This is a genomic window from Cupriavidus sp. GW822-FHT03E04 (genome assembly GCF_058801495.1).
Window position 1 is genome coordinate 56,310 of the sequence record NZ_JBXANI010000018.1, and the last position, 113,174, is coordinate 169,483.

Annotated in this window: 103 protein-coding genes, 1 tRNA gene and 2 riboswitches (1 of these 106 only partly in view); of the genes, 46 read left to right on the forward strand and 58 right to left on the reverse strand. The window is 67.3% G+C overall.

Annotated elements, in window-relative coordinates; all coding sequences use genetic code 11:
- The 14 genes from soxX to AC1RQC_RS25280 all read right to left on the reverse strand — a co-directional run.
- A protein-coding gene (gene soxX, locus AC1RQC_RS25215) for a sulfur oxidation c-type cytochrome SoxX (RefSeq protein WP_492374178.1) crosses the window boundary here: on the reverse strand, positions 1-376 show its 5' portion. 269 nt of this gene lie to the left of the window's left edge; only the first 376 of its 645 coding nucleotides appear in the window; the start codon lies at positions 374-376; the stop codon falls past the left edge of the window.
- Between the two features lie 65 nt (positions 377-441).
- Positions 442-1,266 carry a sulfur oxidation c-type cytochrome SoxA gene (gene soxA / locus AC1RQC_RS25220; protein ID WP_492374152.1) on the reverse strand — a complete coding sequence of 275 codons (825 nt, stop codon included), beginning with the start codon at positions 1,264-1,266 and terminating at the stop codon, positions 442-444.
- Positions 1,267-1,432: 166 nt separating this feature from the next.
- On the reverse strand, positions 1,433-1,888 hold the full coding sequence (locus AC1RQC_RS25225) for a DsrE family protein (RefSeq protein ID WP_174425843.1): 456 nt from the start codon (positions 1,886-1,888) through the stop codon (positions 1,433-1,435).
- Between the two features lie 130 nt (positions 1,889-2,018).
- Positions 2,019-2,330 carry a thiosulfate oxidation carrier complex protein SoxZ gene (gene soxZ / locus AC1RQC_RS25230; protein ID WP_150991211.1) on the reverse strand — a complete coding sequence of 104 codons (312 nt, stop codon included), beginning with the start codon at positions 2,328-2,330 and terminating at the stop codon, positions 2,019-2,021.
- Between the two features lie 63 nt (positions 2,331-2,393).
- Positions 2,394-2,849 (reverse strand): thiosulfate oxidation carrier protein SoxY, encoded by a 456-nt coding sequence (gene soxY / locus AC1RQC_RS25235; RefSeq protein WP_043350495.1) that lies wholly within the window; start codon positions 2,847-2,849, stop codon positions 2,394-2,396.
- A 170-nt stretch (positions 2,850-3,019) separates the two neighbouring features.
- Positions 3,020-3,349 (reverse strand): c-type cytochrome, encoded by a 330-nt coding sequence (locus AC1RQC_RS25240; RefSeq protein WP_150991213.1) that lies wholly within the window; start codon positions 3,347-3,349, stop codon positions 3,020-3,022.
- Positions 3,350-3,469: 120 nt separating this feature from the next.
- Entirely contained in the window at positions 3,470-4,519 is a 1,050-nt protein-coding gene (locus AC1RQC_RS25245; RefSeq protein WP_492884997.1) for a c-type cytochrome, read from the reverse strand.
- Complete coding sequence (gene soxC / locus AC1RQC_RS25250) at positions 4,503-5,867, reverse strand: sulfite dehydrogenase (protein WP_492884999.1); 1,365 nt, start codon at positions 5,865-5,867, stop codon at positions 4,503-4,505. The genes AC1RQC_RS25245 and soxC overlap by 17 nt, the downstream gene beginning before the upstream one ends.
- A 135-nt stretch (positions 5,868-6,002) precedes the next feature.
- On the reverse strand, positions 6,003-6,410 hold the full coding sequence (locus AC1RQC_RS25255; protein WP_043350505.1) for an ArsR/SmtB family transcription factor: 408 nt from the start codon (positions 6,408-6,410) through the stop codon (positions 6,003-6,005).
- Between the two features lie 181 nt (positions 6,411-6,591).
- Positions 6,592-7,854, reverse strand: coding sequence for an FCSD flavin-binding domain-containing protein (locus AC1RQC_RS25260; protein WP_492374149.1), 1,263 nt, complete (start codon positions 7,852-7,854; stop codon positions 6,592-6,594).
- A 28-nt stretch (positions 7,855-7,882) separates the two neighbouring features.
- Positions 7,883-8,227, reverse strand: coding sequence for a c-type cytochrome (locus tag AC1RQC_RS25265; RefSeq protein ID WP_492374148.1), 345 nt, complete (start codon positions 8,225-8,227; stop codon positions 7,883-7,885).
- A 196-nt stretch (positions 8,228-8,423) separates the two neighbouring features.
- Positions 8,424-9,263, reverse strand: a complete 840-nt coding sequence (locus AC1RQC_RS25270) for a BON domain-containing protein (protein ID WP_492885002.1) — start codon at positions 9,261-9,263, stop codon at positions 8,424-8,426.
- A gap of 90 nt (positions 9,264-9,353) precedes the next feature.
- A complete protein-coding gene (locus tag AC1RQC_RS25275; RefSeq protein WP_043350515.1) occupies positions 9,354-9,941 on the reverse strand; it encodes a phosphoheptose isomerase in 588 nt (195 codons plus the stop codon).
- Positions 9,942-10,040: 99 nt separating this feature from the next.
- Positions 10,041-10,409 carry a YraN family protein gene (locus AC1RQC_RS25280; RefSeq protein ID WP_492374177.1) on the reverse strand — a complete coding sequence of 123 codons (369 nt, stop codon included), beginning with the start codon at positions 10,407-10,409 and terminating at the stop codon, positions 10,041-10,043.
- A 39-nt stretch (positions 10,410-10,448) separates the two neighbouring features.
- Here AC1RQC_RS25280 and rsmI point away from each other — a divergent pair, with 39 nt between their 5' ends.
- Positions 10,449-11,372, forward strand: coding sequence for a 16S rRNA (cytidine(1402)-2'-O)-methyltransferase (rsmI, locus tag AC1RQC_RS25285; protein ID WP_492374146.1), 924 nt, complete (start codon positions 10,449-10,451; stop codon positions 11,370-11,372).
- Positions 11,373-11,444: 72 nt separating this feature from the next.
- Here rsmI and AC1RQC_RS25290 read toward each other — a convergent pair whose 3' ends face one another.
- Positions 11,445-12,269, reverse strand: a complete 825-nt coding sequence (locus tag AC1RQC_RS25290) for a septal ring lytic transglycosylase RlpA family protein (RefSeq protein WP_492885004.1) — start codon at positions 12,267-12,269, stop codon at positions 11,445-11,447.
- 335 nt (positions 12,270-12,604) lie between these two features.
- Between AC1RQC_RS25290 and AC1RQC_RS25295 the strand changes: the two genes are divergently transcribed.
- From AC1RQC_RS25295 to AC1RQC_RS25305, 3 genes are all read left to right on the forward strand, one after another.
- Positions 12,605-13,255 (forward strand): MBL fold metallo-hydrolase, encoded by a 651-nt coding sequence (locus AC1RQC_RS25295; RefSeq protein ID WP_477133553.1) that lies wholly within the window; start codon positions 12,605-12,607, stop codon positions 13,253-13,255.
- A 74-nt stretch (positions 13,256-13,329) separates the two neighbouring features.
- The gene (locus AC1RQC_RS25300; protein ID WP_492885006.1) at positions 13,330-13,977 is read left to right on the forward strand and encodes a 3'-5' exonuclease family protein; all 648 of its coding nucleotides are present in this window, start codon (positions 13,330-13,332) and stop codon (positions 13,975-13,977) included.
- Positions 13,978-14,149: 172 nt separating this feature from the next.
- Positions 14,150-14,377, forward strand: a complete 228-nt coding sequence (locus AC1RQC_RS25305) for a hypothetical protein (RefSeq protein WP_492374142.1) — start codon at positions 14,150-14,152, stop codon at positions 14,375-14,377.
- A 97-nt stretch (positions 14,378-14,474) separates the two neighbouring features.
- Here the strand turns inward: AC1RQC_RS25305 and arsC are convergent, their stop codons facing one another.
- Positions 14,475-14,834: an arsenate reductase (glutaredoxin) gene (arsC, locus tag AC1RQC_RS25310; RefSeq protein WP_492374141.1), complete on the reverse strand. Its 360-nt coding sequence runs from the start codon at positions 14,832-14,834 to the stop codon at positions 14,475-14,477.
- Positions 14,835-14,937: 103 nt separating this feature from the next.
- Entirely contained in the window at positions 14,938-15,843 is a 906-nt protein-coding gene (locus tag AC1RQC_RS25315; RefSeq protein ID WP_492811487.1) for a LysR family transcriptional regulator, read from the reverse strand.
- Between the two features lie 248 nt (positions 15,844-16,091).
- Here AC1RQC_RS25315 and AC1RQC_RS25320 point away from each other — a divergent pair, with 248 nt between their 5' ends.
- Complete coding sequence (locus AC1RQC_RS25320) at positions 16,092-16,682, forward strand: GNAT family N-acetyltransferase (RefSeq protein WP_150992589.1); 591 nt, start codon at positions 16,092-16,094, stop codon at positions 16,680-16,682.
- Positions 16,683-16,877: 195 nt separating this feature from the next.
- On the opposite strand, the gene AC1RQC_RS25325 is transcribed toward AC1RQC_RS25320, so the two are convergent.
- On the reverse strand, positions 16,878-18,146 hold the full coding sequence (locus AC1RQC_RS25325; protein ID WP_492828699.1) for a M20/M25/M40 family metallo-hydrolase: 1,269 nt from the start codon (positions 18,144-18,146) through the stop codon (positions 16,878-16,880).
- Positions 18,147-18,190: 44 nt separating this feature from the next.
- Complete coding sequence (locus AC1RQC_RS25330; RefSeq protein ID WP_492811483.1) at positions 18,191-19,456, reverse strand: allantoate amidohydrolase; 1,266 nt, start codon at positions 19,454-19,456, stop codon at positions 18,191-18,193.
- A gap of 425 nt (positions 19,457-19,881) precedes the next feature.
- Here AC1RQC_RS25330 and AC1RQC_RS25335 point away from each other — a divergent pair, with 425 nt between their 5' ends.
- The 7 genes from AC1RQC_RS25335 (at position 19,882) to AC1RQC_RS25365 (ending at position 26,756) form a co-directional block, all read left to right on the forward strand.
- Complete coding sequence (locus AC1RQC_RS25335) at positions 19,882-21,294, forward strand: C4-dicarboxylate transporter DctA (protein WP_492811481.1); 1,413 nt, start codon at positions 19,882-19,884, stop codon at positions 21,292-21,294.
- Between the two features lie 45 nt (positions 21,295-21,339).
- Positions 21,340-22,029, forward strand: a complete 690-nt coding sequence (locus tag AC1RQC_RS25340; RefSeq protein ID WP_043350559.1) for a GntR family transcriptional regulator — start codon at positions 21,340-21,342, stop codon at positions 22,027-22,029.
- Positions 22,030-22,323: 294 nt separating this feature from the next.
- A complete protein-coding gene (locus AC1RQC_RS25345) occupies positions 22,324-22,452 on the forward strand; it encodes a hypothetical protein (RefSeq protein ID WP_492828695.1) in 129 nt (42 codons plus the stop codon).
- Between the two features lie 70 nt (positions 22,453-22,522).
- Positions 22,523-23,344 carry an SDR family oxidoreductase gene (locus AC1RQC_RS25350; RefSeq protein WP_416049915.1) on the forward strand — a complete coding sequence of 274 codons (822 nt, stop codon included), beginning with the start codon at positions 22,523-22,525 and terminating at the stop codon, positions 23,342-23,344.
- An 88-nt stretch (positions 23,345-23,432) separates the two neighbouring features.
- Positions 23,433-24,209: an enoyl-CoA hydratase-related protein gene (locus AC1RQC_RS25355; protein WP_174425825.1), complete on the forward strand. Its 777-nt coding sequence runs from the start codon at positions 23,433-23,435 to the stop codon at positions 24,207-24,209.
- A gap of 52 nt (positions 24,210-24,261) precedes the next feature.
- Positions 24,262-25,941 carry a long-chain-fatty-acid--CoA ligase gene (locus AC1RQC_RS25360; protein WP_492885008.1) on the forward strand — a complete coding sequence of 560 codons (1,680 nt, stop codon included), beginning with the start codon at positions 24,262-24,264 and terminating at the stop codon, positions 25,939-25,941.
- Positions 25,938-26,756, forward strand: a complete 819-nt coding sequence (locus tag AC1RQC_RS25365; RefSeq protein WP_043350572.1) for a crotonase/enoyl-CoA hydratase family protein — start codon at positions 25,938-25,940, stop codon at positions 26,754-26,756. Before AC1RQC_RS25360 ends, AC1RQC_RS25365 begins: the two co-directional genes overlap by 4 nt.
- Before the next feature lie 62 nt (positions 26,757-26,818).
- Here AC1RQC_RS25365 and AC1RQC_RS25370 read toward each other — a convergent pair whose 3' ends face one another.
- From AC1RQC_RS25370 to AC1RQC_RS25380, 3 genes are all read right to left on the reverse strand, one after another.
- Positions 26,819-27,202 carry a DUF2784 domain-containing protein gene (locus AC1RQC_RS25370; protein ID WP_492885010.1) on the reverse strand — a complete coding sequence of 128 codons (384 nt, stop codon included), beginning with the start codon at positions 27,200-27,202 and terminating at the stop codon, positions 26,819-26,821.
- Complete coding sequence (locus AC1RQC_RS25375) at positions 27,199-28,116, reverse strand: LysR family transcriptional regulator (protein ID WP_416049919.1); 918 nt, start codon at positions 28,114-28,116, stop codon at positions 27,199-27,201. The genes AC1RQC_RS25370 and AC1RQC_RS25375 overlap by 4 nt, the downstream gene beginning before the upstream one ends.
- Before the next feature lie 194 nt (positions 28,117-28,310).
- Entirely contained in the window at positions 28,311-29,249 is a 939-nt protein-coding gene (locus AC1RQC_RS25380) for a LysR family transcriptional regulator (RefSeq protein ID WP_416049920.1), read from the reverse strand.
- 349 nt (positions 29,250-29,598) lie between these two features.
- Here AC1RQC_RS25380 and AC1RQC_RS25385 point away from each other — a divergent pair, with 349 nt between their 5' ends.
- Together AC1RQC_RS25385 and AC1RQC_RS25390 are read left to right on the forward strand one after the other, a co-directional pair.
- Positions 29,599-30,912, forward strand: coding sequence for an MFS transporter (locus tag AC1RQC_RS25385; protein WP_492373486.1), 1,314 nt, complete (start codon positions 29,599-29,601; stop codon positions 30,910-30,912).
- A 55-nt stretch (positions 30,913-30,967) separates the two neighbouring features.
- Positions 30,968-32,179, forward strand: a complete 1,212-nt coding sequence (locus AC1RQC_RS25390) for a M20 aminoacylase family protein (RefSeq protein WP_492811470.1) — start codon at positions 30,968-30,970, stop codon at positions 32,177-32,179.
- Here AC1RQC_RS25390 and AC1RQC_RS25395 read toward each other — a convergent pair.
- A complete protein-coding gene (locus AC1RQC_RS25395; RefSeq protein ID WP_492885012.1) occupies positions 32,164-33,111 on the reverse strand; it encodes a hypothetical protein in 948 nt (315 codons plus the stop codon). The two genes, AC1RQC_RS25390 and AC1RQC_RS25395, sit on opposite strands and share 16 nt — an antisense overlap.
- Before the next feature lie 364 nt (positions 33,112-33,475).
- Between AC1RQC_RS25395 and gcl the strand changes: the two genes are divergently transcribed.
- From gcl to AC1RQC_RS25440, 9 genes are all read left to right on the forward strand, one after another.
- Positions 33,476-35,251 (forward strand): glyoxylate carboligase, encoded by a 1,776-nt coding sequence (gene gcl / locus AC1RQC_RS25400; protein WP_043350593.1) that lies wholly within the window; start codon positions 33,476-33,478, stop codon positions 35,249-35,251.
- 130 nt (positions 35,252-35,381) lie between these two features.
- The gene (hyi, locus tag AC1RQC_RS25405; protein ID WP_492373489.1) at positions 35,382-36,164 is read left to right on the forward strand and encodes a hydroxypyruvate isomerase; all 783 of its coding nucleotides are present in this window, start codon (positions 35,382-35,384) and stop codon (positions 36,162-36,164) included.
- A gap of 52 nt (positions 36,165-36,216) precedes the next feature.
- The gene (gene glxR / locus AC1RQC_RS25410) at positions 36,217-37,143 is read left to right on the forward strand and encodes a 2-hydroxy-3-oxopropionate reductase (protein WP_492373490.1); all 927 of its coding nucleotides are present in this window, start codon (positions 36,217-36,219) and stop codon (positions 37,141-37,143) included.
- Between the two features lie 88 nt (positions 37,144-37,231).
- Positions 37,232-38,545: a glycerate kinase type-2 family protein gene (locus AC1RQC_RS25415; RefSeq protein WP_492373491.1), complete on the forward strand. Its 1,314-nt coding sequence runs from the start codon at positions 37,232-37,234 to the stop codon at positions 38,543-38,545.
- Between the two features lie 65 nt (positions 38,546-38,610).
- Positions 38,611-40,086, forward strand: a complete 1,476-nt coding sequence (gene pyk / locus AC1RQC_RS25420) for a pyruvate kinase (protein ID WP_492885013.1) — start codon at positions 38,611-38,613, stop codon at positions 40,084-40,086.
- A 101-nt stretch (positions 40,087-40,187) separates the two neighbouring features.
- Complete coding sequence (gene ypfJ, locus AC1RQC_RS25425) at positions 40,188-41,081, forward strand: KPN_02809 family neutral zinc metallopeptidase (protein WP_174425813.1); 894 nt, start codon at positions 40,188-40,190, stop codon at positions 41,079-41,081.
- Between the two features lie 130 nt (positions 41,082-41,211).
- A complete protein-coding gene (locus AC1RQC_RS25430) occupies positions 41,212-41,589 on the forward strand; it encodes a helix-turn-helix domain-containing protein (protein ID WP_492885015.1) in 378 nt (125 codons plus the stop codon).
- Positions 41,493-41,897 (forward strand): TetR-like C-terminal domain-containing protein, encoded by a 405-nt coding sequence (locus AC1RQC_RS25435; RefSeq protein ID WP_492885017.1) that lies wholly within the window; start codon positions 41,493-41,495, stop codon positions 41,895-41,897. Before AC1RQC_RS25430 ends, AC1RQC_RS25435 begins: the two co-directional genes overlap by 97 nt.
- Before the next feature lie 154 nt (positions 41,898-42,051).
- Complete coding sequence (locus AC1RQC_RS25440) at positions 42,052-45,150, forward strand: multidrug efflux RND transporter permease subunit (protein WP_492885019.1); 3,099 nt, start codon at positions 42,052-42,054, stop codon at positions 45,148-45,150.
- A 230-nt stretch (positions 45,151-45,380) separates the two neighbouring features.
- On the opposite strand, the gene AC1RQC_RS25445 is transcribed toward AC1RQC_RS25440, so the two are convergent.
- The 8 genes from AC1RQC_RS25445 to AC1RQC_RS25480 form a co-directional block, all read right to left on the reverse strand.
- A complete protein-coding gene (locus AC1RQC_RS25445) occupies positions 45,381-45,734 on the reverse strand; it encodes a hypothetical protein (protein WP_492811461.1) in 354 nt (117 codons plus the stop codon).
- Between the two features lie 436 nt (positions 45,735-46,170).
- A complete protein-coding gene (gene rnk / locus AC1RQC_RS25450) occupies positions 46,171-46,590 on the reverse strand; it encodes a nucleoside diphosphate kinase regulator (protein ID WP_492373495.1) in 420 nt (139 codons plus the stop codon).
- Between the two features lie 533 nt (positions 46,591-47,123).
- A complete protein-coding gene (locus AC1RQC_RS25455; RefSeq protein WP_492373496.1) occupies positions 47,124-47,564 on the reverse strand; it encodes a Cd(II)/Pb(II)-responsive transcriptional regulator in 441 nt (146 codons plus the stop codon).
- A gap of 100 nt (positions 47,565-47,664) precedes the next feature.
- Positions 47,665-48,042 carry an adenosylmethionine decarboxylase gene (gene speD, locus AC1RQC_RS25460; RefSeq protein WP_492373497.1) on the reverse strand — a complete coding sequence of 126 codons (378 nt, stop codon included), beginning with the start codon at positions 48,040-48,042 and terminating at the stop codon, positions 47,665-47,667.
- A 10-nt stretch (positions 48,043-48,052) separates the two neighbouring features.
- Complete coding sequence (locus tag AC1RQC_RS25465; protein WP_158001334.1) at positions 48,053-48,220, reverse strand: hypothetical protein; 168 nt, start codon at positions 48,218-48,220, stop codon at positions 48,053-48,055.
- 6 nt (positions 48,221-48,226) lie between these two features.
- Positions 48,227-49,747, reverse strand: a complete 1,521-nt coding sequence (locus AC1RQC_RS25470; protein WP_492885021.1) for a DUF4178 domain-containing protein — start codon at positions 49,745-49,747, stop codon at positions 48,227-48,229.
- Between the two features lie 21 nt (positions 49,748-49,768).
- Entirely contained in the window at positions 49,769-50,803 is a 1,035-nt protein-coding gene (locus AC1RQC_RS25475) for an SPFH domain-containing protein (RefSeq protein WP_492373499.1), read from the reverse strand.
- 44 nt (positions 50,804-50,847) lie between these two features.
- Positions 50,848-51,234, reverse strand: coding sequence for a DUF350 domain-containing protein (locus AC1RQC_RS25480; RefSeq protein WP_043350632.1), 387 nt, complete (start codon positions 51,232-51,234; stop codon positions 50,848-50,850).
- A gap of 206 nt (positions 51,235-51,440) precedes the next feature.
- Here AC1RQC_RS25480 and AC1RQC_RS25485 point away from each other — a divergent pair, with 206 nt between their 5' ends.
- From AC1RQC_RS25485 to htpX, 4 genes are all read left to right on the forward strand, one after another.
- On the forward strand, positions 51,441-53,009 hold the full coding sequence (locus AC1RQC_RS25485) for a polyamine aminopropyltransferase (RefSeq protein ID WP_492885049.1): 1,569 nt from the start codon (positions 51,441-51,443) through the stop codon (positions 53,007-53,009).
- Between the two features lie 27 nt (positions 53,010-53,036).
- Positions 53,037-54,755, forward strand: coding sequence for an FAD-dependent oxidoreductase (locus AC1RQC_RS25490; RefSeq protein ID WP_492885023.1), 1,719 nt, complete (start codon positions 53,037-53,039; stop codon positions 54,753-54,755).
- Positions 54,756-54,847: 92 nt separating this feature from the next.
- A complete protein-coding gene (locus AC1RQC_RS25495) occupies positions 54,848-55,264 on the forward strand; it encodes a hypothetical protein (RefSeq protein WP_492828674.1) in 417 nt (138 codons plus the stop codon).
- A gap of 163 nt (positions 55,265-55,427) precedes the next feature.
- Positions 55,428-56,306, forward strand: a complete 879-nt coding sequence (gene htpX, locus AC1RQC_RS25500) for a protease HtpX (protein WP_492828672.1) — start codon at positions 55,428-55,430, stop codon at positions 56,304-56,306.
- Here the strand turns inward: htpX and AC1RQC_RS25505 are convergent.
- From AC1RQC_RS25505 to AC1RQC_RS25515, 3 genes are all read right to left on the reverse strand, one after another.
- Positions 56,296-57,336 (reverse strand): GlxA family transcriptional regulator, encoded by a 1,041-nt coding sequence (locus AC1RQC_RS25505; protein WP_492885025.1) that lies wholly within the window; start codon positions 57,334-57,336, stop codon positions 56,296-56,298. The genes htpX and AC1RQC_RS25505 overlap by 11 nt on opposite strands.
- An 85-nt stretch (positions 57,337-57,421) precedes the next feature.
- Positions 57,422-58,636 carry an MFS transporter gene (locus tag AC1RQC_RS25510; protein ID WP_492373505.1) on the reverse strand — a complete coding sequence of 405 codons (1,215 nt, stop codon included), beginning with the start codon at positions 58,634-58,636 and terminating at the stop codon, positions 57,422-57,424.
- Between the two features lie 108 nt (positions 58,637-58,744).
- Complete coding sequence (locus tag AC1RQC_RS25515; RefSeq protein WP_492885026.1) at positions 58,745-62,050, reverse strand: bifunctional cytochrome P450/NADPH--P450 reductase; 3,306 nt, start codon at positions 62,048-62,050, stop codon at positions 58,745-58,747.
- A 319-nt stretch (positions 62,051-62,369) separates the two neighbouring features.
- On the opposite strand from AC1RQC_RS25515, the gene AC1RQC_RS25520 reads away from it, so the two are divergent.
- Positions 62,370-63,041 carry a TetR family transcriptional regulator gene (locus tag AC1RQC_RS25520; RefSeq protein WP_492811450.1) on the forward strand — a complete coding sequence of 224 codons (672 nt, stop codon included), beginning with the start codon at positions 62,370-62,372 and terminating at the stop codon, positions 63,039-63,041.
- Between the two features lie 241 nt (positions 63,042-63,282).
- Positions 63,283-64,413, forward strand: a complete 1,131-nt coding sequence (locus AC1RQC_RS25525; protein WP_492373508.1) for a porin — start codon at positions 63,283-63,285, stop codon at positions 64,411-64,413.
- 402 nt (positions 64,414-64,815) lie between these two features.
- Here the strand turns inward: AC1RQC_RS25525 and AC1RQC_RS25530 are convergent, their stop codons facing one another.
- The 3 genes from AC1RQC_RS25530 to AC1RQC_RS25540 are packed head-to-tail and all read right to left on the reverse strand — an operon-like array spanning position 64,816 to position 67,581.
- Positions 64,816-65,679, reverse strand: a complete 864-nt coding sequence (locus AC1RQC_RS25530; protein ID WP_174425798.1) for an ABC transporter permease — start codon at positions 65,677-65,679, stop codon at positions 64,816-64,818.
- Between the two features lie 29 nt (positions 65,680-65,708).
- The gene (locus AC1RQC_RS25535) at positions 65,709-66,506 is read right to left on the reverse strand and encodes an ABC transporter ATP-binding protein (protein WP_492811447.1); all 798 of its coding nucleotides are present in this window, start codon (positions 66,504-66,506) and stop codon (positions 65,709-65,711) included.
- A 58-nt stretch (positions 66,507-66,564) separates the two neighbouring features.
- Positions 66,565-67,581 carry an ABC transporter substrate-binding protein gene (locus AC1RQC_RS25540; protein ID WP_492885028.1) on the reverse strand — a complete coding sequence of 339 codons (1,017 nt, stop codon included), beginning with the start codon at positions 67,579-67,581 and terminating at the stop codon, positions 66,565-66,567.
- Between the two features lie 245 nt (positions 67,582-67,826).
- Here AC1RQC_RS25540 and AC1RQC_RS25545 point away from each other — a divergent pair, with 245 nt between their 5' ends.
- Complete coding sequence (locus AC1RQC_RS25545; protein ID WP_441635701.1) at positions 67,827-68,495, forward strand: response regulator; 669 nt, start codon at positions 67,827-67,829, stop codon at positions 68,493-68,495.
- Positions 68,492-69,868, forward strand: a complete 1,377-nt coding sequence (locus AC1RQC_RS25550) for a sensor histidine kinase N-terminal domain-containing protein (RefSeq protein ID WP_492885030.1) — start codon at positions 68,492-68,494, stop codon at positions 69,866-69,868. Before AC1RQC_RS25545 ends, AC1RQC_RS25550 begins: the two co-directional genes overlap by 4 nt.
- 9 nt (positions 69,869-69,877) lie before the next feature.
- Here AC1RQC_RS25550 and arfB read toward each other — a convergent pair whose 3' ends face one another.
- From arfB to AC1RQC_RS25580, 6 genes are all read right to left on the reverse strand, one after another.
- A complete protein-coding gene (gene arfB / locus AC1RQC_RS25555) occupies positions 69,878-70,282 on the reverse strand; it encodes an alternative ribosome rescue aminoacyl-tRNA hydrolase ArfB (protein ID WP_150992873.1) in 405 nt (134 codons plus the stop codon).
- A gap of 65 nt (positions 70,283-70,347) precedes the next feature.
- A complete protein-coding gene (locus AC1RQC_RS25560; RefSeq protein ID WP_492811553.1) occupies positions 70,348-70,755 on the reverse strand; it encodes a lytic transglycosylase domain-containing protein in 408 nt (135 codons plus the stop codon).
- 91 nt (positions 70,756-70,846) lie between these two features.
- Positions 70,847-71,254, reverse strand: a complete 408-nt coding sequence (locus AC1RQC_RS25565; RefSeq protein WP_492373512.1) for a hypothetical protein — start codon at positions 71,252-71,254, stop codon at positions 70,847-70,849.
- A gap of 46 nt (positions 71,255-71,300) precedes the next feature.
- Positions 71,301-71,666, reverse strand: coding sequence for a hypothetical protein (locus AC1RQC_RS25570; RefSeq protein ID WP_492373537.1), 366 nt, complete (start codon positions 71,664-71,666; stop codon positions 71,301-71,303).
- Positions 71,667-72,095: 429 nt separating this feature from the next.
- The gene (locus AC1RQC_RS25575) at positions 72,096-73,004 is read right to left on the reverse strand and encodes a DMT family transporter (RefSeq protein WP_492811443.1); all 909 of its coding nucleotides are present in this window, start codon (positions 73,002-73,004) and stop codon (positions 72,096-72,098) included.
- A 76-nt stretch (positions 73,005-73,080) separates the two neighbouring features.
- Entirely contained in the window at positions 73,081-73,902 is an 822-nt protein-coding gene (locus tag AC1RQC_RS25580; protein WP_492811441.1) for an AraC family transcriptional regulator, read from the reverse strand.
- Positions 73,903-73,980: 78 nt separating this feature from the next.
- Here AC1RQC_RS25580 and AC1RQC_RS25585 point away from each other — a divergent pair, with 78 nt between their 5' ends.
- Positions 73,981-74,439, forward strand: coding sequence for a GNAT family N-acetyltransferase (locus AC1RQC_RS25585; RefSeq protein ID WP_492373515.1), 459 nt, complete (start codon positions 73,981-73,983; stop codon positions 74,437-74,439).
- 142 nt (positions 74,440-74,581) lie between these two features.
- On the opposite strand, the gene AC1RQC_RS25590 is transcribed toward AC1RQC_RS25585, so the two are convergent.
- Positions 74,582-74,657: transfer RNA gene (locus AC1RQC_RS25590), tRNA-Arg, on the reverse strand.
- A 388-nt stretch (positions 74,658-75,045) separates the two neighbouring features.
- Between AC1RQC_RS25590 and AC1RQC_RS25595 the strand changes: the two genes are divergently transcribed.
- A complete protein-coding gene (locus AC1RQC_RS25595; protein WP_492811439.1) occupies positions 75,046-75,933 on the forward strand; it encodes a c-type cytochrome in 888 nt (295 codons plus the stop codon).
- Between the two features lie 64 nt (positions 75,934-75,997).
- Here the strand turns inward: AC1RQC_RS25595 and hemN are convergent, their stop codons facing one another.
- Positions 75,998-77,599 (reverse strand): oxygen-independent coproporphyrinogen III oxidase, encoded by a 1,602-nt coding sequence (gene hemN / locus AC1RQC_RS25600; RefSeq protein ID WP_492885032.1) that lies wholly within the window; start codon positions 77,597-77,599, stop codon positions 75,998-76,000.
- Between the two features lie 207 nt (positions 77,600-77,806).
- On the opposite strand from hemN, the gene AC1RQC_RS25605 reads away from it, so the two are divergent.
- Positions 77,807-78,949, forward strand: a complete 1,143-nt coding sequence (locus AC1RQC_RS25605) for an ABC transporter substrate-binding protein (protein ID WP_492828660.1) — start codon at positions 77,807-77,809, stop codon at positions 78,947-78,949.
- A 31-nt stretch (positions 78,950-78,980) separates the two neighbouring features.
- Here the strand turns inward: AC1RQC_RS25605 and AC1RQC_RS25610 are convergent, their stop codons facing one another.
- Positions 78,981-80,162, reverse strand: a complete 1,182-nt coding sequence (locus AC1RQC_RS25610) for an ATP-binding protein (protein ID WP_492373519.1) — start codon at positions 80,160-80,162, stop codon at positions 78,981-78,983.
- A complete protein-coding gene (locus tag AC1RQC_RS25615; protein ID WP_492811433.1) occupies positions 80,134-80,865 on the reverse strand; it encodes a response regulator in 732 nt (243 codons plus the stop codon). Before AC1RQC_RS25615 ends, AC1RQC_RS25610 begins: the two co-directional genes overlap by 29 nt.
- 429 nt (positions 80,866-81,294) lie before the next feature.
- Between AC1RQC_RS25615 and AC1RQC_RS25620 the strand changes: the two genes are divergently transcribed.
- Together AC1RQC_RS25620 and AC1RQC_RS25625 are read left to right on the forward strand one after the other, a co-directional pair.
- Complete coding sequence (locus AC1RQC_RS25620) at positions 81,295-81,927, forward strand: hypothetical protein (RefSeq protein WP_492885034.1); 633 nt, start codon at positions 81,295-81,297, stop codon at positions 81,925-81,927.
- The gene (locus AC1RQC_RS25625) at positions 81,917-82,702 is read left to right on the forward strand and encodes a dioxygenase family protein (RefSeq protein WP_492885036.1); all 786 of its coding nucleotides are present in this window, start codon (positions 81,917-81,919) and stop codon (positions 82,700-82,702) included. The genes AC1RQC_RS25620 and AC1RQC_RS25625 overlap by 11 nt, the downstream gene beginning before the upstream one ends.
- A gap of 263 nt (positions 82,703-82,965) precedes the next feature.
- Here the strand turns inward: AC1RQC_RS25625 and AC1RQC_RS25630 are convergent, their stop codons facing one another.
- Positions 82,966-85,071 (reverse strand): UvrD-helicase domain-containing protein, encoded by a 2,106-nt coding sequence (locus tag AC1RQC_RS25630; RefSeq protein WP_492885037.1) that lies wholly within the window; start codon positions 85,069-85,071, stop codon positions 82,966-82,968.
- A 234-nt stretch (positions 85,072-85,305) separates the two neighbouring features.
- A riboswitch (glycine riboswitch) is annotated at positions 85,306-85,393 on the forward strand.
- A 21-nt stretch (positions 85,394-85,414) separates the two neighbouring features.
- Positions 85,415-85,566: riboswitch (glycine riboswitch) on the forward strand.
- A gap of 98 nt (positions 85,567-85,664) precedes the next feature.
- On the opposite strand from AC1RQC_RS25630, the gene gcvT reads away from it, so the two are divergent.
- The 8 genes from gcvT to AC1RQC_RS25670 all read left to right on the forward strand — a co-directional run bounded on the left by gcvT (position 85,665) and on the right by AC1RQC_RS25670 (position 94,133).
- Positions 85,665-86,804, forward strand: a complete 1,140-nt coding sequence (gcvT, locus tag AC1RQC_RS25635) for a glycine cleavage system aminomethyltransferase GcvT (RefSeq protein WP_492885039.1) — start codon at positions 85,665-85,667, stop codon at positions 86,802-86,804.
- A 100-nt stretch (positions 86,805-86,904) separates the two neighbouring features.
- Positions 86,905-87,285, forward strand: coding sequence for a glycine cleavage system protein GcvH (gene gcvH, locus AC1RQC_RS25640; RefSeq protein WP_150987481.1), 381 nt, complete (start codon positions 86,905-86,907; stop codon positions 87,283-87,285).
- A 101-nt stretch (positions 87,286-87,386) separates the two neighbouring features.
- Entirely contained in the window at positions 87,387-90,308 is a 2,922-nt protein-coding gene (gene gcvP / locus AC1RQC_RS25645; protein WP_492373525.1) for an aminomethyl-transferring glycine dehydrogenase, read from the forward strand.
- A gap of 113 nt (positions 90,309-90,421) precedes the next feature.
- Positions 90,422-90,964 carry a DUF421 domain-containing protein gene (locus AC1RQC_RS25650; protein ID WP_492373526.1) on the forward strand — a complete coding sequence of 181 codons (543 nt, stop codon included), beginning with the start codon at positions 90,422-90,424 and terminating at the stop codon, positions 90,962-90,964.
- A 31-nt stretch (positions 90,965-90,995) separates the two neighbouring features.
- Positions 90,996-92,372, forward strand: coding sequence for an L-serine ammonia-lyase (locus AC1RQC_RS25655; protein WP_174426848.1), 1,377 nt, complete (start codon positions 90,996-90,998; stop codon positions 92,370-92,372).
- Positions 92,373-92,462: 90 nt separating this feature from the next.
- On the forward strand, positions 92,463-92,786 hold the full coding sequence (locus AC1RQC_RS25660) for an EthD family reductase (RefSeq protein WP_492373527.1): 324 nt from the start codon (positions 92,463-92,465) through the stop codon (positions 92,784-92,786).
- Between the two features lie 54 nt (positions 92,787-92,840).
- Positions 92,841-93,578 (forward strand): MBL fold metallo-hydrolase, encoded by a 738-nt coding sequence (locus tag AC1RQC_RS25665; RefSeq protein ID WP_492828651.1) that lies wholly within the window; start codon positions 92,841-92,843, stop codon positions 93,576-93,578.
- 75 nt (positions 93,579-93,653) lie between these two features.
- Positions 93,654-94,133: an OsmC family protein gene (locus AC1RQC_RS25670; protein WP_492885041.1), complete on the forward strand. Its 480-nt coding sequence runs from the start codon at positions 93,654-93,656 to the stop codon at positions 94,131-94,133.
- Here AC1RQC_RS25670 and AC1RQC_RS25675 read toward each other — a convergent pair whose 3' ends face one another.
- The 3 genes from AC1RQC_RS25675 to AC1RQC_RS25685 form a co-directional block, all read right to left on the reverse strand.
- Positions 94,134-95,249, reverse strand: coding sequence for a YbdK family carboxylate-amine ligase (locus AC1RQC_RS25675; protein WP_492373529.1), 1,116 nt, complete (start codon positions 95,247-95,249; stop codon positions 94,134-94,136).
- Positions 95,249-96,463: a cation:proton antiporter gene (locus AC1RQC_RS25680; RefSeq protein WP_492373530.1), complete on the reverse strand. Its 1,215-nt coding sequence runs from the start codon at positions 96,461-96,463 to the stop codon at positions 95,249-95,251. The genes AC1RQC_RS25675 and AC1RQC_RS25680 overlap by 1 nt, the downstream gene beginning before the upstream one ends.
- 165 nt (positions 96,464-96,628) lie before the next feature.
- On the reverse strand, positions 96,629-98,542 hold the full coding sequence (locus AC1RQC_RS25685) for a tetratricopeptide repeat protein (RefSeq protein WP_492373531.1): 1,914 nt from the start codon (positions 98,540-98,542) through the stop codon (positions 96,629-96,631).
- A 398-nt stretch (positions 98,543-98,940) separates the two neighbouring features.
- Here AC1RQC_RS25685 and AC1RQC_RS25690 point away from each other — a divergent pair, with 398 nt between their 5' ends.
- Both AC1RQC_RS25690 and AC1RQC_RS25695 read left to right on the forward strand, forming a co-directional pair.
- Positions 98,941-99,609, forward strand: coding sequence for a hypothetical protein (locus tag AC1RQC_RS25690; RefSeq protein ID WP_492373532.1), 669 nt, complete (start codon positions 98,941-98,943; stop codon positions 99,607-99,609).
- Positions 99,610-99,612: 3 nt separating this feature from the next.
- A complete protein-coding gene (locus AC1RQC_RS25695) occupies positions 99,613-100,848 on the forward strand; it encodes a hypothetical protein (protein ID WP_492811422.1) in 1,236 nt (411 codons plus the stop codon).
- Positions 100,849-100,982: 134 nt separating this feature from the next.
- Here the strand turns inward: AC1RQC_RS25695 and AC1RQC_RS25700 are convergent, their stop codons facing one another.
- The 7 genes from AC1RQC_RS25700 to AC1RQC_RS25730 all read right to left on the reverse strand — a co-directional run bounded on the left by AC1RQC_RS25700 (position 100,983) and on the right by AC1RQC_RS25730 (position 113,069).
- Positions 100,983-102,134, reverse strand: a complete 1,152-nt coding sequence (locus AC1RQC_RS25700) for a branched-chain amino acid ABC transporter substrate-binding protein (protein ID WP_492373534.1) — start codon at positions 102,132-102,134, stop codon at positions 100,983-100,985.
- Positions 102,135-102,279: 145 nt separating this feature from the next.
- Positions 102,280-106,281 (reverse strand): trifunctional transcriptional regulator/proline dehydrogenase/L-glutamate gamma-semialdehyde dehydrogenase, encoded by a 4,002-nt coding sequence (putA, locus tag AC1RQC_RS25705; protein ID WP_492373535.1) that lies wholly within the window; start codon positions 106,279-106,281, stop codon positions 102,280-102,282.
- A 193-nt stretch (positions 106,282-106,474) separates the two neighbouring features.
- Entirely contained in the window at positions 106,475-108,769 is a 2,295-nt protein-coding gene (locus tag AC1RQC_RS25710; RefSeq protein ID WP_492885050.1) for a primosomal protein N', read from the reverse strand.
- A gap of 583 nt (positions 108,770-109,352) precedes the next feature.
- On the reverse strand, positions 109,353-110,450 hold the full coding sequence (hemE, locus tag AC1RQC_RS25715; protein ID WP_492375606.1) for a uroporphyrinogen decarboxylase: 1,098 nt from the start codon (positions 110,448-110,450) through the stop codon (positions 109,353-109,355).
- Positions 110,451-110,497: 47 nt separating this feature from the next.
- Positions 110,498-111,454, reverse strand: a complete 957-nt coding sequence (locus tag AC1RQC_RS25720; protein ID WP_492375607.1) for an alpha/beta hydrolase — start codon at positions 111,452-111,454, stop codon at positions 110,498-110,500.
- Between the two features lie 71 nt (positions 111,455-111,525).
- On the reverse strand, positions 111,526-111,948 hold the full coding sequence (locus tag AC1RQC_RS25725) for a CoA-binding protein (protein ID WP_492375617.1): 423 nt from the start codon (positions 111,946-111,948) through the stop codon (positions 111,526-111,528).
- A 5-nt stretch (positions 111,949-111,953) separates the two neighbouring features.
- Positions 111,954-113,069, reverse strand: a complete 1,116-nt coding sequence (locus AC1RQC_RS25730) for an RsiV family protein (RefSeq protein WP_492375608.1) — start codon at positions 113,067-113,069, stop codon at positions 111,954-111,956.
- Between the last annotated feature and the right edge of the window lie 105 nt (positions 113,070-113,174).

Here is a 113,174-nt window from a genome sequence, read left to right on the forward strand (position 1 = left end):
GGCTGCCGACTGCGTCGGAGAACTGCATGCCGCGCCCGTTCTGGGCGGTCTTCTCGCCTTCCTTCCAGTCGCCCAGCCATTGCTTGTCGGCGGGGTACTTGATCTGCTTGAACTCGGCGGCCTCGATCTTCCTGGCCACCGCGGCCGGCACCTTGGAGCGGTCGGGGTAGTCGCTGCAAGCCTTCTGCATGGCGTCGCGATCGAGCACGCCTTCGACCGTGGCGGGGCCCTTGGAGGTGAAGGAGCTTTCGATCAGCTTCTTCATGTCGGCGTCGCTGACGGCGGCGACCTTGGCGGTGACATTCGCAGGCTTTGTGGCCTTGGCCGGCTTGGCGCTGTCCTCCGCGTGAGCCATGCCACCCATGCAGGCCAGCATGGCGAACGTGGCCAGCGTGCCTTGTGCGTATTTATGCGCTTGTTTCATCTCTGCTCTCCCTTGCCTCAGCGCTTCATGGCCGGACCGTCGTACGTGCCGCCGTTTGCGTTCCTGGCAAGGAACAGGCTCAGCGCGGTGATCACGTCGGAGCCATAGGCGGGTTCGGGAAAGCGCTGCTGGCGCAGGCAGTCATAGAGGCGGTGCTGCATCGAGCGTACCTCGCCCTGCGAGACGCGATAGGCGGGCCACGTGGTGTACGCGGCTTGCGCGCCTTGCTTGGTCAGCAGGTTGGGCAGCTCTTGCAGGCGGATGCGCTGGCCGTCCACGGCGTGGCAGGTGGCGCAGGCGAAGTCGTAGGCGCCGCCACGGTAGAAGAACATCTTCTGGCCGAGGGCGTACACGCGCTTTTCTTCGGGATGGTTCAGCTCCACGTTCATCTTGATGCCGCGCGACTCGCCGGCCACGAAGGCCACCAGGCGCTCGATGTCGGAGGGCTTGCCGGTGGAGGCGAAGGGATTCTTCAGGGCCTCTTCCTGGGTCAGGCCCTGCAGCGTCACGCGGCAGTAGGCCAGGCGTTGCTCCAGGTCCATCACGCGCCCGGTATCCTTGAACAGGCGCGGCAACTCGGCGTAGGCGCCCTTGGTCACGCCGGGGCCCTTACCCAGGTCGCATTGCTCGAGCGAGGCGTTCTTGGGGCCGGCGGGCTTTTTCCAGAGTTCCTCGCCGGCGGCTTCCCACAATTCTGCGGGGTTGCCCTCGGCGAGCATCTGCCGGTACTTGGCGATTTCCTCGGCGGTGCTGCCCTGGGCGTGCACCGCGGCGGCGGCGAGCGCCACGGTGCCGGCCAGCGCCAGCGCGGCGCCGGTGTGGCGGCGTCTGATCGTGTTCATGGGGCTTCTCCTCGGGGCCTCGGGAGCCTGCCGCCGTGTGGCGCCAGGCCGCGCGGGCCCATCTTATGGCTTGTCTTCCCGTTATCGGCGCCCGGTGCGGGCCGGCTCTTGCGCGGGTGCTGCTTACAACCTGTCTGCTTACATCCTGTATTTACGGCTTGCGTATTTACGGCTTGATATAGGCATAGCCTTCATCGAACTGCAGTTTGGCCACTTCCACCACGCCAGCCTGTACCACCTTGGCTTCCATCAGCAGGCTGGACTCCGGAATCTTGCGCGCCATGAGCGTATTGCGGCAAACGCGGAACTCGACGCCGGAACTGGCCAGCGCGCCGACCGCCGCCTCGAAGGTGTTGCCACGTGCGTCACGCGCGCCTTCCACGATGAAGTCCACGCCGTAGCCAAACGCCACCACCACGATCTTGGTATCCGGCGCGGCGTTCAGGTGGTTGCGCAGGTTAGCCATGGCGCGCACCGCCTGGTCCGTGCCTTCGGACAACTGGTAGACCACCTTGACGCGCCCGCCCTTGCCGGCGGCCGCCGGCGCCGCTTGCGCCGCCGCCTTGGCGGCCAGGCCGATCGCCGCCAGCGCCGCCGTTGCTCGAATAAATGCTCGCCGCATGATTGCTATCCTTCCGGTCGCGCCCCCGCGCGCACCATGCGCCGGCCCGAGCCCGACATTCGACCTGAACCATAGCAGAGGATGCCGCTGCCCGCTCGGCCAGGCCGGTACTGACCCGTACCCGGTTCGATCAGGAAATGGTCGCTTCGTCGGTCCGCTTGTCACCGCGGTTGTCGACCCAGGTCACCGTGACCTTGTCGCCCTTGGCGCCGCCCTTGAACTTGAAGTTCAGGAAGGGATCCTTGGATACCGCCGGGCCGAACTGGGCCTGGAATACGTCCTTGCCTTTGCACTGTGCCGTCACGCTCTGGATATGCCAGGCGGGAATGATCTTGCCGGACGCGTCCTTGCGCTGGCCGGTTTCCATGTCGTGCTTCATCAGGATCTTGACGTCGACCACACCGCCGCTCTCGGCGGCACGTACGCGCATCGGGTCTGCCATGTTCTTTCCTCTTTCAGGTAATGGTGGGGCGGGAAATCCGCTTGGGTGGATGGGAGCGTGGCCTCAGCCGCCGCAGCCACCCAGCGTCACCTTGATTTCCTTGGACGCCACGTACCATTTGCCGCCGGCCTTGACGGCGGCGTACACCATCGAGGTCTGGCCCATCTTCACCCGCGTGGAGACAAAGGGCTCGGTGCCGGCCGGGATGATGAAATCCGCTGCCAGCGTGTTGGGATTCTTTTCCACCAGGATGGCGATCTGCTCGGTACCAGGGATGTTGCTGGTCACGGCGACCGGCACCACGGCGCCGTTCTCGGCGATGTCGGGGGCGGTAAAGACAATGGCGGTGCTCTTCTCGGTGCCGCTGCCGCCAAATGCCTTGATGACGTCGGCCACGCTCTTGCCGTCGAAGGCGGTCTTGTTCCACTCCGCCGCCTGCGCCTTGCTGATCAGGCCGGTGGCGGCCATCAGTGCGAGCACGGAGGTGACCCGCAATACGTCTCGTCGTTTTGAATGCATTGTTTCCTCTTCTCCTGCGTTTTCCGTTCCGGCTTGGTTTTCTGTTGGCCTGCCGCGCCTTTTTCGCGCCGCAGCGGGCGGTGCATTGCCGCCCTCGCACAGGGGCGCCATCGGCGCCCCTTTGGTCCCGAAGCCGTAACCGGTCCGGGCAGGGCTTGCCCTGGCTGTGCTTACTTGGCCGGGGCGCCTGCCAGCACCCACTCCACGACCGTCTTCAGGTCGGCGTCGCTCAAAGCGGCATTGGCGGGCATCGGCACCGGGCCCCAGACGCCAGCACCACCACTCTTGACCTTCTTGGTCAGCGTTGCCAGCGCGTTCTTGTCGCCCTTGTACTTGGCCGCCACGTCCTTGTAGGCCGGGCCAACCAGCTTCTTGTCGACCTGGTGGCAGCCCATGCAGGCGTTCTTGTTGGCGATTTCCTGGGCCTTGGCGGCATCGACTGCCGCGTTGGCCGAGGCGGCGCAAGCCAGCATCAGCGTTGCGATGACAAACTGCTTCATGGATATGCTCCGAACTTTGAAGAGCCGTGGGGACGGCGAAAAGCCCGCTCGCTGCCAGTGTTGCCTGTCGGCACGGCCGGCGCGGCGGCGCGCTGGCCGCGCCACGGGGCGGCCAGTCCGCTATTTTGCCTCAAGAATCCACCCCACCACGGTGCGCAGGTCGGAATCGGGAATCTGCGCCTGAGGCGGCATCGGCATGCTGCCCCAGGCGCCCTGCCCGCCTGCCCGGATCTTGTGGACGAGCGCGTCCTGTGCATCCTGCCCCTTGTACTTGCGCGCGACCTCGGCAAAGCTCGGACCGACCAGCTTGCGATCGGTGGCATGGCAGGCCATGCACTGGTACTGGCTGGCCAGCTTCGCACCCGCCGTCTCGCCGGGTGTGGCCGGGGTGGCGGCCGCGGGTGTGCTGGCGCCGCCGCCGGCAGCCCAGCCGCGCGTGGGCCCTACGGTGCGCTGTTGCGCCGCCAGGTCGCCGTGGGCATCGCGGGCATAGGCCGGCATGGTCGACACGATCTTGACCGTGGGCGCGCAATCCTTCATGCACGCCGTATTGCGCGTATCCGCCTGGCCCCGCCCGGGCCACAGGCCGTGCTGCAGGGTCATGCCATTGCGGTTCGGCATTTTTTGCTGCACTTCGGCGATATTGCCGTCCGACAGCGTGAAGTCCGCCGGCACGATATCGCCCAGGTTGAGCAGGTAGGCCGTGACTGCGTAGACGTCGTCGGCGGACAGGCTCCGGGGCGCGTTCCACGGCATCGCACGGTGGATGTAGTCCCACAGGGTGCTGACCGTGCTGACCTTCATCAGCGTGGTGCGGTACGGCTGGTTGCCGGTCAGCGAGGCCACCCGGCCACGCTGGATATCCTCGGCGCTGGTGCCGCCGACGATGGGCGAGAACACCTCGTTGGACTCACCGAAGTCGCCATGGCACGAGGCGCATTTGCCGTCCCAGATTGTTTGTCCCTGCGACACCATGCCGCTGCCCTTGGGCAGGCCCTGGAAGTCGGGGCGCACATCGATATCCCAGGCCTTGACCTCTGCCGGCGTGGCAGTGCGGCCGAGCGCCGCACGCGCGCTGCCGTCCGGCGCGGCGGCCATCGCCGCTGGCCCGCACAGCGCGGCGGCGATGGCCAGGAGTGCCGCGCGCCCGGCGCTAGTCAACGTGGACATTGGAGACCTCGCCGCCATCGGCCACCTGCCAGCTCTGGATGGCGTTGTTGTGATAGATCGAGCGCGCCCCCCGCACCGCGCGCAGCTGCGCCAGGCGGGGCTGCACGTAGCCGGTCTCGTCGAGGGCGCGGCTCTGCAGGATGGCCGGGGAGCCGTCCCACACCCAGTCCAGGTTGAAGCGCGTCAGGCATTTGGACAGCACGGGCGTTTCCAGCCTTGCGGTGCGCCAGTTGCGCCCGCCGTCGACCGAGACATCGACGCGCTTCACGCGCCCGCGCCCGGACCACGCCAGGCCGCTGATGTTGTAGAAGCCGCGCCCCACCAGCTGCTGCCCGCCGGAGGGCGTGGTGATGACGGACTTGCACTCCTGGATCGAGGTGTACTGGCGCAGCATGCCGTCGGGCATCATGTCCACGTAGTGCACGGTCTCGTCCTTGGTGTTCCACGGCTGATCGCCGAGCTCCAGCCTGCGCAGCCACTTGACCCACGACACGCCCTGCACGCCGGGCACCACCAGCCGCAGCGGGTAGCCGTTTTCGGGGCGCAGCATCTCGCCGTTCATGCCCCAGGCGACGATGATCTCGTCGGCCAGCGCCATCGGGATGGTGCGGGTCATGCCTGAACCGTCGCCGCCCTCGGCCAGCAGATAGCGCCCGCGCTTGAAGTCCGCGCCGGCATCGTCGAGCAGGACCTTGAGCGGCACGCCGGTGAACTCGCAGCACGACAGCATGCCGTGGGTGTATTGCACCGTGGGCACCGCCACGTTGCCCCATTCCATGCCGGTATTGGCCCCGCACTCGATGAAGTGCATGCGCGACACCGCGGGCAGGCGCATCAGGTCGTCCATGGTGTAGACGCGTGGCGCCTTCACCAGGCCGTTGATCATCAGGCGGTGGCGGGCCGGATCGATGTCCTGCCAGCCTTGATGATGGCGCTCGAAGTGCAGGCCGTTGGGCGTGATGATGCCGAAGAAGCCTTGCAGCGGGGCAAAGGAGACCGAGGCCGCCGATACCCGCGTCAGGCCTGGCGACTCGCGGCGCACCAGGTTTTTCTCGAACGGCGACGGCTGGCCGTAGGGATGCGCGGCAACCGGCTGGCCGAGCGTGGTGGCCCAGGGTTGCGGGGTGAGGATGGCGTCGTCGCCGGCAACGCCATCCGCTGCGCGGGCCCGGCTGGCGACGCCAGCGGCCAGCGCGGCTGCGGCGCCCAGGAAGCTCTTGCGCAGGAAGTCGCGGCGAGGGCTGTCGGACGCGCCTACGCCATGCTGCGTGATGTCCTGCTGCAGCGAGGCGCTGACGAAATGCTCCGGCGCACGCACGATGCGCCCGGGGCGGCTCTGTTGCGGCACTGCGGTCTCCTCCGGCTCGCGCGTGCGGCGCCAGAGGCACCGTCGGCGAACCTGTTGTGGGTCAGCGCCCGCGCAAGCGGACGGCTGCCGTCGAACCTTGGTGCGAGCGTTGCTGCCTGGCACCCGGCGCGTTGCTCAGCGGCTGCGCCGGCGCGGTGCCGGGGTGGCCTGCGGCATGAAGCGATCGACCATGCTGGCTGGCAAAGCGTTGTCTTCCAGCCGGCTGGCGACCTGCACGCAGACCGTGCGGCACAGCTCGATCACGCTCTCGTCCTCGATGGCGTAGAACACGAGGTTGGCCTCCTTGCGGCGCGACAGCACGCCCGCGCGGTACATCGCGGTGAGATGGCGCGACACATTGGTCTGCGACGATCCCACCGTCTCCACCACGGTGCCCACCGGCTTCTCGCCATCGCACAGGGCGTGCAGGATCTTCAGCCTGGTGGGCTCTGCCAGCAGGCTGAAATACCCCGACACTTTCTCGAACACGCGATCCATCTCATCCATGCCGTTCAATATATTCGTATATGCGTAATTGCGCATATAGTGTTTACCCCTTCGCATAGCCGAAGCCGCCGAACGGGCCATAGCCGCGCGCCATGACGAAGGCTGTCTCTCCCTCTCCCCTCAGGGGGAGAGGGTGGCTTAGCCAGGAACCACTTGAAGCGAAGCCCGTGGTGTTCTCCAGCACGACAACGCAGATCGTGACTGCCGCGGACTGCCCTCAGCCCAGCATGTCGGCCCAGATGGCATCCGCCCACGCCTGCGCATAGGTGCCTTCCAGCGCGTTCGGCGCCGCCGACAGCCCGCCTGACCCGGGCACCGTGACCATGGTCTTCTGCGCGGCATCGTAGCGATGCACGCTGGCGATATGGATGGCTTCGCGCTCTGAGGTGAAGCTATAGCAGGTGTTGTTGTACAGCGGCTCGGGGTTGGGCGCGTGGCCGGCTAGCAGCGACACGATAGCAGCGGCCGCCACCTTGCCATGCTGGTTGGCCATATGGCCCGATTTGGGCATCAGCGGCGCAATCTGGATGGCATCGCCGAGCACGTGGATATTGGGCGCGGCCTTGGATTCGAAGGTGAGGAAATCGACCTCGCACCAGCGGCCGTTGGCGGTGGCCAGCCCGCTTGCAACGGCGATGGCCCCGGCCCGCTGCGGCGGCAGCAGGTTGAGCACTTCGGCGCGCTCGTCGTCCTGCACCTCGAACTTGAGCGTGCGGGTGACAGGGTCCACATCGACGGCGTTGTACTGCGGCCGGTACTCGACCATGCCCTGGTAGCGCGTGGCCCAGACCTGCTTGAACAGCGCTGCCTTGGAGGTGACGTCGGGATTGGCGTCAAGGATCAGCACCTTGCTGCGCGGCTTGGCCCGGGTGAAATAGTCCGCGACCAGGCAGGCGCGCTCATAGGGGCCAGGCGGGCAGCGATACGGCGCCAGCGGAATGCTGATGGCGAAGGTGCCGCCGTCGCGCATGGCCTCCAACTGGCGGCGCAGGCCCACCGTTTGCGGGCCGGCCTTCCAGGCGTGCAGGATCTGGTCGCCGCCGGGCTGGGCAAGGCCCGGGATCTCGCCGGAGAGCACGTCCACGCCAGGTGAGAGCACCAGCTTGTCGTAGGCGAGCGTGCCGCCACCTGCCAGGCGTACCTCGCGGCGCGCGGCGTCGATGGCGCTGACGTGGTCGCGCACGACCTTGACGCCGTGGCGCTTTGCCAGCGCATCGTAGGACAAGGTGATGTCGTCGATGCGCTTGCTGCCGGCGAGCACCAGGTTGGATAGCGGGCAGGACACAAAGCTGGCGTTGGGCTCGACCAGGGTGACCTCGATGCCCTGCGTGCTCCATTCGCGCAGGTAGCGCGCGGCAGTGGCGCCGCCATAGCCGCCGCCCACCACCACCACCTTTGCCCTGCGGGTCGCGGCCTGCGCGCCGAGCGTGCCGAACATGGCCGCGCCGGCCAGCGTGCCGAGAAACTCACGTCGTTGCATCTGGAAATCTCCTTGCCGGGTTGCAGGGTTAGCGCACGGCGGCGAACCAGCCCGCGATGGCCTCGATCTGCTGGTCGCTGTAGCCCTTGGCGATCTGCTGCATCACGGTGGCCTCGCGCTTGCCTTGCTTGAAGTCCTGCAGCTGGCGGACCAGCTCGGACTGGCTGCGCCCGGCGAGTGCCGGCACCACGCTGCCCGCAGGCGCGCGGCCGGCCGGGCCGTGGCAGCCGGCGCAGGCGGCGGCCCAGTTGCGCGCCTGCAGCGCGGTGGCGTCGGTCGCCTGCGCGCGCGCGCAGGCAGGCAGGGCCAGCAGCGTCAGCGCTATTAACGCTATTAGCGTAGGCAGGGCAGCTGGTGTGAGGGTCTGGTTCATGGTGTTCGCTCCGGGGTCGCGCCGCGAGGGCGTGCCAACCCTAGCACAGCGCAGCGCGCGCATGTGATGCGAAATCCGCAGATCGAACTGCGCCGGCTGCTCTCAGGCGCGGGCGGCGGCCGGCAGCAGCCAGCAGAGTCGGCGGGCGCTGCGCGAAAGGCGGGAGCCTGGCGGGCCGCCTTTCGCGCGCGGCCGTTCAGGGCAGGTTACGGCCGGGCGGCAATGCCACCGGCGAGGCAACGGGCGATGCCACCGGGCTGGTCGTGGCGCCGCTGGCGGCGTCGGGTGCGGTTTGCGCGGGCGCCGACTGCGCCGGTGCTGGCGTACCAGGTGTGGCGGGCGCTGCGTCTGGCGGCGTGGTCCGCCCGGTGGAGGCAGCGTCGAGCCTGGCCGCCTCGGCTTCGGTCACATAGTCGAATGCCTTGACCACCTTGACCACGCCGCTGGCATTGCGCGCCACATCGGTGGCGCGCTCGCCCTCGGGCGGCGTGACCACGCCGAGCAGGTAGACGACGCCCTTCTCGGTGACGATCTTGATCGAGTTCGAGGGCACGCCATCGGCGGTGACCAGCATGGTCTTGACCTTGCTTGTGATAAAGGTGTCCTGGCTCTGGGTGACGAACGACGGCGACGAGACGATCTCGAGCTCGTTGACCACTTCGCGCGCATTGGGCAGGCCCTTTACGTATTGCTCGATCTGCTGCTTGACCGTGTTGTCCTTGGCCTCGCCTGTCAGCAGCACCTTGCGGTTGAAGACCGACACGCTCACGCGGGCCTGGCCGTTGTAGCGCGAGTTCAGCGTGTTCTCGGCTTCGAGCTGCAGGCCGCGGTCGATGGTCTGGGTGGCGGTGGGCCGGCGGTCGGTGGCCATGGTCACGCCGCTGGCCATGCCGGCAGCGATGACCGGAAAGCAGCCGGCGAGCTGCGTGGCCGCGACGGTCAGGGCCGCCATCATGGCGGCGGTGCGGGCCAGGCGCGGCAGGTGCCCGGTCAGCCGGGCGGCGCGGGATTCACGCGGGTTGGGCAGAGTCGTCATGCGGTCCTTGCTGAAAGCGGTGAGGCAAAAAAAGGGCTGTGGTGGCAAAAGGCGGCAGCGCCGCGCGGCGAGCTTGGGTGGGCGCAGGCCTTACCCCTCGCCCAGCAACGCTTCGTCGATGCCGTCGCACAGGCAATGCAGGGTCAACAGGTGCACTTCCTGGATGCGCGCCGCGCGCTCGCTGGGCACGCACAGGTGGACGTCGAATTCGTCGAGCAGGCCGGCGAGCTCGCCCCCGCCCTGGCCGGTCAGCGCCACCACGCTCATGTCCCGCTGCTTGGCGGCCAGCACCGCGGCGATCACGTTGGCGGCGTTGCCGGAGGCGGACATGGCGAGCAGCACGTCGCCCGGCTGGCCGAGCGCTTCCACCTGCTTGGAGAACACCACGCTGAAATCGTAGTCATTGCCGATGGCGGTGAGGATGGAGCTGTCGGTGGTCAGCGCGATGGCCGCCAGGCCCGGGCGCTCGCGCTCGAAGCGGCCGATCAGGTCGGCCGCGAAATGCTGGGCATCGGCGGCGGAACCACCGTTGCCGCAGGCCAGGATCTTGTTGCCGCTGGTGAGCGCGCCAACCAGGCGCTCGATCGCCGCGGCGATGTGCGGCGCCATCACCGTGGCGGCCTGGCGCTTGGTCTCCGCGCTGTCGAAGAAATGCTGCTGGATGCTATCGATATGCATGGCTCGATCGGCCTTCTTGTTTTCAAACGCTTTTCAAATACGGCATGCGCCGCAAGATACCGCTGCATTATGACGCAGGCGCCTGGGCTGCCTGCCGCTTCATTGCGCCGCGCCAGCATCGAACGCGTCGCGGATCCATTCGAGGCGGCCCGGCTCCAGCGCGACCACATCCAGCCGGCAGCGCGGCTCGAAGCCCTGTCCTGCCTGCGCCGCCAGGTAATGCGCCGCCGCCAGCAGGATGCGCCGCTGCTTGGCGGGCGTGACGCTGGCCGCCGCACCGCCATAAGCACGGCTGGCGCGCTGGCGCACCTCGACAAACACCAGCGTGCCGTCGGCCGCGCGCATGATCAGGTCGATCTCGCCGCCTTTGCAGCGATAATTGCGAACCACGAGCGCCAGGCCCTGCCTTTCCAGGTAGTCCAGCGCGCGCGACTCGGCCCGGGCTCCCCGCGCCTGCGTCGGCGACATCGTGGATTTGAATGATGGTTTCAACGGAAGTTCTCAAGCATGACTGACTGGATCTCCCTGGCGGCCGGCCAGTCCTACCCGTCCGGCACCCTGTATGTGGTGGCCACCCCGATCGGCAACCTGGCCGATCTCTCGCTGCGGGCGCTGCATGTGCTCGGCCTGGTCGACGCCGTGGCCTGCGAGGACACCCGCAACACCGGGCAACTGCTCACGCGCGTGGGCCTGCACCGCCCTTTGCTGGCGGTGCACGAGCACAACGAGCGCGAAGCGGCCGAGCGCATCAACGCGCGGCTGGCGGCCGGCGAGCGCATCGCCTATGTGTCCGATGCGGGCACGCCCGGCATCTCGGATCCGGGCGCGCGGCTGGTGGAAGCGGCGCGCGCCGCGGGCCACGCGGTGGTACCGCTGCCCGGCCCGAGTGCGACGGTGGCCGCGTTGTCGGTGGCGGGCGCGATGCTCGACAGCGGTGACGGCCGCTTCACCTTTGCCGGTTTCCTGCCGCCCAAGGCGCGTGCGCGCGCCGATGCCATCGCCGGGCTGGCCACACTGGACCATGCCTGGGTGGTGTATGAGGCGCCGCACCGCATCGCCGACACGCTGGCGGCGCTGGCTGCCGCGCTGCCGGCCGGCCGGCGGCTGTTGATCGGCCGTGAGCTGACCAAGCTGTTCGAGGAAATCAAGGTGCTGCCCGTGAGCGAGGCGCCGGCCTGGCTCGCCGCCGATCCGTCGCGCGCCAAGGGCGAGTTCGTGCTGGTGGTGGAAGGGGCAGCACCGGCGGCGGCGGATGCCGGCCTGCCCGACGCCCGCGCCCAGCAGGTGCTGGGCCTGCTGCTGGCCGAGTTGCCGGCCAAGCGGGCTGCCAAGCTTGCCGCCGCCATTACCGGTGCGCCAACGGATGCGCTGTACCGGCTGGCGCTGGCCCAGCGCGCCGAGGGTGGCGCGGAGGACGAAGCCACGGAGTAAGCCGGAGACAAGCGCGAGGCTGGCGCCGTCGGCCTCGCGGACCTGGCAGGGCTGCATGGTCCGCGCCCCGGCTCAACGGCTCTTGCGCTTCGTGGTGGCAGGCTTGCGCGCCTTGCGGGCCGTGCGCGCCGGCTTGGCGGGATTGTCTGCCATCTCGGAACCGGTGGAGGCATCGTCGCCGCCATCGCCCGCATCGTCATCGCCCGGCGCGATCTGTGGCCCCAGCGCCGCGACCTCGGAGCGCGACAGGCGCCGGATTTCCACCTGGGTCGAGCCGTGGTCGGTGAAGCCGAGGCGCTTGGCGGCGCCATAGGAGACATCGAGGACGCGGTTGCTGTGATACGGCCCGCGATCGTTGATGCGAACCACCGCGACCTTGCCGTTGCGCAGGTTGCGCACCAGCACCCAGCTGTCGAGCGGCAGCGAGGGATGCGCGGCGGTCATCGCGCGCATGTCGAAGCGCTCGCCATTGGCGGTCTTGCGGCCATGGAAGCCCTTGCCATACCAGGACGCCGTGCCGCGCTGCTCAAAGGAGCCCAAGTCGGGCCGCAAGCCTTCCAGCGAGCCCTGGCCGGCGCCCTCGCCCAGCGCATCGTTGCCGCCGCCCCAGCGGAACAGGCCCCAGCCGTTACCGTTGTCTTTCTGGGCATGATCGGTCGCCTCGCCCCTGGTGACGTCATCGGCCTTGCCATGCTTGCCGCCGTTTTTGTCGCCCTTGGCCGTCTTGCCCGGCTTGGCAGCCTTGGCACTTCCCGGCGTGGCGGCAGTGGGCATGCCCTCCTGCGCTTCATCCGCCGGCGGGATCGCACAGGCGGCCAGCGCCAGCGCGCACGTGGCGTGCAGGCACAGGCGGACGATCCGCCCGGGGCGGGGAAAATGGGGGGGTAACCAAGACATCGCGGGAGTCTAGCATCACGCAGTTACACCTATGGTCTTGATTATGTTACGAATTGTCTGTAACGCGCGGCAAAAACCGTACCCGATTCGGCGGCGGTCGGGCGCAATGCCAGTCCTGGCAAGGCTTTCACGGTGTGCTGCCCGCATGGCTTCATGGCTTGGCCGTGCTGCCGGGCGCAGCACGTTCCAGTGTGCCCGACGCTACAATGCGAGGACGATTCCAATCGCGGGCCGTCCCGGCGGTTGCGCCCGTTGTGGCGCATCAGGCGCCCGCGGCTTCCACGGCTTCCGCGGCTTTCGCGATATCCCGCGTTCCCCCTCCTGAATTCCGCCCCATGCAAGTCCTATTGATTCCCGTGACGCCTTTCCAGCAGAACTGCGCGCTGCTGATCGACGAGACCACCGGCCGCGCCGCGGTGACCGATCCCGGCGGCGACCTTGACCGCATCCATGCCGCGGTCAAAGAACACGGCGTGACGCTGGAGAAGATCTTTCTCACCCACGGCCATGTGGACCATTGCGCGGGCGCCGCGTCGCTCGCGCGCGAGCTTGGAATCCCGATCGAGGGGCCGCACGAGGACGAGCGTTTCTGGATCGAGCAACTGCCCGAGCAGACGCGCCGCTTCGGCTTTGGCCACGCCGAGATCTTCGAGCCGCAGCGCTGGCTCGACACGGGCGACACCGTGCAGTTCGGCAGCGAGACGCTGGAGGTCTACCACTGCCCGGGCCACACGCCCGGCCACGTGGTGTTTTTCTCGCGCGCCAACCGGCTTGCCATCGTGGGCGATGTGTTGTTCGCCGGCTCGATCGGCCGCACCGACTTTCCGCGCGGCAACCACGCCGACCTGATCCGCTCGATCCGCACCCATCTGTGGCCGCTGGGCGAGGACGTCACCTTCGTGCCCGGCCACGGGCCCGTCTCCACCTTTGGCGAGGAGCGCAAGAACAACCCGTACGTGGCGGACCACCTGATCGATGTGGCCTAGTGGCCTGGCAGGCTAGTGGGCTAGTGGGCTAAACCCGCCGCCGCTTTTCTCGAACCTCATTTCCAAGGCAGGCCATGGCCAAGCGACAGGCACCTGACACCCGTCCCGAAATCTATGTCAGCACCGACGTGGAGGCCGACGGCCCCATCCCCGGGCCGCACTCCATGCTGTCGTTCGCTTCCGCCGCGATGCTGGCGGACAAGACCGTGCTGAGCACCTTCTCGGCCAACCTGGAAACGCTGCCGGGCGCGGCCGGGCATCCGGCGCAGATGCAGTGGTGGCAAACCCAGCCGGAAGCCTGGGCCGCCTGCCGGCAGGACCTGGAGCCGCCCGAGCGGGCCATGGTGCGCTACGTGGAGTGGGTGGAAAGCCTGCCCGGCAAGCCGGTCTTCGTGGCCTTTCCGGCTGGCTTCGACTTCACCTGGATGTTCTGGTACATGATGCGTTTTGCCGGCCGCTCGCCGTTTGGCTGGGCCGCGCTCGACATCAAGACGCTGGGGTTCGCCATGACCGGGCTGCCCTACCGCAAGACCGTCAAGCCGGCACTGCCGGCCGAGTGGAAGGACCCGCTGCCGCACACCCATGTGGCGCTTGACGATGCGCTGGAGCAAGGTGCGCTGTTCTGCAACATGCTCGCCGAGCTGCGCGCGCGGGAGGCCACGCTGGCCGCCGCGCAAGCTTTGGCCGAAAGCGATGGTGCGCCACCGGCTCCCACGGCCTGAGCAGGTTTGCCTGCGGATTGCCGCGGGCCGTGCGCCGGCCTCGCATCCTGGGCCGCGCCAGCTATAGTTAAGACGTATATGGCATCCGAACCCACCCCGTCACAGGGCTGCCGCGGCGCCACGCCATATACGCTTACACGGCCTCGCGAGCCACGCCCAGGAGGTGTCGCCCATGCGTTTCCATCCCGACCTGCACTTGCGCCATATGGCCGGCCGGTTGCACTGGCCGCACGTGAGCGCATCCTCGCGAGAGTCCACACGCTCGCATTCCCTGGAGGACGACGCCGACGTCGCCAAGGCCACGGTCTACGTGAGCGCGGTGACGCTGGTGATCCTGCTGGTGGTCCTGGCGGCAATCGCTTTCGGCCAGGAGGCCATGCACTGGCTGGGTGTTCATTAGACGACCCGCCTGAAGCAGTTCAGCCTCCCTGACCGGGCCGGCCCCCACCTAGGTGGGGGCCGGTTTTATTCCGGGACCAAGGTATGCCGGCGCCGGCTCAGGCCAGCAAGGGGGAGACGTTCTCGGGCGGGCGGCCGATGGCGGCGCGGCGGTTGCGCACCACCAGCGGGCGTTGCAGCAGGATGGGGTGGTCGGCCACCGCGCCCAGCACCTCGGCATCGGTCAGGCCCGGATCGGCCAGGCCCAGCTCCTTGTAGGGCGCTTCGTTGTCGCGCACCATCTCGCGCACCGGCACGCCCAGCATGGTGTGGAGCTGCTTGAGCGTGGACAACGTGGGCGGCGTCTTCAGGTATTCCACGATCTCCACGGGCTCGCCCAGCCGGCCAGCGGCTGCCTCGACCAGCGCGAGGGTTTCACGCGACTTCGAGCAACGGGGGTTGTGATAGATGGTGATCATGGCGGCACTCCTGGTTCGACCGATGCCCCGGCATCGGGGCTGAAACCCGCACTATACAAGCGGCGTTGCCCGCCCGCATGCCCCCGAGAGGTGGCATATCGGCTCAGGCCGGGCTTTGCCTTTCCGGCGCCAGCCGCAGCAGGGCCGCCACGGTGGCACGCAGCCCGGCGCGCAGCGGCTTGTCGTGGCGCAGCACCAGCGCCAGCGTGCGCGCCAGCGGCGGGGCCAGCGGGCGCACGGCGATCCGCGCGCGCGGCTGGCCTGGCGGCAGCGCCATGCCCGGCAGCACCGAATAGCCCAGCCCGGCACCCACCAGCTCCTTGATCGCCTCGACGCTGTCGAGCTCCATCACCGGGCGCGCGCTGATGCCGGCGCGCAGGAACCATTCGTCCACCAGCCGGCGCGTATTGCCGCCGGGCGAGAACAGCACCAGCGGCCGGCCAGCCAGGTCGGCGGGCGTCACGGTAGCGGGCAACGGCTCATCGTCGGCGGGGCCAATGGCCACGAACGGGTCTTCCAGCACAGGCGTGATGTCGAACATCCGGCCAGAGGCTGGCAGCGTCACGAAGGCCAGGTCCAGGGCGTTGTCTTCCACCGCCTTGAGCGCTTCGCCGGTGTTTTCCGTGCTGACCACGATCTCCAGCGCAGGCATGGCGCGGCGCAGGTCGCGCAGCACCGCAGGCAGCAGGTAAATGCAGGCGGTGGCGCCCGTGCCCAGCCGCACCCGGCCGATCACACCACCGGCGTGGCGCGCCATGCTGTCATCGGCGGCGGCCAGCGCCCCGGCCACGCCGCGCGCGTGCGCCAGCAAGTCTTCGCCGGCAGGGGTGGGCAGCACGTGGCGCCCTACCCGTTCGAGCAGGCGCAGGCCATAACGCTGCTCCAGCTGGCGCACCTGCAGGCTGACGGCCGGCTGGCTCAAGCCGAGGCGCTCGGCCGCCGCCGAGAAGCTACCAAGATCGCAAACCAGCGAAAAGGCCTGCAGGAAGTCGGGATTGAGATGCCGCATACCAAAGAATTTCTTATGCGCCGCATAAGTCAGCGAAGCTTCCTTTATAGCATCGGCGCACGTTAAGGTAGCGGCGTGCCCCGGCCCTTGCCATCGCGGGGCAGCTTGCCGCAACACGGCTTTCCTCCACGTATCGTTTTTCCCCCGGCCTCGACTACGCTCGAACCGGCTTACCCGCCCAGACCGCTCGCCGCGCCAGCATCATGAAAGCCCCTCTCGCCACACTCAGCGCCGCCTCCGCCACGCCGATGGCCGTGGCCAATGCCACCGCCGCCGTCCAGGCCTGCGCCAGCCCGTCGATCCGCGACGCCACCGCTGCCGACATCCCCGCCATCCAGGCCATCTACGCGCACCACGTGCGTCACGGCCGCGCGTCGTTCGAGGAGGTCGAGCCGGGCGTGGACGACATCCGCCTGCGTCACGCCGAGGTGAAGCGCCAGGGCCTGCCCTACCTGGTGGCCGAGCGCGGCGGCGAGGTGCTGGGCTATGCCTACGCCAGCGCCTACCGCACGCGCAGTGCTTACCGTTTTGCCATTGAGGATTCGGTCTACATCGACGAGCGCTACCGGGGCCAGGGCCTTGGCCTGGCGCTGCTTGCCGCGCTGGTGTCGCGCTGCGAGAGCGGCCCGTGGCGGCAAATGGTGGCGGTAGTGGCCTGCACCGCCAGCGGCGAAGGCGCTGGCTCGCTGGCCTTGCACGAGCGGGTGGGCTTTCGCACCATCGGCCGGCTGCAGTCCGTCGGGTTCAAGCACGGGCAGTGGATCGATACGGTGCTGATGCAGCGGTCGCTGGGAGATGGGGACGAAACGCCGCCGGTGGAGCGTTCTGCCAGGCCGTAAGACCTGGCCGGCCCCAAGCCGGCAGACAGCCGATTTCCCTGAATTAATTCCAATTAGGAATTATAAGTGGATATAACTAGGTAGATATATTTGTCATGTGCATGATCTTGCGATCAAGGCTGACGAGAGGGCGCGGCGAGCGCCTGCCCTCTCTTCTAGTCCCGGGGCTGATATCAGCCCCGGGACCATGACGGATCAACCGATCAGATCCGACAGCGCCAGCGCCACCACCTTGGTGGCACGGTTCAGGTCGTTCAGGCGCAGGTTCTCGTCCGAGTTGTGGCCGCGCGCTTCCATCAGCGTGCGCGGGCCGGCGCCGTACAGCACGGTGGGGATGCCGTACTTGGTGTAGTGGCGGGCATCGGTGTAGAGCGGCACGCCTTGCACCGGGATCTCCACGCCGAACACTTCCTCGGCACGGCCCTTCAGGGCGCCGATCAGCTTTTCCACGCCCGGCAGTTCCGACAGCGGCTCGGCCAGGATGATGCGCTCGACCTTGACCTCGATGCCCGGACGGTCCTTGGCGGCCTTCTCGACCACGGCGCGCAGCTCACCCTCGGCGTCGAAGCCGATTTCCTCGGGGATCATGCGGCGGTCGACGCGGAAGGTCACCAGGTCCGGCACCACGTTGGTGTTGATGCCGCCCTTGATCAGGCCGACGTTCAGCGTGGCGGTATCGATGCCCAGCGTCTTCGACTTGCGCGTGGCCAGCTCGGCACGCAGGCCGTAGATGGCTTGCAGGATGTGGGTGGCAGCTTCGATCGCGTCCACGCCGGTGTGCGGCATGGCGGCGTGGCCTTGCTTGCCCTTGACCGTCACTTCCACGTGCAGGCAGCCGTTGTGGGCCGAGGTGATGCCGTAGGAGAAGCCGGCCGAGATGGCGTAGTCCGGCTTGCTCAAGCCCTGGTCGAGCAGGAACTTGGGACCGATGTCGCCGCCGGTTTCCTCGTCGTACGTGAATTGCAGTTCCAGCGTGCCGTTGAGCTTGGCGCCTTGCTTTTCGGCTTCCATCAGCGCCAGCACAGCGTAGGTGTAGGTGGCGAAGTCCGACTTGGACACCGCCACGCCACGGCCGTACATGACCGGGCCGTGCTCGCTGTCGGCGATTTCGCCGCCGTACGGGTCCTTGGTCCAGCCCAGGCCCGGAGGCACCACGTCGCCGTGGGCGTTCATGGCGATGGTGGGGCCGCCCGTGCCGAAGGTCTTGCGCACCAGCAGGTTGGTGGCGCTGATCATGCCAGCGGCCTTGACCAGCTCGTCCGGCACCTTGTGCGCTTCGACCTTGAAGCCCAGGCCTTCGAGCAGCGCCTTGGCGCGCGCACCGTGCGCGTCGCAATCGCCCGGCGGGTTATCCGACGGCACCTTGACCAGTTCGGCGAGGAAGGCTTCCTGCGCGGGACGCTGGGCGTCGATGTAGTTGGTGAGCGTGGTCTGCAGCGGGTTCACGTTGTCTCTTGCGGTCATGTTGATTCTCGAAAAAGTCTTTCAGGATGGCGGATGCGGGCGCTTTACTGCTGCGGCGCGGAATGCTTGTCGAAATGCTCGACGAAATCGTTGAACACGGCAGCCGCGCTAGCGGCATCCTCCGCGGTCATGATCTCGGTGGGGTGATGGCTGATGCCACCGTTGCCGCAGCGCACAAACAGCATCGCGACATCGGCAATGGCCGCGATGGCCATGGCGTCGTGGCCGGCGCCGGAAGGCAGGTGCCGCACCGGCAGCCCCTGGCGGGCGATGGCATCCGCCCATTGCTGTTGCAGCCAGGGCGCGCACGGCACGCTGACGGCCTCGTGGGTCTTGCGGATCTGCACGCGCACATTGCGCCGGGCGCACACGCGCTCGATCTCCGCCAGCACGTCATTCACGGCAGCCTGGCGCACGGCGTCTTCGCCGGCACGGATGTCGATGGAGAAGACCGCGCGGCCCGGCACCACATTGGCGGCGCCGTTAGGCACGTTGAACTGGCCGATCGTGCCGACCAGGCCCGGCAGGCCACTGCAACGGCGCTCGATAAACAGGCCGATCTCGGCGCCGGCCATGGCGGCGTCGCGGCGCATGTCCATCGGCACGGTGCCGGCGTGGCCGGCCAGCCCTTCAAGTTCCACGATAAAACGGGTGGCGCCGGAGATCGCGGTCACGACACCCAGTGACAGCCCTTCGTTGAGCAGCACCGGGCCTTGCTCGATATGGACTTCCACGAACGCCAGCACCTGCTCGCGCGCATGCGCGGCGGCGGGCAGGCCGGCGGGATCGAAACCTGCCGCGCGCATCACTTCGCGCATGGTCTTGCCCGAGTCGTCCACGTTGTCGAGCACATTGGTGTCGAAGGTGCCGGCGATGGCGCGGCTGCCCAGCAGCGTGGCCTTGAAGCGCACGCCCTCTTCCTCGGCAAAGCCGACCACCTCGATGGCGAACGGGAAGCGCTTGCCCTGGCGGTTCCACTGCGCCACGCAGGCAACCGGGAGGATCACGCCGAGGTTGCCGTCATAGCGGCCACCATCGCGCACGGTGTCGAAGTGCGAGCCGGTGAGCAGCGCGGGCGCATCGGGCGCGGTGCCCTCGTAGCGGCCGATCACGTTGCCGGCCGCGTCGCGGCGCACCGTCATGCCGGCAGCCTGCATCCACTCGGTGAGCTGTGCGGCGGCGCCATGGTGGGCCTCGGTGAGATAGGTGCGGGTGAGCATGCCTGGCTGCTCGGTGTGGACGGCCAGGGTATCGGCCCAGGCCATGATGCGCGCCCCGGTTTCGGTAGCGGGCGTGAGGGTTGCTGCCATGCGTGTCTCCTGCTGGAAGTGCGCGAATGCGGGTGGCGCCGGATCATGCAAGCCCCGCGCCAGCGGTGCCTCGGGTGCCGGGCCGGCGCCGCCGGACCATCCCGGTGCGCCCTGACTCTCGTGCGAGAGCTCTATTTTGTGCGATTCATGGTAGCACAGTGAATTCAAAAATTGCATACAAAAATGATATGCACTATATTGGCTTCCACGTTCCGACAATTCGCTGCGGACAATCTGATCCGGACAGCGAGTTGCGTGGATTCCGCTCCAACAAGCGGGCCAATCCGCGAAGCGCCGCAGCCCTCACCCGGCCACGCGCCCGGCACGTCAGGCCGGCTGTCCCGCCACGCGGGCAACCGGCAATTCCTGCAGCAATGACAGGATGCGCCAGCCAAAGTCTAGGACGCGTCCGCATGGAGACAACGATGCACCCAGCAGTCCAGCAACGGCCGGCTTCCGGCCGCCCGCAAGCCGCCTTTTCCCGCTTCTTCCGATCCCTGTTTGGCCAGGTCCTCGTCGCCCTGGTGCTCGGGACTGCGCTCGGGCTGTTTTTCCCTGAATTTGCCGCCAAGCTCAAGCCGCTCGGCGATGCCTTTATCAAGCTGATCAAGATGCTGATCGGCCCGATCGTGTTCTGCGTGGTGGTGGCCGGCATCTGCGGCGCCGGCGAGCTCAAGAAGGTGGGCCGGGTCGGCGTCAAGGCCGTGCTCTACTTTGAGGTGGTCACCACCATCGCGCTGGCGCTGGGCATCGCGCTGGCTTACATCTTCCACCCCGGCACCGGCATGAACGTGAACCCGGCCTCGCTCGACGCCTCGGCCATGTCTGCCTATGTGGACACCGCCGAGAAGGTCAAGAGCGCGGGCATGGTGGATTTCCTGCTCAAGCTGATTCCCAGCACCATCACGGGCGCGTTCGCCAGCGGCGACGTGCTGCAGGTGCTGCTGGTTTCGATCCTGTTCGGCTGCGCGCTGTCGCTGGTGGGTGAGCGCGGCCAGCCGCTGGTGACGATCATCGACAACTTCTCGCATACGCTGTTCAAGATGATGGGCTTCATCATCAAGCTGGCGCCGCTGGGCGTGCTGGGCGCGGTGGCGTTCACCGTGGGCAAGTACGGCATCGGCTCGCTCAAGCAGCTGGGCTACCTGGTGCTGGTGTTCTACGGCGCGGTGGCCTTGTTCGTGATGGTGGTGCTGGGCACGGTGATGCGCCTGTGCGGCTTCTCCGTCTTCAAGCTGATCCGCTACCTGCGCGCCGAGCTGCTGGTGGTGCTGGGCACCGCATCGTCCGACAGCGTGCTGCCGCAGGTGATGAAGAAGCTGGAGTTCCTCGGCATCAAGAAATCGGTGGTGGGCCTGGTGATCCCCACGGGCTACTCCTTCAACCTGGATGCCTTTTCGATCTACCTGACGCTGGCCGCGGTGTTTATCGCCCAGGCCACCAATACGCCGCTGGCGCTGGGCGACCTGCTCGGCATCCTGGCGGTGGCGCTGGTCACCTCCAAGGGCGCGCACGGCATCCCCGGCTCGGCCATCGTGATCCTGGCGGCCACGCTGTCGGCGCACCCGGCCATTCCCGCCATCGGGCTGGTGCTGGTGCTGTCGGTGGACTGGTTCATCGGCATTGCCCGCGCGGTCGGCAACCTGATCGGCAACTGCGTAGCCACGGTCGTGGTCGCCGCCTGGGAAAAGGATATCGACCGGGCACGCGCCCACGACGTGCTCAACGGCAGGATCGACGCCAGCGACCTTGAAGCGGGCTTTGGCCCGGCGCCGCACGAGGCCGCCCTGGCTACCCCCGGGGCATCCCCGCTGCCCGGCACGGCCGCGGGGCGCTAGAATCTCGGGATTCCTCCTACCGAGACGCTGCGCAAGTGCGCAACCATGCCTGAGCATATCGACCCTGCCATGACCGCCGAAGCGATCGCCGAAGACATCGTCGCGGCGATCGTCTCGCACCGCCTGCCGCCCGGCACCAAGCTGCGCGAAGAGGCCCTGGCGAGCGTCTACCGCGTCAGCCGCACCAAGGTGCGCGCCGCGCTGCTGATGCTGTCCAAGGACAAGCTCATCCAGATCGTGCCGGACAAGGGCGCCTTCGTGGCCAAGCCCAGTGCCGAGGAGGCACGCGAAGTGTTCGCGGTGCGCCGCATCCTGGAGGCAGCCCTGGCGCGTGAATTCGTGGCGCGCGCCACCGCCGCCGACTACAAGCGCATCGACCGGCACCTCGTCGCCGAGAAGAAAGCGCTGGGCGGCAGCGATGCGCATGTGCGCACCCGCCTGCTCAGCGATTTCCACATCATGCTGGCGGACGTGGTGGGCAATGGTGTGCTGACGGGCATGCTGCAGGAGTTGTCGTTGCGCAGCGCGGTGATCACCATGCTCTACCAGTCCCGCCGCGACGCCGCCTGCTCCTCGGACGAGCATCGCGACTTCATCGAGGCCGCCCGCGCCGGCGACACCGAGCGCGCGGTGACCCTGATGGTGGAGCACCTGAACCACGTCGAGGCGGCGCTGCATTTCGAGCAGGTGCCCGCCGCCCGCAGCAAGGACCTGGTGACGGCGCTGCTGGCCTGATCCCGGCATGCTGCTGCGCGCTTGACCCAGGTCAATGCGCGCCACGCGCCTTTGCACCATCATCGACCTCGTCATGAAGCTGCGGGGGCGCGCTTCATGACACCCTGGCCCGTCCATCGCGGACGGCAGCCCGCACGCCGGCTTGGGTGCGGGCTTTTTCTTTTGCGCGCCGCGCGTGCCGTCATTGCCAGATCCGCGCGTGATCGAATCACGGCTTCGGAGTAGGATGTCGGAGGCCCAAGTCAGAGGCCGCTTAAAAGATCAATGGCAAAAGATAAAAGCCAGGAGACAGACATGACCCGTTCCAGCCGTCCAGTGGCGATGTTCGAGGCATCGCCAGCACCAGCCCGCGCCATCCTGCTCCCCTATTTGCCACCCCTGGCGGCCCCGCCATCCGTGCGCCCGCGCCGCGGGCGCGGCTGATCTTCCCGCCCGACCCACCGTGCCGGGCCATCCGCTTTCATCATCCAACCCATCCTGGTGAGGGAAATCCATGTCCAACGCGTTCAAAGATGACGTCCTGGCCGGCAAGGTCGTGTTTATCGCCGGCGCCTCGTCCGGCATCAACCTGGGCATCGCCCGGCATTTTGCCAAGGCGGGCGCCAGGCTGGCGCTGGTCAGCCGCGACCCCGAGCGCATCGCCGCGGCGGCGGCTAGCATCAACGACGCCGGCGGCAGCGCCATCGGCATGGCAGCCGATGTGCGCGACTATGGCGCGGTGGAGGCGGCGCTTGCGCGCACGCGCGACGAGCTTGGCCCGATCGATATCGTGATCTCGGGCGCAGCCGGCAATTTTGTCGCACCGGCGCTAGGCATGTCCGCCAACGGCTTCAAGACCGTGGTGGATATCGACCTGATCGGCACCTTCAATGTCTTGCGCGCCTGCTTTGCCTTTCTCAATGCGCCGGGCGCCTCGCTGATCGCCATCACCGCGCCGCAGGCGGTCAACGCCATGATGTTCCAGGCCCACGTATGCGCCGCCAAGGCCGGCATCAACATGCTGGTGAAATGCCTGGCCATGGAATGGGGCCCGGCCGGCGTGCGCGTCAACGCCATCTCGCCCGGCCCCATCGCCGGCACCGAGGGCATGGCGCGGCTCGCGCCCACGCCGGAAATGGAGGCGCGCTTCAAGGCGCGCCTGGCGCTGCGCGACTACGGCGACAAGGACGATATCGCCAATACGGCGCTGTTCCTGTCCACCGACAACGCCCGCTATATCACCGGCACCATCGTCGACTGCGATGGCGGCAGCAAGCTGGGCGACGCGTCCGCCGATGCACTGCATCCGCCCAAGGCGCCGGGCAAGGCGGCCTGAGCCGCGCGGCGCTACACACACTCAAGCCTTCGTGCATTTGTGCATTTGTGCATTTGCGCATCAGAACACCTACGACAAGGAGACAGCTATGACATCACCCGTGCTCTATCACGCCGCCGAGGGCGTGGCCACCATCACCCTGAACCGCCCCGACGTGCTCAATGCGCTCAACAGCGCGCTGATGCTCGAGCTGCGCGCCGCCGTCGAGCGCGCCGCGCAGGACGAGGCCGTGCGCGCGGTGGTGCTGACCGCCAATGGCCGCGGCTTTTGCGCGGGCGCCGACCTGGCCGGGCGTGAGCCCGGGCTGCAGGATTCGGGCACGCTGCTGCGCGAGCGCTACCACCCGATCATCCTGGCGCTGCGCAATATGCCCAAGCCCGTCATCACCTCGGTCAACGGCGTAGCGGCCGGCGCCGGCATGAGCCTGGCGCTGGCCGGCGACGTGGTGCTGGCTGGCCGCTCCGCGTCGTTCCTGCAGGCGTTCTCGAAAATCGGCCTGGTGCCCGATGCGGGAAGCACCTACTTCCTGCCGCGCTACGCGGGCGAGATGCGCGCCCGCGCGCTGGCCATCCTGGCCGAGAAAATCGACGCCGAAGAAGCCCATCGCATCGGCCTGGTGTGGAAGGTGCATGAAGACGAAGCCCTGCCGGCCGAGACCGCCAAGCTGGCCGCCCACCTGGCGCAGATGCCCACCTTTGCCTACGGCCTGATCAAGGAAGCACTCAACGCCAGCCTGGAGAGCGACCTGCCGGCACAGCTCGAACGAGAAGCCACGCTGCAGTCGCGCGCCTCGAAGAGCGAGGACTTCAAGGAAGGCGTGGCGGCATTCCTGGAAAAGCGCAAGCCCGCATTCAAGGGCCGCTGACCACCGCTGGCTACGCATCGCACCACCAATTCGAAACCAGGAGACGCGCACCATGCTAGGCCTCATGCAAGACCGTCCGTTGCTGATTTCCTCACTGATCGAGTACGCCGCGCAGTACCACCCGCTGCAGGAGATCGTGTCGCGCACGATCGATGGCGGCACGGTGCGCTCCAATTACGCGCAGGTGCACCTCCGCGCAAAGCGGGTGGCCAGCGCGCTCGCCGGGCTTGGCATTCAGCAAGGCGACCGCGTTGGCACGCTGGCGTGGAACACGCACCGCCACCTGGAGCTGTACTTCGGCGTGTCGGGCGCGGGTGTGGTGCTGCATACCGTCAATCCCCGCCTGTTCCCCGAGCAGATCGACTACATCATCAATCACGCGGAAGACCGCGTGCTCTTCTTCGATCCGTGCTTCGCGCCGCTGGTGGCGCAACTCGCGCCGCGCCTGTCCAGCGTCACGCACTACGTGGCAATGACCGACCGCGCCGGCACCGACGCGCTTGGCCTCGCCGGCAAGCTGCCCAGCCTGCTGTGCTACGAAGACCTGGTCGAGGCTGGCAGCGCGGACTATGCATGGCCGCAGTTCGACGAGCGCACCGCGTCGTCGCTTTGCTACACATCGGGCACCACCGGCAACCCTAAAGGCGTGCTGTATTCGCATCGCTCCACCGTGCTGCACAGCCTCAAGGCTTGTGCGTTCGACACCTTTGGCGTGAGCGCGGACAGCGCGATCCTGCTGGTCGTGCCGCTGTTCCACGCCAACGCCTGGGGCATGCCCTACGCATGCGCCATGACGGGCGCCAAGATGGTGCTGCCCGCCCAGCACCTGGACGGCGAAAACGTCTACCGCATGCTGCGCGACGAACGCGTGACCTTTTCCACCGCGGTGCCCACGGTGTGGCTGATGCTGTTCCAGTACCTGGATGCGCATCCAGAGATCGATCCGCGCTCGCTCGGGCTGAAGCTGGCCGGCGTAGGCGGCTCCGCCGCGCCGGCGGCGATGATCGAGCGCTTCGAGCAGCAGTTCGGCGCGCGCTTCGTCCAGGGCTGGGGCATGACGGAGACCAGCCCGATCGGCGTGATCAGCACGCTCTTGCCCAAGCATCAAGCGCTGGGCACGCAGGAGCAATTGAAGATCAAGCTCAAGCAAGGCCGCGCGCTGTGGGGCGTGGACCTGCGCATCGAGGACGACCAGGGCAACGCGCTGCCGCACGATGGCCAGGCCTTTGGCCAGCTCAAGGTGCGCGGGCCGTGGATCGCCTCGGCGTACTTCAAGGCAGAGCACGACGCGCTCGACGCCGACGGCTGGTTCGACACCGGCGACGTCGCCAATATCGATGCCGACGGCTATGTGCAGCTGGTGGATCGCGCCAAGGACGTGATCAAGTCCGGCGGCGAGTGGATTTCTTCCATCGACCTGGAGAATGCCACCATGGGCCATCCCGCCGTGGCCGAAGCCGCCGTCGTGGGCGTGCCACATCCCAAGTGGCAAGAGCGCCCGCTGCTGGTGGTGGTGCGCCGCGCGGGCAAGGACGTGAGCGCCGCCGAACTGCTCGCGTTTCTCGCCGCGCGCGTCGCCAAATGGTGGGTGCCCGACGACGTCGCCTTTGTCGACTCGCTGCCCCACACCGCCACGGGCAAGCTGCTCAAGGTGAAGCTGCGCGAGCAATTCAAAGACTATGTCCTGCCCACGGCGCAGGACCCGATTCCAGCAAGGAGCCATGCAAGATGAGCACCAGCAGCGAACGCATCATCCTGACCATCGAAGATGGCGTGGCCGAGGTCAGGCTCAACCGGCCCGACAAGATGAACGCGCTCGACCCCGCCATGTTCGACGCGCTGATCGAGACCGGCCAGCGTCTCGCGCGCGAACCGGACTTGCGCGCCGTTGTGCTGTCGGGTGCAGGCCGCGCATTTTGCGCCGGGCTCGATATGCAGAGCATGGCCGGGCTGGGCGATGGCCAGGGCGACGCCATCGCCGCGGGCCGCCTCGCGGCGCGCAGCCACGGCATCGCCAATCGCCCGCAGTTCGCCTGCATGGTGTGGCGCGAACTGCCGGTGCCGGTGATCGCCGCTGTGCACGGCGTGGCGTTCGGCGGCGGCTTGCAGGTCGCGCTCGGCGCGGACCTGCGCTATGTCACCGCGGACACGCGCATGTCGGTGATGGAGATCAAGTGGGGGCTGGTGCCCGACATGGCCGGCATGCTGCTGATGCGCGGCCTGGTGCGCCCCGACCGCCTGCGCGAGCTGATCTACAGCGGCCGCATCGTCACTGGCGAAGAAGCCTGCGCGCTGGGCCTGGCCACCGCCGTGGTGGACGACCCGCGCGCCGCCGCGCTAGCCACCGCGCGCGACATCGCCAACCGCAGCCCGGACGCAATCCGCGCCGCCAAGCGCTTGATGCAGGTGAGCGAAGACGGCGACGGTGCCGCCATTCTGCTGGCCGAATCGGTCGAGCAGGACCGGCTGATCGGCGGCGCCAACCAGCGCGAAGCAGTGATCGCCAATATGGAAAAGCGGGCAGCAGCGTTCAAGCCGGCGTCGTAGTGTTGCGTGGTGCGGGCTGAGGTGCCTGGCGATCTGCGCCTTGCGTTTTGCGCCTCGCGCGCTCAGGCGTGTCGACGCGTTCGCTGGCGCCGCATCCGGCGATAGAGCGCCACGTAGACCGCCAGGTTGAGCGCCAGTACCACGGCGCCAAGCACCATCTGGATCTCGCGCGTGAGGCCATCGGGATAGATCAGCGCCAGCACGTAGTGCTGCACAAAATCCCCGCCATAGGCTTGCTGCCCCGCGCGCTGGCGCAGCGCATTTTCCAGCGGCGTGAGCGGGCAGATCCATCCGCTCCACTCCACCACCACGCCCCAGGCCGCTGCCGGCAGATGCAGCCAGGCCATGCGCGGCCAGCGCAACACCAGCAAACCGCCCAGCATGACGAAGACGATAAAGGCGAGGTGAAAAAGGACGACCGCGTCCGCGAGCCACGCCGCCATCATCGTCCTTGCCGCCCGGTCCAGTAGCCCGGCACCGCGAACGCTGCCTTCAGGTGCTCGATAAAAAAGCGGATCTTTGCCGGCACCGGACGTTGCTGCGGGTACACCGCAAGGATGTCGTAATCGGGCAGCGCATATTCATCCAGCACCGTGATCAGCTCCCCGCTCTCCAGCTGCGGCAGGATTTCCCAGGTGGAGCGCCAGCCCAGCCCCAGGCTCTCGCCCGTCCAGCGATGCAGCAACTCGCCGTCGTTGCAATCCAGGTTGCCATTGACGCGCACCGTCACCGTCTTGCCGTCTTGCTGGAAATACCAGCCGCGCTGCTGGCCTCCCTGCAGGTTGAACGCCAGGCAGTTGTGCTGCGCCAGGTCGTCCAGTGTCTGCGGCACGCCGTAGCGTGCGAAGTAAGCCGGCGTGCCGCAGACCACGCGCTTGTTGGTCGCCAGCTTGATCGCGACAAAGTTTGGATCGATGGCCCCGCCAATGCGGATGCCCACGTCATAGCCCTCGCGCACGAGGTCCACCACGCGGTCGGTCAGGTTGAAGGAAATCTGCACCTCGGGGTTCGCCGCCAGGAACGCCGGCGCATGCGGCGCCACATGCTTGCGCCCGAACGCCGCCGGGGCCGACACGATCAGGTGGCCGGTCGCCTTGTGCTTGCCTTCGGCGATCAGCATCTCGGCCCGGTCCAGGTCCGCCAGGGCCTTCTTGCACTGCTCCATGAACGCCGCGCCTTGCTCCGTCACCACGATGCGCCGCGTTGAGCGGTGCAGCAGCTTCACGCCGATGCGCGCCTCCAGCGCATTGATGCGGCGCCCGATCATCACCGGCGTCACCCCCTGCGTCAGCGCGGCCGCAGCCATGCTGCCGTGTTCGACGACAGCGATAAAGGCTTCGATCTGTTTTAGCTTGTCCATGCTGTGTGTCTCCTGGGCGTCATTGTGGCGCATTTGAAGGCGGCGGGCATGTGCTGGGGGCTATGGAGGCGATTTGGGTGGGGGCATGAGGAATGAGGAATGAGGAATGAGATATCAGGCGGGAGGCCCGGACCTGGCGTCCGCCATCGGGCCATTCGTGCCCGATCAAGCGCTCCGACAATGCATCACTGCACTCACCTGCCCGCACGCACCGCGGGCCGCCCTCGCGGCATCGTTTGCGCGCAATGCCGTACCTCCTTGCTGAACTCGGCGCAGGCGTGGGTCATCAGGTCTTCCGAGCGGTAGACGAGGAACACGCGGAACTCGGGTAGTTCGTCGCTGATCGGCAGTCGGATCAATGACGAAGGATCGAGCCGCAGCGGGCCGGTGCCGTCGAAGACGAAGTCGGACCACATGCTGATCAGGTCGGTGCGCGTGGCCAGCTGCAGGCCGAGCAGGTTGGAGGCGCTCTGCACCACGCGCTTGGGCATGTCGAGCCGGTGCAGCCGCATCACGCTGGCGAGCGGGCTGCCGGGGTCGTCGAGCGGGTCGAGGACGAGCCAGTCGGCGTCGAGCAGCGGCCTCAGCCGGCGTACCCGCCGCAGCGGATGGCCGGCGCGCACGGCCAGCGACATTCCGGTGGAAAACAGCGGTTCCCACTGGAAGGTGCCGGTGCCGGGGCCGCTGTTGGTGGAGATCAGGCCGAGGTCGAGCCGGCCTTCGCGCAGGCCTTCGAGGATCTGTTGCGGGCGCAGCTCGAAGCCGCGCAGGGCGACATTGGGAAAGCGCTTGCGGAACGCGGCCATGGCGTCGGGCAGCGGGCCGCTGGAGGCCACCGCGGTGAAGCCGATGTTGAGCTGCGCGTCGGCGTGGCCGCGGATGGCTTCGATGTCTTCCAGCGCATGCCGCAGTTCCTGCTCCACCAGGCTGGCGCGCTTGACCAGCGCCACGCCATAGGCGGTCAGGCTGACGCCGCGCACGGAGCGCGACATCAGGGTGACGCCGAGTTCGCGTTCCAGTTCGGCGATAGCTTTGGACAGCGCCGGCTGCGACACATGGAGGCTGCGCGAGGCTTCGTGGATGCTGCCGTGCTGGGCCACCGCCAGCAGGATGCGTAGTTGCTGCAGCTTCATCTTGGCTTTTCCTCTTTTTATGTTCTTCCAGGCGCCCCGCAACGGTGCGCGCCGCCCCGGAGCCGTGCCCAAGCGCCGTTGGCGGCACTACTGCGCGCACCCGGTGCTGCGCCGCGAATGCCCATGGCACAAGGCTTCTCGGTACTTGTACCGATAGCGGCGCGACGGTGGTTATGACGGCGATGCCATTTGGTTATCAGGATGAAAATATATGATTTTTGGCTTGCCGTGTTTGCCTCAATACTTCATCGCCAGGGAGTCCCCACTTTCCCGCGATGGATGCCCGGCAAGCGCCGGCCTCCACGGCCCCCACCCCCTCACCCCCTCAACCAGTTCGTGGAGATCCGACATGAACGATGCCACCCTGCCCGCGGCGCCCTCGCTGGCCCCTTCTCAGGCCAAGCCCGCGAGCCCGCCGCGCCAGAGCCAGTCCCGCCTGATCGCCGCCTGCTCGATCGGCAATGCGCTCGAGATGTACGACTTCACCGTCTACAGCTTCTTCGCGTTGCTGATCGGCAAGCTGTTCTTTCCGTCCGACAGCGCATACGGCTCGCTGCTGCTGGCGGTGGCGACCTTCGGCATCGGCTTCGTGATGCGGCCGCTGGGCGGCTTTGTGATCGGCAACTACGCGGACCGCCATGGCCGCAAGGCGGCAATGACGCTGACCATCGGCCTGATGGTGATTGGCACGATGTGCCTGGCCTTTGCCCCGACCTACGCGGTCGCTGGCTTGTTCGGGCCGGTGATGATCGTGGCCGGACGCCTGCTGCAGGGCTTTTCGCTGGGCGGCGAGATTGGCGCTTCCACCGCCATGCTGATGGAGTCCGGCGGCGTCAAGGGCCGCGGCTTTCGCGTCAGCTGGCAACTCGGCAGCCAGGGCATCGCGGCGACGCTGGGCGCGCTCACGGCCGCCATTCTTTATGGCGTGCTGCCGCAGGCTTCGCTGGAAAGCTGGGGCTGGCGCGTGCCCTTCGTGCTGGGCCTGCTGATTGCACCTGTGGGCCTGTATATCCGCGCTCACCTGGACGAGACGCACACGGCCGAGGCGCACGCGCCCAGCCCGCTCGGCACGCTGTTCCGCGAGCATGGCGGCACTGTGGTCAAGGGCATCCTGACCATCATCGGCGGCACGGTCGCCACCTACCTGGTGGTGTACTTCATGCCCACCTACATGATCCGCGAACTGCATCTGCCGCCATCGCTGTCGCTGCTGTCGGGCTGCGTGACGGGTGTGGTGTGCCTGGTGATGTCGCTGGTGGCCGGCACGCTGGCCGACCGCTTGCCGCACCGCAAGCCGCTGGTGCTGGGCTCGATGGCCTTCACGCTGGTGTGCCTCTATCCCGCGTTCTGGCTGATGACCCATTACCCGAGCGTGCCGCTGGTGCTGTCGCTGTCCGCGTTGCTGACCGCCAGCGTCTACCTGGGCTCCACGCCGATGCTGCTGATGATGATGGAACTCCTGCCGGCCCATGTGCGCGCCAGCGGCCTGTCGGTGATCTACGCGGTTGGCGTGACGGTGTTCGGCGGTTCCTGCCAGTTCATCGTCACCTGGATGCTGGCCAAGACCGGCAACCCGATGGCGCCCGCCTTCTACATGATGGCCTGCGGCACGGTGACCATCCTCGCGGTGCTGACGATCCGCGAAAACGCCCAAGCGCATTGAGCGCTCTCCTCCTCTACCCGGCCAGGCTGGCCGACTTGCAGCAAAGGATAAACACATGACCCGCGAACCGACCCTGACGCCCTTCCAGTTGCTGCCGCATCTGCTGCCGGCGATCCAGATCGATGCCGAGACCTTTATCGGCATCCGCCGCCAGATCCACGCCCAGCCTGAGCTCGGCTTCGAGGTTGGCGCCACCAGCAAGCTGGTGGCCACCTTGCTGGAGAGCTGGGGCTACGAGGTGCACACGGGCATCGGCAAGAGCGGCGTGGTGGGGCAGTTGAAGCTGGGTAACGGCAAGCGCCGCCTGGGCATTCGCGCCGACATGGATGCGTTGCCGGTCGTCGAGGCCACGGGCCTGCCGTATGCCAGCAAGATCCCGGGCAAGATGCACGCGTGCGGCCACGACGGCCACACCGCCATCCTGCTGGCCGCCGCCAAGGCGCTGGCAGATAGCCGCGATTTCGATGGCACCCTCAACCTGATCTTCCAGCCCGACGAGGAAAACCTTTGCGGCGCGCGCGCGATGATCGAGGATGGCCTGTTCACGCGTTTCCCGTGCGATGCCGTGTTCGCCTTGCACAATATGCCGGGCGTGCCCGCCGGCACCTTCCGCGTGCTGCCCGGCCCGGTGAGCTTGTCGTCCGACGTGGCCGACGTGACCATCAAGGGCGTGGGCGGGCATGGCGCCATGCCGCACCGCGCGCGCGATCCGATCGCAGCATCCGCGGCCATCGTCACCGCGCTGCAGACGGTGGTGGCGCGCAATGTGGCGCCGGACGATACGGCCGTGCTGTCGGTGGGCTTTATCCGTGGCGGCGCCACGCACAACGTGATTCCGGAATCAGTCACGCTGGGCCTGAACGTGCGCGCGGCGCGCCCGGAGACGCGCGCGCTGGTGGAGCAGCGCATCCGCGAGATCGTCAGCCTGACCGCGCAGGCGCACGGCGTGGAGGCGCACATCGACTATCGCCAGCTGACGCCGCCGATGGTCAACACGCAGGCCGAAACAACGCTGGCGCAGCAGGTTTGCGCCGATCTGGTCGGCACCGACAAAGTCGTGACGCAAGCCCCCAAGGGCCTGAACGGCAGCGAGGACTTTGCGTGGATGCTCAACGAGGTGCCGGGCTGCTACCTGATCCTCGGCAACGGCGAAGGCGAGTTTGGCGGCTGCATGGTGCACAACCCGGGCTACGACTTCAACGACCAGGTGCTGCCGCTGGGCGCGGCTTGCTGGGTCCGGCTGGCCCAGACCTACCTGGCGGGTTGAGGCAGCGCAGGCAGCGTGGGCGGACCCGCTGCTGCGTGGTCCGCGTGGTCCACTTGCGCCGCGGCATCCTCTTCTGGCGAGGTCGCGGCTGCATCCCCGAGCGCGCTTGCATGGAGGACTTCGGGCGGTACCGGCGCCGGAGATGGGACCGCGGATGCGGGCGCTGCAATGGGCGCTGCAACGGGTACGGCGGCGACCACTGCCGATGCCGCCGCGGGCGGCGTTGGCGCCTTTTCCAGCTGCGCGCTGATCTGCGCCGCTTCGCCGAGCACGTAGGCAAGCCGGCGCAACGGCCGGCTGACCTGCAATTGCAGGAAGACCGCCAGCGCCGCGCCCGACACGAAGACAAGGCCGTAGAGCGACAGCAGCGGCAGCAGGCTGCCGCCTTTGCGCGGCAACTCGAACAGGCCCGTGACCAGCACCAGCGCGGCCGGGCTGACCGCGATCAGCAAACCGATCGTCCTCGCCATGCCCTCCCACATCCGTAACTGCATCTCCACCCGCCGTGCCCTGGCGCGCAGCGCCTGGGCGGGGACGCGCGCCAGCGAGCGCAGCAGCGCGCTTTCCGCCTCATCGTGCCGGTCGACCTGGTCGGCCAATGCCCCGAGCGGATCGCGCAACTTGCGCGCCAGCGCCGGCAGGTGCGTGACAAGCAGCGCTGCCAGCCCCGCCACGCTGCCGCCCAGCAAGCTATAGACCAGCCGCGCCAGCCATGGCGCCGGCGTCTGCCTGATTTGGTACTTGGTGTACAGCACAGCGCCGGTCACTAGCAGCGCAGCCACCGAACAAGCCCAGAACAGCACCAGCAGGCCCCTTTGCAGCCGCATCAGGTTCATGGCGGCCGCGGGCGAACCGGCGGTATCGGATGCGGCGGGCGGCTTGCGCTTGAGCGCGTCAAGCAGCTCGCGGGTGGGAGGGAGCCTGGTATGCATGGCGGTTGGGTTGGCAATAGGTGGTTCCTGCGCCGTGCCTTGGCACAGGTACTGGCGCGATACCCGCACATTGTCGCCATTTAGCGGGCCGCAGGGTGCGCACCGGGACCGTCGGGCGGGCTTTTCCCGCAATTTCCTACGTATCGTTGCCGTCACACAACGTAGTTCCATGACACGCGCCAGACCGCGTCGGGCGATCGTGTTTTCTGCCTCGGGCGCCCTCATTCGATATCACGGGTATCGAATCAACTGATCTCCCTTCCCTTTATCCCAACCCGCTTGCGGGAATAGCATGGACTCCAACAGTGATTCGCAGCCATTCATAGCCATTCACAAAACATCGCATCAACGATTGGAGACAGACATGCCGAAGATGAGAGCAGTTGACGCGGCCATCGCCGTGCTGGAAAAAGAAGGTATCACCACCGCGTTCGGCGTGCCCGGCGCCGCCATCAACCCGTTCTACTCGGCCATGCGCCGGGCCGGCACCATCGACCATTTCCTGGCCCGCCACGTGGAAGGCGCCTCGCACATGGCCGAAGGCTACACCCGCGCCGAAGCCGGCAATATCGGCGTGTGCATCGGCACCTCGGGCCCGGCCGGCACCGACATGATCACCGGCCTGTACTCGGCCTGGGCTGACTCCATCCCCATTCTCTGCATCACCGGCCAGGCGCCGCGCGCCCGTTTGTACAAGGAAGACTTCCAGGCCGTCGACATCGAGTCGATCGCCAAGCCGGTGACCAAGTGGGCGGTGACCGTGCGCGAGCCGGCGCTGGTGCCGCAAGTGTTCCAGCAAGCTTTCCACCTGATGCGCTCGGGCCGCCCGGGCCCGGTGCTGATCGACCTGCCGTTCGACGTGCAGGTTGCCGAGATCGAGTTCGATCCGGAAACCTATCAGCCGCTCGCCCCGTACAAGCCGGTTGCCTCACGAGCGCAGATCGAGAAGGCCATCGCCATGCTCAACGCGGCCGAGCGCCCGCTGATCGTGTGCGGTGGCGGCGTGATCAACGCCGACGCGGCCGAGCTCCTGGTGGAATTCGCCGAGCTGGTCAACGTGCCGGTGGTCCCCACGCTGATGGGCTGGGGCGTGCTGGCCGACGACCACCCGCTGCAAGCCGGCATGGTTGGCCTGCAGACGTCGCACCGCTACGGCAACGCCACGATGCTGGCATCGGACTTCGTGCTCGGCATCGGCAATCGCTGGGCCAACCGCCACACCGGCAGCGTCGAGGTCTACACCAAGGGCCGCAAGTTCGTGCACGTGGATATCGAGCCTACCCAGATCGGCCGCGTGTTTGGCCCGGACCTGGGCATCGTCTCCGATGCCAAGGCCGCGCTGGAGCAGTTCGTGGAAGTGGCGCGCGAGATGAAGATGGCCGGCCGCCTGCCGTGCCGCAAGAGCTGGGTGGCGGACGTGCAAAAGCGCCGCCGCACCATGCAGCGCAAGAGCGATTTCGACAACGTGCCGGTCAAGCCGCAACGCGTGTACCGCGAGATGAACCAGTACTTCCCGCGCGATGTGCGTTACGTGTCCACCATCGGCCTGTCGCAGATCGCCGCCGCGCAGTTCCTGTCGGTCAACGAGCCGCGCCACTGGATCAACTGCGGCCAGGCCGGCCCGCTAGGCTGGACCATCCCCGCCGCGATCGGCGTGAAGGTGGCCTCGCCGGAATCGGATGTGGTGGCCATCTCGGGCGACTACGACTTCCAGTTCATGATCGAAGAACTGGCCGTGGCCGCGCAGTTCAAGGTGCCGTACATCCACCTGGTGGTGAACAACTCCTACCTCGGCCTGATCCGCCAGGCGCAGCGCAATTTCGAGATGGACTACTGCGTGCAGCTGGCCTTCGACAACGTGAACTCGCCTGAGCTCAACGGCTACGGCGTGGACCACGTGAAGGTGGTGGAAGGCCTGGGCTGCAAGGCGATCCGCGTGTTCAAGCCGGAAGACATCGCGCCGGCCTTTGCCGAAGCGCGCGACCTGATGGCCGAGTTCTCGGTGCCCGTGGTGGTGGAAGTGATCCTGGAGCGCGTGACCAATATCGCGATGGGCACCGAGATCGACAACATCAACGAGTTCGAGCCGATCGAAGACATCGAGGAAGCCATCCTCAAGGAAGAAGTGGAAACGGCGTAAGCACAGCAGGCTGACAAGCGCGGGCCACGAGCCCGCGCGCAGCGCTGCATCCCCGCTGTACCCTTGATGCGCCCCCCAATCACCGCCTCCGCGCGAGCGGAATCACAAGACAAGTCATCCGGAGACATCCATGCCAAAACTTGCCGCCAACCTGACCATGCTGTTCAACGAAGTGGCTTTCCTCGACCGCTTTGAAGCCGCCGCGCGCGCGGGCTTCCGCGGCGTGGAGTTCCTCTTCCCCTACGCCTTTCACGCCGACCAGATCGCCGACCGGCTCAACCGCTTCCAGCTCGACCTGGTGCTGCACAACCTGCCCGCGGGCAAGTGGGAAGCGGGCGAGCGCGGCATTGCCTGCCACCCGGACCGCGTGAGCGAGTTCCAGGACGGCGTGGGCGAGGCGATCAAGTACGCCAAGGTGTTGGGCGTGCGCCAGCTGAATTGCCTGGTCGGCATCCAGCCGCAGAACGTCAAGCGCGAGCAGGCCCAGGAAACGCTGGTGGAAAACCTGCGCTTCGCGTCGCAGGCGCTCGGCGCCGAGCAGATCGACCTGCTGGTCGAGCCGATCAACACCTTCGACATCCCCGGCTTCTTCCTGTCGCGCACGCAGCAGGCGCTGGACCTGATCGCACAGGTCAACGCGCCCAACCTCTACGTGCAGTACGACATCTATCACATGCAGCGCATGGAAGGCGAAATCGCCGCCACGCTCAAAGCCAACCTGCCAAAGATCAAGCACGTGCAGCTGGCCGACAACCCGGGGCGCAATGAGCCGGGCACCGGCGAGCTGAACTACCACTTCCTGTTCAAGTGGCTCGATGAGATCGGCTACGGCGGCTGGGTCGGCTGCGAGTACAAGCCGCGCACGACCACGGTGGAAGGACTGGGCTGGCGCGCGGAACACGGCGTGCAGTAAGCGGAACAAGCAAATCCACAAACATTCAACGATCCCATCAAGGAGACATCACATGGCAAACCAACGCAACATCGGCTTTATCGGCCTGGGCATCATGGGCGCACCGATGGCGGGCCACCTGCGCGCGGCCGGCCACACGCTGTTCGTGCATGACGTGAACCCCGCACCGCAAGCGCTGGTCGATGCCGGCGTCACGGTCTGCACCAGCGCCGAGGAAGTGGCCAAGCGCGCGGACATCATCGTGATCATGGTGCCGGACACCCCGCACGTGGAAGCCGTGCTGTTCGCCGAGAAGGGCGTGGCCGCCGCGCTCAAGGGCGCCGGCAAGGAAGCCGCGCACGGCAAGATCGTGGTCGACATGAGCTCGATCTCGCCGATCGCCACCAAGGATTTCGCCGCGCGCGTCAACAAGCTCGGCGCTGCCTACCTGGATGCACCGGTGTCCGGCGGCGAAGTGGGCGCGAAGGCCGCATCGTTGACCATCATGGTCGGTGGTCCGCAAGAATCGTTCGACGAGGTCAAGCCGCTGTTCGACCTGTTGGGCAAGAACGTGACGCTGGTCGGCGGCAACGGCGACGGCCAGACCACCAAGGTGGCCAACCAGATCATCGTGGCGCTGAACATCCAGGCCGTGTCCGAAGCGCTGCTGTTCGCCTCCAAGGCGGGCGCCGATCCGGCGCGCGTGCGCCAGGCGCTGATGGGCGGCTTCGCGGCTTCGCGCATCCTGGAAGTGCATGGTGAGCGCATGGTCAAGCGCACCTTCGATCCGGGCTTCCGCATCGAGCTGCACCAGAAGGACCTGAACCTCGCGCTGCAAGGCGCGAAGGCGCTGGGCGTGGCACTGCCCAACACCGCCACCGCGCAAGAGCTGTTCAACACCTGCGCCGCCAACGGTCTGGGCAAACAGGACCACTCGGCACTGTGCCGCGCCATCGAGATCATGTCCAACCATGAGATCGCCAAGGGCGGCGCCAAGTAAGCCAGCAGCGCCATCACGGCCTGCCTCGGCAGGCCAGCATCACTCCCGGCCGCTCGCGGCCGGGAACGCAGCACTTCCGGATCCCGTCATGCTCGCCACCGATTCCTACCCTACCTTGCTGGCGCCCCAGCGCCCTGCCGGACTCACCGATCCGCGCGCCCTGCTGCGCGACCTGTTCGATACCGCGGTTGCCGCCGTCAGCGCCAGCCATTGCCTGCCGCCGCAACTGCCCACGCCGCCCAAGGGCCGCACGGTGGTGATCGGTGCCGGCAAGGCCGCCGCCGCCATGGCGCAAGCCGTCGAGGCGCACTGGCAAGGCGAGATTTCCGGACTGGTTGTGACGCGCTACGGACATGGCGCGCCGTGCCAGCGTATCGAGGTGGTGGAGGCCGCGCACCCGGTGCCCGACGAAGCCGGCCAGCGCGCCGCGCAGCGCATGGTGGCGCTGGTCAAGGGCCTGACCGCCGACGACCTGGTGCTGTGCCTGATCTCCGGCGGCGGCTCCGCGCTGCTGGCCGCGCCGGCCGACGGCATCACGCTTGCCGACAAGCAAGCCGTGAACCGCGCGCTGCTAAAGAGCGGCGCCAACATCGGCGAGATGAACTGCGTGCGCAAGCACCTGTCGGCGCTCAAGGGCGGCCGGCTGGCATTGCACTGTGCGCCCGCACGCGTCGAGACCCTGTTGATTTCCGATATTCCCGGTGACGATCCCACGCTGATCGCCAGCGGCCCGACCCTGCCCGACGCCACCAGCTGCGCCGATGCGCTGGCGGTGATCGCCAAGTACGGCATCGACGTGCCCGCCAATGTGCGCGCGCACCTGGAGAGCGGCGCGGGCGAAACGCCCAAGCCCGGCGATGCGCGCTTCGACGGCCATCGCAGCGTCACGCTGGCCACCGCGCAGCAATCGCTGGAAGCCGCGGCGGCGCGCGCGCGCGAGCTGGGCGTTGAAGCCCACATCCTGTCCGACAGCATCGAAGGCGAATCGCGCGATGTGGCGCTGGTGCATGCCGCCATCGCGCGGCAGGTTGCGCGGCATGGCCAGCCGTTCAGGAAGCCTTGCGTGATCCTGTCCGGCGGCGAGACCACGGTGACGGTGCGCGGCAGCGGCCGCGGCGGGCGCAATGCCGAATTCCTGCTGGCGCTCGCGGTCGCACTGGACAGCCTGCCGGGCGTGCATGCCATTGCCTGCGACACCGACGGCATCGATGGTTCCGAAGACAACGCCGGTGCGTTGCTCGCCCCCGATACGCTGACCCGTGCCGAGGCACGCGGACTGTCCGCGCGCGCGCACCTCGGCAACAACGACGGCTACGGCTTCTTCGCCGGCCTGGACGACCTGATCGTTACCGGCCCGACCCGTACCAATGTGAACGATTTCCGCGCCATCCTGATTGTGTAAGCCCTGAATTTGAACAACGGCGCGCCCATCGCGGCGCGCCGACCGAGATTGGAAGAGGAGACAAAATGAGACGCCAGCGCAAAGCCAAGATCGTTGCCACGCTCGGACCGGCCAGCACCGACATCGAGGTGATCCGTCAGTTGTTCGAAGCCGGAGCGGATGTCTTCCGCCTGAACTTCAGCCACGGCTCGCACGACGACCACAAGCGCCGCTACGACGCCGTGCGCCAGGTCGAGGCCGAGACCGGCCGCCCCATCGCCGTGCTGGCCGACCTGCAAGGCCCCAAGCTGCGCATCGGCACCTTCGCCGCGGGCAAGGTGGCGGTCAAGGCCGGCGACGCCTTCGTGCTCGACAGCGACCCCAGCCCGGGCGACGCCACCCGCGTGCACCTGCCACATCCGGAACTGTTCCGGGTGGCCGCGCCGGGTCAGTCGCTGCTGATCGACGACGGCAAGGTGCAGTTGAAGATCGAGGCGGTGGCCAGCGGCAGCATCGCCACGCGCGTGGTCAACCACGGCACGCTGTCCGACCGCAAGGGCGTGAACGTGCCCGACGCCGTGATCCCGATCCCCGCCCTGACCGAGAAGGACCGCAAGGACCTCGACTTCGCGCTGGCGCTGGGCGCCGACTGGATCGCGCTGTCGTTCGTGCAGCGCCCGGCCGACATCGTGGAAGCGCGCGAGATCATCGGCACCCGTGCCGGCGTGCTGTCCAAGATCGAAAAGCCCGCCGCGCTGCAGCAGCTCGAGGAAATCGTGCGCGTGTCCGATGCGGTGATGGTGGCGCGCGGAGACCTGGGCGTGGAACTGCCGCCGGAGCGTGTGCCGGGTGTGCAGAAGCGCATCTTGCGCATCTGCCGCCAGCACGGCAAACCCATCGTGATCGCCACGCAGATGCTGGAATCGATGATCGATTCGCCGGTGCCCACGCGCGCCGAGGCGTCCGATGTGGCCAGCGCCATCTATGACGGCGCCGATGCGGTGATGCTGTCGGCCGAGTCGGCCAACGGCCGCCACCCGGTGCCGGCGGTGGCCATCATGAACCGCATCATCACCGAGGTGGAGCGCGATCCGCTGTACCGCAACCTGCTAGACGCGGGGCATGAGGCGCCGCTGTCCACCCGCCAGGATGCGATCTGCGCGGCGCTGCGCGAGGTCACGCAGATCATCGGCGCGGTGGCTACCGTCACCTACACCTCGTCGGGCTCCACCGCGCTGCGCGCCGCACGCGAGCGGCCGTGCGCGCCCATCGTCAGCATCACGCCGAACCTGGAAATCGCACGGCGGCTGGCAATTGCGTGGGGCGTGCATTCCACCGTCAGCCCGGACGTGCAAAGCGTGGACGAGATGGTGAATGCGGCAACCCGCGCGGCGCTGGTGGAAGGCTATGCCGAACCCGGCGACCAGATCACCATCGCGGCAGGCATGCCGTTTGGCCAGGGCGGCACCACCAACCTGCTGCGCGTGGCCGAAATCGGCGGCGCGGAGCCGTGCTGGCAGGGGCAAGCCACTGCCAGCACGGCACCGGCGGTTACCGCCTGATACACCACACGCATGCGTTGGCGGCATTGCCGTTGCTATACTGATCGACACGCTGCGGCCACCTTTTTGCCGCGGCGATCAACCAGTAATGCGGAGCCACCATGCGTCTCGACGACGAAGCCGAAAGCCAGAATGTAGAAGACCGCCGGGGTGAAGGCTCCGGCGGTTTCGGCGGCTTTGGCGCGGGGCCCAAGACGCTCGGCATCGGCACCATCCTGGTGGCGCTGGCGGCGTCTTATTTCTTTGGCATCGACCCTTCCGTGATCATGCAGGGCGCCTCGGTGCTGCAGGGCTCGCAGCAGCAAGCGCCGCAACAGCAGCATGTGCCCAGCCATCCCCCCGCCAAGGACCAGATGACGGTCTTCGTGCGCAAGGTGCTCGGTAACACCGAGCGTACCTGGTCGCATATCTTCGAGACCGATCTCAACCGCCGCTATGCGCCGCCCACGCTGGTGATCTTCTCGGGCGCCACGCCTACCGCCTGCGGCACGGGCCAGTCGGCCATGGGGCCGTTCTATTGCCCGGGCGACCAGAAGGTCTATATCGACCTGGCCTTTTACGATGAATTGCGCCAGCGCTTCGGGGCTGGCGGCGATTTTGCCCAGGCCTACGTGATTGCCCACGAGATCGGCCATCATGTGCAGAACCTGCTCGGCGTGTCGGGCAAGGTCGACGCCGCGCGCCGCCGCATGGGCGAGGCGCAGGCCAACCAGTTGTCGGTGCGCGTGGAACTGCAGGCCGATTGCCTGGCCGGCGTATGGGCCGCTACCGCAGAGCGCATGAACCAGCAGTTGCTGGAGCCCGGCGATATCGAGGAAGGCCTCAAAGCCGCCGCCGCCATTGGCGACGACCGCCTGCAAAAGCAGGCCCAGGGCTATGTCGTGCCAGAGGCGTTCACCCACGGCACCAGCGAGCAGCGCACGCGCTGGCTGCGCCAGGGCCTGACCAGCGGCGACATCCGCAAGTGCGACACCTTCGCGGCCAAGCAACTCTGAGCCACGCCGCTGGATGACCGCGCTGCGCCGGCGCTCCGGGCAGCGCCCCCTCGCTGGTGGGGCACTTATTTGTGCTGAATTCGCCATGTAAACGTTGTTCACAAAGTGAGCGGTGTTTATAATCGCGGCCATGTCCGCCACCCGCCCAACGCAATCCAGCCTGTCGGCCCCGCCCGTGAGTGCACCCGCCACGCCGGTTGCCGCACGCGCCGGCGCGCCCGTTGCGCGGGTCAGCGGTGCCGAGCTGCGGCGCGAAAGTGTGCGCGAAGCCTTTTTCAATGCTGCCCGCGCGTTGTTTGCCGAGGCGGGCTTCAGCGGCGTCACGTTGCGCCGCATCGGCGAGCGCTGCGGCTATAGCGCGGCCGCCATCTACCGGCATTTCGACGACAAGACCGCACTGCTGTTCGAGCTGTGCGCGCCGCCGCGGGTACGCCTGCCCTGGCGTTGCCGGCCGTGCTCGATGCCTATGTGGCGTGGGCCCTGGCCAACCGCCACAGCTATCACCTGATGATGATGATGGGCCTGCCGGCCGACGCCGAGCGCGCGATCGACCTGCGCTGGGGCGAGCGTTTCCCGGAAGACCCGGTGAACGCGGTGCTGATGGCCTGCGTGCATGACCAGCAAGCCACCGCGCTGATCGATTCCATGTACGACCCCGGCGATGTCACCAACGCGCTGTGGACTGCCGTGCACGGGCTGGCCGCGCTCGATATCACGTTCGAGCACCTGCCCCGCGAGGACTGGCAGCCGCTGGTGCATCGGCAGCAGGTGCTGCTCACGGCGCTGCTGCGCGGCTTCTCCCGACCGTCCCGCTAGAGCGACGGCCAGACACACTTCCCTCACAGCGTTTGTGCCACGCTGCCCGGCGCGTTTCACCGCTCGCATCTCGCGGTGCCCGCGCGCCGGATCCGTTCCACCGCGCCAGCGCGGCGGCTAGCTGCCGCGCCGGCGCAAAACAATCCAATGTGCCATGGCGTCCTTTTTTCTTCGCCGGCCCGCGTTCGCGTGGGTTATTGCCATTCTCACCATGGTGGCGGGCCTGATCGCCCTCACCCGCATTCCCATCGCCCAGTATCCGGCGGTGGCGCCGCCCACCGTGATCGTCTACGCGGACTATGCCGGCGCGTCGGCGCGTACCGTGGAAGATGCGGTGACCGCAGTGCTGGAGCAGCAGATGCACGGCATTCCCGGGCTGCTCTACCTGGATGCCAGCAGCGAGGGCGGCGCCGCTACCATCACGCTGGGCTTCCGCCAGGGCACCGATGCGCAGCTGGCGCAGGTCAACGTGCGCAACCGCGTCATGCAAGCCGAGCCGCTGTTGCCGGAGGCGGTGCGCCGCGGCGGCATCTTCGTGGACCAAGCCGGCAGCAGCCCCTTCATGTATGTCTCGCTGGTGTCGCAGAACAGCCAGCTCGACGAAACCGCGCTCGGCGATTTTGCCGCCGCTTCGGTGCTGCCGATGCTGCGCCGCCTGCCCGGCATCGGCAAGGCGGAACCCTATGGTGCCGAGTACGCACTGCGCATCTGGTTCGACCCCGACAAGCTCAACGCCTACGGCCTGACAGCCGCGGACGTCGAGCAGGCCATCAAGGCGCGCAACGGCGACGTCACCCCGGGCCAGCTCGGCGGTGCGCCGGCGGTGCCGGGCCAGCCCTACCAGGCGCTGGTGCGCCCGCCCCGGCCGCTCGCCGAGCCGGAGGCCTTCGGCCAGATCGTGGTGCGCGCCGGCGGCGACGCCTCGCTGGTACGGCTGCGCGACGTGGCGCGGGTGGAGCTGGGCGCCAGCGACTACCGCTACAGCTCGCGCCACGACGGCCAGGTGGCAGCCTCGATCGGCCTCAAGCTGGCAGACGGCGCTAACGTACTGGCCACCTCGCGCGCGGTGCGCGCCGCGCTCGACGAAGCCGCGCGCGGCTTCCCCGCTGGCATGCGTTACGAGATCTCATCCGACAGCGCGCAGTTCGTCGAACGCTCGATCTGGCGCGTGCTGACCACGCTGGGCGAAGCCACGGCGCTGGTCTTCCTGATCCTCTACCTGTTCCTCGGCAACCTGCGCGCCACACTGATCCCGGTGATCGTGGTGCCGGTCTCGCTGCTTGGCACTGTGGCCTGCCTGTACGCGTTTGGCCTGTCTCTCAACGTGATCACGCTGTTTGGCGTGGTGCTGGCGATCGGCATCCTGGTCGACGACGCCATCGTGGTGGTGGAGAACGTCGAGCGGATCATGCGCGAAGATGGTGTGGACGCCATGGAGGCGGCGGCCCGCTCGATGCGCGAAGTGTCCGGCGCGCTGGTAGGTGTCACGCTGGTGCTGTGCGCGGTGTTCGTGCCGATGGCGTTCCTGGGCAGTGCGGTGGGCGTGATCTATCGGCACTTCGCCATCACGCTGGCGATCTCCATTGCCTTCTCGCTGTTCTTCGCGCTTTCGCTGGCGCCGGCCATGTGCGCCAGCCTGCTGCGCCATGCCCCGCACCCGCAGCGCGGCCCGCTGGCCTGGTTCGAGCGCGGCTTCACGGCGCTCACCGCGCGCTATGCCGGCTGGGTACTGGCGCTGCAGCGGCGCCGCCTGCGCTGGCTGGGCATCTACCTGGCGCTGGCGGTAGCCGGTGGCGTGCTGATGTGGCAGATCCCCGCCGGCTTCCTGCCGGAGGAGGACACCGGCGAACTGGTGATCGATATGGAACTGCCCGCGGGCGCCACGCAGGAGCAGACGCGCGCCACCGTGGCGGCGCTGGAGGCGTGGCTGAAAGCCGGCAAGTATCCCGTGCGCTCGACCTTCGCCGTGCTGGGCTGGAGCAATTCCGGCAACGGCGAGCAGCGCGCCAGCATGTACCTGGCGCTGCGGGATTGGTCGGAGCGCGGCGCCGACGAACGCGCGGACGCAGTGCTGGCCAGGCTCCAGGCCGGGCTGGAAGCGTGGCCTGGGCGGGGACAGGCGCAGCTGTACGCGTATAACGGCGCGGCCCTGCCCGAGCTGGGCAGCACCGGCGGGCTCGACATGCGGCTGGTGGCGCAGGCCGGCTCCGGGCGCGAAGCGCTGTTTGCCGCGCGCGACAAGCTGCTTGCCGCCGTCAAGGATGAGCCGTCGCTGGGCGAGGTGCGCGCCACCACCGGCCAGCCGGCGCCGGCGCTGGACCTGCACATCGACTACGAGCGCGCGCGCAGCTTTGGCGTGGAGCCGCAGGCCATCCACCATGCGCTGTCGGCCACCCTGGGCTCGCGCTATATCGACGAAGTCGCGCGCGAAGGCCGTATCCGCCGGGTGATCCTGCAAGCGGATGCGCCTTACCGCATGGACCCGGCCAAGCTGTCCCGCGTGCATGTGCGCAATGCCAGCGGTGGCATGGTGTCGCTGGGTGCCTTCGCCGAACTGGCCTGGGGCAAGGGCGAAGCGACGCTGGAGCGGTTCAACGGGCTCACCTCGGTGCGCATCAACGCCGAAGTGGCGCCGGGCCACAGCACCGGCACAGCCATGGAACGCCTCACGGCCAGGGTGCGCGAGCTGGGCGGCGCCTACGACGTGCGCTGGACCGGACGCGCCTTCGAGCAGCAGCAAAGCGGCACGCAGGCGCCGTGGCTGTTCGCCTTGTCGATGTTGTTCATCTTCTTGTGCCTGGTGGCGCTCTATGAAAACTGGACCTTGCCGCTGGCAGTGCTGCTGATCGTGCCGGCGGGCCTCGTTGGCGCGCTGGTGGCGATCTGGCTGCGCGGCATGCCGAACGACGTCTACTTCAAGGTGGGCGGCGTGGTGATCATGGGGCTGGCGGCCAAGAACGCCATCCTGGTGGTGGAATACGCCGAGCAGTTGCGCCGCGGCGGCATGGACCTGCTGGAAGCCGCCGGCCAGGCCGCCCGCCAGCGGCTGCGCCCGGTGGTGATGACCTCGCTGGCCTTTATCCTGGGCGTGGTGCCGCTGGCGATCAGCACCGGCCCGGGTGCGGCCGCGCAGCGCGCGGTCGGCACCGGGGTGCTGGGCGGCATGCTGGGCGCCACCGTGATCGGCTCGCTGGCGGTGCCGTTGCTCTATGTCTTGATCGGGCGCAGGCGTGCCGGGCGCGAACGGGAATGACAAGGCGCGTGCCGGCCTGCGGCGTTCGGGATAGTCGGGGTGGGGGTCTTGCAAGGCTGCCGGAGGAAATACGAAAGGCAGCTAGTGCGGGGAGCGGCGGGTAAAAATCACCCACCCGGCGGGAGAGAAAAGGAGGAGGAGGTCAGCCGGGCAGGTGGGAGATAAAACGGGGAGCAAAAGTAGTACTTGGCGGCTACCAAAGTGGCCTCCAGGTACCACGGGGGTCGGTTTCAGACCCGGTAGCCGTACAGCGAACCGTCGCCGCCGCGCGAGTTGTCCAGCGAGCTGGCTGCGATCTCGCCGCGGAAAGCGCCGCGGGCACCATCGGTGAACGTGTCGAACTTGCCAGCCTTGGCGCCGTCGGTGAACGTGTCGAACTTGCCAGCCTTGGCGCCATCGGTGAACGTGTCGAACTTGCCAGCCTTGGCGCCATCGGTGAACGTATCAAACTTGCCGGTGCGCAACGCGTCGGCGTACACGTCGAACTTGCCGACCTTGCTGTTGGCGGGCGCTGCCAGTGCCGCGGCCGACGAGGCCACCATCAGCACGGCGAGAACGCCGCCAAGGATGCGTTTGGCATTCATTTGGGACTCCTTCAACTGATTGTGTCGTTCTTGCTTTTAATTTGCTGTACTAGCTGCCCCGGCAAATCTATGTTGCGCTGCAGGCACGGACTGAAGATTAGTGGCTTGGCGGGCAAGGAGAAATACCACTGCGACGAATGGTGCGTTGCGAGTCGTGAAACGCTGGAAAGTCGGACGAACGGCGCGGATTGGCCGCCCAATGGCGTGACGGGAGGGCTTGCGAGGGGGCGCGGCGGGTGGCCGAAGCGATGCCTGATGGCCCGCCAGCCCAGGCCTCAGGCCGGTCTGCGGGCGAACAGCTTGCTGGCGGGCTAGCGTTTTGCGGGATGGGCGGCGCCGATGCGCGCGCGCCAGGGCGCCACGACCGGCGCCCGGAATCAGCCTTGAATCGGCCTGAAAGTACCCAAAAAGTGCCGGATAAGTTTTTGACCAGGCCTTATACGGTGTACTGGCCGTTGGCCTCAGGCTGGAAAGACAGCTCCACCACGGTGACGCTTTGCTCACGTCCGTCCGGCAGGCGGTAGCTCACGGTCTGCCCGGCGCGCGCGCCCAGCAGCACACGGCCGATCGGCGACAGTACCGACAGGCGGCCTTCATCGAAATCGGCGGTGTCCGGGTAGACCAGCGTCCAGCGGCGCGGTGTGGCCTCGCCCTCCAGCGCGCACAGCAGGCTGGAGTTCATGGTGACCACATCCTTGGGAATCGCCTCGGCCGGCACGATGGCCGCGCGCTCGAGGATGCTGTCGAGCATTTCAGCCAGCGGCGCGGCGCCGGCGCGGCCCGCGATGCGCTCCAGACGGGTCACGTCGAGCTCGGTCAGGTAAAGGGTCGGTTGTTGTTTGGACGATGCCGTCATGATGAATCCTCGCTAAGTGGCGATGCGGCGACCCGGAACAGGCTGGAGCGATCCGTCGGGGATCGGCTCCTGGCGTTGCCAGGTCATGAAACAAGGTGGGCCGTTACCGGCGGTCAGTACCGGCGGGAAAACCGCGAACAGGGAGTGACTCGGCCCGGTTCAGCGTCTGCCTGCGTTGGGGGGAACGTCAGGCTGGGAACCGGGCAGGATCAAGCGGTGCGCTGATCCGGCGGCAGGCAATCGCCTGTTTGGCTTGTGCGCGCGGCGCCTGGACTGCGCGCACGGTCGCGCCAGCCTGCCCGACAGGGGCAAGCTCGACAGCAATCGGCGACAGGCAGCAAGGCGTCATTGGGTGCGGCAGCAATTGGAATGGAAAATCCGGAAAGCGCGCCATGCGGCGAAACTGACGAGAGCAATGGCTCACTCAAAGGCTTCGTCGCGGGCTCGGCCCGCCGCTTTTTCACCAGCTTGGTGCGCGGCAGGTAAAGGGATCGTAGCATAGCCGGCACCTTTCAGGCACCGGGGCGCAACCCTTACGCGTGGCGCTCCGGATGCGGATGGCACTCGCAGGCGGCGCCGGCGGCAGCTTGCTGCAGGTTCTGCAGGATGCCGCATTCGCTGACCGGATGGGGCTGGTCGCAAGTATGGCGAAGTGCCCGCAACTGCCCTTCCAGCGCCTCCAGCGCCACGCGCTGGGCGTGGATCTGCTCGATCTGGCGATCCAGCAGGCTGTTGATATCGTCGCAGGCCAGGGCCGGATCGCGCTCGAAGTCGCGCAGCCTGCGCACATCGGACAGGCTCATGCCGAGGGAGCGGCAGTGCCGCACGAAGTTCAGCTGCAGCAAATGGCCGTCGCCGTAGCGGCGATAGCCGTTGTCCTCGCGCTGGGGCGCGTCGAGCAGGCCTTCGCGCTCGTAATAGCGGATGGTCTCCACGTCGCAACTGCTGTGCTTTGCAAGCTCACCGATACGCATGCCGACTCCAGGTCACTCCCGACCGCAACAAATACCCTGTAGTAATTACGGGGTTACCCAGCAGTGTAGACCATCGCGGCAAGCCTTGCCAGCTTCGCGCTCAGCCAGGCGCCGGGCCCCGCGCCTGATCGCGCAGCGTAAGCGTGCGCGGCACGAAGGCCGCGCGCACCACCTCCACCGCCAGCTCTGGCCGGGCGGCGCCGCACATGAACACATCCACGGCGGCAAAGCCGTACTCGGGCCAGGTATGGATGCTGATGTGCGACTCCTTGAGCAGCAGCACCCCGGTCACGCCCAGCCCCGGCCCGAAGTGCCGGAAGCGCGCATCCACCACGGTGGCGCCGGCGGCCTGCGCCGCCTGGTAAAGCACGCGCTCGACCAGTGCGGCATCGGCCAGCAGATCGCTCGCCACGCCTTGCATGTCGGCAAGCAGGTGGTGGCCGAGCACGGCCGGGCAAGGCAGGGCTGGCGCGTTCATGGCCGCGGGCTCATTTGTGGCCGCCGCCGGAGGACCAGCCGCTGGAGCCGGAGGAACCGCCGCTCCAGCCACGCGAGCTCGCGTATCCGGACGAGCCGGAACCGGTGGATTCGCCGATGTTGAAGAAGGTCGTGCCGAACAGCACGATGATGCCGTAGACAAGATAAAGCAGGCGCACGCTGACTCAATCCTTTCCGGCCCAGCGCTGGACCAGCCAGATCGGCACCCAAAGCAGCAGGAAACCGATGACGATAGTGAACCAGCCCCGATCGGTGACGAGCGCCACCGGGACATTGAGGATGGCGAGGAGGATGGCGTAGACCTTGGCGCTCTTGCGGCAAAAGGCGAGGTCGGCGCTATTGCCCGCAGCCGATGCGCGCGCTGCCTGCGGCGCGCGGGCGGCCTCGGCCAGCCCCGGGCTGGACTTGAACCACTGCGCCAGCTGCGCGCGCGCCACGGTGGTGGACAAAGTCCAGACGATCTCCGTGCCGGAGGTCTCGCGCGTGAGCCGGCGCGCCGGCTTGCCGAATTCGGTCAGGCGCGTGGTGTCGCCCACCTTGACGCGCCAGTTGAAGGTGCCGGCTGCGTACAGCACCTCGCTCTCGTAGTCGTAGCCCTGCTGGAACGTCTGGCCCTGGTAGCTTGCGGCCGTGCCGGAGACCATGCGCGGCCAGGTATCCAGTACCTCGACCCGGTCCCAGCCGCTGTCCTGCTCCACCAGCCACATCAGGCCACGCTGCTCGTTGAACAGCAGATACTCGACCCAGGTGGAGGCTTCTTCCTCGTCGTTGTCGGTGCACTGCATCAGGCCCAGCACCGTGTACGGCTTGCCGTCGATGTTGCCGATGTCGCCCGGCGCCAGGCTGGTCTTGAGCGCGTCGAGCTCACGCTGCTTTTCCAGCACGAGCGCCGTGGAGGTGGAGCAGTCGATTTCGCTGTGGCAGCTCGGGCAGACCACGAAGCTGGCCACACCCGCGCGGTAGGCGATCGGGCCGCCGCAGCCCGGGCAGGCCAGCGGCACGGCCTTGCCGCGGTAGCGGTCGGCGGTGCCGGCGATCTGGTCGGCTTCGCGCAGCAGCTGGCATTTGAGCTGGTCGAGCGTGACCGCCTGGCCGGTATAGATGGCGGGCGGATCGCCATCGGCGTAGTCGAGCGTGAGGAAACGGCCTTCGTCGCGGAAGTCCGCAACCTGCGCGGTCCAGCCGGCGCCTACCGCGAACGGCAGCTCCCCCTGCCCACCGGTGCAGCGCGCGCTGCGCACGTCGCTGGCCAGGTAGCGATGCTTGTCGAAGTACAGGGGCGTGCCGGGCGTGAGCTGGTCATAGCGCGGCAGCGCCACGCCGTTGAGCTGGGCGGCGGATTGCTCGGCCGTGACGCGCCGCGTCAGCATGTACTGGCCGGAGGCATCCGCCAGCCAGCCGTCGCTGCCGTCGTCGAACAGCAGGTACCACTCGTTCCACAGGCCGGAGTCGTAGCGCAGCTGGATGCGGCCGACCAGGGTGAAGCCCTGCCCGTCCCACTGGCCCGAGGTGTGGATCTGCAGCGGCGTGTAGTCCTCCAGCACGGTGGACATCTTGCCGATGTCCTTGACCGTGTCGGCGTCCTTGAGCAGCGTGCTGTGGCAAAACTCGCACACCACCATCACCGCGGCAGACGAGCGGAAGGCCGCCGGCGCGCCGCAGCTTGGGCAGTTGATTTCTTGCATGCTTAAGGGATAAGGGCGCGCTCAGCCGATCAGTTTCTTGAGGATCTCGGCCTTGGCGGTGTCGAACTCCGCCTGGGAGATCAGGCTCTTGTCGAGCAGGTCCTTGAGCTTTTGCAGGCGTGCGGCGGGATCGTCGGCAGGTGCGGCCACTGCGGCCGGCGCCGCTGCCGCAGCGGGTGCGGCAGGCTGGACGCCGGCGGCGGCGCCAAGCCCGCCCGCCATCGCCTGGCCCATCACCGCGCCGGCCGCCAGGCTGGCGCCAAGGCCGGCCACGCCGCCCTCGTTCTGCGCGGCCAGCGGGATCGAGGTGGCGACCTGGTACTGCGTGAACTTCGCCATATCGCCCATCATGCCCATGGAGATACGGGTGTCAATGGCCTTTTGCAGTTCTTCCGGCAGCGACACATTGGTCACCGCGAAGTTATCCAGCGCCACGCCATAGCGCTCGAACTCCGGCGCCAGCTTGTCGCGGATGGTCTGCGACATCAGCGCCTGGTTGGCGGCCATGTCCAGGAAGGGCACCGAGGCGCTGCCCAGCGTGGCGGTCATGGTGGCGATCAGCAGGTTGCGCAGTTGCTCTTCCACCTCGTCGCGGGTGTACTCGGCGCGCGTGCCGCTGATCTCGGTATAGAACCTGGCGGCGTCGGCCACCTTGTACGAGTACAGGCCGAAGGCGCGCAGCCGCACCATGCCGAAATCGGCGTCGCGGATGGTAATCGGCTGGGCGGTGCCCCACTTGCGGCCGATCTGCAGGCGCGTGCTGAAGAAGTACACATCCGACTTGAAGGGCGACTCGAACAGCTTGTCCCAGTTCTTCAGGTAGGTCAGCACCGGCAGCGTTTGCGTGGTGAGCTTGTGCATGCCGGGCCCGAACACGTCGGCGATCTTGCCTTCGTTGACGAACACCGCCATCTGCGACTCGCGCACGGTCAGGCTGCCACCGTACTGGATTTCCATATCCTCCATCGGATAGCGCCAGGCCAGTACGCCGTCCGTGTCCTCCGTCCACTGGAGGATGTCGATAAACTGCTTCTTGATGAACGATCCGATGCTCATGGCAATCCCCAGGTTCTCAGCGTTGTTCCAGCATGTTCAGGAAGTCAGGACAGGCAGGCGGCATTGATCAAGCCGACCGTCACTGAAATAGCGCCCATCAGGCCGCCCATGCCGATATTGTTCGATTCGATCGCTGCATCCATGTCGGGCAGCGCGCGCGCCAGGCCCGCGTAGGCCAGCGCCTGTACCAGCATCGCCCCCACCGACCACACCAGGAACATCAGGAAGGTGTCGTTGTGCTGGATGCTGGACGACAGCGTAAAGCAAAAACCGATCATCGCCCCCGACAGCGAAAGCGCCGCCGCGAGGTTGCCCTGGCGGATCAGCGCGAACTCGCGAAACGGCGTGATCCTGGTGTAGACTCCGACGAACACCGCCAGCAGGGCAAGGCCGGCCAGCAGGTGCAGCACATAGGCGTAGATGGCTTGCATCTTGATTGTTCTCCGGCTGGTTCTACGACGGTGTTCCGGGCTGCCGCAACAGTAAGCGAGCCGTGAATCGTGAAGCCATATTGGCGATATCAGCATTGTTGGCAGCTAGCGCCCAAGTATATCCGTTGTCCATTTCGGTTCATCACAACTTTTTGCAGTTTGCCAGGCGTGCGCGCATCGCGCGGCGGCTCGCCTGAGCGTCACGCCTGCCTCTCCCGGCTTCCTTCCCGGCTTCCTCTCCGACCCCCGATTCCCTAGCCCCGATGCGCGACCGTACCCTTGTTCTTTCGGTGTTGATCGTGGCGTCCTGCGGGCTCGGCTACGAGCTGATCGCCGGCGCCCTGTCCAGCTACCTGCTGGGCGACTCCATCCTCCAGTTCTCCTCCATCATCGGCTGCTACCTGTTCGCCATGGGCGTGGGCTCCTGGCTGTCGCGCTATGTGAAGGACGAAGACGTGCTGGCGCGCTTCATCGATATCGAGATCCTGATCGGCCTGCTCGGCGGCATCTCCGCGGCGCTCCTGTTCGTGGTGTTTGCCTGGCTGTCCGCGCCCTTTCGCACCGCGCTCTACGCCATGGTGTTCGTGCTCGGCGTGCTGGTGGGCATGGAGATCCCGCTGGTCATGCGGGTGCTCAACACGCGCCGCACCGCCTTTGGCGAGCTGGTCAGCCGCGTGCTGACGTTCGACTACCTTGGCGCGCTGGCTGTCTCGCTGGTGTTCCCGCTGGTGCTGGCGCCGCGCCTGGGGCTGTCGCGCACCGGCTTTTTGTTCGGCATGCTCAATGCGGGCGTGGCGCTTGTCACCATCCATATCTTCCGCGACGAGCTCAAGCCGGTAATGTCGCGCATGCTGCGCGCCTCGCTGGTGCTGGTGCTGCTGGCGGGTGGCTTTCTGGCCTCGGGGCGGCTGACCCACTGGGCTGAGCGCGGCATGTTCGGCGACGAGATCATCCATAGCGAAAGCACGCCGTACCAGCGCCTGGTGATCACGCGCTGGAAGGACGACATGCGCCTCTATATCAACGGCAACCTGCAGTTCTCCTCGCGCGACGAGCACCGCTACCACGAGGCGCTGGTGCATCCCATGCTGCAGGCGCTGCCGTGGGCGCGCCGCGTGCTGGTGATCGGCGGCGGCGACGGGCTGGCCGTGCGCGAGATCCTCAAGCACAAGAACATCGAGCACGTGACGCTGGTCGACCTCGACCCCGCCATGACCACGCTGTTCTCGCGCAGCGAGCCGCTGGTGGCGCTGAACCAGGGCTCGCTCAAGGACGCGCGCGTGCAGGTGGTCAACGCGGATGCCGCGCAATGGATGGAGCAGCACAACGAGATGTTCGACGCCATCATCGTCGACCTGCCCGACCCGTCCAACTTCGGCCTGGGCAAGCTGTACTCGGTGCCGATGTACAAGCTGATGTCGCACCACCTCGCGCAGAAGGGCTATGCGGTGGTGCAGTCCACCTCGCCGTACTTTGCGCCGCGCTCGTTCTGGGATATCGACGCCACGCTGCGCGAGGCGGGCCTGCATACCTGGCCCTACCACGCCTATGTGCCGTCATTCGGCGAGTGGGGCTTCATCGTTGCGGGCAAGCGCGGCGACTACACGCCGCCCACACGCTACACCGTGCCGCTCAAATTCCTCGACGCCGACAGCACTGCGCTGATGTTCCGCTTCCCCGCCGACATGGCGCCGCGCGAGGCGCGTGCCAACCGGCTCAACGAGCAGTCGCTGGTGCATGACTTTGAGCAGGACTGGCGCAATGTCATTCGCTGATCTGCATCCCCCGCAATCGGAGCTGGCATGGACCGCCGCCACTTCCTGATCGCCGGCGCTGGCGCGAGCGGCCTGGGCTTGCTATCCGGCTGCGATCGCCTGGGCGACGATGCCAGCCGCTTCCTGGCCGGCGTCGGCCTGCGCGAGCCCGTGCCCGTGGTGCTGCGCCCCGGCATGGCCGAGGGCCACGCGCTGCGCGATGCCGCCAGCTGGCCGTCGACCGTTTCCGCGCAGGATGAGATCGTGACCGACGTTGCCATTCTCGGCGGTGGCGTGGCCGGGCTCAGCGCCGCGTGGCAGCTGGCGCGCGGCGGCCTGAAGGATTTCCTGCTGGTGGATGGCCCGGAGTTCGGCGGCAACGCGGCAGCCGGGAGTTTCGGCGGCGACCTGGCCTTCCCGCGCGGCGCGCACTATCTGCCGCTGCCCTCGCCCGAATCCACGCACATCCGCGAGATGCTGGCCGACACCGGCGTAATCCAGCGCGACCCGTTCGCCGCGCGGCCCGAGTTCGACGAGCGTGCGCTGGTGCATGCGCCGGACGAGCGCCTGTTCTTCGATGGCAAGTGGCACGACGGCCTGCTGCCTGGCGACGCTGCGCCGGACGAGGAAGCGGCGCAGCACGCGCGCTTTCTCGCGCGCGTCGAGCAGCTCAAGAGCGCGCGCGGCAGCGACGGCCGCAAGGCCTTTGCCATCCCGCTGGCGCTGGCCTCGCAAGACCCGGCCTGGACCCGGCTTGACCAGCAAAGCATGCGGCAGTGGATGCTGGCCGAAGGCTTTACCGCGCCCACCCTGCATACCTATGTGGACTACTGCTGCCGCGACGACTACGGCGCGGGGCACGAGCTGATCTCGGCCTGGGCCGGCCTGTACTACTTCGCCAGCCGCGCGGGCCATGCAAGCGATGCGGCCGACGGCGCCGTGCTGACCTGGCCGGATGGATTGCACGCGCTGGTGACGCGGCTCTCGGCGCGCATCGATGCGCACCGCGGCGTCAAACCTGGCGACCAGCCCTGGCGCCGTCCCGGCATGGCGCTGCAAGTGCAGGAGCAGGGCCGTGGGGTGTCGGTGCTGTGCGCCTGGTGGCCGGATGGCGTTGGCGCCCGGCCACCGCGCCTCTACCGCATCCGCGCGCGCCGTGTGATCTGCGCCATGCCCCTGCATGTGGCCGCCCGCGTGGCGCCGCTGCGCGAATTCGGCTTCGACCCGGCGCGCCACCTGCCGCCCACCGCGTCCTGGATGGTGTCCAGCTTCCGCCTGCAGGGCTTCCCGCCGGAAGCGCCGGGCGTGCCGCTGGCGTGGGACAACGTGGTGCATGGCGGACGCGGGCTGGGCTATGTGGTGAGTACCCATCAACTGATCCGGCAGGCAAAGCCGGCAGCCACGGTCTTTACCGCGTACTGTCCGCTGGACTTTGCGGCCAGCCCCGGCGCGGCGCCGCGCTCGCTCGCCGACACCCGCCGCTGGCTGGCCGAGGCCAGCGCCGCCGAGCTGATGGACTATGCCACCAGCGATCTGCGCACGGTCTACGGGCGCGCCTTCTGGCGCCACGCGGATGCGGTGGAAATCACGGTGCGCGGGCACGCCATGGCCTCGCCGCGCACGGGCTTTCTGGGCAATGCCGGTGCCGCGGCCCTGCGCGCGGCCGATGGCCGCATCCTGTTTGCCCATGCGGACCTGTCCGGCGTGTCTGTGTTCGAGGAGGCGGCTTGGTGGGGTACGCGCGCCGCACGGAATATCCTGGGCTGAGCGCCGCTCTAAGTGATGCTTTCGCCATAACATGCCGCGGCGCCGCATCCTGTAGAATTCTTTGCTCGATTTCGTGTCGAACCCCCTGACACGTGATCCCAACCCCAATTTTTGTGCGCGCAATCCGCTTCCTGCTGCTGCTCCTGATGCTTGCCGTCATGCCCTTCCAAAGCTGGGCAGGCGCGCGCACGTGCGCAGTGGGCAACACGGTGCAGGCGGATTCGTGCAGCACCTTGGCACAAGACGCCGCTGTCGCCACGGCAGACGATGCGGCCCATGCTGCCGCCATCGATGCCAGCGGAGCCCCGGGCCCCGCTGACGTTGACGTTGGCAGTGCCGGCGACGCCAAGGATCCGTCGCAGCCCGGCGCCGACCTCGCCGAATCCCTGTTGCCGGCCTCGCCCCCGCGCTTTACCGCAGGGCTTGCCCGCAGCGCAGCGCCCGTGCACCGCGCGGGCGTCATGCCCGACCCCGACCTCCCCCTTCAGCAGCGCCCTCCCAGCGCCTGAGTCTCCCCCGCGCGTGCGCTGGCCTTGCTTGCGTTCGTAGTCAGGTTCCCGGTTTTCCTGTCGTTAGTCTCCTGCACGCGGCGCGCCTGGCCTTGGCGCTGCGCGTGCTTGCGATGCGCGCCCCTGTTTTCACCATGGCATTGATCACTTCCTCACACAAAAAATGAAACGCGTCCTGCTCTTCCTGGCGACCAACCTCGCCGTCATGCTTGTCCTCAGTTTCACCGCCAGCTTGCTGGGCGTGAACCGCTTCCTCACCGGCAACGGCCTCAACCTCGGCATGCTGCTGGCATTCGCCGCGCTGATGGGCTTCGGTGGTTCCTTCATCTCGCTGCTGATGTCCAAGACCATCGCCAAGTGGTCGACCGGCGCGCAAGTCATCACCCAGCCCAGCAACGGCACCGAAGTCTGGCTGGTGCAGACCGTGCAGAAGCTGGCCGAGCGCGCCGGCCTGCCGATGCCTGAAGTCGCCATCTATGAAGGCGAAGCCAATGCGTTTGCCACCGGCGCCACCAAGAAAAGCTCGCTGGTGGCCGTTTCCACCGGCTTGCTGCAAACCATGTCGCACGACGAAGTGGAGGCCGTGCTCGCGCACGAAGTCGCCCACATCGCCAATGGCGACATGGTCACGCTCACGCTGATCCAGGGGGTGGTCAACACCTTCGTGATCTTCCTGGCGCGCGTGGTGGGCTACTTCGTGGATTCGATGCTGCGCAAGAACGATGAGGAATCGAGCGGCCCCGGCATCGGCTACATGATCACGGTAGTGGTTTGCGAGATCGTGTTCGGCATCCTGGCCAGCATCATCGTGGCCACCTTCTCGCGCCATCGCGAATACCGTGCCGATGCCGGCGCGGCCAAGCTCATGGGCAGCCCCACGCCGATGGTGGCGGCGCTGCGCCGGCTGGGCGGCCTGGACTCCGAAGGCCTGCCGCAGAACATGCAGGCGATGGGCATTGCCGGTGGCAAGTCGTGGCTGTCGCTGTTCTCCAGCCACCCTCCGATCGAGCAGCGCATTGCCGCGTTGCAAGCTAAGGCCTGAGGCCCTTGCCGGGCTCCTCTGGCCTCGCCCGGAACGCTGCCCGATAGCGTTCCGGCGTGGTCTGCACATGCCGCTGGAACGCCTGCCGCATCACGTCGGCGTTGGCAAATCCAGTCGCACGGGCGATGCCATCGAGGCGTCGCCCATCTTCCTCCAGCATCCTGCGCACCGCTTCCACACGTAGCCGTTCCACGTAGCGCGCCGGCGTCTCGCCGACCTGCCGCGCGAACACGCGCGCGAAGTTGCGCGGGCTCATCGCCACGCGCTCGGCCAGCACCTGCACCGACAGGTCGCGCGCCAGGTGCTCCGCCATCCAGGCCTGCAATTCACGCAACTCCGGGCTTTGCGCGCTCTGCGCCTGCAGCAGCGTGGAGAACTGTGCCTGGCTGCCGGGACGGCGCAGGAACAGCACCAGTTCGCGCGCCACGGCCAGCGAGGCGGCATGGCCGAGATCGTCCTCCACCAAGGCCAGCGCCAGGTCCATGCCAGCGGTCACGCCGGCCGAGGTGTACAGATCGCCCGCGCGGATCCAGATCGGGTCCGGGTCCACCTGTACCAGCGGATGGCGCTGCGCCAGCCGCGCGGCGTGGCGCCAGTGCGTGGTGGCGCGATGGCGGTCCAGCAGCCCGGTGCGCGCCAGCACGAACGCGCCGGTGCAGACCGCGCCGAGGCGGCGCACGCGCGGTGCCTGCGCGCGGATCCAGTCAATCAGGCGCGCGTCGTTGGCTGCCGCGGCGTGGCCTGAGCCGCCGGCGATCAGCAAGGTGTCGATCGGCCCGGGCAGCATGTCGCCGATGCGATGATACGGCGCGTCGGCCAGCAGCCGGATCCCGCTTTCGGTGCACACCAGGCCGTCGTCGCGCACGCTGGCAATGCGGATGTCGTAGGCCGGCGAGGCCCGGCCGGGGAGCCGGTTGGCATGGCCGAAGACCGCGCTGGGCCCGGTCACGTCGAGTTCCTGCGCCGGGTCCGGCGCGACGAGCACGACGATGCGCGGCGGATCATTCGGCAAGGGATGGCTGGCAGGCATGGACGGTGACCCAGGGCGAGAGTGTGCGTGCGCGAGTGCGCTAGTGCGCTAGTGCGGTTGCGGCCGATCATACCGGCGCCGGCGCTTATCCGGCCAGCACCGCCGCGCGCGGCGTGCCGCGCCGCCAGCCTAGCGTGACCAGCAGCGCCACCGCCAGCGCCGGCAGCACGGCGAGGTTGACGGCCTGCCAGCCATAGCGGTACAGCACCTGCCCGGCCGCGAGCGTGGCCAGCGCGGTCAGCGCGGCGGCGGAGAATTCGGCCAGCGCCTGGGTCCGCGCGCGCTCGGCGGGCCGGTAGCTTTCCGCCAGCAGCGTGGTGCCGCCGACAAACATGAAGTTCCAGCCAATGCCAAGGCACAACAAGGCGACATAAAAGGCTGGCAACGCCGTCGAGGCCAGGGCCACGAGCGAACCCATTGCAGCGAGCGCGATGCCGCACATCAACATCGGCCCGCGCCCAAAACGCTGCAGCAGCCAGCCGGAGAAGAAGGACGGCGCGTACATGCCCACCAGGTGCCACTCGATGATCTGCGCGCCCTGCGTGATGGTATGGCTGCACGCCACCGCGGCAATCGGCGTGGCAGTCATCACGAACATCATCACGGCGTTGCCGATGCCGTTGTTGGCAAACGCCGCCAGGAACACCGGCTGGCGCGCGATCTCGGCGAGCGGGCGCGCGGGCAATGCCGCGGCGCCATGATCGGCCGCCGCCGCGCCTGCGTGCGCCTTTGGCTCGCGGTAGCCAAGGGCCAGCAGCAGGACCGTGGCCATGCCGAACACCGCGACCACCGCATACGATCCGGCAAAGGGCTGCGCCACCATCAGGTCGCTGCTCCACGCAGCGATGGCGGGCCCGCACACGGCGGCCACCACGCCGCCGGTGAGCACGGTGGAAATGGCGCGCGGCTTATCCACAGGCGCGGCAGCGTCCGCCGCGGCCAGCCGGTAGAAGCGCGCGAACGCCTGGAACACGCCGACCAGCGCCGTGCCCACGCAGAACGCCACGAAGTCATGGTGCGAGATGGCCCACACCGACACCAGCCCGCCTGCGCAGCACGCGAGCCCGCCGAGCGAAAAAGCGATGCGGCGCCCCAGCCGCTCGATCAGGAAAGCGGCCGCGATGGCGGTGAGCGCCGACGCCACCGTGATCAGCGCGAACGGCAGCGTGGCCAGCGCCTTGTCGGGCGCGAGCGTGTAGCCGACCAGCCCGGTCAGGGTCAGGTCGACCGACAGCGCCGAAGTGAACAAGGCCTGGCAGATTGCCAGGACCCGGGCTTGGGACATCGCGGGACGTGCCATCGGGCGCTCCGGTGAGGAAGAGACGGGGATGGCACCGAGCGTACGAAAAGCGCGAGCGTGGCGGCTGACAATGATCCGCAGAATCCTGCCAACTGGCTCCTGGCTGGGCTAGTTGAACACGTCCTGGCGGTAACGTCCCTGCGCCACCATGCCTGCCAGCCAGTCGGAGGCCGCGGCCTCGTTCATGCCGCCCTGCTGCGCCGCGATCTCGATCAGCGTGCGCCGAACCGCCGGCGCCATCTGCCGGCCATCGCCGCACACATAGATCGTGGCGCCGTCCTGCAGCATTGCCCAAATGGCCTGGCGATCGCGCCATAGCAGATGCTGCACATAGCGCTGGTCCGCAGCGGCGGTAGTGGAGTAAGCCGCATGCGCCTGCACCACGCCCTCGGCCTGCCAGCGTGCGACGTCATCGCGGTACAGCCAGTCGTGCCCGGGATGGCGGCAGCCGTAATAAAACTGGCTGGCGGCTACCGCCTGTCCGGCGGCCTTCTGCGCCGCGCGCTCTTCCAGGAAGCCGCGGAACGGCGCGATGCCCGTGCCTGGCCCGACCAGGATCATCGGCCGCGCCGGGTCGGGATCTGGCGCGAAGGCCGGGTTGGGCGTGCGGATCGCGGCCGCCACCACCGCGCCAGGCGCGAGTCCTTGCAGCCAGGTGGATGCCACGCCACGGAACATGCCGCGCCCCGAAAGTGCGGGCGACCACACGGTGCCGACCGTGATCGTCGCCACGTCCGGTGCGACCAGGGGCGACGACGCGATGGAATAGAAGCGCGGCCGCATCGGCACCGTGCAAGCCAGCAGGCCCGGCAGCGTGAGCGCGATGGCGGGGTGGCTGACCAGCACATCCACCAGCCCCAGCCGCTGCGACGCCACGCGCGCCGCGTAGCCCTCTTGCGCGTGGTCCGAGCCGAGCCGCTCCAGCGCCGCACGCGTGAACGGGCAACGTGTGTATTGCAGCAGCGTGCGCAGCGTCTGGCGCGACACCACGTCTTGCAGCTCGATGAAATGCGTCAGCAGTTCGCGCAAGGGCAATGCCTCGTCCAGTGGCAGCCCGCGCGCGGCGCAGCCAGGCGCGGCGGACAGCGTCACCATGGCGTCGGGATCGAGATCGAGCCGCTCGCACAGGTCCCGCACGGTGGCGGGATGGTTCTGTGGATACACCGCAAGATGATCGCCGCTCGCGTAGCTTGCGCCTTCCGGCAGGCGCAGCTGGATGTCGCGCGTGGCGGTGCGCGGCGCTTCCAGCGCGAAGTCCCACAGCCCCGCCGGATCGTTCACCAGCTCCGTGTTGGCCAGCACCGTGAAGGCCTGCGTCGACGGCGGCAGCGTGCTGGCACGGATGGTGGCGATATCGCGCAGCCGCACCGCGATCTGGCTGGCGCCCGCCGCATCGGGTGCCGCGCCCTGCTCCACGCGCAGCGCCTGCAGCGATTGCCACAACGCGGCGAGCCACGACTCCGCAGCCTGGTCGAAGTCGCCATTGCCATCCGCCTCGCCCCGCGCGAGCAAAGGCGCCGCGCCGGCCGCGCTGAAGAAGTCGTGCAGCCGCTTGGGGAATGCCTGGTACGTGGCCCATTGCGAATTGCCGCAGCCTAGCAACGCAAAGCGCAGGCCTTCTGCGCGGTAGCCGCCGGCATCGCCGCTATCGAGCATCGCTTCGAAGCGTCGCGCTGAATCGGGTGCGCGCCCGTTGTAGGTCGCCGCCACGATCACGGCAAGCCCATCGGTGGGCAAGGCGCCTACGGCTTCGTCCAGGTCGCGCAGCGTGGCGGCAAAGCCGGCCGCCAGCGCGCCGGCGTGGATCTGCTCGGCCAGCTCGCGCGCGGTGCCCAGGCTGGAGCCGCACAGCACAGCAAGGGGCTGGCCGTTGCCGCGCACCGCCGGGGCTTGCGACTGCGCGCTGGCAGCGCCGGGCGCAGCCGCGGCAGCAATGCGCTCATGCGCCCGGCGCCGCCGTGCACGCAGCGTGAACGCATCCGGCTTCAGGGTCAGCGTTTCCTTGATGCGGAACTGGTAATCGTGCGGATCGCTGAACTGGAAATTGCGCAACATCAGGGCCAGCGCGAGCTTGGCTTCGGTCAGCGCGAACTGGCGGCCGATGCAGGCGCGCTCGCCATTGCCGAACGGCTTGTAGGCGTGGGGATGGATCCTGGCCTCGTTCTCGGGCAGGAAGCGGTCGATGTCGAAGGTCTCCGGATCGGCCCACACTTTCGGGTCGCGGTGCAGCGCGGTGAGCACCACCGAGACGCGCCGATCCTTGCGGATCAGGTAGCGCCCGCCGATCACCGTGTCCTCGAATGGCGCCACCGCAAAGGCGGGCGCCGTGGGCCACAGGCGCAGCGTTTCCTTGAGCACGCGGTCAATCACCTGCAGCTTCGCCAGGTCGGCATAGACCGGCGGCGCGTCGCCCGGCAGCACCGCGTCCACCTCGGCATAGGCTTGCGCCAGCACGCCGGGATGGCGCAGCAGCTCATACAGCGCGAACGTGAGCAGGCCGCTGGTGGTCTCGTGCCCCGCGATCAGGAAGGTGATGACCTGGTTGCGGATGTTCACGTCGTCCAGGCGCTGGTCGGTATCGGGGTCGCGCGCCTCCAGCATCAGGTTGAGCAGGTCGTGCGCGGGCGGCTGTCCGGCGTTCTTGCCGGCCGCGGCGCGGCGCTGCCGCACCACGTCATCCACCAGCTCTCGCATGTACTGGATATCGTCGGCGAACTTGCGGTGCGCCTTGTGCATGAACTTGTCCTGCAGCGCAAAGCGCGTGAGCTTGCCCATGGCCTCCTCGAGCGCGCCGACCATGGCGTCGATAAAGGGATGGAGCTGCTCGCGCGAGAACGAATCGAAGTCATAGCCGAAGCCTGACAGCGCAATGGTGTCCAGCGTGAGCCGGGTCATGTCGTCGGCGATCGGGATGTCGGTGTCGGCGCCCTGGCGGTCCCACTTGTCGACCAGCCGGTTGGCCACGCGCAGCATCACTTCGAAGTAGCCCTTCATCGCGCGCTGGCTGAAGGCGGGCATCAGGATGCGGTGAGCACGGCCCCAGTTCTCTTCCTCGGCATGCGCGGTGAACAGGCCGTCGCCAGCCAGGTCGCGCAGGTACGACAGCGGCGGCCCGACGATCTTGCGAAAGTGCTGCCCATCCGACAGCTCGCCCACCAGCGCGGCGTCGCTCACGAACGCCACGCGGCGCCCGGCGAAATCCAGTTCGAAAATGCCATCGAAGGCGCGGCTGCGCGCCAGCAGGTGCTGCCCGACCTTGCCCGGCGTGACCTGCAACAGGTTGCCAACCAGCGGCCAGCCCGGGTCGCGCGGGATAGGTTCGAGCGAGCGTGCGGGCTGCGCCGCCGGAATGGTTGCTGCGGTTGCCGAGGTTGCGGCCGGAGCGGCGGAGGCAGGAGTGGAGGCGCGCTGCATGTTCAGGTCACCAGATGGTAGTCGGCGGGCGAAACGCCGGGGTTGGGCCAAGGGGCTCAGGCGCCGCCTTGTGTCTCTTGTTCGTTTTTCTGTTTTCTGCCGGGTGCATGGCGGACATGACGTACATGACGTACATGACGTACATGACGTACATGACGTACATGACGTACAAGGCTATCCCTGCAAGTCGACGTAGACAACCGTCTACTTTTGCAGCAAAGTAGACGAATGTAGACCGAGTGTCAATTCCAAACCGGATTCGCTGTAGCCGGCGTATTCAAGCCGGTGTATCCCGGCCTTAACTTTTTTGCCTCACACCATGGAAGACGTTGCCGGCGGCAAACGCAAACTGATCGACGCGGCGCTGCGCCTGGCGGCAGCCAGGCGCAGCTTCGCAGGCCTCGGCCTGCGCGAGCTCGCGCGCGAAGCGGGGCTGAACCCCAATACCTTCTATCGCCACTTCCGCGACATGGAAGACCTGGCGCTGAGCGCCGTGGCCGAGGTCGGCAACGAACTGCGGCCCATGCTGCGCGCGGTGCGCTGGGCGGTGGCGCAGGACAACCCGGGCGAGGTCGCCACCCGCGCCTGCGACGCCTTCTTCGCCTACGCCGATGCCCACCCCGACGCCTTCTTTGTCGGCGTGTGCGGCAGCACCGGCCCGCAGCCGGCGCTGCGCGAAGCGGTGCGCCAGGTGCTGGCGGATATCGCCGGCGAGATGGCGGAAGACATCGAGAGGCTGGCGCTCTGCCCGGGCCTGTCGCGCCCCATCGTCGACGACCTCTGCGGCTACGTGGTGTCCTACCTGTTCCACCTGTCGACGGACTATCTCGAAGATAACGCCAAGGGACGCCGCCTGCGCATCCAGCAATCCAAGCAGTTGATCAGCTGGCTGCTGCGCGGCGCAGCCGAACAGCAGCGGGCGCAGGATCAGCCGGCGCCCGTACCCGCACCTGCGCGCAAGCGCAAGCCAACGGAACGCCGGCCGCACTGAGCGCGCCGGCCGCTGCGGCTGCGTTTGCAATGCGGGCGGCAAGCGCCTGAACAAGCGGCTGAACGCCAGCCCTGCCGGGTCTCCTCGGTATTTTCCCTGAGCCAGCCGCGCAACGGCGGGAAAGCTGGATGAAGGCTTGCCATGCCTACGATGCAGGGGCTTCTCTCATGGCCGGGACACGCGTCCCGCCCCCGAGCAGCCGGATTCATCGACAAGACTAGCGAGCCCCGAGGAGATCAACTTGAAAGCCCAAACCAAAACCACAGCCCTCGCGCTGGCAATCGGCGCGGCCTTTGCCGGCCACGCCAACGCGCAATCGAACGTGACGCTGTATGGCCTCATCGACACCACCATCAGCACCATCAGCAACGCCGACGCCAAGGGTGACCGCCTCACCGGCTACCACCAGCCGGCGTGGTTCAGCGGCAACCGCTGGGGCCTGACTGGAGCGGAAGACATCGGCTTCGGCACCAAGGTGATCTTCAAGCTGGAGAGCGAATTCCAGAGCTACAACGGCGCGATGGACACCCCCGGCGTGCTGTTCAACCGCGACGCCTGGGTCGGCATCAACAGCGATGTCTTCGGCAAGCTGACCTTTGGCCGCCAGAATGCACTCGGGCGCGACCCGATGGCTTCGGGCCTCTATGGAGACCCCTACGGCCCGGCCGCGATCACGACCGAGGAAGGCGGCTACACCAACAACAACAACTTCAAGCAGCTGGTGTTCTACGCGGGCAGCGCCACCGGCACGCGCATGGACAACGGCGTGGTGTGGAAGAAGCTGTTCGACAACGGCCTGACCGCCGGCGCGGGTTACCAGTTCGGCGAAGTGCCGGGCGCGCCGTCGCGCAACACCACGGAGACGGTCACCCTGGGCTACAACGGCGGGAACTTCCACGTCTCGAGCTTCTTCACGCAGGCCAACGTGAATGGCCAGCGCAACCGAACCTATTCGGCTGGCGGCAACTATGTGTGGGGCATCGTGCGCGCCAGCGCGGGCTATTTCCACTACACCGCGGAGCAGGGCGCGCTGGGCCAGCGCAAGGACGACGCCTACACTGTGTCGCTCAAGATCGACCCGGCAGGCGCCTTCGACTATGAGATCGGCTACCAGATGATGAAGGCCGGCCACGCCGCCCTGAATGCCGACGGCTTCACCATCAATGCTTATGGCAACACCGCTGGCTCCACCGCGACCGACAGCGGCCGCAAGAACACGGTGTACGGCTCGATCTTCTACCACTTCTCGAAGCGCACCGAGGTCTACCTCGCGGCCGACTACATGTTCCTGCAGCACGGCTATCACGCCGCGCAATCGAACGGCTTCGCGCACCAGAGCGAATTCGCGGTGGGCATGCGCACGCGCTTCTGACCCCCGTTGCATCGGCCTGCGCCTGGCGGCGCGGGCCTGGCTCCGAACTTTCCTTGTCCCGGCCACAAGCCGGGTTTTTTTCGCCTGGCGGCATCGTTCCGTGCTTCTTCCGTGCTTCAAGTGTGCCGCCATCTCCCACTTGTGAGAGATGGGCTGGGGTGAGAGGAAGAGACTGCCGTCGTGATGGCGTGCGGTGTTGGCCCTTCCGTCGGCTTCGTTCAATGCCACTGGTCTGCTCCCCTCTCCCACTTGTGGGAGGGGCCGGGGGAGAGGGCGGGCGCTCGCAGGAAGTCCGGCGAACCAAGTAAAAAGGCCCACCCCGACGGGGAGTCGGCGTGGGCAAGGGAGATGGCGTCCCGGCGCGTGCGTAGCGCTATTGCGCTGTGCCGCCGCGACGTAAGGTCAGGCCAGGTTGCCCGGCTTCCATTTCAGCAGGCGGTTTTCCAGCGTGGTCAGCAAGAAATCCGCGGCAAGCGCCACCACCGCCAGCACGATCATGGCGGCGAACACGCCGCTGGCATTGAAGGCGCCCTGCGCCGTGGCGATCAGCAGGCCGATGCCCTGCTTGGAACCCAGGAACTCGCCCACCACGGCGCCGACCAGCGCGAAGCCGAAGCTGACGTGCAGGCTGGCCAGGATCCAGCTCAACGCCGACGGCACCACCACGGCGAAGGTCAGCTGCCGTTTGGACGCGCCGAGGATCTGCGCATTGGCGATCAGGTAGCGGTCGGCTTCGCGCACGCCCTGGAAGGCATTGCCGAACACCACGAAGAACACCATCACCACCGCCAGTGCCACCTTGGAGGCCATGCCCAGGCCCAGCGCGATCACGAAGATCGAGCCCAGCACCACGCGTGGAATGGAGTTGGCAATCTGGATGTAGATGCTGAACACATCGGCCAGCAGCTTGTTGCGCCCGAGCACGATGCCGCAGATCACGCCGGCGACCGAGCCGATGAGGAAGCCCAGCCCGGTCTCTTCCAGCGTGACCGCCACCTGCTCCAGCAGCGGGCCCTGCGAGGTGCCGTTGACGAACCAGTCATAGATCTGCTCCGCAATCAGCGAGGGCATGGAGAAGAAGAACGGGTCGATCCAGTGCAGCCGCCCCGCCAGCTCCCAACCGCCCAGCGCCACCACCAGCAAGGCAATGCGCAGGGTGATGATCAGTTGGCGGCGCCGGCGCATGGCTAGCCTGGCTTCCCGTTCAAAGACGTCGAGTTCGTCGGCAAGGGCCGTGTTTGCTTCCATATTCATTGGTATTGGCATTGGCGTTGGCTACGGTTGGCGGCGCGGCATCAGTCGATGTGGACTTCTTCGCGCAGATCGGCCCAGATCTCGCGCGACAGTTCGACAAAGTGCTTTTCATAGCGGATCTCCGAAGTCACGCGCGGGCGTGGCAGGTCGATCTCATAGACACGCTTGAGGGTGGCCGGACGCGCGCTCAGCACGAAGACCCTGTCGGCCATGGCGATGGCTTCTTCCAGGTCGTGCGTGACGAACACCACCGAGCCGGCGTTCTGCGACCAGAGCTGCAGCAGCTCGTCCTGCATCAGCGTGCGGGTCTGCATGTCCAGCGCGCTGAATGGCTCGTCCATCAGCAGGATCTGCGGGTTGTTGATGAAGGTCTGCGCCAGCGCCACGCGCTTGCGCATGCCGCCCGACAACTGATGCGGGTAGTGGTTGCTGAACTTGGCCAGGCCGACCTTGCGCACCCATTCCTCGGCCAGGCCATAGGCCTGGTCGCGGCCGGCGCCGCGGAACAGCGGCCCGGCCGCCACGTTGTGCAGCACCGAGCGCCACGGGAAGACCGCATCGGCCTGGAACACGAAGCCGATGCGCGGATCGATGCCGGTCACGCGTTTGCCCATCAGGCGCACCTCGCCGGTGCTCGGCTTGAGCAAGCCGGTGATCAGGCTCAGTGTGGTCGATTTGCCGCATCCCGTCGGCCCGACAATGGCGACGAACTCGCCCTTGCCCACACACATGGAGAAGTCGCGCAACGCCACGGTGGCAGTGCCATCGGGTGCGATGAAGCGGCAGGAGACGCGCTCGAATTCGATGGCCGGCGCATCTTGCGGCATGGTATTGGTCATGAGGTTTCCTTGCAGTGCGCGCGCGCCGGCGGCGCGAACCGGTTGTTCGCCTGGCGCCTCACTTGGCGGCGCGGTCGACGAACTCGTTGGTAAAGGTGCGGCCCAGTTCGATGTGCTTGCCCTTGACCGTCGGATCGAACGAGGCGAGCACCTTGAGCACCGTTTCGGGGCCGCCGGCGGGCATTCTGCCGTCGTCGGTGAACATGGGCAGCGAGGCGCCCAGGGCCTTGACGTAGAGCTCGCGGTTATTGCCGTAGTAGTCCTTGGGCATCTTCTGCGCGATCTCCTCAGCGCTGTGGGTCTTGATAAAGCGCATGGTCTTGACGAAGGCGCGCGCCAGCTTCTGCACCTGCTCCTTGTGTCCTTCCACCCAGGTGCGCTGCATATAAAGGCTGGAGGCTGGATAGAGCCCGCCCAGCGCCTGGGTGGTACCCTCGGCCGTGCGCATGTCGACCAGCACCTGCGCCTCACCGGTCTTGAGCAATTGCGAGATGGTGGGCTCGGTGGTCATGCCGGCATCGATGCGGCTCTGGCGGATCGCGGCCATGAAACTGTTATCGGCGCCGACCGGCAGCACCGTGTACTGGCTGGGCGCCACACCCGCCTTGAAGGCCAGGTACTGCGTCAGGAAGTTGGTCGACGAGCCCAGGCCCGTCACACCGAGCGTCTTGCCTTTCACATCGGCCATGCTCTTGATCTGGCCGGCCGCACGCGTGGCCACCATCTCCACCTCGCCCGGCACCTTGCCGAACACCACCACGGCCTCCACTTCCTTGCCCTTGCTCTGCAGATCGATGGTGTGATCGTAGAAGCCCACCACGCCCTGCACCGCGCCGGCCAGCAGTTCGTTTTCGGCGTCGACCCCGGCCGGCTGCGAGAGGATCTCGACATCGAGCCCCTCCTCCTTGAAGTAGCCCAGCTGCTCGGTCAGCCTGGCCGGCAGGTAGATGATCTTGGTCGCGCCGCCCACCATGATCGACAGCTTTCCATCGGCCGCCTGCGCCGTGTGCGCAGCTGCAAGTGCCGCAAGTGCTGCGGAGGCCACGGCAAGCGCGCCCTTTCTGTATGCATTCATCTTTGTCTCCCTTGTTTTGCTGGCGCCAGGTCTTGGTGGCCGGGGCATGATTGGGCTCTGGTTACGGCGTGCCTCCGCGCTCGCCGGGGCCATAGCGCGGGGTTCGAAGCATTCTAGGCAGCGCAAACCTTCACGCAGCTTTCGCCGCATCTCAGGGAATATCCCGATGCGGTGCTGTGTCTGCGGCGTGGCGGGCAGTGGTAAAAGGAGACCCCGGCAACAGTAGGTCCTCACCAGAGCGGTTCATGAAGGTATTGCTGATCGAAGACAACGCTTCGCTCATCCACTGGCTCGCGAGGCTGCTGAAGGAAGAGCGCTTCATGGTCGATACCGCGCTGGACGGCGAGTACGCCGATCAGTTGCTGCAGACGCAGAGCTACGACGTGGTGCTGCTAGACCTGCAGATCCCGCGCCTGGCCGGCAAGAGCGTATTGCGCCGGCTGCGCGCGCGCCGCAACAACGTGCCGGTATTGGTGGTGACGGCAAGCGCGTCGATCGACGAAAAAGTGGAGTGCCTGGGCCTGGGCGCCGACGACTACCTCGTCAAGCCTTTCGAAGTGCGGGAACTGGTCGCGCGCATCAAAGCCCTGGCGCGGCGGCAGACCGGGGAGAAGCAAGCCGAACTGGCTTGCGGCGACCTCACCTACAACACCGACACGCGGCAGTTCTATGTCGCGGGCGAGCTGCTTTCGCTGCGCCTGAAAGAGCACACCGCACTGGAAATCCTGATGATGCGGCTCGGCAAGACCGTGTCCAAGGCGAGCCTCATGTCGGGCGTGTATTCGCTCGACGAGGAGGCTAGCGAGGACGCCATCGAGATTTATATCCATCGCATCCGCAAGAAGCTCGAGGGCTGCCAGGCCACCATCATGACGCTGCGCGGCCTGGGCTACCTGCTGCAGCAAAAGCAATGATCCACAGCCTGCGCGTACGGTTGCTGCTATGGCTGCTGGTGCCGCTGGCGGGCTTTGTGGGCATCAGCAGCTATGCCGCCTACCTGAGTGCGGCCGATACCGCAAACCGCGTGCAAGACCGCGCGCTGCAAGCTTCGGCCGACGTCATCGCGGGCCACATCGCGTGGGCGGACGGACGCATCACGGTGCAGGTGCCACCGTCGGCGCTGTCCCTGTTCGACTCGCCCTATGGCGACCACGTTTTCTACAACGTGGTCGACGATCGCGGCCGGATCCTGGCCGGCAATCCGCGCTTTGAGCAGCCACCGATGGCGGGTGCCGCCAGCCCGGTGTTCTACTCTTCCCGTTTCCAGTCGCAGCCAGTGCGGGTAGTGCAAGCCACCCGCACGATGTTCGACTCCGGCGAGGCCCGCAAGGTCACCGTCACCGTGGGGCAGACACTGATCGGCAACCACGAGCTGGTTCGCAGCCTGCGCATGCCGGCGCTGCTGCGCGAAGTGGTGATGCTGGTGCTGGCCGTGGGGCTGGTGATGATCGGGCTCACGGTGGAGCTGAGCCCGCTGCTGCGCGTGAAAGACGAAGTGGCGGGACGCGACCCGATGGATCTGGTACCGGTGAGCGCAATCGACCTGCCGCAGGAGTTGCGGCCCATTGTCGAGGCGATCAACCAATGCATCCAGCGCCTGAACGAATATGTGCGCCAGCAAAAGCGCTTTATTGCCGATGCCGCGCACCAGATCCGCACGCCGCTCGCGGTGCTGGGAGCGCAGCTGGAGTTTGCCGCGCGGGTGGACGATGAAGCCAGGCTGCGCGAGATCCTCGGCTCGATGGAGACCAGCACACAGGCCATGACCAACCTGGCCAACAAGCTGCTGTTGCTGTCGCAGGCCGAAGCCGCGCGCAGTGCCGGTGCCGCGCAACAAGGCGCGGACCTGGTGCCGCTGGTAACCGCCGTGCTGGAAGACATGGTGGTGCTGGCGCAGCGCAAGGGCATAGACCTGGGCGCCGAGCTGGCGGTCGACAGTGCACGGGTGAGCGTCAACGAGTGGATGATGGCGGCCGTGGTATCGAACCTGGTCGACAACGCGATCCGCTACACGCCGGCGCAAGGCCAGGTCACCGTGGCCCTGACCCTCGAGGCGAACAGTGCCGTCCTCGCGGTGAGCGACAACGGTCCTGGCATTCCCGCGGAAGCGCGGCCCAAGATATTCGATCGTTTCTACCGCAACGCGCTGCCGAACCAGGAAGGCAGTGGCCTGGGGCTTGCCATCGTCAAGGAGATCGTGCTGACGGCGCAAGGCCAGGTAAGCCTGAGCCCGGGCATCGGCGGGCGCGGCGTCACGCTGACGGTGCGCCTGCCTCTGGCAGCCTGAGCGTCGCGCCTAGTCCACCACCTTGCCGCGTTGCGCCTTGACCTGGCTGCGCTGGCTCTTGCCCTCGAGGCGCCGCATCTTCGAGCCGAAGGTGGGCCGCGTGGGGCGGCGCGTGCGCGGCGGCGTAGCCACGCTGCGCACCAGGTCGTGCAGGCGCTGCACCGCCTCTTCCCGATTCATTTCCAGGCTGCGGTGTTGCTGCGCCTTGATCACGACCACGCCGTCGCGCGTGATGCGGTGGTCATGCAGTTGCAGCAGCCGCGCCTTGTGCCCTTCCTCCAGCGACGAGGCGCGGACATCGAAGCGCAGGTGCACCGCGTTGGACACCTTGTTGATGTTTTGCCCGCCCGCGCCTTGCGCGCGGATCGCGGTGATCTCGTATTCGGTGTGGAGGATGGTGATGTCGGGCTGCATGGCACGCATGATAGCAAGGGCCGATGCGGCCCGCTCCCATGCGCTACCCATGCACTACCCATGCGCTAGCGGGCCGACGGCAGCTCGCCCCAGGCCACCAGGATTCGCTGGATGCTGCGCGCGTAAGCGTCGCGCTGCCCCGGCGATTCGGAGTGGTAGGCGCCAATGGCGCGCCAGGTGTTGCCATGCCTCACCATCTTTTGCTTTAGCAGCCAGGCAGCGACATAGACGTTGACGCACGAGTCGGTCAGCGCGCGGCTCGGCACGCCGTGGCGTGCCAGATCGTTGAAATGCACCGAGTTGATCTGCAACTGCCCAACGTCGATCGACCCGTTCGCATTGCGGTTCACCGCGGCGGGATCGCCCTTCGACTCGAACCACGCGATGGCACGCAGCACCGAGGGATTGACGCCCTGGTAGGTGCCCGCTTGCTCGAAGCAATCCTGCGCGCGGGCCGCACCATGGAGCATCATCAGCAGCAACAGCGAAACCGCCGGCAAGCTGCCGGCGAGCGTGCCGGCATGCCCGCGGTGCGGGCGCAGGCGGGCTGCCTTCGTATGGGTGTTAACGGACACGATTGATGCCCTCGCTTGCCAGACGTTGGCGATGATCTTCAGCCGACCCGGGCGGGGACGACTGCTGCAGGGCCAGGTCGAGCTGACGTCCGATGGTGTCCAGGTACGCACGCGAGGTGTCCGAAACCACCAGCCGCACCACCGGCGCGAGGCTCTTGCGTTCCGGCGCGGGCAGCGCTTTGATCCGGGCCCTGGCGGTGTGTCCCACGCGCGGCGCGCTGAGCTCGTCACTGCCGCTCGCGGGCGGCAACATGGCCAGGGTTGGCAGCGGTGGATAAACCTTGTCCGCCGCCGGTGCGGCTGCCGGCAAGGCAGGACGGACATCGGCGCCAGGCTCGGTGGCAAGGGCCGGCATGGCCAGCGCCAGGCTGACGGCAAACAGGATGAGGCGGTGCATCGGCTGCAGCTCCTTGTTGCGGTGTTATTGCAGTGTTGTCGCGGTGCTACTGCGATTGCGCCGTCTTGATCGTCACGCTGTACGGCTGGCTCGTGCCGGCCGTCAGGTTCTCGAGGTGGACGGCAGTGGTGCGCTGTGCCGGTACGCCTTTCCAGATCGCCTGGTTGAGGTAGGGCAAGTCCTGGCCGAGCGCGGTGACGACAATGGTCGCCGGCTGCTTCTGCCGGGCCGCCAGCGCACCGGCCTTGGTAAGCACGGCCGCGAGTTGCGCATCGCGCGCGCCAAGCGCATCGGGCGGGATCACGAAGCTCACAATCGTGCTCTGCGGCGCCGGCGCGTCCGCCGTCGCAGTGGCAGGCAGTTGGGCACAACCCGCCAGCGCGAGCAAGGCTGCCGAGCCGGCCAGCGGCATCGCCAGGCGCTTTGCCCACGCGCCCTGCAGCCGAGAGTGAGCGACGGCCCGGCGCGACCGTTCGCGGGGCACTTTGTCTGCGATATGGCACATGGAATGGCTTCCCTAGGCGTTTAATGCGGGCCATTTACGCATTGGGCCGATCGGGCGAAAAGGCGCAATTAAGGGGAGAAATTGCTTCTGTTTGCGGATTGACAGTGCCTCGCGCCGGGCAGCCGGAGCGCGCGCAGGTGCGGCTACGCGCCGGTCATGGCACTTTCCGGGAAGGCACGTGCTCGACAAGCCGCGCGGCGCAAGACCGGAATGCTCCACGCGCCATACCGCGAGCGCCGCCGGAAATCGCCGGCGGCGGTTCCGCCGCTGCCCAAATCCTGCCGAGGCGCGCGCAGCTGTATCAACGGCACAACGCGCGCAGCGCAATGATTGCGCTCAAGGACCCTGCACCGCGTCCTGGCTTGCCGGCCGCACCAGTAGCAGGCTTGCCACAGCCAGGAGCACGCAACCGACCCCGGCCACCTGGGCCACGCTGACCCGCTCGCCCAGCAACACCGCCGCCAGCACAACCGCCGACACTGGCGCAAGCGCGGTAAACAGCGCTGCCTCGCTGCCGCTCGTGCGCGCCGAACCTGCGTACCACAGCAGGAATCCGCCGACCGTTGGCACGATTGCGTAGTAGATCACCGCAGCCACCGCCTGCGTGGAAAACGCCAAAGTCCACGGCGCCTCGAACACAGCAAACAGCGCGGATGCGACCAGCCCGATGCCGCACATGACCGCTGATAGCGCGAGTGGCGCAATCGCCTGGTCCAGCCGCCGGTTGAGCAGGATGAACAGCCCCTCGCACACTACGGCTCCCAGGACGAGCGCGTTACCGAGCAGGGAATGCCCGCTGCCAGCGCCGGAAGGAAAGGCAACCATGACAATCCCAGCCGTGGCCAGCCCGATCGCGAGCATGAGGAAACGATGGGGCCGCTCGCCAAGCAGCAGGATCGCAATCACCGCCGATACCACGGGCAGCGTACCAATGATGACGCCAGCATCCGCGGCCGAGGTCAGCCGCAGACCGGAGATCAGCAGCGTCGTATAGCCCACGCTGCCCGCCGCCGCCTGCACCACCAGCGTGATCCGGTCACGGCCGCGCGGCCTTGGCCACGACGCCCCGGTCAGCCGCAACGCGCCCAGCAAGCAAGGCAAGGCGATCGCGAACCGCAGCGCGGTGGCCGTGAACGGCGGCAGGCCGGACGCAATGACTTTGCTTGCAATCACGGTGCTGCCAACCAGCACCATCGCAAGGGTCAGATAGCAATACCCCAGATAGCTTCCCCGCTTGCCCGGCATGCGCAGCCCCCGCCATGGAAAAGCAGCAGGCTAGCCGGGCCGGCGCATCGGGTCTTGAATGAAATTGCAGCTCAGCTCAGCTCACCACGGCTGCATAGGCGCGCGGCGACACGCCGTACTGGCGCACGAACATCCGCGTCATGTGGCTCTGGTCGGCAAAGCCGCTGGCGGCGGCCGCATCGGCCAGGGCCTTGCCCTGCGCAATCAGCGCGCGAGCCAGATGGATGCGTCGCTGCAAGAGGTACGCGTGCGGCGTCAGCCCGGTTGCCTTGGAAAACGCACGCAGCAGCTGGAACCGGCTCAGCCCGGCAACCTCGGCGAGTTCGGCCAGCGAGACGGCTGCGGCCGGATCATCGTCGATCAGGCTGCGCGCCCGAGCGATCGCCTCCGCCTGTGCCCCCGCCTGCGCGCCTGCGCTGCGCGCAAGGCCGGGCTCCGCTACCCGTGCCAGCAGGGCGAGCAGCATCGCTTCGCACTGCAGATCCGAGCCAGCGCCGCCGCCGGCCGTAACGAGCAGATAGAGCTGCTGGAAGCTGGCCGCCACCGCGGCATCGCTGACGACCGGGCTAGGGAATTCGCACTGCCTCGTCCTGCCTTCGCTTAGGTCCAGGCTGGCCCGCGCGATGCATGCAGGATTGAAGTAAAGCATCCGCCACGAGCGCCCGGCGTCGCCGATGGGCATGCCATCGTGCACCTCGCCCGGGTTGACCATGATCATGTCGCCCGGGCCCGCCTCGACCATGCCGCGCCCGCTGTGCGACCTGTGCGCGCCCTGCCAGATCACGCCAATGCCAAATTGCTCGTGGGTATGCCGCGCAAAGGTGTGGCGCGTGCTCGCCTCGACGGCCTCCACGCCAGGCATCTCGCAGCGAAGGATCCTGAACTGTCCTGAGCGCATTCCGTGCTCCCCATTCCGTTCTCTCTTTTGCGCGACGATATACTCACCCTTCAGCGTTGCGCTACCCCCGGTTCTGACATGGAACACATCCTCTTCCGGTCTGCAGTCTTGGCCGATCTTCCCGCCATCGTGGCATTGCTGGCGGACGATGCGCTTGGCAGCCAGCGAGAGATCGTCAGCACGCCCGTGGACGAAAGGTACGTTATCGCCTTCCACGCCATCGCTGCGGACCCGAATCAGCGTCTCGTGGTAGCCGTGGATGGCGACACGGTAATCGGCACGCTGCAACTGTCGTTCATACCCGGCATCGCCCGCGCAGGTGCATGGCGGGGGCAGATCGAAGCGGTCCGCATCGCGGCGCCGTTTCGCAGCGCAGGGTTCGGCCAGAAGATGTTCGAATGGGCGATCGCGGAATGCAGGTCCCGCGGATGCGCCATCGTGCAACTCACCACCGACAAGGGCCGTGCGGATGCGCACCGGTTCTACGAAAGGCTTGGCTTTGTTGCCAGCCACGAAGGCTACAAGCTGATCCTCTAGGCCGGCCAAAAACGGGAGGCAAGGAAATGGGGAAGCTGGGGTGATGCCACTGACAGAAGTGCCGATACTGAAGCTAGGTGCAATTTAGCTACAGTGGGCGTTCAAGGTAGTGGAGGGAAGTGCCGCAATCCCTTGTCAGGATTGGTGCGCCCGGCTGGGATCGAACCAGCAACCCCTGCCTTCGGAGGGCAGTACTCTATCCATTGAGCTACGGGCGCACAGGGTATGACGGGGTACAACGCGGGCAGCGCGCGAGTGCCGCTGCCGGAAAGTCGCATAGCATACCGTGTTTGGCGAAAGACGTCCACGCCGGGCTGAAAAGTGCAGCCAGATGACGTCTCTTGCAAGCCGCTTTTGCCTCCATACGGTAGGTCTTTGAGGCTATAATCGCGAGTTATTTGTGTAAAAACGGGGCTGCGCAACGTCCACTTCAGGTCCGGGGATGATGGTGCCGCGCCCTGCTGGCTGGCCCGTTTTGGGGCAGTTGGCACCGGATAATAGTCCGATGCGCGCAATTGGCCAGGGGGAATTGGCCACCGAGCAAGCGGCCACATAAGCAGCCGATCGCGAGCGGCCACAGGTTTCCTGCAAAATTGAGAGTTGAGTATGAGCGACGTCCATAACGCACAAGACGAACACGAGTCTCCCATCAAGACCCCCAAGCAGCTGATCGCTGTGGTGATTGCCGCCTTCCTGGTGCCAATCATCGTGATCATCCTGCTGGTCAACTTTGTCGGACACGGTGCCAAGGAAGGCGCGGGTTCTACCGCTACCGTGGAAGCTGTCAATGACCGCATCAAGCCGGTCGCCTCGCTCGAACTGAAGGACCCGAACGCACCGCGCGTCTACAAGACGGGCGAGCAGGTCTATAAGGAAGTCTGCGCTGCCTGCCACGCCACCGGTGCTGCCGGCGCGCCCAAGTACAACACCGCCGGTGACTGGGCTCCGCGTATTGGCCAGGGCTTTGCTGGCCTGCTGAATTCCGTGCTGCACGGCAAGGGCGCCATGCAAGCCCGCGCCGGCACCACCGCCGACGACTACTCCGATTACGAACTCGGCCGCGCCGTGGTCTACATGGCCGACGCCGGTGGCGCCAAGTTCCCGGAACCCGCCGCGCCCGCTGCTGCTCCGGCTACGGCTGCCGCTTCGGACGCCACGGTGGCGGCTGCAGCCGCCGCTGCTCCGGCCGCTCCCGCAGCTGCCCCCGCTGCCGCTGCCGCCGCACCGGCTGCTGCAGCTGCCGCGCCGGCTTCCGCCGAAGTAGGCAAGAAGGTCTACGAACAAGTCTGCGCCGCCTGCCACGCAGCCGGTGTTGCCGGTGCGCCGAAGTTCGGCGACAAGGCAGCCTGGGCACCGCGCCTGAAGGAAGGCATGGACGCCGTGCACGCCTTCGCCCTGAAGGGCAAGGGCGTGATGCCGCCGAAGGGCGGCTACGCCGGCCCCGACGCCGACGTGATGGCCGCAGTGGACTACATGGCCAACGCTTCGAAGTAAGCGCAAGCAGCTCTCAACAAAAAAGCCCGCGGCATGCCGCGGGCTTTTTGCTTTCCGGTGTGACTCAAACCACGCGCGAGTAGCGCTTTGGCATCGGCAAAGGCGTACCTGCATCAGCGCTCCGGATGGCAGCGGGCTCGGTGCGCCGGGCATCTTCGCGCAGGAAGCCGTCGAACACCATGGCCAGGCGGCGCACCAGCAAACGCCCCAGCGGAGTCACCTCGATGCGGCCAGGCTCACAGCGCACCAGCCCGTCTTCGGCCAGCCGCGCCAGCTCCGCAAGCTCATGCGCGAAGTGCACGGCAAAATCGATGCGGTGGCGCGCTTCGACCGCCGCCATATCCAACACGCCATTGCACATCAGCGCGCCAATCACATCGCGCCGCAAGTGATCTTCGTCGCGCATGGCGAAACCGCGCATCACCGGCAGCACGCCGGCGTCGAGGCCACTGTAGTAGTCATCCAGCGTGCGGGCGTTCTGCACGTAACGGCCCGCCACTGCGCCGATTGACGAAACGCCGAAGCCGAGCTGGTCATGGCCGGCGTGGGTGGAATAGCCCTGGAAGTTGCGCTGCAGCCGGCCCTCGCGCTGGGCCACGGCGAGCGCGTCGTCCGGCAGCGCGAAGTGGTCCATGCCGATGTAGACATAGCCCGCGGCGGTCAGCTGCTCGATCGTGCCGACCAGGATGTCGAGTTTTTCGGCGGCTGCCGGCAGTGCGCTTTCATCGATGCGCCGCTGCGGCTTGAACACGTGCGGCAGGTGCGCGTAGCTGTACACCGAGAGCCGGTCCGGGCGCATCGCCAGTACCTGCTCCACTGTGGTGGCAAAACGCGCCGTGGTCTGGTGCGGCAGGCCGTAGATCAGGTCCATGCTGACCGAGCGGAAACCCAGCCGGCGCGCGGCGTCGACGACCGCCTGCGTCTCGGCCAGCGATTGCACGCGGTGGATGGCGTGCTGGACCTCGGCGTCGAAATCCTGCACGCCCAGGCTGATGCGGTTGAAGCCAAGTTCGGCCAGCAGCGCCATCTGTGCGTCGCCGATGCGGCGCGGGTCGATCTCGATCGAGTGCTCGCCCTCGGGCAGCAGGTGGAAGTGCTGGTGCAGCGCATCCATGACCCGGCGCATCTCGGCGGGATCGAGGAAGGTCGGCGTGCCGCCGCCCCAGTGCGACTGCACCACCTCGCGCCGCGTGCCAAGCTGCTGCGCCACCAGCGCCATCTCGCGCGCCAGGTAGTCCACGTAGTGTGCGCTGCGGCGGTGGTCCTTGGTGATGATCTTGTTGCAGCCGCAGTAGTAGCAGATGTTCTCGCAGAACGGCACGTGCACGTACAGCGAGAGCGGTGCGGCGGCTTTGGCCGTGTTGGCGGCGTGGGTGGCGCTAGCAGCGCAATCGGCCAGCGCCTGCTGGTAGTCCTGCGCGCCGAAGCCGCCGTGGAAGCGGTCCGCCGTCGGGTAGGAGGTGTAGCGCGGGCCGTTGATATCCATGCGGCCCGCCAGCGCGCGAAAGTCCGACAAGGCATGCCGGTCCGGCGCTGCCGCGCCCCGTCCCGCCGGCTTGCCGGTGCAGGCGGCGCCGCACTTGCCGGAGCAGGTGCGGGATTGGCTCGGGACGGCAACGGGGACGGGCATTGCGTTGGGGAACTGGGCGGGGGCAGTCGCAGCCATGGGGCGGCCTTTGTCGTGGATTCGATGACCCATCGTAGGGCGCGCCGCCCGCGCCTGCGTTGACCGGGGTCAAGCCGCGGCCCATGACATGCCGCGCGCCACGGCGGGAACATGGCCGGCGTCATGCCAGCGTCACCTGGGCCGTATAGGCTGCGCGGCGCTCTCCCCAATCATGCAATTGCTCTGCACCTGGCCTCGCGGATTCCCATGAACGCTTCTTCCCTGATCGCCAACCCCGCACGACCGCCGCGCCGCCGGGTCCTGGCCGCACTTGGCAGCGCCATGCTGGCGCCTGCCTCCTTGCTGGCGCAGGCGCCGCCGCGCCGCCCGCTGGTGATCGGCCACCTGGTGGACCGGGGCGGCGCCCAGGCCGACCTGGCGCGCGACTACCTGGCGGGGGCCAAAGTGATGTTCGATGCGGCCAACGCCGGCGCGCGGGAGCCGCGCGTGGTGCATGTGGTGCGCGAGGTCGACGCCGATCCGCGCGCGGCCACCGCGCAGGCGCTGTCGCTGGTTGACGGGGAGCGGGCTGAATTGCTGTTCGGCCCCAGCGATGCCCTGCTGCCGGTGCTGGCCGCCTCGCCCGAGCTGGCCCGGCGCGGCGTGCAGATCGTGGCGCCGTTGTCAGGCCTGTCGCTCGCGGCGGATCACGTCTGGTACACGCGGGCCGACTACCGCAGCGAGCTGGATGCGGCCATCCGGCAGTTGCGCAGCTATGGCCTCAAGCAACTGGTGCTGGCCGTGGCGCCGGATTTTGCGGCCGGCAGCCTGGCTAGCGGCACGCCGTGGCGGCGCCAGGCCGAGCAGGAGCCGGGACTGCAGGCACTCACGCTGGATGCGGGCAAGGGCAGCGACGCCGGCGCGGTGGCGCAACGCATCGCCGCCGCGCGCCCGGCCGCGGTGATCGTGGCGGGCGATACGCTGGCCTATGGCAACCTCGGCCGCGCGCTGGCGGCGCGGGGCTGGTACGGCTTCCTGGTGGGCTTGTCGGCGGTCAATTCGCTGGCGGCACGCGAGATTCTTGGCGCCGGCTACACCGGCGGCATCGTGTTGACGCAGATCGCCCCCGGGCCGCAGGACCTGACCCTGCGCGTGGTCAAGGAGCACGTGGGCCGGATGAAGCAGTTCCTGGACGAACCCGCCTCGCCGGCCACGCTGGCCGGCTATATCGGCGCGGCCTGGCTGGTGCGCACGGCGCTGGCCGCGCCGCGCGGGGCCACCCCGGCGGACCTGCGGCGCGCGCTGCAGGCCCGCGTCGACGTGGGCGATTTCGTGCTGGATTTCACACACGGCTCGCGCGGCTCGCAGTATGTGCAGCTTGCGGCAATGGGGGGCGGCACGGCACGGTGAGCGGTAGCGCTGGCACCGGGCCGCCCGCGGCTCAGGCGCGCGGCAACACGATGCGCACCCGCAGGCCGCCCTCCGCCCGGTTGGCCAGGCTGAGCTCGCCGCCGTGGCGCGCAACGATATCCGCGGCAATCGACAGGCCCATGCCGACCCCGCCGGTGGCACGGTTGCGCGAGGATTCGAGCCGGTAGAACGGCTCCAGCACGCGCGCCATTTCCTCCGGCGGAATGCCGGGGCCGCTGTCGCACACATCGATCACCACCCGCTCGGGGCTGTCCGCCAGTTCAATGCACGCGCTGCCGCCGTAGCGGTGCGCGTTCTCGACCAGGTTGACCACGGCCCGGCGCAGTTCGGCCGGATAGGCCAGCAGCGGCTCGGCGTCGCCAGACAAGGTGACGTCCTGGCCGACTTCCGTGGCATCGTCCACCACGGCCTGCAGCAAGGCATGCACGTCCACCCGCTGGCGCGGCGCGGCGGCGCCGTCGCGCTCGCGCAGGTAATACAGGGTGGCATCGATCAGACCATTCATCTCCGCCAGGTCCTGGCGCAGGCGATAGCGGACCTGGTTGTCGTCGACGCCTTCGATGCGCAGGCTCATGCGGGTGAGCGGGGTGCGCAGGTCGTGGGACACGGCTGCCAGGAAGCGCGATTGCTGTGCCAGCTGGGTGCGGATGCGCTGCTGCATGTGGTTGAAGGCCTGGGCTGCGGCGCGAGCCTCGGCCGGGCCGCTGTCTTCGTCCAGCGGCGGGGCATGCACGTCCTGGGCCAGCCGGCCGGCGCTGCTGGCCAGGCGCTGGACCGGCCTGGCCAGCAATCGCGCGCCCACCCAGGACGCGGCCACAATGGCGGCGAGCTGGAACAGCTGGCCCAGGCGCGGCGGCCCAAGACCGTGCGTGCGGCGCGGGCGGCGTGGCGGCACTGGGGCCCCGGCTCCGCCTTGGCCGTTGTCCGCGCGCGCCTCGGCATCCGGCGGCGGCGGGAACTCGCCCCGCCGCCCCTCTTCACCCGGGGGCGGGGGTGGCGGCATCTCGTCGCTGGGAACGAAGTTGAACCCGGTATGCCCCGGGCGCGGGAACACGCTCTCGATGACCGTGACGCCGAGCAGGTGCACGGCCAGCATGATCGCGGCCATCACCAGGAACAGCCGGATGAACATGGAGTCGTGGCGGGCCACCCAGCCCGCGCGCTCAGGCTTCGACGGCACCGGTAAAGACATAGCCCTCGCCTCGGACGGTACGGATCAGCGTCGGGTCGCGCGGATCGTCGCGCAGCTTCTGGCGCAGGCGCGAAACCAGCAGGTCGATGCTTCGATCGAAGACGTCGAGATCGCGGCCGCGCGCCTGGTTGATCAGCAGCTCGCGATCCAGCACGCGGTTCGGATGCTCGATGAACGCCAGCAGCAGCCGGAATTCCGCATTGGACAACGGCACCACGGTTTCCTCGCCATCGACCAGCTGGCGCAGCGTGGTGTTCAGGCGCCAGCTGCCGAAGCGCAGTTCATGGCCGCCCGCCGCCGGCGGGCGCTTCACGCCGCCGCCCCGGGCACGGCGCAGCACGGTGTGGATGCGCGCCACCAGCTCGCGCATCTCGAAGGGCTTGGTGACATAGTCGTCGGCGCCGACCTCCAGCCCGACCACGCGGTCGGCCAGCTCGGTGCGCGCGGTGAGCATGATCACCGGCAGGTCGCCGCGCTCGCGGATCTCGCGGCACAGCGTCAGGCCGTTTTCGCCACGCAAAGAGAGGTCGAGCACCACCAGGTCGTAGTCGCGCGTGGCCATGGCGGCGCGCATGGCGGCGCCGCCCTCGGCGCCATCCGCTTCGATGCCAAAGGTGGATAGGTACTCGGCCAGCATGGCGCGGATCTGCGGATCGTCGTCGACGATCAGCAAATGAAGGGGCGAGGCGGGAGAATGGTCCATCGGGTTTCGTCGTGCTTAGCAGCGGTTCGCCGCGTCGTTCGCGGCAGGTTTGTGCGCCGGCATGCCGGTATTGCAGCGGATTTGGGCGGATTGAGGCGGCCCGGCAAGCCGCCGCCGCCAGGGATTCACTCTACCAGCCCGGCGCGGCGGCCTGATAGGCAGGGTGTGGCCGCTTTGTACCGGGCTTGATACAAAGCGGCGCGCCCGGCGGCCCGCTTTGTACGGCATTGCTTCCGCGCGCTGACCAAGCGCTCAAGCAACGGCGGGCGGGCCTTTCTAATATGGCATGTCGTTATCCCGCCGCTTTTGTGCCTGCCAGTTCCTGACCGGCAGGCCACGGCAGCCCGGCGCCCCCGCTATGCTTGAAGCCATCGGCATCACGTCGGCAATCCCGGGCCTCTCCCCGCATGACCTCCATGGAGAATCCTTGTGACCCAGCCCCAAGCCTTGCTGCCCCGCATCCGCGCCTTGTTGTCCCTTGCCGTGCTGTGCGGCGCCTGCGCCTTGACGCTGCCGGCGCACGCGCTGCAAACCAGCCCGCAGGCAGTTGCCGGCCACGGCCGGCCGGTGGCACCCGCATCGCTGCGCGAAGCGCTGGTGCTCACGCCTGCCCAGGCCATCCTATGGCAAGCCGCCCTGGACGCGGCGCGGGAAGCGCATGCGCACGCGCTGGAACTGCAGGCTCGCTTTGTCCGCGAAGGCGGCGGCCCCGGCCAGCCGCAGGGTCCCGAGTCGTCGCTGCGCGCCCGCGCGGAGCGGGAAGACCGCCTGCACGATGCGCTCGACAAGGATCGCCGCGCCGCGCGCGATCGCTGGATCGCATTTGAAGAAAGCCTGGATGCCGGCCAGCGTAAGCGCCTGCGCGACATGCCGGAGGGCCGCTTGGCGGGTTCGCCGCGGGGCGCATTCGGCCCCGGCCCCCACCCTTTCCCCGGCGCCATGGCAGGCCCCATGCCCGGCCGTGGACCTGCGCCCATGCCCTGCGCCTTCGGCGCGAATGGCTCATTCGGCGTACCCGGCGCTGCGGGGCTTCACCAACAAGGAGCGCCAGATGCCCAGTAAGCCCCTCGACCACGCAGGCCCGATAGCCGCTAACGGCGGCCGCCGCCGTTTCCTCGGCGGTGTACTGGGAGGATCACTCGGTGCCGGGTTGATCGGGCTGGCGGGCGACGCCGCCGCGCAACCTGCCACCTGCCTGCTCACGCCGACCCTGACCGAGGGCCCGTTCTATATCGACCAGGCGCTGGTGCGCACCGATATCCGCGATGGCCGGCCGGGCCAGTTGCTGCGGCTCAGGCTACTCGTGGTGGACACCGGCCGCGGCTGCACGCCCGTGGCCGGCGCGCTGGCCAGCATCTGGCATTGCGATGCCGGCGGCAGCTACAGCGGCTACGACCAGGGCAGCATGCCGCCGCCGCCAGCGGAAGGCTCCGGCCCGGGGCAAGGACCGGGCCAGGGCCCGGACGGCGGCGGCATGCACGCCGTGCCGGCCAGTCCCGCCCGCTTCCTGCGCGGCGTGCAACCCACCGGCGCCGATGGCGCCGCGCAGTTCCTGACGATCTACCCGGGCTGGTACGCGCCGCGCGCGGTGCATATCCACTTGAAGATCCATCTCGGCAAGACCGAGGTACTGACCAGCCAGCTGTTCTTCGACGATGCGCTCAGCCGCGAGGTGCATCTCCAGCATGCCGCGTATCGCGCGCGGGGCGCTTCGCCCGTGCAAAACGCACAGGACGGCATTGCCGGCACGCGCCCCAACCTGCTGCGGGTACGCCGCCTGCGGGACGCGGCCGGCACGCTGGAAGGCGAATTCACCCTGGGCATCGCGCGCGCCTGACGGCCACGGGATCTGGCGGATTCCCTAAAAAAAACGCCCCCGGACCCAAGTGCGGAGGCGCTGAACAGGGAAGAAGTCGGGCGTGCTGCCCGGCCACGCCACTCCGAAGGGACGGAACGGCGCGGCGCCTGGTCCATACGTCGGGCCAGGCACCGGCGATGTTAGACAGACATCGGGCGAGGGTCATGTCCCGCTTGTAGGCTAATGTATCGACTTTGTACGATTGGCACCGGGATGGGGCACGAAACGCCTGCCGGCGCCGGTCACGCGGAGGTCTTGCCTGGCGTACCGGGCGTTCCGAGCAAGGCCTTGAGCCCGGCCAAGCGGTCCTTGGGGCTCATGGCGGGCGTTTCGTCCTTGATCGCGGGGGCCTCTTCGAGCTTCATCTCGCCGATAAAGCGCGACGGCTCGCAAGAGTAGGTATCGCGGGCGCGCTTGCGCTTCTTGCACCAGCTCAGGTGCAGGCTGCGCTGCGCACGCGTGATGCCTACATACATCAGGCGGCGCTCTTCCTCGATCTTCTCATCGCTCATGTCTTCGTCTTCGCGGCAGTGGGGCAGGATGCCCTCTTCCACCCCGACCAGGAACACGTGCGGGTACTCCAGCCCCTTGGAGGCGTGCAGCGTCGACAGGCGCACCGCGTCGGGATCTTCCTCGCGGCCTTCGAGCATGCTCATCAGCGCCACCGTCTGGGTCAGCTCCAGCAGGTTCTTGCCCTCGTCGCCAAAGCCATCGGCGGTGTCGAAGCCGGTAGCCTCCTCGCCCTCGCCCGTGGCCTCGGGCTTGGTGCCTTTGCGCTTGAGCCAGTCGAGGAATTCCAGCGTGTTGGTCCAGCGCGACTGGGCCTGGCGCTCGTCGAAGGTGTCGTACAGGTAGGCCTCGTAGTGGATGCCTTCCATCATGTCGTCGAGCACCTGGGTGGCGGGATCGCTGGCCGCGCGCCCGGCAAGGCGCACCATGGCCTCGCAGAACACCCGCAGCGGCTCCAGCTGGCGCGGCTGGAGCTTGCCTTCGATGCCGCCCATCATGGCCGCCTCGAACAACGACACCTTGGCCTGGCCAGCGAAGGTGCCAAGCACTTCCAGCGTGGTGTTGCCCACGCCGCGCTTGGGCGTGGTGATGGCGCGGATGAAGGCGGGATCGTCGTCCGGGTTGGCGATCAGGCGCAGGTAGGCGCAGATGTCCTTGATCTCGGCCTTGTCAAAGAAGCTCTGCCCGCCCGAGAGCACATAAGGAATGCGCTCGCGGCGCAGGATCTGCTCGAACAGCCGCGCCTGGTGGTTGCCGCGATACAGGATGGCGTAGTCGCGGAACTGCGCGCGGCGCTCGAACTTGTGGGCCGACAGGCGGAATACGACCGACTCCGCCTCGTGCTCCTCATCGTTCATCGGGTTGACGGCAATGGGGTCGCCCATGCCGTGCTCGCTCCACAGCTTCTTGTCGAACAGCTTGGGATTGTTGGAGATGACCGCGTTGGCGGCCTCCAGGATGCGCACGGTGGAGCGGTAGTTCTGCTCCAGCTTGACCACCTTCAGGTCGGGGAAATCGGTCTGCAGCAGCTTGAGGTTGTCCAGCGTGGCGCCGCGCCAGCCGTAGATGGCCTGGTCGTCGTCGCCCACCGCGGTAAAGGCCGGCGCGCGCAGGTGCGAGCCGCCGGCGAGCTGCTTGAGCAGCTGGTACTGGCAGGCGTTGGTGTCCTGGTACTCGTCCACCAGGAAGTAGCGCAGCCGGTTCTGCCAGCGCAGGCGCACCTCTTCGTTGCGCGCGAACAGCTCGGCCGGCAGGCGGATCAGGTCATCGAAGTCCACCGCCTGGTAGGCATGCAGCGTAGCCACGTAGTTGCGGTAGATCAGCGCCGCCTGGTGATCGTCGGGGTTGTCGGCCTGGGCGATGGCGGTCTCGGGATCGACCATGCCGTTCTTCCACAGCGAGATGGTGCTCTGCACGCTGCGGATCAGCTTCTTGTCGGTGGAGGCGAGCTGCTCCTGCACCATGCCGAAGCAATCGTCCGAGTCCATGATGGAAAAGCGCGGCTTCAGGCCCACGTGCTCGGCCTCGGCGCGCAGGATCTGCACGCCCAGCGAGTGGAAGGTGCTCACCGTGATCTGCTTGATGGGGATGCGCTTGCCCTCGCGCGTGGTCTTGCCTTCCATCAGCTTGGCGATCCGCTCCTGCATCTCCTTGGCGGCCTTGTTGGTGAAGGTCACCGCGGCGATGTGCTTGGGCTGGAAGCCCTTGTCCTCGATCAGGTGCGCGATTTTCTGCGTGATCACCCGGGTCTTGCCCGAGCCGGCGCCGGCGAGCACCAGGCAGGGGCCGTCGAGGTAGCGAACGGCTTCGGATTGGGCAGGGTTGAGTCCGTGGGTCATGCGAGGGCTGGTGGTGGTGCTGGGTGGCGGAATGGCCGGCAAGGCGGGCGCGGGCTTTTACGCATGGCAAAGGCAGCACATGCATTGGCGCGGCCAAGGCCGCGGGTGAAGCCTGCGGCACAGCAAAAGCCATCGGAGCCGCAGATGTTAACACGCCGGCCAGCCGGCCCGCGGCTGCGCCCGGGCTGGCGCGCGAGCGCGTTGACAAGCCCCCGAGGCTGGCTGTAGAGTCGCGCCATCCGACCGGGAGAGCGCGCAGATCTTGCGCCGCCGAAGGGGTATCACCCGAAAACTCTCAGGCACCATGGACTGGTTGGATCGGCTTGCAACATGCACACGATGCACGCCGTACTCTGGAGAGCGGCACCCGCCACTGATCGATTCCGTCGACAGCCTTGGTGAGCGTGCCCACCGAAGGGGCGCGCAAGGTTTGGGTTTCCAGCAATTGGGATCCCGCCTTGTAATCTCTCAGGTATCGAGGACAGAGGGGTCATCCGCCGCAGCGGATCTGGCAGCGCTATGGCGCGCCGAATCCTGCGGCGGATGGCCCTTTTTCGTTTTCGAACCGAGATTTGCCTTCCCCCGAGGATTCCATGACGCTCCAGGCCACGCCCCTCAACGCTATCCACCGCGCCCTCGGCGCCCGCATGGTCGACTTCGGCGGCTGGGACATGCCGGTCAACTACGGCTCCCAGATCGAGGAACACCATGCTGTGCGCAGCGATGCCGGCATGTTCGACGTCTCCCACATGTGCGTGGTCGACCTCAATGGCGAGCATGTGCGTACCTTCCTGCGCGGCCTGCTGGCCAACAATGTGGACAAGCTGCAAACGCCGGGCAAGGCGCTGTACTCCTGCATGCTGGATGAGAAGGGTGGCGTCATCGACGACCTGATCGTCTACTTCTTCGCCGAGGACCACTTCCGCCTGGTGGTGAACGCTGGCACCGCCAACAACGATATCGAATGGATCGCCGCACGCAACGCCGCCACCAATAGCGGCGTGCGCATCACGCCGCGCCGCCACGACAATGCGCCCGACGGCGTGGACCCGCTGGCCATCGTTGCGGTGCAGGGCCCGAACGCCCGCGCCAAGGTGTGGAGCGCCTTCCCCTCGACGCAACCCAGCGAAGCCCTGAAGCCGTTCAACGCCGTCGTGGTGCAGGATCCCGCCCTTGGCGAAGTCATGGTGGCACGCACCGGCTATACCGGCGAAGACGGGTTCGAGCTGGTGGTGCCAGCCGAGAACGTGGCCGGCCTGTGGGAAAAGCTGATCGCCGAGGGCGTGCGCCCGGCGGGCCTGGGCGCACGCGACACGCTGCGCCTGGAGGCCGGCATGAACCTGTACGGCCAGGACATGGATATCCACACCTCGCCGCTCAACGCCGGCCTGGCCTGGACCGTGGACCTGCAAAGCGAACGCGACTTCACCGGCAAGGCGGCCCTGGTCGCCGGCGGCAAGACCCAGCAATTCGTCGGGCTGATCCTGCGCCCGGCCAACGGAAAAGCGGGCGGCGTGCTGCGCGCCCACCAGAAGGTCATCACCCCTGCTGGCGAAGGTGAAATCACCAGTGGCACCTTCAGCCCATCGCTGTCCCAATCCATCGCTTTTGCCCGCGTGCCGCTCGACGTTACGCTCGGCGCCGAGGTGCAGGTCGAGATCCGCGACCGCAAACTCGCCGCGACTGTGGTTAAACTGCCGTTTGTGCGCAATGGCAAGGCACTCGTGAGCTGAACGCTCGCACCGGTCACAGCGCGCCCGCCGGCGGTTACCCCGTCGAACATCGACACCCCCCGGCGGGCGCTGAATAACAAATTGAATCTGGAGCAATCCCATGAATTTCCCCGCCGACCTGAAATACACCGAGTCCCATGAGTGGGTGCGCGTCGAAGCCGACGGCACGCTGACCATCGGCATCACCGACCACGCGCAGGACGCGCTGGGCGACATCGTCTTCCTGGAACTGCCGGAAGTGGGCAAGTCGGTCGGCGCCGGCGACGCGCTGGCCGTGGTGGAATCGGTCAAGGCCGCATCCGACATCTACGCTCCGGTGGCAGGCGAAGTGATCGCCATCAACGACGCCGCCGCCGCCTCTCCGGAAAGCGTCAATGCCGACGCCTTCGACGCCTGGCTGTTCAAGCTCAAGCCGGCCAACAGCGACGACGTGAACGGCCTGATGTCGGCCGACGCCTATAAGGCCAACGTCGGCGCCTGATGCCAGATCGTCATTCCCGCGCCACGGGAATGACGGATAAAGACTGCCGCGACGCGGACCGGGCCGACCACCCGCCGCACCGCTCTCACGAGATTCTTGCCATGAACGCCCCCCTGCCCATGACTGCCGCCCAAGTTGCCCGGCCCACGCTGGCCGAACTGGAGGCGCGCGACGCCTTCGCCTCCCGCCATATCGGCCCCGACGCCGCCGAACAACAGCACATGCTCAAGGTGCTGGGCTATGACAACCGCGCCGCGCTGATCGACGCCGTCATCCCCGCCGCCATCCGCCGCCGCGACGGCATGCCGCTGGGCGAGTTCACCGCACCGCTGACCGAAGAAGCCGCGCTGGCCAAGCTGCGTGGGCTGGCCAGCAAGAACCGCGTGCTCAAGAGCTTTATCGGCCAGGGCTACTACAACACGCTGACCCCGGGCGTGGTGCTGCGCAATATCTTCGAGAACCCGGCCTGGTACACCGCCTACACGCCCTACCAGCCCGAGATCTCCCAGGGCCGCCTGGAAGCCATGCTGAACTTCCAGCAGATGGTGACCGACCTGACCGGCCTGGACATCGCCAATGCGTCGATGCTGGATGAAGGCACGGCGGCTGCCGAAGCCATGACGCTGCTGCAGCGCGTCAACAAACACGCCTCCACCACCTTCTATGTCGCGGATGACGTGCTGCCGCAAACGCTGGAAGTGGTACGCACCCGCGCGCTGCCGCTGGGCATCGAAGTCAAGGTCGGCCCCGCTGCCGAAGCGGCCGGTGCCCATGCCTTCGGCGTGCTGCTGCAGTACCCCGGCGTGAACGGCGATGTGGCCGACTACCGCGCCATCGCCGACGCGGTGCACGCCGCTGGTGGCCTGGTGGTGGCTGCCGCCGACCTGCTGGCGCTGACCCTGATCGCCGCGCCCGGCGAGTGGGGCGCCGACGTGGCAGTGGGCAACTCGCAACGCTTTGGCGTGCCGCTCGGCTTCGGCGGCCCGCACGCCGGTTACATGGCGGTCAAGGATGCCTTCAAGCGCTCCATGCCCGGCCGCCTGGTGGGCGTGACCATCGACGCGCAAGGCAACAAGGCATACCGCCTGGCCCTGCAAACGCGCGAGCAGCATATCCGCCGCGAGAAAGCGACGTCGAACATCTGCACGGCACAGGTGTTGCTGGCTGTGATGGCCTCGATGTACGCCGTGTACCACGGCCCGCAAGGCCTCAAGCGCATCGCCCAGCGCGTGCACCGCCTGACGGCCACGCTGGCCGGCGGCCTGGAACAACTGGGCTACGCGCGCACCAACGCCACCTTCTTCGATACGCTGACGCTGGAAACCGGCTTCAACACCGAAGCCCTCCACGCCTCGGCCACCGCGCGCGGCATCAACCTGCGCCACGCCGGCGCCACCCGCATCGGCATCTCGCTGGACGAGACCACCTCGCGCGAGGACGTCGTCGCCCTGCTGGAAATCTTCGCCCACGGCAAGCCGGTGCCCAGCTTCGATGCACTCGAAGCCGCCGCGCAAGACGCGTTCCCGGCCGGCCTGGCGCGCCAGAGCGCCTACCTGACGCACCCGGTGTTCAACACGCACCACGCCGAGCACGAAATGCTGCGCTACCTGCGCATGCTGGCCGACAAGGACCTGGCGCTGGACCGCACCATGATCCCGCTGGGCTCGTGCACCATGAAGCTCAACGCCACCAGCGAAATGATCCCGGTGACGTGGCCCGAATTCAGCAAGATCCACCCGTTCGCGCCGCTGGACCAGACGGTCGGCTACCGCGAGATGATCGACCAGCTCGAAGCCATGCTGTGCGCCGCCACCGGCTACGCCGCGGTGAGCCTGCAGCCCAATGCCGGCTCGCAAGGCGAATACGCCGGCCTGCTGATCATCCATGCGTACCACGCCAGCCGTGGCGAAAGCCACCGCGACATCTGCCTGATCCCCTCCTCCGCGCACGGCACCAACCCGGCGTCGGCACAGATGGCCGGCATGAAGGTGGTGGTGGTGGCCTGTGACGAGAACGGCAACGTCGACCTGGAAGACCTGGCGAAGAAGGCCGAGCAGCACAGCAAGAACCTCGCCGCGATCATGATCACCTACCCGTCCACGCACGGCGTATTCGAGCAGGGCGTGCAGCAGATCTGCGACATCGTGCACAAGCATGGTGGCCAGGTCTACGTGGACGGCGCCAACATGAACGCCATGGTCGGCACCGCCGCGCCGGGCCAGTTCGGTGGCGACGTGTCCCACCTGAACCTGCACAAGACCTTCTGCATCCCCCACGGCGGTGGCGGCCCGGGCGTTGGCCCGGTGGCGGTCGGCGCGCATCTGGCTGACTTCCTGCCCAACCAGGACAGCGTGGGCTATCGCCGCGACGACCATGGCATCGGCGGCGTGTCCGCCGCGCCGTTCGGCTCGGCCAGCATCCTGCCGATCTCGTGGATGTACATCGCCATGATGGGCTCGGCCGGCCTGACCGCCGCCACCGAGAACGCCATCCTGGCCGCCAACTACGTGGCGCGCCGCCTGTCGCCGCACTTCCCCGTGCTCTACACCGGCCAGCACGGCCTGGTGGCGCACGAGTGCATCCTGGACGTGCGCGCGCTGCAAAAGACCACCGGCATCTCCAACGAGGACGTAGCCAAGCGCCTGATGGACTACGGCTTCCACGCCCCCACCATGAGCTTCCCGGTACCGGGCACGCTGATGATCGAGCCGACCGAGAGCGAGGCCCTGCACGAGCTGGACCGCTTTATCGACGCGATGATCGCCATCCGCGCCGAGATCGCCCGCGTGGAAGACGGCACCTTCGACCGCGAGGACAACCCGCTGAAGAATGCGCCGCACACCGCCGCGGTGATCACCGCCGACGTGTGGGAACACAAGTACACGCGCCAGGAAGCCGCCTACCCGGTGGCCGCGCTGCGCACGCAGAAGTACTGGCCGCCCGTTGGCCGTGCGGACAACGTGTACGGCGACCGCAACCTGTTCTGCGCCTGCGTGCCGATGAGCGAGTACGCACAAGAGTAAGCTGGCATGAGGCCGGGGCCACCGCGCGTTGCGGCGGCCCCGGCGCATCGCCCTCGCGCTATGCTCTGTGTGGATGCGCGGCCACCCGGCCGTGCCCGGAATACGGAGCACGCATGTGGAATCTCAGCGCCCCATGGTGGGAATTCGTCCTGCGCGGACTGATCGTCTACGGCAGCCTGCTGGTGCTGCTGCGGCTGTCCGGCAAGCGCCAGATCGGGCAGCTCACCTCGCTCGACCTGGTGCTGCTGCTGGTGCTGTCCAACGCCGTGCAGAACTCCATGAACGCCGGGGACAACTCCGTCACGGCCGGGTTGATCCTGGCGGTGACGCTGGTCGGCGCCAACCTTGTACTGGCGTGGCTGAGCTGGCGCAGCCGGCGCTTCGAGAACGTCGTCGAGGGGCGCCCGCAGGTATTGATCCACGACGGCATGGTCTTCGGTGACGTGATGAAGCGCGCTTTCGTGACCCGCGACGACCTGCGCAAGGCACTGCGCCATGCGGGGTGCGAGCGCGTTGCCGATGTGCATTTCGCGATCCTCGAGAACGACGGCACCATCAGCGTGCTGGTAAAGAAAGACGCGCCACCCGCGCCGCCCAATGCGGCGGGTTCGCTGTGGCGCGCCCCCATCAATCAGGACACGGACGCGCCGGTCTGATCCCGGCGCGAGCCAACCCCAGGAGCCTACCGTGGCTGTCAGCGTCTTCGACCTGTTCAAGGTGGGCATCGGCCCATCAAGCTCGCACACCGTTGGTCCGATGCGCGCCGCGCTGATGTTCGCCCAGGGCCTGGCGCGCGACGGCCTGTTGCCGCAGGTGGCCAGCGTGCGCGTGGAGCTGTATGGCTCGCTCGGCGCCACCGGCCGCGGCCACGGCACCGACAAGGGCGTGATCCTCGGCTTGCTGGGCGAAGCGCCCGACACCATCGACCCCGACACCATCGACTTGCGACTGGCCGCGCTGCGCGCCAGCCGCACGCTCTCTCTGCTGGGCACGCATCCCGTGCCCTTCGTGGAGAAGGAGCACATCGTCTTCTACCGCCGCGAGGCCATGGCCGAGCATCCCAACGGCATGAAATTCCACGCCTTCAACGCTGGTGGCGAGCGCATCCGCGAAGGGCGCTACCTGTCGGTGGGCGGCGGCTTCATCATCACCGCCGGTGCGGCCAATACGCATATCCTGGAGGCTGACCAGCAGTTGCCGCATCCGTTTCGCAGCGGGCGCGCGATGCTGGAGATGGCAGCCGCCAGCAAGAAGAGCATTGCGCGGCTGATGATGGAAAACGAATGCGTGTGGCGCAGCGAGGCCGAGGTCAACGCCGGCCTGCTGCAGATCTGGGCCGTGATGCAAGCCTGCGTGGCACGCGGCTGCCGCACCGACGGCGAGCTGCCCGGGCCGTTCAAGGTCAAGCGCCGCGCCCACGACCTGTTCCGCAACCTCACCGAGCACGCCGAGCGCGCGCTGGCCGATCCGCTTTCGGTGATCGACTGGGTCAACCTGTATGCGATCGCCGTCAACGAGGAAAACGCGGCCGGCGGCCGCGTGGTCACCGCGCCCACCAACGGCGCCGCCGGCATCATCCCGGCCGTGCTGCATTACTACGACCGCTTCGTGCCCGGCGCCAACCCGCAAGGCGTGATCGACTTCCTGCTGACAGCCGGCGCCATCGGCATGCTCTACAAGCTCAATGCCTCGATCTCCGGCGCCGAAGTCGGCTGCCAGGGCGAGGTCGGCGTGGCCTGCTCGATGGCCGCCGGCGCCCTGGCCGCCGTGATGGGCGGCACGCCGGAGCAGGTGGAGAACGCGGCCGAGATCGGCATGGAGCACAACCTCGGGCTGACCTGCGACCCGGTCGGCGGGCTGGTGCAGATTCCCTGCATCGAGCGCAACGCCATGGCCTCGGTGAAGGCCGTGAACGCCGCGCGCATGGCATTGCGCGGCGACGGCATGCACTATGTGTCGCTCGACTCCGTGATCAAGACCATGCGCGAGACCGGCGCCGACATGAAGACCAAGTACAAGGAAACGGCGCGTGGCGGCTTGGCGGTGAATATCGTGGAGTGCTGAGGCCGGCCCGCCAGCGCAAGCGAATGCGCGCTTTCTGCTACGCTTGCCGGGCATTCATCCCAATCCAATCCGATCCAACTGGAGTCCGGCATGGTCAAGATCAGCTTTCTCTATCCACACAGCAAGGGCGGCAAGTTCGACATGGATTACTACCTGCAGCGCCACATGCCGCGCGCCGTCGCGCTGTTTGGCGCGCACCCAGGCTATCGCGGCGTGGCGGTGGAACGCGGTCTGGGCGCTGGCGCGCCGGGTTCCGATCCGGCCTTCACGGTGATGTGCCATTTCCTGTTCGAGTCCGTGCCTGACTTCGTGGCCGCCGCCAAGGCAGCCGGCAACGAGCTGCAGCTCGATATCCCCAACTACACCGATGCGGTTCCCGTGATGCAGATCAGCGAAGTGCTGACGATCGGCTGATAGCGCCCGCTGGCGGCGCTATCATGTAGCGTTTCCCCACAAGCGGGCATGGCCATGCAGACCTTCCATCAGCTGTTTGACGAAACCTCGTCCACCTACACCTATTTGCTGATCGATGCCGCCACGCGCCAGGCGCTGCTGATCGATCCGGTGGACCACCAGCTGGAACGCGACATGGCGCTGCTGCAGGCCTGCGGCGCCACGCTGGCGTGGGTGGTCGAGACCCATGCCCATGCGGACCACATCACCTCGGCCGGCCATGTTGCACTGCAAACCGGCGCACGTACCGCAGCCCCCTCGGGCTGCGACATCCAACCCGCGCAAAAGCAGCTGATCGACGCAGACACGCTGCAGTTCGGCACGCAGACGCTGCGCGCCATCCATACGCCGGGGCACACCGCCGGCAGCATGAGCTACCTGTGGGAAGAGCCCACGCCCGCCGGCCCGGTGCGCCGCGTCTTCACCGGCGACGCGCTGCTGATCGACGGTTGCGGCCGCACCGACTTCCAGTCCGGCGACGCCGGCACGCTGTACGACAGCCTCACGCAGAAACTCTTCGCCCTGCCCGACGACACCGTGGTCTACCCCGCCCACGACTACAAGGGCCGCACCGCATCCACCATCGGCTTCGAACGCGTCAACAACAGCCGCGTGGCCGGGCGCACGCGTACCCAGTTCATCGAGATGATGGGGCAGCTGAACCTGCCCAAGCCGAAGCTGATCGATGTGGCGGTCCCCGCCAACCAGCGGCTCGGGCTGCGGGATGGCGAAAGCGTGCCGCACGGGGCGTGACGCACGCGTGCGAAGCGATAGGCAATCAGCTATCAGCAATCGGCCTTGGCAGGCACCTTAATGGAGAAAGAAGACATGGCCCAGTACACCGCAGAGATCCTCTGGCAACGTGGCGAGCAGGATTTCCTCGGCAATCGCTATAGCCGCAAGCACATGCTGCGCTTCGACGGCGGCGTGGAAGTACCCGGATCCTCATCGCCCCATGTCGTTCCCCTGCCCATGTCGGATGCCGCCGCCGTGGATCCCGAAGAAGCCTTCGTTGCCTCGCTCTCCAGTTGCCACATGCTGTGGTTCCTTTCCATCGCCGCCAAGCACAAGTTCTGCGTGGACCGCTACTTCGATGCCGCTGTCGGCACCATGGCGAAGAACGCGGAAGGCCGGATGGCCATGACGGTGGTCACGCTCAGGCCGGAGGTCACCTTCTGCGGCGAGCGCCAGCCGACCCGGGAGGAATTGGCGCACCTGCATCACACGGCACACGAGGCCTGCTTCATTGCCAACTCGGTGAAGTCGGAGCTGCGCTGCGAGCCGGTGTACGTGGGCGCGCAGGCGTAGTCAGCCAGCCCAGCTGTCGCAGGTCTGCCGCACCGTTTCGCGCAGGCTGCGCGTGGTGCTTTCGATCTGGCGCACGCGCTCCGCGTCGCCGTTGCGGCTTTGCGCCAGCGCACGGATGTTGGCCAGCGCATCAAGCGAGCCCAGCGCTTCGGCATGCGGCACCAGTGCGTCGCAGATCGAGATGATGTGGTCGGCGATCGGCATCCGGGTCAACTCGTTGGGGTGCACGTACTCGCCTTCCAGCCCGAAACGGCAAGCCTGGAAGCGATTGAAGGTGTAGACCAGGTAATCGTCTTCCTGCGGCATGAAGGGGCGCGACAGCAGCAGGTAGCGCGCGAGCGCCTGGATGTAAGCGGCGATATCGCAGGCGCGCCCGACGGTCAGCGGCGTGTCCATCACGCGGACTTCGATGGTGCCGAACTCCGGCTTGGGACGGATATCCCAGTAGAAGTCCTTCATGCTCTCGATCACGCCCGTGTTGCGCATCTTGTTGAAATACGCGGTGAAGGCGTCCCAGGTGAGCAGATGCGGCGCGCGCCCGCTCATGGGGAAGGCGGCGACGGAATTCAGCCGTGCCGAGGCGAAGCCGGTGTCCACCCCTTGCACATAGGGAGAGGAGGCGGCCAGCGCGATGAAATGCGGTACGTAGCGGCCGATGGCGTGGAGCAGGAACAGCGATTCGTCGGCGCTCGGGCAGCCGATGTGCACGTGCTGGCCGAACACCGTGAACTGCTTGGCCAAATAGCCATAGAGCTCGGAAATGTACTGGTAGCGCGGCGAATCGGAGATGGTGCGGTCGGCCCATTGCTGGAACGGGTGCGTGCCACCGCCGCAGATGCCGAGGTTGAGCGAGCGCGAGGCGTCGACCATCAGGTCGCGCATGGTGCCCAGCTCGTCCAGCGCCTGTGCATGACTTTTGCAGATGCCGGTGCTGATCTCGATCATCGAGGGGCTGATCTCGGGCTTGATATCGCCGGCGTGTTGCGCGCCTTTCAGCGCACGCAGCAAATCCGGCGCGAACGGCGCCAGGTCGTAGTCATGCCGGTTGACGAGCTGCAGTTCCAGTTCCACGCCAAACGTCAGCGCCTCGGAATGCTTGAACGGTTCGAGTGACATCAGCGCCCTCCTCCATTGCTTCTGACCTCGCCCGCATAGCGAAGTGCCCAGCCCGCCAGCGTAGGCCCAAGCAACTGCTCGACCGCCAGCGTGCACAGGATGATGGCTGCCAGTGGCTCACCCGTGGCGGGATACAGCAGCGCGATATCGCTCATCAGCAAGTACGCGAGGCCCGACATGGGTGCCAGCGCAAGCCCGAGGGCCACGCACTGCTTCATGCTCAGGCCCGAGAACGAACCCAGCGAGACAACACCCACCAGCTTGGCAATATGACGCAGCAGTACCAGCACACAGGCAGCGCCGCCGCCGATGGCCCAGTCGTGCGCCGTCAGCGGCAGGCCGAGCGAGACCACCATCACGATGATCAGCAAGCTGCCCGCACTGCCGAAGTGCGCCGGCCATACGCGCGGCTGGCTGTCCTGGTGCTTGAACACCACACCGGCGAGCAACAGCGTGAGCGGCATCGACAGCTTGAGCAAGCGCGTGAGCGCCAGCGTGAACAGCACCAGCCCTACCAGCACCAGGAAGCTGTAGTGATCGTCCGTTTCCATGCGCGCATAGATCGCGTGGCCGAGCTTGCCAACGCCCCAGGCCAGCAGGCAGGAACCCACCAGCAGGTAGAGCGGATGCAGCAGCGCCGCACCCAGGTTGCCATATTCGGAATGCAGCCAGCCGGTGGCGACCTGGACGATGGCGGCGGCGTAGATGCTGTTCAGCGCGGCCATGGCGAGCAGCCGCTCGGTCACCTGCCCTTCGGCGCGCAGCTCGTTCTTGAGCTGCAGCACGATGGTGGGCGAGGTGCTCACGGCAATGCCGCCGGCCAGGATGGCAACCGCCGGGCTCACGCCGATCCATTGCAGCACGGCGGCAACCAGGCCCCAGGTCAGCAGGCTTTCGAAGGCGCTGGTGAAGAGCAGCCAGCGATTGGCCCGCAGCCAGGTGAGCGAGAGCCGGTGCCCGAGCTCGAACAGGGCGAGCGCCAGCGCCATGTCGATCAGGATGCGGGTCTGCGCGATCATGTCCTCGTCCACGATGCCGCGGCCGAGCATGCCAGCCGCGAGGCCCGTGGCCGCGTAACCGACGATGCGGGGCAGCCGCAGGTATATGCGGCATACCTCGCCCGCCAGGCCGGCGCCCACCAGCGCCAGCCCGACCCAGAAAAGCCCGCCCGGTGCCAGGGGCAGGCTTGGAAACAATTGGCTCAGTCCATTCATGGGCTATATGGTAACGGAGCCACATGACATTCCATGTCGGAGTTTGTCCGACAGAGGCACGGAATTTGCTGTCAACATGACGCGTTCACACGTAAAAAAACGCCATCTTACAGGGATGGCGTTTTTTTATCGTGGCTGGGCCGAGGATGCGGCCCGCCCCGCCGGCTACACGCCCCAGAACTTCCATCCCGGACGCGTCGCCCGCAGGCCGGTTTCCATGCGGGCATAGAGTGAGCGCGTCTTGCCCTGCGCGGCGCCGCTCGCGCGCGCCTTGTCGAAGTAGCCCAGCGCGGTCTCGCGCTGCTCCAGGCCCAGCGCGGCCTCGACGGCGCCGAGGTAGGCCTCGCCGTCCCAGCCGTTGCGCGCGGCAAATGCCGCCTCGAAGTCCGTCAGCGCTTGCGCGTATTGCTTCTCGCCGTTGCGGATCAGCGCGCGCTGCAGGCGCGGGAAAGCCTGGTCCGCAGGATCGTCCGAGGTCAGCGCGATGGCTTGCTCGAACAGCGGCAACGCGCGCTCCGGCGCGCCCAGGCCGCGCCAGATCATGCCGAACTGGTTGCACAGCCACGCGTCCTCGATCAGCAGCGCGCGGCGCTGCAGGGCCTCGATCTCGGCCTGCGCGTCGGTGCGGTCGTGCTGGTCCATGCTGTCCATGGCATTGCGCAGCAGCCCCGCGAAGTGCGCGCGGGCGTGCGCCAGCGCGTGCGCGGTCTGGCTGCGTTCCTCCACCGGCAAGGCGTCGGCGCGCGCATCCATGTGCGCCAGCGCGTCACGGGCCGCCGACGTCACTTCCGTGCCACCGATGGCCTTCCAGGTGCTCACCAACCGGCTGAAGATCCAGCCCACGTTGGCGGGATCGCGCTCCAGCGGATAGCGGTTGAGCACGTCGCCCGCGACTTCCACGGCTTTGCCGTGCTGGCCGGCTGCCTCCAGGCATTCGAGCAGGTCGATCCAGTGCTCGATGAATTCGCTGACCGCGATGCCCTTCTCGTGCAGCGCGATGCGCTCCGCGCGGTTGCCGTCGCCTTCCAGCCGGGTCGCCAGGTTGTGGCACAGCAACGAGTAGATATGGGGATCGGCGTCGTCGTAGCCGCCCTCGCCGGTGGCGAAGTAGGCTTCGAAGCGCGCCAGGCCCAGGCGATAGGCCTTGATCAGGTGCGGCATCAGCGCCGCCTCGGCGGCCGGCACCGCGTCCATGAACTCAGCCAGCGCCACGCCCGCGTTGTAGTAACCGGTCGCATCCGTCGCGCCCTCGACAAAGGCAAAGCGCAGCCAAGGCTCGGCCTCGCCGGACTGGTGGCGCCATTCGAGCTCGCGCACCTGCGCCTTGGGGTCCGGCGCCTTGCGCTGGTAGGTGGCGAAATCGTCCCAGGCACCATCGAGCTCGCCCGCGCGGTAGCGCAGCGGCGCGCGGATGCGGCGGGCGTGCGGGTGGTCCGGCTGGCTGGCCAGCACGATGGCGGCCTGCTCGGCGGCCAGGGCATCGCCCGCAGCCTCGTCGAGCTCCAGCAGGTCGGGGTTGTCCAGGCCGATCCGCGCCAGGCATAGGCGCAGCATCGGCTCAGCCTTGTCGCCGGCGGCATTCACGTGGGCCAGCGCCTGGCCCAGGATGTCTTCGGCGCCAAGATCCGGCGCGCGATAAAGCAGGTCATACCAGTAAGCGCCGGCCGCGGCGAAATTGCCCAGCCGGTAATGCACCAGCCCCGCATGCAGGCGGGCGCTCCACTCGCCGGAAGACAAGCCGTTGCGCAGCGCGGCCTCTTCCAGCCAGGGCAGCGCCTCCTGCAAGCGCTCCATCCCCATCAGCAGCATGCCGTAGCGATGCGCGATCACGCCGCGCGAGGACCAGCGGTGCGCCGGGTGCAGCGGCAGCCCGGGCAGCTTGGCCAGCGCCGCATCGAGCACGGCAAAGGCGGCCTGCGCGTCGCCGCGGTCAAAATGCAGGCGTGCCCGCAGGCAGTCGAAATCCACCACTTGAGGCTGCGCCTGCGAAAGCTGGTCGAGAATGACCAGCGCTTCATCGTAGCGCTCTGCGTTGGCTAGCTCGATGGCGTGGTCGTAGCTGACTTCCTGCACGGACACGGACTGCTCCTTCGGGGTGGATGTGCGAGTGCGGGATTATGCGCCATCGTGGCCCCCTCCTGCTCGTGAGAAAAAGGGGCGATTCCCATCCCAGCCGCAACGCTGGACAACGGCTTTGCCCCAATGTATGCAGAAACGGCAACGCCACCTTCCGGCCAGCCGCCAGAACGAGGATATCTGTCGGGTTTTCGTTGTCGCGGACCAGGTAGACCAGCCGGCACCCGACCTCACGCCGCCTGGAAGCCGCACCTGCACCAAGCAGAAATTTCCTGCCCCAATTTCAGAAAGTGCCGATTGAGGTAACCCGGGCAACTCAACTACTTTGTACGCATGGCACCGATCCCGCCGCACCGGCCAAGTTCGCGAAAATGCCCGTCAGCCTATCTGGGGAGGTTTCAATGCGTATATTCGGATATCCGAAAACTCTGCTGCTCGCACTGTTGCCGAGCCTGATTATGGCCGCGACGGCCCAGGCACAATGGAAGCGCCCCCCGGCCATGCCGGCGAAGATCGGCTGGGACCCTGCAGATGCCGCGGACGTTGTGGGGAGAAACTTGGATATATGGGGCCTTGGAGGCGTAGGACATGTCGGCATCTGGAGTGGCAGCCATGTCATCGAAGCGCTCAACGTCGCCGGAAATGCCATCAAGACGAATAGTCTGGCCGACTTCAAATCGAGAACGCGATATTGGGGAGCTGCTTCCGTTGCCGGCCTGGACAAGCTTCCGCAACAACGCTTGTGTAGCGATGCAGCATGCTCTTATCTGGTCAACCTTAGTATGAAGCACGCCATCGTCCACAACGCCAGGCTCATTGGACTGGTTGGCGCCGACTACACGGTAACGGATGGCTATGTTTCTGCGCGGCCGGCATGCCGGCCTCCGATGTGCGCCAGCTATCGTCCGCCGATTCGTGGGCTATATCGTTGCGACAAATTTGTTGTCGATGCCTATGTGCCGCTCAGCAGTGGAAACCCAACTCTGTGGACTAGCCTGTTCAAGTCTACGACCCCAGAGAATCTCTTCACTATGCTCAGCGAGAGAGGCGTTGAGCTAAAGAAGAAGTAGGAAATGCAGAAAAATATATTAATACGACTCACCGTGGGCGGACTTGCCGTCATTGTGGTGTTAGTCGGAATACGCGCGTTGTCCGCTGAAGACTCGTCCGAACAACCCAACACTCAGACCTTGACGGAACGGCAATCGGTGCTGGGTGCACCTGCCACGCCCCCACGGCAAATGGCTGTCGCGAAGCCGGTGTCGAATCAGGCCGCCCTTGGCGAGAGGGCCGATCTTGAAAGCCTTCAGCGCTATACGCAACGCATTGTCTCGGATGCAAGCCTCACACCCGAGCAAAAATTCGACTGGCTTTGGCGTGACTTCGAGGCCACTCGCCTTAGCCCGACAAGTGCCCAGTACTTGTTGGATACGATCAGATTGTTGCCACTTCCGCCCAGTGCCAGAACGGCGTTGCGGATTGAAGCCAGTCTGTATGGGACCGTCCACGCCGAGCAGGTCAAACGCGCTCTGGTCAACTTGATGGCATCGCAATATGAAACCGACCTGGCCTTGTCTGCCGCCGAGCAATCTCGCCTCGGGGCTAATCCTCAGGTCGCAGCCATGCTCGCAAAGGCGGCCCGCTCATCTGACACTGAAATTGCACATCAGGCGGTCATGCAATATGCGCGACTAGGCTTGTTCCCCGATAGCATCCCCATCTTGAACGCCGCTCTGTCAGGCGGCACCATAAGCCGAGCCGAGTACGCGAAGGAACTGGGTTTCCTCCTGCCCTTGATCCAGGAACCCAAGGCTCAGCGTCAGGCACTGCAGGCCATTGGGCATGCAGGTGTACCCAGTGGGCTCCTGGCTGAGGAGCTTGCCGCTATGGTCCTGTTGCCGCATGCGCTTTCGTCGCTCCACCTGGAGACCCTGCGCCCGCTCCAGGAACTCCTCACGCAAGGCCAGCCGACTTTCGCCAACGACACCGGCTCGATTGATTTTCTCGATTTAGCTCGCTACAACGACTGGCTGTCCGCCACCGCCGCGATCGAAGCAAGGCTTTCAGGCGGAGGGGCGGCGGATCACATTGCCACGCTTGTCATGCGAGAGGATGCAGATCCGCGTGGACTTATCGCGATTGTCGCTTCCCCTTCGGCGGAACAGGTGATCCGTATCCTGGCACAGCGCGGACAGATGGAGGCTGCTCAACAACGGCTCGCCGGCCTGGCACAGGGTGTGCCCAATGACATCACCGCACTCCGCGTGATCGAAGAGGCTCGAAACCGCATCGCACAAGGACGACCGTGACTTGGCGCCAGGCCGCCCACGTCTTGCCGCCTGACGGCGCATGGCGAATTCGCCTGCCGCAAAACAAAAAACGCCATCCCACTGGGATGGCGTCAGATGCAGGACGCTAATGGTGCCTTGGCGGGCGCAATAGCTTACTTGCCGCCAACCGTCTCCAGCACGGTCCACTTGCCGCCAACCACCTTGTAGACGGTGATGCCGCCGTCCTTCAGGTCGCCGCGCGCGTCGTAGGCCAGGGTCTTGGTGGTCACGCCTTGCATGTTGGTGGCCGCCAGCACCGGCAGGTAGCGCGCCGGATCGGCCGAACCCGCCTTGATCATGGCGGTCATCAAGGCGGTGGCGCCGTCATAGGCGTACGGCGAGTAGGTCTGCACCTTGCTGCCGAAGCGCTTCTCGTACTTCTTCTCGTAGGTGGTGCCACCGGGCATCTGCTCCAGCGGCAGGCCGGCCAGCGAGACGACCGTGCCCTCGGCGGCAGGACCGGCCAGCTTGAGGAAGTTGTCGGTCTTCGACATTTCGCCCGACACCACCGGCGACTTCATGCCGAGTTCCTTGACCTGCTTGGCCATCGGCGCGGATTGCGTCTCTGCGCCGCCAAAGAAGATCACGTCCGGGTTGCTGCGCTTGATGTTGGTCAGCACAGCCTTGAAGTCCACCGCCTTGTCGTTGGTGAACTCGCGGCGCACGATCTTGCCCCCGGCGGCCTTGGCGGCTTTCTCGAACTCGTCGGCCAGGCCTTGGCCGTAGGCCGTGCGGTCGTCGACGATGGCGATGTTCTTGGCGCCCAGCTTCTTCACCACGAAGGCACCGATCACCGAGCCCTGCTGGGTGTCGGAAGTCATCATGCGGAAGGTGGTCTTGAAGCCCTGGCGGGTGTACTCAGGTGCCGTTGCCATGGCGATCTGGGGAATGCCCGCGCGGTTGTAGACCATCGACGCGGGGATGCTGGTGCCCGAGTTGAAGTGGCCCAGCATGCCCTGGATGCCGTTGTCGACCAGCTTTTGCGCGACCACCGAGCCGGTCTTGGGGTCGGCCGCGTCGTCTTCAGAGAGCAGTACGAACTTGACGTCCTTGCCGCCAATCTTGGGCTTGGTCGCGTTCATTTCCTCGATGGCGAGGACAACGCCGTTCTGCATGTCCTTGCCGTATTGCGCCTGGCCGCCGGTCATCGGCGCGGCAAAGCCCAGCTTGATTTCCTGCGCCTGGGCGAAGGCGGCCGAGGTGGCGCACAGGCCAGCAACGGACAGGGCGACGGTGAGGGCCGTCTTGTGGAAAGTCGAGTTCATCTGTTCTCCTTGGTAGCTATTCTCTATAGCCTTTGCTGCGTTTTTGGACGCGTCCGGGTGTGGCGCGAAACGCTCCCCGATTTTCAAATACGCGAGGTTTGCGGGATCACCGCTGCCTCGCGTCGCTTCGATCGACGCCCGGCGGTTAGCCGATCGTCATCAAACTCGCATTGCCGCCCGCTGCCGCCGTATTGACGGACAGCGAACGCTCGATCAACAAACGCTCGATGGCGATATTCGGTTCACCATGTGCCAGGCCTTGCACCGAAATGATCGGGCCGGGGCGCGTGGCCAGCTGTTCGCACACAGCGCGCAACTGGTCCGAGTCGCCATGGTGAAGAACCGCGTCGAAGCTGGTATCGCTGGCCGACCAGTCGGCCACCAGGCTGACGCGCGATTGTACTGCCTTGGGCAGGCGCGCAAACAGGGCCCGGGCCATGGGGCTTTCAACCCACACGGCCTGGCTGCCGGCCGCCAGCACGGCCGCCAACTGCACGGCCAGGTCGGTCTCCTGCTGGGCCAGGCACAGCACGGCGGCGCGCGGCAGCAGCGTGTAGGTGTTGCGCTCGCCGGTGGGACCGGGCAGCGTGACCGACAGGCCGGCCGCCGAGGCCGCGGCAAAGCGCTCGCACGCCGCCGCCAGCCCGGGCAGCGCCGCGCTCTCGCGCTGCGCCCATTCCTTGAGCGTACCCAGTGCCTCGGTCAGCGTGCGGCGCACCGGGCCGGTCTCGTCGGCGCCGCCGAGGGTGTCGGATGCGCGCACCACGCGGGCCACGGCGTCCTGCGGGCAGACTGACAACAGGCGGTGCAGGTACAGCGGGCCGCCCGCCTTGGGGCCGGTGCCGGACAGGCCTTCGCCGCCGAAGGGCTGCACGCCCACCACCGCGCCCACGATATTGCGGTTGACGTAGAGGTTGCCCACTTCCGCGCGCTCGACGATGTGCTCGATGGTTTCGTCGATACGGGTGTGAATGCCCATGGTCAAGCCGTAGCCGGTGCCGTTGATCTGCGCAAGCAGCGTGTCGAGGCCGGCTCGCGGGTAGCGCACCACGTGCAGCACGGGGCCAAAGACTTCGCGCTGCAACTCTTCGATGCTGTCGAGCTCGATCAGCGTTGGCGACACAAACGTGCCATTGCGGCAGGCCGCGCTGGCCGCGCCGTTCGGGTCGGCCTGGTGGACGCGGCGGCCCTTGGCGCGCATGGCGTCGATATGGCGCACGATGTTGCCGCGCGCCTCTTCGTCGATGACCGGGCCGACATCGGTGGACAAACGGTCCGGGTTGCCCATGGTGAGCTCATCCATGGCGCCCTTGAGCATTTCCAGCACGCGGTCGGCCACTTCTTCCTGCAGGCACAGCACGCGCAGCGCGGAGCAGCGCTGGCCGGCCGAGTCGAAGGCGGAGTTGACCACATCGCCAACCACCTGCTCGGCCAGCGCGGAGGAGTCCACGATCATCGCGTTCTGGCCGCCGGTCTCGGCGATCAGCGGCACCGGGCGGCCAGCCGCGTCCAGCCGGCCGGCCACGCTGCGTTGCAGCAGGCGCGCCACTTCGGTGGAGCCGGTGAACATCACGCCCTTGACGCGAGCGTCGCCTACCAACGCGGCGCCCACGGTTTCGCCGCGGCCCGGCAACAACTGCACGGCGCCAGCCGGCACGCCAGCCTCGCGCAGCAAGCGCACGGCCTGGGCGGCAATCAGCGGGGTCTGCTCGGCGGGCTTGGCCAGCACGGTGTTGCCGGCAGCCAGCGCGGCCGCGACCTGGCCGGTGAAGATGGCCAGCGGGAAATTCCACGGGCTGATGCAGACCACCGGCCCGAGCGGGCGGTGGGTGTCGCTGGAGAAGGTCTCACGCACTTGCGCGGCGTAATAGCGCAGAAAGTCCACGGCCTCGCGCACTTCGGCGATGGCATTGGAGAAGGTCTTGCCGGCCTCGCGCACGATGATGCCCATCAGGGACTGCATCTGCGCTTCCATCAGTTCGGCGGCGCGCTCCAGCGCGGCGGCGCGCACATCGGCCGGGGTCGCCTGCCAGATCGGCGCGGCGTTCACTGCGGCCTGCAGCGCGGCTTCCACCTCGGCCATGCTGGCTTCGGTGACATGGCCGACCACGTCGCGCAAGTCGGACGGGTTGCGCACAGGTGCCGGCTGATTGGCGTCCTCGCCAGCGGCGGTTTCCGTGCCCAGCAGCGGCACGGCGCTGACCGCCTCGCTCGTGCCGGCCAGTAGCGCGGACGACAGCGAGGCCAGGCGATGCTCGTTGGAGAGGTCGATGCCGGCAGAATTGGCGCGCGACTCGCCATACAGCGTGCGTGGCTGCGGAATGCGCGGATGCGGCAGGCCAAGCGCGCCCTCATCGGCGTGCATCTGCTCGACCACGGCCACCGGGTCGGCCACCAGTTCGTCCAGCGAGATGGTGTCGTCGGCGATGCGGTTGACGAAGGACGTGTTGGCGCCGTTTTCCAGCAGGCGGCGCACCAGGTAGGCCAGCAGCGTCTCATGCGTGCCGACCGGCGCGTAGATCCGGCACGGGCGGTTGAACTTGCCGTCAGCCAGCGGGCCGACCACCTGGTCGTACAGCGGCTCGCCCATGCCGTGCAGGCACTGGAACTCGTACTGGCCGGGGTAGTAGTTGTGGCCGGCGATCTGGTAGATGGCCGCCAGCGTGTGGGCGTTATGGGTAGCGAACTGCGGGTAGATCACGTCCGGCACCGACAGCAGCTTGCGCGCGCAGGCCACGTATGACACGTCGGTATAGACCTTGCGCGTGTAGACCGGATAGCCCTCCAGCCCGTCCACCTGGGCGCGCTTGATCTCGCTGTCCCAGTACGCGCCCTTGACCAGGCGGATCATCAGGCGGTGGCGGCTGCGGCGGGCCAGGTCGATCAGGTAGTCGATCACGAACGGGCAGCGCTTCTGGTAGCCCTGCACCACGAAGCCGATGCCGTTCCAGCCGGCCAGCTCGGGCTCGAAGCACAGGCGCTCCAGCAGGTCGAGCGAGATTTCCAGGCGGTCGGCTTCCTCGGCGTCGATATTGATGCCGATGTCGTACTGGCGGGCCAGCAAGGTCAGCGACTTGAGGCGGCCGTACAGCTCGCTGATGACGCGCTCATGCTGCGCGCGGCTATAGCGCGGATGCAGTGCCGAGAGCTTGATCGAGATGCCGGGGCCTTCATAGATGCCGCGCCCGCGCGAAGCCTGCCCGATGGCGTTGATGGCCTGCTCGTAGGAGGCCAGGTAGCGTTGCGCGTCGGCCTCGGTCATGGCCGCTTCGCCCAGCATGTCGTAGGAGTAGCGGAAACCCTCGGCCTCGTACTTGCGCGCGTTGGCCAGCGCCTCGGAAATGGTCTCGCCGGTGACGAACTGCTCGCCCATCAGGCGCATCGCCATGTCCACGCCCTTGCGGATCAGCGGCTCGCCGCCCTTGCCGATGATGCGGGTCAGCGCCTTCGACAGGCCGGCTTCGGTATGCGTGGCCACCAGCTTGCCCGTGAACAACAGGCCCCAGGTGGCGGCATTGACGAACACCGACGGGCTCTGTCCCAGGTGCGACTGCCAGTTGGCGCCGCTGATCTTGTCGCGGATCAGCGCGTCGCGGGTAGCCTTGTCGGGAATGCGCAGCAGCGCCTCGGCCAGGCACATCAGCGCCACGCCTTCCTGCGAGGACAACGAGAACTCCTGGATCAGGCCCTGCACCAGCCCTTCACGGCCGGTGCCGACCTTGCGCTCGCGCAACCGCGTGGCCAGGGTCCGGGCCATGGCGAGAGCGGCTTCGGCCTGCTGATGTGGCAGGCGAGCCTGCTCAAGCAGCACCGGCACGCACTCGGACTCCGGGCGGCGATAGCCGGCGGTGATGGCCGCGCGCAGCACCGATTGCGGCTGCACGCTCTGCGCAAACTCGAGGAAAGGCTGTATCGCGCCATCACCAGTCGCGCCGTCAAAAGTGTCGGCACCGTCCGCCGCACCCTCGCTCCCCGTACCGGTGGCGCTGGTCTCATGCGGGATGTTGCCCCGTTCGACCTGCTCCAGATACGTGAAGATTGCCTGCTTGATCAGCCAGTGCGGTGTGCGGTCTATCGACTGCGCAACGCGCTTGAGGCGCTCGCGGGAGGCGTCGTCGAGTTTGACGCCGAGGGTGGTGGTGGCCATGCGCTTGATTCTCCGTAAGACGCGGACACCGGCTCCCTGACTGCGGGGAAACCGGCAGATTGGCGCGATCATACTCCCGGGCAAACCAAAGGTGCAACTAGGTACAACCACTCAGATACATCAGGAAAAGTGGTTGCACCGCAGCTTGTGCTGGGCTGCCCCTGGCGCAACCGGACCCCACTCAGGTATCCACTCAGATACGCAAAGGATCGATCTCCAACTGCCAGCGCACACCCTTGGCATCGCCCAGCGCCTCGCCAAAAGTTTGCACCCACTCGCTGATAAATCTTTGCAGTGCAATGCGCGAGGTACTTTCCACCAGCATTTGCGCGCGCTCCCGGTTAGCCACCCGCACCATCGACATCGGCACCGGGTCATGGAGTTGCACCTCCGGCGCCATCCGGCACGCATCAGCCCGATTCCGCGCACTCTGGAGGAAGGCCAGCGCACGCTCCAGTTCGGCATGGTCGGCCGTGACAAGCACCTGGTAGGCAAACGGGGGCAACCCGGCCTGGCGACGCTCGCGCAACTGGGTAGCCGCGAATCCATCATAGTCATGGCGTACCAATGCCTGCAATGCCGATGCATCGGGATAGCGGGTCTGGATCAGCACCTCGCCCGCCAGCCCTGCCCGCCCGGCCCGTCCGGCCACCTGCATCAGGGAGGCAAACAAATGCTCGGCCGCGCGGAAATCGTGGCTGAACATGGCGGCGTCCGGATGGACGATGCCGACCAGGGTCACGCGCTGGAAGTCGTGCCCCTTGGCCACCATCTGCGTGCCGACCAGGATGTCGACCTCGCCCGCGTGAACCTCATCGAACATGGCCTGCGCGCTGCCCTTGCGGCGCGTGGAGTCGGCATCGATGCGGGCGATGCGCGCTTGCGGGAAGCGTGCCGCCAAGGCCTCCTCGATACGCTGGGTGCCTCGGCCAAGTGGTGCAATATCCACATTTCCACAATCCGGACAATGGTGTGGTACCGGGGATTCCAGCCCGCAATGGTGGCAGCGCAGGCGGCGCTCCGGCCGGTGCAGCACCATATAGGCCGAGCAGCGCGGGCATCCGGAGAGCCAGCCGCAGCTATCGCAGGCCAGCACCGGGGCGTAGCCGCGCCGGTTCAGGAACAGCAGGCTCTGCTCGCCACGCTGCAGGCGGGCCTCGATGGCGTTGAGCAACGGCACCGACAGCCCTTCGTAGAGGGCACGCTGGCGCTGGCGTTCCTGGTTGATGTCGATCAGCCGCACCGTGGGCAGCGTGGCATCGGTCTGGGCCCGCTCACGCAGCACCAGCTTGCGGTAGGTGCCCTGCTCCGCACGCCACCAGGACTCCATGGACGGCGTGGCGGAGCCTAGCACCACGGCCGCGCCGAGCTGCTTGGCCCGCCATACGGCCAGGTCGCGCGCGGAGTAGCGCAGGCCTTCCTGTTGCTTGTAGGACGTGTCGTGTTCCTCGTCGACCACGATCAGCGCCAGGTGTGGCAACGAGGCCAGCACCGCCAGCCGCGTGCCCAGCACGATGCGGGCCTCGCCGCGGTGCGCGGCCAGCCATTGCAGCGTGCGCTCCTGGTCGGCCAGGCCGCTATGCAGCACCGCCAGCGGCAGATGGGGAAAGCGCGAGGCAATGCGGCCCTGCAGCTGCGGCGTGAGGTTGATTTCAGGCACCAGCATCAGCACCTGCGCCTGCGCATCGCGCGCCAGCACGTCGGCCATGGCGTGCAGGTAGACTTCGGTCTTGCCGCTGCCGGTGACGCCGTGGAGCAGGAACGGCGCGAATCCCTTGGCCTGCCCGATCGCTTCCACGGCCACACGCTGCTCTTCATGCAGCGGCGGCGCGGTGGACGGCTCGGCAGCCGAGGGCGCGCCCAGCAAGGGCTGGTCGGCCCGCTCGGAGATCACCCAGCCGGCCTCGGCCCACTGCGCCAGGCGCGAGGGCGCCGCGCTGCATAGCACGCGCGCCTCGGCGGCGGATACCGCTCGCCCTTCCCCGGCGGCTGCAACCAGTGCCTGAGCCAGCGCCAGCACGGTGCGGGCGCGCGGCGGCACCGCCGCCAACAGCGCCTCGCCCTGCCCCGGGGCCACGCGGTAGTGTTCGCTGCGGGCACGCAGTGCCAGCCGCGCCCAGCCGTCGGCCTCGCGCAGGGCCGGAGGCAGCGCGGGCAGCATGACTTCGCCCAGGCAGCGGTGGTAATAGCGTGCGGCAAAGCCAGCCAGCGCAATCCAGTGGGCGCCAAGCGGCGGCAGCCAGTCCAGGCGCTGTGCGACAGAACGCAGCTTGTCCGCGGGTACATCGGAGTGCGCGCAACGCGATACGGCCACGCCGACCAGCGTACGGCGGCCGAACGGCACCGTGACCAGTTCGCCGGGCTGGACTTCCGGGCCGGCAAGGTAATCGAAGACATCGTCAGCCGGCGTATCGAGCGCCACCCGCACAACGGCAAGCGGTGCGCCGCCGGTGGGCTCCGCGGCCGGCCCGGTTTGCTCGGGGATCACCGGTGACGTCACACCGCGCCTCCGGGGCCGATCGTCCAGCGCAGCGGTGGGTACGGTCCAGATTGGGGCGAGCAAGCCCAATGCATGTGCAGGCCGAGGCTGAGCCGCTTTCCAGACAAATTCAGTGTGCGGTGCAACATCAACTTAAAGTAACGCTTCAAATGTGCCCCTAAGTCGATGATAGATGGCTGGTTTTCCCGGCCCCGGGCAGCGCCTGTGGATAACTTTGTTGAAAACTCGCCCGGAGTTCCCGGCAAGCCCCGTAAAACAAGGCTCCCACGGGCATTCCAGCCTGTGCGTGGCCAGATGCAATGCCTTGTAAATCAAGGACTTGGCGACATCCCTCAGATGAGTTAGGGACTAACCCGCTCTTGCACTGCGGAAAACCCATTGATGTGCATAAGTCAAGCCTTGACAAGCGAGAACCGGCACCGAAAGGGCGAAATATTGCAAAATAGTTTACTTGACAGCGCTTCGGGCAAGCCTCCCCCGGCACCCGCCCATCCGGGTGCGGCGCGCGAAGCCAGCTCGCTGCGCCGCACAGGCGGTACCCCCGGGTGGGAGGGAAGACGTGCACCAGCTGTCACCTTGCCGCGGTGCGCAGCTGCCGGCTGTAGCGATGCACCTCGTCCACCAGCACCGTCACATTCTCGGGCGGGGTGAACTGGGAGATGCCGTGGCCAAGGTTGAAGACGTGTCCGTCGCTGCCGCCGCCGGCGGCATAGCTGTCGAGCACGCCACGCACCTGCTCGCGAATCGCGGCTTCCGGCGCAAACAGCACATTGGGGTCGATATTGCCCTGCAGTGCCACCTTGCCGCCGGTGCGGCGGCGCGCCTGCGCCAAGTTGACCGTCCAGTCCAGACCGAGCGCATCGGCACCGATCTCGGTGAGCGCCTCCAGCCACAATCCGCCGCCCTTGGTAAACACGATGGCCGGCACCTGCTCGCCATTGTGCTCGCGCTTCAGTCCGGCCAGCACCTTGCGCATATAGGCCAGGGAGAACGTCTGGTACATGCCGTCGGCCAGCGTGCCGCCCCAGGTGTCGAACAGCATCACGGCTTGCGCACCTGCCTCGATCTGCGCATTCAGGTAGGCCGACACAGCTTGCGCGTTGATCTCCAGGATACGGTGCATCAGGTCGGGGCGGCTGTACATCATGGCCTTGACCGTGCGGAAATCGGAGGAGCCGGCACCCTCGACCATGTAGCAGGCCAGCGTCCAGGGGCTGCCCGAGAAGCCGATCAGCGGCACGCGCTGGCGGCCGTCCTGCACCAGCGCCCGGCGGATCTCGCTGACCGCGTCGAACACGTAGGACAGCGAGGCCATATCGGGCACCGCCAGCTTCTTGACGTCGCCTTCGGTGCGCAACGGGTGGGCAAAGCGCGGACCCTCGCCCTGGGCAAACGACAGCCCGAGGCCCATGGCATCGGGCACGGTCAGGATGTCGGAGAAGAGGATGGCCGCATCGAGCGGATAGCGTTCGAGGGGCTGCAGGGTAACCTCGGTCGCGTAGGCCGGGTTCTTGGCCAGGCCCAGGAAGCTGCCGGCGCGAGCGCGCGTAGCATTGTATTCGGGCAGGTAGCGCCCCGCCTGACGCATCAGCCACAGCGGGGTGTACTCGGTCGGTTGCCGGCGCAGCGCGCGCAGGAAGGTATCGTTCTGCAATGCGGTCATGGTCATCCTCGTAAGACCGCCATTTTACGGGATGGCCGGCCGCCGCCGGCAGCTTAGATATCCGCCGCCAGTTCCTTGAAGGCCTGCGCGGCGCGGCGCATCCATTCGCGCGCGCGCGGGGCATCGGGCTGCAGGCGGGCAAAGCCGTGCGTCATCCCGCTTGCCTCCAGCGTGATCACCGGCGCGCCGTAGCGCACCAGGTAGTCAGCGTAGGCCAGGCCGTCGTCGCGCAGCACGTCGTGGGCGGCAACCATCACCACGCTGGCCGGAGGCAGGTGCTGTGGCGCGGCGCCCATCAGGTGGATGCGCGTGTCTTCGATGGCGGCGCCGGCGGCAAGGCGCTCGGCGCCGATGAATTCCGTCCAGAACCAAGCCATTTCGTCGCGGGTGAGGCCGGGGCCATCCGCAAAGGCGCGATAGCTTTCGCTGGCCAGCACCGGCGCGGCCACGGGATAGATCAGCAACTGGGCGTTGACCAGGCCGGGGCGCCCGTGCGCATTGGCCCAGCGCGCGGCCTGCGCGGCCAGGTGCCCGCCCGCGCTGTCGCCCGCCACGGCCAGGAAGCTAGCGTCCAGGCGCAACCGGACGCGTTGCTCGGCGAACCACAGCACCGCCTGCAGCGCGTCATCGCACGGCGCGGGGAACGGATGCTCCGGTGCCAGCCGGTAGTCCACGCTGGCCACCGCGCAGCCGGTGTCGGCGGCGAGCAGCGCTGCCACGCTGTGATGGGTGTCATGCGAACCCACCACCCAGCCACCGCCATGGAAATAGACGATCAGGCGCGGCTCGGCCACGCCTTCCGGGCGGAACAATCGCGCCGCCAGCGTGCGGCCGGGTAGCGCCAGCTCCATGTCGGTGGACTGGATGCCTTCCGGGTCGGGCACGACCGAGGTTGCCGCGATCTCGGCGAAGCGCGCGCGGCGGCCGGCGGCACCGGCCGGCTCGGGCTGCCCGGCGTAGCGTTCGGAGAGCCGGCGGTAGTAATCGAGAAGCTGGGGATCGATGGCCATGGCTGCTTGGGACTGAATTGAGGGCGGGATTGAGGGCGGGATCGGGAGCTAGGGTGACTAGTTTAGCGGGATCAGGCAGCCTGGCGCATCAGCTCGATCTTGCTGCAGCGGTCCTGCACCGCCAGCAACCCGGCGGCGGTGGCCCGGGCAAAAGCCGCATCATTGACGATGCCAAGTTGCAGCCAGACGCCGCGGGCGCCGATCGCGATGGCATCCGCGACCACCGGCGGCACATCGGCGGCGCGGCGGAAGATATCGACCCAATCAATGCGCTGCCCGGACTTGGCCAAGGCCGCGGCGGCGGCGCCGAGGCTGGCGTAGCAGGTCTCGCCCAGGATGCGCTCGCCCGCATGGCGCGGATTGACGGGGACAATGCGATAGCCGTGACGCTGCAGGTAGGCGGCTACTTCATGGCTGGGCCGGTCCGGGTGCCCGGACAGGCCGGCCACGGCTACCGTCTTCATCGCCAGCATGCCGCGAATGGCTGTCTGCATCTCGCTCACGTCGATTCCTTCTCAAAGGGTTCGGGGGACTTGTCGCGGCCGGTACCGGGCGGGCGGGCACAACTGCCCAGCCGCGCGAACGGCACCGCTACCTGGTAAGCGCCCTGCGCAAATGGGCCGACCGCGTAGGGGGCATAGTGCAACACCACGCCACCGCGGTACAGGGTAAACGGGACGCGCGACTCCTGCAGCGCTTGGGCGTCAAGCACGCCACGCGCGGGCTCGGCTGCGCCCTGCCGCTTCAGTGCGGCTTGTAGCTCGTCGTTGAGTTTTTGCAGGCAGGCCTCGCCCGGCTGCAAGAGATCGGCTAGCCCGACCCGGCGATAGCCCGGCTGGGCAGTTGGCGCGGATGCCACCGCACCCGCCGGGCCGTGGCGCCGCCACGTGCCACTCACGAAGTCGAGGCTGCCATGCGCGCCACCGCTGTAGCGCCAGGTGGTGCGCAGCAGGCCGACGTTGCCGGCATCCAGCCGCATTATCTCGATCGCGCTACGGCATTCCTGTTCGCCCTGGCCGCAGCCGCTGGCACGCAGTGACGTAATAAGGGCATCCACGTGCGGGCGGCCGGTTTCGGGATAGCGTTCGGTAAGACGTGCGCCAGCCACATTTACGACGCGCTCGCGATAGATTGCCTTGCGCGTGAGCGTCAATGCCTGGCGCCGGGTACCGTCGGTATTCATCCATTCCCCACTGACACTCAACCCATCGGAGGAGACGGTGCCCTCGAAACGTGCACCATCGCGAGCTTCGGGATACTCAACAGGCGCCTGGCCGGTGGCGCGCTCGCGCACGCTCAGCCGTCCGTCGGATGTCAATTGGCCATCGAGTTGACGCGGCGAGGAGGCAAGCATTGAATCGTAACGGGCCGTGCCGTCGATCCCGCCAGTGCCCGCGCGCGGAAATATCGTCAGCGATACCTGTATGTGGCCGTCGAGCTCGCCTTGCCAGAGCGCACCAGCGGGGGCTTGCGCCTCAACCGCGCCAGCCTGGCCAGCCGCCATGAAAGACGTGGCCAGCAGCGCCGCCAGCCTATGCTGGACAAGGCCTCTTGCAATATCGACGGGGGCCTGGGCAAAGCGGTAAAAAGGGGGAAAGGGGAAGGAAAGCGGCATGGCAGTGGTTGGCCGGACCGCAAGGCGGATGGCAGGATCAGCGAAAGCTATCGGACCCGCGCCGCGCAGTGATGTTCCCGCCGCCTGGTGGCAAGTGCGGTGGCA

Bases quoted from the DNA above. Each gene is read 5' to 3' on its own strand.
- AC1RQC_RS25370 (WP_492885010.1), bottom strand. From the start codon at position 27,202: ATGATGGCGGCGTGGCTCGCGGACGCGGTCGTCCTTTTTCACCTCGCC.
- AC1RQC_RS25340 (WP_043350559.1), top strand. From the start codon at position 21,340: ATGCCTGAGCATATCGACCCTGCCATGACCGCCGAAGCGATCGCCGAA.
- AC1RQC_RS25520 (WP_492811450.1), top strand. From the start codon at position 62,370: ATGGAAGACGTTGCCGGCGGCAAACGCAAACTGATCGACGCGGCGCTG.
- AC1RQC_RS25365 (WP_043350572.1), top strand. From the start codon at position 25,938: ATGAGCACCAGCAGCGAACGCATCATCCTGACCATCGAAGATGGCGTG.
- AC1RQC_RS25585 (WP_492373515.1), top strand. From the start codon at position 73,981: ATGGAACACATCCTCTTCCGGTCTGCAGTCTTGGCCGATCTTCCCGCC.
- AC1RQC_RS25515 (WP_492885026.1), bottom strand. From the start codon at position 62,050: ATGCAGCGCGCCTCCACTCCTGCCTCCGCCGCTCCGGCCGCAACCTCG.
- AC1RQC_RS25355 (WP_174425825.1), top strand. From the start codon at position 23,433: ATGACATCACCCGTGCTCTATCACGCCGCCGAGGGCGTGGCCACCATC.
- ypfJ (WP_174425813.1), top strand. From the start codon at position 40,188: ATGCGTCTCGACGACGAAGCCGAAAGCCAGAATGTAGAAGACCGCCGG.
- gcvP (WP_492373525.1), top strand. From the start codon at position 87,387: ATGAACGCCCCCCTGCCCATGACTGCCGCCCAAGTTGCCCGGCCCACG.
- htpX (WP_492828672.1), top strand. From the start codon at position 55,428: ATGAAACGCGTCCTGCTCTTCCTGGCGACCAACCTCGCCGTCATGCTT.
- gcl (WP_043350593.1), top strand. From the start codon at position 33,476: ATGCCGAAGATGAGAGCAGTTGACGCGGCCATCGCCGTGCTGGAAAAA.
- AC1RQC_RS25540 (WP_492885028.1), bottom strand. From the start codon at position 67,581: ATGAATGCATACAGAAAGGGCGCGCTTGCCGTGGCCTCCGCAGCACTT.
- AC1RQC_RS25225 (WP_174425843.1), bottom strand. From the start codon at position 1,888: ATGCGGCGAGCATTTATTCGAGCAACGGCGGCGCTGGCGGCGATCGGC.
- hemE (WP_492375606.1), bottom strand. From the start codon at position 110,450: ATGACCATGACCGCATTGCAGAACGATACCTTCCTGCGCGCGCTGCGC.
- AC1RQC_RS25290 (WP_492885004.1), bottom strand. From the start codon at position 12,269: ATGTCTTGGTTACCCCCCCATTTTCCCCGCCCCGGGCGGATCGTCCGC.
- AC1RQC_RS25665 (WP_492828651.1), top strand. From the start codon at position 92,841: ATGCAGACCTTCCATCAGCTGTTTGACGAAACCTCGTCCACCTACACC.
- glxR (WP_492373490.1), top strand. From the start codon at position 36,217: ATGGCAAACCAACGCAACATCGGCTTTATCGGCCTGGGCATCATGGGC.
- AC1RQC_RS25720 (WP_492375607.1), bottom strand. From the start codon at position 111,454: ATGGCCATCGATCCCCAGCTTCTCGATTACTACCGCCGGCTCTCCGAA.
- AC1RQC_RS25675 (WP_492373529.1), bottom strand. From the start codon at position 95,249: ATGTCACTCGAACCGTTCAAGCATTCCGAGGCGCTGACGTTTGGCGTG.
- AC1RQC_RS25575 (WP_492811443.1), bottom strand. From the start codon at position 73,004: ATGCCGGGCAAGCGGGGAAGCTATCTGGGGTATTGCTATCTGACCCTT.
- AC1RQC_RS25625 (WP_492885036.1), top strand. From the start codon at position 81,917: ATGCCCAGTAAGCCCCTCGACCACGCAGGCCCGATAGCCGCTAACGGC.
- AC1RQC_RS25550 (WP_492885030.1), top strand. From the start codon at position 68,492: ATGATCCACAGCCTGCGCGTACGGTTGCTGCTATGGCTGCTGGTGCCG.
- AC1RQC_RS25430 (WP_492885015.1), top strand. From the start codon at position 41,212: ATGTCCGCCACCCGCCCAACGCAATCCAGCCTGTCGGCCCCGCCCGTG.
- AC1RQC_RS25265 (WP_492374148.1), bottom strand. From the start codon at position 8,227: ATGAACCAGACCCTCACACCAGCTGCCCTGCCTACGCTAATAGCGTTA.
- AC1RQC_RS25275 (WP_043350515.1), bottom strand. From the start codon at position 9,941: ATGCATATCGATAGCATCCAGCAGCATTTCTTCGACAGCGCGGAGACC.
- AC1RQC_RS25560 (WP_492811553.1), bottom strand. From the start codon at position 70,755: ATGATGCTCCATGGTGCGGCCCGCGCGCAGGATTGCTTCGAGCAAGCG.
- arsC (WP_492374141.1), bottom strand. From the start codon at position 14,834: ATGATCACCATCTATCACAACCCCCGTTGCTCGAAGTCGCGTGAAACC.
- AC1RQC_RS25335 (WP_492811481.1), top strand. From the start codon at position 19,882: ATGCACCCAGCAGTCCAGCAACGGCCGGCTTCCGGCCGCCCGCAAGCC.
- AC1RQC_RS25445 (WP_492811461.1), bottom strand. From the start codon at position 45,734: ATGAATGCCAAACGCATCCTTGGCGGCGTTCTCGCCGTGCTGATGGTG.
- AC1RQC_RS25320 (WP_150992589.1), top strand. From the start codon at position 16,092: ATGGCCGTGGCCAATGCCACCGCCGCCGTCCAGGCCTGCGCCAGCCCG.
- rsmI (WP_492374146.1), top strand. From the start codon at position 10,449: ATGACTGACTGGATCTCCCTGGCGGCCGGCCAGTCCTACCCGTCCGGC.
- AC1RQC_RS25345 (WP_492828695.1), top strand. From the start codon at position 22,324: ATGACCCGTTCCAGCCGTCCAGTGGCGATGTTCGAGGCATCGCCAGCA.
- AC1RQC_RS25595 (WP_492811439.1), top strand. From the start codon at position 75,046: ATGAGCGACGTCCATAACGCACAAGACGAACACGAGTCTCCCATCAAG.
- AC1RQC_RS25630 (WP_492885037.1), bottom strand. From the start codon at position 85,071: ATGACCCACGGACTCAACCCTGCCCAATCCGAAGCCGTTCGCTACCTC.
- AC1RQC_RS25315 (WP_492811487.1), bottom strand. From the start codon at position 15,843: ATGCGGCATCTCAATCCCGACTTCCTGCAGGCCTTTTCGCTGGTTTGC.
- AC1RQC_RS25530 (WP_174425798.1), bottom strand. From the start codon at position 65,679: ATGCCAATACCAATGAATATGGAAGCAAACACGGCCCTTGCCGACGAA.
- arfB (WP_150992873.1), bottom strand. From the start codon at position 70,282: ATGCAGCCCGACATCACCATCCTCCACACCGAATACGAGATCACCGCG.
- AC1RQC_RS25415 (WP_492373491.1), top strand. From the start codon at position 37,232: ATGCTCGCCACCGATTCCTACCCTACCTTGCTGGCGCCCCAGCGCCCT.
- AC1RQC_RS25605 (WP_492828660.1), top strand. From the start codon at position 77,807: ATGAACGCTTCTTCCCTGATCGCCAACCCCGCACGACCGCCGCGCCGC.
- AC1RQC_RS25270 (WP_492885002.1), bottom strand. From the start codon at position 9,263: ATGACGACTCTGCCCAACCCGCGTGAATCCCGCGCCGCCCGGCTGACC.
- soxZ (WP_150991211.1), bottom strand. From the start codon at position 2,330: ATGGCAGACCCGATGCGCGTACGTGCCGCCGAGAGCGGCGGTGTGGTC.
- soxY (WP_043350495.1), bottom strand. From the start codon at position 2,849: ATGCATTCAAAACGACGAGACGTATTGCGGGTCACCTCCGTGCTCGCA.
- AC1RQC_RS25615 (WP_492811433.1), bottom strand. From the start codon at position 80,865: ATGGACCATTCTCCCGCCTCGCCCCTTCATTTGCTGATCGTCGACGAC.
- hemN (WP_492885032.1), bottom strand. From the start codon at position 77,599: ATGGCTGCGACTGCCCCCGCCCAGTTCCCCAACGCAATGCCCGTCCCC.
- AC1RQC_RS25505 (WP_492885025.1), bottom strand. From the start codon at position 57,336: ATGCCTGCCAGCCATCCCTTGCCGAATGATCCGCCGCGCATCGTCGTG.
- AC1RQC_RS25330 (WP_492811483.1), bottom strand. From the start codon at position 19,456: ATGGCAGCAACCCTCACGCCCGCTACCGAAACCGGGGCGCGCATCATG.
- AC1RQC_RS25295 (WP_477133553.1), top strand. From the start codon at position 12,605: ATGCAAGTCCTATTGATTCCCGTGACGCCTTTCCAGCAGAACTGCGCG.
- AC1RQC_RS25440 (WP_492885019.1), top strand. From the start codon at position 42,052: ATGGCGTCCTTTTTTCTTCGCCGGCCCGCGTTCGCGTGGGTTATTGCC.
- AC1RQC_RS25390 (WP_492811470.1), top strand. From the start codon at position 30,968: ATGACCCGCGAACCGACCCTGACGCCCTTCCAGTTGCTGCCGCATCTG.
- AC1RQC_RS25360 (WP_492885008.1), top strand. From the start codon at position 24,262: ATGCTAGGCCTCATGCAAGACCGTCCGTTGCTGATTTCCTCACTGATC.
- AC1RQC_RS25255 (WP_043350505.1), bottom strand. From the start codon at position 6,410: ATGCGCAATTACGCATATACGAATATATTGAACGGCATGGATGAGATG.
- AC1RQC_RS25670 (WP_492885041.1), top strand. From the start codon at position 93,654: ATGGCCCAGTACACCGCAGAGATCCTCTGGCAACGTGGCGAGCAGGAT.
- AC1RQC_RS25680 (WP_492373530.1), bottom strand. From the start codon at position 96,463: ATGAATGGACTGAGCCAATTGTTTCCAAGCCTGCCCCTGGCACCGGGC.
- AC1RQC_RS25660 (WP_492373527.1), top strand. From the start codon at position 92,463: ATGGTCAAGATCAGCTTTCTCTATCCACACAGCAAGGGCGGCAAGTTC.
- AC1RQC_RS25305 (WP_492374142.1), top strand. From the start codon at position 14,150: ATGCGTTTCCATCCCGACCTGCACTTGCGCCATATGGCCGGCCGGTTG.
- AC1RQC_RS25375 (WP_416049919.1), bottom strand. From the start codon at position 28,116: ATGGACAAGCTAAAACAGATCGAAGCCTTTATCGCTGTCGTCGAACAC.
- AC1RQC_RS25510 (WP_492373505.1), bottom strand. From the start codon at position 58,636: ATGGCACGTCCCGCGATGTCCCAAGCCCGGGTCCTGGCAATCTGCCAG.
- AC1RQC_RS25650 (WP_492373526.1), top strand. From the start codon at position 90,422: ATGTGGAATCTCAGCGCCCCATGGTGGGAATTCGTCCTGCGCGGACTG.
- AC1RQC_RS25245 (WP_492884997.1), bottom strand. From the start codon at position 4,519: ATGTCCACGTTGACTAGCGCCGGGCGCGCGGCACTCCTGGCCATCGCC.
- AC1RQC_RS25725 (WP_492375617.1), bottom strand. From the start codon at position 111,948: ATGCAGACAGCCATTCGCGGCATGCTGGCGATGAAGACGGTAGCCGTG.
- AC1RQC_RS25280 (WP_492374177.1), bottom strand. From the start codon at position 10,409: ATGTCGCCGACGCAGGCGCGGGGAGCCCGGGCCGAGTCGCGCGCGCTG.
- AC1RQC_RS25395 (WP_492885012.1), bottom strand. From the start codon at position 33,111: ATGCATACCAGGCTCCCTCCCACCCGCGAGCTGCTTGACGCGCTCAAG.
- pyk (WP_492885013.1), top strand. From the start codon at position 38,611: ATGAGACGCCAGCGCAAAGCCAAGATCGTTGCCACGCTCGGACCGGCC.
- gcvT (WP_492885039.1), top strand. From the start codon at position 85,665: ATGACGCTCCAGGCCACGCCCCTCAACGCTATCCACCGCGCCCTCGGC.
- AC1RQC_RS25325 (WP_492828699.1), bottom strand. From the start codon at position 18,146: ATGACCGCAAGAGACAACGTGAACCCGCTGCAGACCACGCTCACCAAC.
- soxA (WP_492374152.1), bottom strand. From the start codon at position 1,266: ATGAACACGATCAGACGCCGCCACACCGGCGCCGCGCTGGCGCTGGCC.
- AC1RQC_RS25695 (WP_492811422.1), top strand. From the start codon at position 99,613: ATGCAGAAAAATATATTAATACGACTCACCGTGGGCGGACTTGCCGTC.
- AC1RQC_RS25480 (WP_043350632.1), bottom strand. From the start codon at position 51,234: ATGCAAGCCATCTACGCCTATGTGCTGCACCTGCTGGCCGGCCTTGCC.
- AC1RQC_RS25455 (WP_492373496.1), bottom strand. From the start codon at position 47,564: ATGCGTATCGGTGAGCTTGCAAAGCACAGCAGTTGCGACGTGGAGACC.
- putA (WP_492373535.1), bottom strand. From the start codon at position 106,281: ATGGCCACCACCACCCTCGGCGTCAAACTCGACGACGCCTCCCGCGAG.
- hyi (WP_492373489.1), top strand. From the start codon at position 35,382: ATGCCAAAACTTGCCGCCAACCTGACCATGCTGTTCAACGAAGTGGCT.
- AC1RQC_RS25545 (WP_441635701.1), top strand. From the start codon at position 67,827: ATGAAGGTATTGCTGATCGAAGACAACGCTTCGCTCATCCACTGGCTC.
- AC1RQC_RS25570 (WP_492373537.1), bottom strand. From the start codon at position 71,666: ATGCCGCTGGCCGGCTCGGCAGCCTTGCTCGCGCTGGCGGGTTGTGCC.
- AC1RQC_RS25470 (WP_492885021.1), bottom strand. From the start codon at position 49,747: ATGCAAGAAATCAACTGCCCAAGCTGCGGCGCGCCGGCGGCCTTCCGC.
- AC1RQC_RS25730 (WP_492375608.1), bottom strand. From the start codon at position 113,069: ATGCCGCTTTCCTTCCCCTTTCCCCCTTTTTACCGCTTTGCCCAGGCC.
- AC1RQC_RS25690 (WP_492373532.1), top strand. From the start codon at position 98,941: ATGCGTATATTCGGATATCCGAAAACTCTGCTGCTCGCACTGTTGCCG.
- AC1RQC_RS25535 (WP_492811447.1), bottom strand. From the start codon at position 66,506: ATGACCAATACCATGCCGCAAGATGCGCCGGCCATCGAATTCGAGCGC.
- AC1RQC_RS25380 (WP_416049920.1), bottom strand. From the start codon at position 29,249: ATGAAGCTGCAGCAACTACGCATCCTGCTGGCGGTGGCCCAGCACGGC.
- AC1RQC_RS25580 (WP_492811441.1), bottom strand. From the start codon at position 73,902: ATGCGCTCAGGACAGTTCAGGATCCTTCGCTGCGAGATGCCTGGCGTG.
- AC1RQC_RS25700 (WP_492373534.1), bottom strand. From the start codon at position 102,134: ATGAACTCGACTTTCCACAAGACGGCCCTCACCGTCGCCCTGTCCGTT.
- AC1RQC_RS25490 (WP_492885023.1), top strand. From the start codon at position 53,037: ATGGACCGCCGCCACTTCCTGATCGCCGGCGCTGGCGCGAGCGGCCTG.
- AC1RQC_RS25565 (WP_492373512.1), bottom strand. From the start codon at position 71,254: ATGCACCGCCTCATCCTGTTTGCCGTCAGCCTGGCGCTGGCCATGCCG.
- rnk (WP_492373495.1), bottom strand. From the start codon at position 46,590: ATGACGGCATCGTCCAAACAACAACCGACCCTTTACCTGACCGAGCTC.
- AC1RQC_RS25240 (WP_150991213.1), bottom strand. From the start codon at position 3,349: ATGAAGCAGTTTGTCATCGCAACGCTGATGCTGGCTTGCGCCGCCTCG.
- AC1RQC_RS25610 (WP_492373519.1), bottom strand. From the start codon at position 80,162: ATGTCTTTACCGGTGCCGTCGAAGCCTGAGCGCGCGGGCTGGGTGGCC.
- AC1RQC_RS25300 (WP_492885006.1), top strand. From the start codon at position 13,330: ATGGCCAAGCGACAGGCACCTGACACCCGTCCCGAAATCTATGTCAGC.
- gcvH (WP_150987481.1), top strand. From the start codon at position 86,905: ATGAATTTCCCCGCCGACCTGAAATACACCGAGTCCCATGAGTGGGTG.
- AC1RQC_RS25350 (WP_416049915.1), top strand. From the start codon at position 22,523: ATGTCCAACGCGTTCAAAGATGACGTCCTGGCCGGCAAGGTCGTGTTT.
- speD (WP_492373497.1), bottom strand. From the start codon at position 48,042: ATGAACGCGCCAGCCCTGCCTTGCCCGGCCGTGCTCGGCCACCACCTG.
- AC1RQC_RS25260 (WP_492374149.1), bottom strand. From the start codon at position 7,854: ATGCAACGACGTGAGTTTCTCGGCACGCTGGCCGGCGCGGCCATGTTC.
- AC1RQC_RS25475 (WP_492373499.1), bottom strand. From the start codon at position 50,803: ATGAGCATCGGATCGTTCATCAAGAAGCAGTTTATCGACATCCTCCAG.
- AC1RQC_RS25385 (WP_492373486.1), top strand. From the start codon at position 29,599: ATGAACGATGCCACCCTGCCCGCGGCGCCCTCGCTGGCCCCTTCTCAG.